Source organism: Marinobacter salexigens (assembly GCF_018860765.1).
In the GTDB taxonomy this organism is placed as follows: Bacteria; Pseudomonadota; Gammaproteobacteria; order Pseudomonadales; family Oleiphilaceae; genus Marinobacter; species Marinobacter salexigens_A.
Genome location: NZ_JAHKPV010000008.1, coordinates 57,537 through 150,181, shown reverse-complemented (window position 1 = coordinate 150,181; position 92,645 = coordinate 57,537). Strand labels below are relative to the sequence as shown.

84 protein-coding genes, 5 tRNA genes and 1 riboswitch (1 of these 90 only partly in view) are annotated in these 92,645 nt (G+C 51.6%); of the genes, 39 read left to right on the top strand and 50 right to left on the bottom strand.

What is annotated here, in order from left to right:
- A partial coding sequence (locus KO508_RS08135) for an AAA family ATPase (RefSeq protein WP_216007846.1) occupies positions 1-1,901 on the bottom strand: 1,901 nt, incomplete at its 3' end.
- A gap of 178 nt (positions 1,902-2,079) precedes the next feature.
- On the opposite strand from KO508_RS08135, the gene KO508_RS08130 reads away from it, so the two are divergent.
- Positions 2,080-2,541: an RWP-RK domain-containing protein gene (locus KO508_RS08130; RefSeq protein WP_216007845.1), complete on the top strand. Its 462-nt coding sequence runs from the start codon at positions 2,080-2,082 to the stop codon at positions 2,539-2,541.
- 79 nt (positions 2,542-2,620) lie between these two features.
- Here KO508_RS08130 and KO508_RS08125 read toward each other — a convergent pair whose 3' ends face one another.
- Entirely contained in the window at positions 2,621-2,998 is a 378-nt protein-coding gene (locus KO508_RS08125) for a hypothetical protein (protein ID WP_100640212.1), read from the bottom strand.
- A gap of 294 nt (positions 2,999-3,292) precedes the next feature.
- Here KO508_RS08125 and KO508_RS08120 point away from each other — a divergent pair, with 294 nt between their 5' ends.
- The 3 genes from KO508_RS08120 (at position 3,293) to KO508_RS08110 (ending at position 5,576) form a co-directional block, all read left to right on the top strand.
- A complete protein-coding gene (locus KO508_RS08120; protein ID WP_100640213.1) occupies positions 3,293-3,553 on the top strand; it encodes a hypothetical protein in 261 nt (86 codons plus the stop codon).
- 607 nt (positions 3,554-4,160) lie between these two features.
- Positions 4,161-4,823 carry a hypothetical protein gene (locus tag KO508_RS08115; RefSeq protein WP_239985761.1) on the top strand — a complete coding sequence of 221 codons (663 nt, stop codon included), beginning with the start codon at positions 4,161-4,163 and terminating at the stop codon, positions 4,821-4,823.
- Between the two features lie 189 nt (positions 4,824-5,012).
- Entirely contained in the window at positions 5,013-5,576 is a 564-nt protein-coding gene (locus KO508_RS08110; protein ID WP_216007844.1) for a hypothetical protein, read from the top strand.
- Between the two features lie 197 nt (positions 5,577-5,773).
- Here the strand turns inward: KO508_RS08110 and KO508_RS08105 are convergent.
- From KO508_RS08105 to KO508_RS08090, 4 genes are all read right to left on the bottom strand, one after another.
- Positions 5,774-5,847 (bottom strand) — tRNA-Cys (locus KO508_RS08105).
- Between the two features lie 63 nt (positions 5,848-5,910).
- Positions 5,911-5,986, bottom strand: a tRNA-Gly gene (locus KO508_RS08100).
- Between the two features lie 112 nt (positions 5,987-6,098).
- Entirely contained in the window at positions 6,099-8,747 is a 2,649-nt protein-coding gene (locus tag KO508_RS08095) for an ATP-binding protein (protein WP_216007843.1), read from the bottom strand.
- Entirely contained in the window at positions 8,744-9,877 is a 1,134-nt protein-coding gene (locus KO508_RS08090; RefSeq protein ID WP_216007842.1) for a metallophosphoesterase family protein, read from the bottom strand. The genes KO508_RS08095 and KO508_RS08090 overlap by 4 nt, the downstream gene beginning before the upstream one ends.
- 52 nt (positions 9,878-9,929) lie before the next feature.
- A riboswitch (TPP riboswitch) is annotated at positions 9,930-10,027 on the top strand.
- 67 nt (positions 10,028-10,094) lie between these two features.
- On the opposite strand from KO508_RS08090, the gene thiB reads away from it, so the two are divergent.
- From thiB to KO508_RS08055, 7 genes are all read left to right on the top strand, one after another.
- Positions 10,095-11,099, top strand: coding sequence for a thiamine ABC transporter substrate binding subunit (thiB, locus tag KO508_RS08085; protein WP_216007841.1), 1,005 nt, complete (start codon positions 10,095-10,097; stop codon positions 11,097-11,099).
- 7 nt (positions 11,100-11,106) lie between these two features.
- Positions 11,107-12,831 carry a thiamine/thiamine pyrophosphate ABC transporter permease gene (thiP, locus tag KO508_RS08080; protein ID WP_216007840.1) on the top strand — a complete coding sequence of 575 codons (1,725 nt, stop codon included), beginning with the start codon at positions 11,107-11,109 and terminating at the stop codon, positions 12,829-12,831.
- Entirely contained in the window at positions 12,824-13,438 is a 615-nt protein-coding gene (locus KO508_RS08075) for an ATP-binding cassette domain-containing protein (protein WP_216007839.1), read from the top strand. The genes thiP and KO508_RS08075 overlap by 8 nt, the downstream gene beginning before the upstream one ends.
- Positions 13,439-13,602: 164 nt before the next feature.
- Positions 13,603-14,649 (top strand): MlaE family ABC transporter permease, encoded by a 1,047-nt coding sequence (locus KO508_RS08070; protein ID WP_216007854.1) that lies wholly within the window; start codon positions 13,603-13,605, stop codon positions 14,647-14,649.
- Between the two features lie 3 nt (positions 14,650-14,652).
- Positions 14,653-15,480 carry an ABC transporter ATP-binding protein gene (locus KO508_RS08065; protein ID WP_252737994.1) on the top strand — a complete coding sequence of 276 codons (828 nt, stop codon included), beginning with the start codon at positions 14,653-14,655 and terminating at the stop codon, positions 15,478-15,480.
- A gap of 7 nt (positions 15,481-15,487) precedes the next feature.
- Positions 15,488-16,426 (top strand): MlaD family protein, encoded by a 939-nt coding sequence (locus KO508_RS08060; RefSeq protein ID WP_216007838.1) that lies wholly within the window; start codon positions 15,488-15,490, stop codon positions 16,424-16,426.
- The gene (locus KO508_RS08055) at positions 16,423-17,043 is read left to right on the top strand and encodes an ABC-type transport auxiliary lipoprotein family protein (RefSeq protein WP_216007837.1); all 621 of its coding nucleotides are present in this window, start codon (positions 16,423-16,425) and stop codon (positions 17,041-17,043) included. Before KO508_RS08060 ends, KO508_RS08055 begins: the two co-directional genes overlap by 4 nt.
- A gap of 2 nt (positions 17,044-17,045) precedes the next feature.
- Here the strand turns inward: KO508_RS08055 and pgsA are convergent, their stop codons facing one another.
- The 4 genes from pgsA to KO508_RS08035 all read right to left on the bottom strand — a co-directional run bounded on the left by pgsA (position 17,046) and on the right by KO508_RS08035 (position 20,471).
- Complete coding sequence (gene pgsA / locus KO508_RS08050) at positions 17,046-17,597, bottom strand: CDP-diacylglycerol--glycerol-3-phosphate 3-phosphatidyltransferase (protein ID WP_216007836.1); 552 nt, start codon at positions 17,595-17,597, stop codon at positions 17,046-17,048.
- 7 nt (positions 17,598-17,604) lie between these two features.
- Positions 17,605-19,467: an excinuclease ABC subunit UvrC gene (gene uvrC / locus KO508_RS08045; RefSeq protein ID WP_216007835.1), complete on the bottom strand. Its 1,863-nt coding sequence runs from the start codon at positions 19,465-19,467 to the stop codon at positions 17,605-17,607.
- On the bottom strand, positions 19,451-20,110 hold the full coding sequence (uvrY, locus tag KO508_RS08040; RefSeq protein WP_216007834.1) for a UvrY/SirA/GacA family response regulator transcription factor: 660 nt from the start codon (positions 20,108-20,110) through the stop codon (positions 19,451-19,453). Before uvrY ends, uvrC begins: the two co-directional genes overlap by 17 nt.
- A gap of 109 nt (positions 20,111-20,219) precedes the next feature.
- Positions 20,220-20,471 carry a hypothetical protein gene (locus KO508_RS08035; RefSeq protein ID WP_216007833.1) on the bottom strand — a complete coding sequence of 84 codons (252 nt, stop codon included), beginning with the start codon at positions 20,469-20,471 and terminating at the stop codon, positions 20,220-20,222.
- Between the two features lie 119 nt (positions 20,472-20,590).
- Here KO508_RS08035 and KO508_RS08030 point away from each other — a divergent pair, with 119 nt between their 5' ends.
- Complete coding sequence (locus KO508_RS08030; RefSeq protein ID WP_216007832.1) at positions 20,591-21,295, top strand: AzlC family ABC transporter permease; 705 nt, start codon at positions 20,591-20,593, stop codon at positions 21,293-21,295.
- Positions 21,288-21,638, top strand: a complete 351-nt coding sequence (locus tag KO508_RS08025; protein WP_216007831.1) for a branched-chain amino acid transporter permease — start codon at positions 21,288-21,290, stop codon at positions 21,636-21,638. The genes KO508_RS08030 and KO508_RS08025 overlap by 8 nt, the downstream gene beginning before the upstream one ends.
- A gap of 9 nt (positions 21,639-21,647) precedes the next feature.
- On the opposite strand, the gene KO508_RS08020 is transcribed toward KO508_RS08025, so the two are convergent.
- The gene (locus tag KO508_RS08020; RefSeq protein WP_216007830.1) at positions 21,648-22,052 is read right to left on the bottom strand and encodes a DUF1330 domain-containing protein; all 405 of its coding nucleotides are present in this window, start codon (positions 22,050-22,052) and stop codon (positions 21,648-21,650) included.
- 131 nt (positions 22,053-22,183) lie between these two features.
- Between KO508_RS08020 and KO508_RS08015 the strand changes: the two genes are divergently transcribed.
- The 3 genes from KO508_RS08015 to KO508_RS08005 are packed head-to-tail and all read left to right on the top strand — an operon-like array spanning position 22,184 to position 24,232.
- A complete protein-coding gene (locus tag KO508_RS08015) occupies positions 22,184-23,131 on the top strand; it encodes an AEC family transporter (RefSeq protein ID WP_216007829.1) in 948 nt (315 codons plus the stop codon).
- A gap of 46 nt (positions 23,132-23,177) precedes the next feature.
- Positions 23,178-23,783 carry a DUF938 domain-containing protein gene (locus tag KO508_RS08010; RefSeq protein WP_216007828.1) on the top strand — a complete coding sequence of 202 codons (606 nt, stop codon included), beginning with the start codon at positions 23,178-23,180 and terminating at the stop codon, positions 23,781-23,783.
- Between the two features lie 8 nt (positions 23,784-23,791).
- A complete protein-coding gene (locus KO508_RS08005) occupies positions 23,792-24,232 on the top strand; it encodes a GNAT family N-acetyltransferase (protein WP_216007827.1) in 441 nt (146 codons plus the stop codon).
- A gap of 102 nt (positions 24,233-24,334) precedes the next feature.
- Here KO508_RS08005 and KO508_RS08000 read toward each other — a convergent pair whose 3' ends face one another.
- The 3 genes from KO508_RS08000 to KO508_RS07990 all read right to left on the bottom strand — a co-directional run bounded on the left by KO508_RS08000 (position 24,335) and on the right by KO508_RS07990 (position 26,741).
- The gene (locus KO508_RS08000) at positions 24,335-25,075 is read right to left on the bottom strand and encodes a siderophore-interacting protein (RefSeq protein ID WP_216007826.1); all 741 of its coding nucleotides are present in this window, start codon (positions 25,073-25,075) and stop codon (positions 24,335-24,337) included.
- The gene (locus KO508_RS07995) at positions 25,075-25,527 is read right to left on the bottom strand and encodes a MarR family winged helix-turn-helix transcriptional regulator (RefSeq protein ID WP_216007825.1); all 453 of its coding nucleotides are present in this window, start codon (positions 25,525-25,527) and stop codon (positions 25,075-25,077) included. Before KO508_RS07995 ends, KO508_RS08000 begins: the two co-directional genes overlap by 1 nt.
- 176 nt (positions 25,528-25,703) lie before the next feature.
- Positions 25,704-26,741 carry a zinc-binding alcohol dehydrogenase family protein gene (locus KO508_RS07990; protein WP_216007824.1) on the bottom strand — a complete coding sequence of 346 codons (1,038 nt, stop codon included), beginning with the start codon at positions 26,739-26,741 and terminating at the stop codon, positions 25,704-25,706.
- 122 nt (positions 26,742-26,863) lie between these two features.
- Between KO508_RS07990 and KO508_RS07985 the strand changes: the two genes are divergently transcribed.
- From KO508_RS07985 to yghU, 3 genes are all read left to right on the top strand, one after another.
- Complete coding sequence (locus tag KO508_RS07985) at positions 26,864-27,799, top strand: LysR family transcriptional regulator (protein ID WP_216007823.1); 936 nt, start codon at positions 26,864-26,866, stop codon at positions 27,797-27,799.
- Between the two features lie 230 nt (positions 27,800-28,029).
- Entirely contained in the window at positions 28,030-28,584 is a 555-nt protein-coding gene (locus tag KO508_RS07980; protein WP_216007822.1) for a carboxymuconolactone decarboxylase family protein, read from the top strand.
- A gap of 83 nt (positions 28,585-28,667) precedes the next feature.
- Positions 28,668-29,543, top strand: a complete 876-nt coding sequence (yghU, locus tag KO508_RS07975; protein WP_216007821.1) for a glutathione-dependent disulfide-bond oxidoreductase — start codon at positions 28,668-28,670, stop codon at positions 29,541-29,543.
- 71 nt (positions 29,544-29,614) lie between these two features.
- Here yghU and KO508_RS07970 read toward each other — a convergent pair whose 3' ends face one another.
- The gene (locus tag KO508_RS07970; protein ID WP_216007820.1) at positions 29,615-30,229 is read right to left on the bottom strand and encodes a TetR/AcrR family transcriptional regulator; all 615 of its coding nucleotides are present in this window, start codon (positions 30,227-30,229) and stop codon (positions 29,615-29,617) included.
- A gap of 163 nt (positions 30,230-30,392) precedes the next feature.
- Between KO508_RS07970 and KO508_RS07965 the strand changes: the two genes are divergently transcribed.
- On the top strand, positions 30,393-31,082 hold the full coding sequence (locus KO508_RS07965) for a haloacid dehalogenase type II (protein ID WP_216007819.1): 690 nt from the start codon (positions 30,393-30,395) through the stop codon (positions 31,080-31,082).
- Here the strand turns inward: KO508_RS07965 and KO508_RS07960 are convergent.
- On the bottom strand, positions 31,076-31,228 hold the full coding sequence (locus tag KO508_RS07960) for a hypothetical protein (RefSeq protein WP_252737993.1): 153 nt from the start codon (positions 31,226-31,228) through the stop codon (positions 31,076-31,078). The genes KO508_RS07965 and KO508_RS07960 overlap by 7 nt on opposite strands.
- 56 nt (positions 31,229-31,284) lie before the next feature.
- Positions 31,285-31,375, bottom strand: a tRNA-Ser gene (locus KO508_RS07955).
- Positions 31,376-31,585: 210 nt separating this feature from the next.
- Between KO508_RS07955 and KO508_RS07950 the strand changes: the two genes are divergently transcribed.
- Both KO508_RS07950 and KO508_RS07945 read left to right on the top strand, forming a co-directional pair.
- A complete protein-coding gene (locus tag KO508_RS07950; RefSeq protein WP_216007818.1) occupies positions 31,586-32,116 on the top strand; it encodes an isochorismatase family protein in 531 nt (176 codons plus the stop codon).
- 65 nt (positions 32,117-32,181) lie between these two features.
- Positions 32,182-32,535: a cupin domain-containing protein gene (locus tag KO508_RS07945; protein ID WP_216007852.1), complete on the top strand. Its 354-nt coding sequence runs from the start codon at positions 32,182-32,184 to the stop codon at positions 32,533-32,535.
- On the opposite strand, the gene KO508_RS07940 is transcribed toward KO508_RS07945, so the two are convergent.
- From KO508_RS07940 to KO508_RS07920, 5 genes are all read right to left on the bottom strand, one after another.
- Positions 32,528-33,073, bottom strand: coding sequence for a lipocalin family protein (locus tag KO508_RS07940; RefSeq protein WP_216007817.1), 546 nt, complete (start codon positions 33,071-33,073; stop codon positions 32,528-32,530). The two genes, KO508_RS07945 and KO508_RS07940, sit on opposite strands and share 8 nt — an antisense overlap.
- A gap of 258 nt (positions 33,074-33,331) precedes the next feature.
- On the bottom strand, positions 33,332-33,580 hold the full coding sequence (locus tag KO508_RS07935; RefSeq protein WP_216007816.1) for a hypothetical protein: 249 nt from the start codon (positions 33,578-33,580) through the stop codon (positions 33,332-33,334).
- Positions 33,581-33,582: 2 nt separating this feature from the next.
- Positions 33,583-34,770, bottom strand: a complete 1,188-nt coding sequence (locus KO508_RS07930; protein WP_216007815.1) for an MFS transporter — start codon at positions 34,768-34,770, stop codon at positions 33,583-33,585.
- Between the two features lie 3 nt (positions 34,771-34,773).
- Positions 34,774-35,601, bottom strand: coding sequence for a CheR family methyltransferase (locus KO508_RS07925; protein ID WP_216007814.1), 828 nt, complete (start codon positions 35,599-35,601; stop codon positions 34,774-34,776).
- A gap of 40 nt (positions 35,602-35,641) precedes the next feature.
- Positions 35,642-36,571 (bottom strand): chemotaxis protein CheV, encoded by a 930-nt coding sequence (locus tag KO508_RS07920; RefSeq protein WP_216007813.1) that lies wholly within the window; start codon positions 36,569-36,571, stop codon positions 35,642-35,644.
- Positions 36,572-36,760: 189 nt separating this feature from the next.
- On the opposite strand from KO508_RS07920, the gene flgA reads away from it, so the two are divergent.
- From flgA to KO508_RS07905, 3 genes are all read left to right on the top strand, one after another.
- Positions 36,761-37,462, top strand: coding sequence for a flagellar basal body P-ring formation chaperone FlgA (gene flgA / locus KO508_RS07915; protein ID WP_216007812.1), 702 nt, complete (start codon positions 36,761-36,763; stop codon positions 37,460-37,462).
- A 200-nt stretch (positions 37,463-37,662) separates the two neighbouring features.
- Positions 37,663-37,989 (top strand): flagellar biosynthesis anti-sigma factor FlgM, encoded by a 327-nt coding sequence (flgM, locus tag KO508_RS07910; protein ID WP_216007811.1) that lies wholly within the window; start codon positions 37,663-37,665, stop codon positions 37,987-37,989.
- A 7-nt stretch (positions 37,990-37,996) separates the two neighbouring features.
- Positions 37,997-38,467: a flagella synthesis protein FlgN gene (locus KO508_RS07905; RefSeq protein WP_216007810.1), complete on the top strand. Its 471-nt coding sequence runs from the start codon at positions 37,997-37,999 to the stop codon at positions 38,465-38,467.
- 4 nt (positions 38,468-38,471) lie between these two features.
- Here KO508_RS07905 and KO508_RS07900 read toward each other — a convergent pair whose 3' ends face one another.
- Entirely contained in the window at positions 38,472-39,200 is a 729-nt protein-coding gene (locus tag KO508_RS07900; RefSeq protein WP_216007809.1) for a pilus assembly protein PilB, read from the bottom strand.
- Positions 39,201-39,487: 287 nt separating this feature from the next.
- Here KO508_RS07900 and KO508_RS07895 point away from each other — a divergent pair, with 287 nt between their 5' ends.
- The 3 genes from KO508_RS07895 (at position 39,488) to KO508_RS07885 (ending at position 42,683) form a co-directional block, all read left to right on the top strand.
- The gene (locus KO508_RS07895) at positions 39,488-40,030 is read left to right on the top strand and encodes a peptidylprolyl isomerase (protein WP_252737992.1); all 543 of its coding nucleotides are present in this window, start codon (positions 39,488-39,490) and stop codon (positions 40,028-40,030) included.
- 22 nt (positions 40,031-40,052) lie between these two features.
- The gene (mnmC, locus tag KO508_RS07890; protein ID WP_216007807.1) at positions 40,053-41,975 is read left to right on the top strand and encodes an FAD-dependent 5-carboxymethylaminomethyl-2-thiouridine(34) oxidoreductase MnmC; all 1,923 of its coding nucleotides are present in this window, start codon (positions 40,053-40,055) and stop codon (positions 41,973-41,975) included.
- Positions 41,976-42,050: 75 nt separating this feature from the next.
- Entirely contained in the window at positions 42,051-42,683 is a 633-nt protein-coding gene (locus KO508_RS07885) for a CBS domain-containing protein (protein ID WP_216007806.1), read from the top strand.
- 15 nt (positions 42,684-42,698) lie between these two features.
- Here the strand turns inward: KO508_RS07885 and KO508_RS07880 are convergent, their stop codons facing one another.
- The 5 genes from KO508_RS07880 to KO508_RS07860 all read right to left on the bottom strand — a co-directional run bounded on the left by KO508_RS07880 (position 42,699) and on the right by KO508_RS07860 (position 53,101).
- Complete coding sequence (locus KO508_RS07880; RefSeq protein ID WP_216007805.1) at positions 42,699-45,461, bottom strand: hypothetical protein; 2,763 nt, start codon at positions 45,459-45,461, stop codon at positions 42,699-42,701.
- Between the two features lie 150 nt (positions 45,462-45,611).
- Positions 45,612-47,639, bottom strand: a complete 2,028-nt coding sequence (gene ligA, locus KO508_RS07875) for an NAD-dependent DNA ligase LigA (protein WP_216007804.1) — start codon at positions 47,637-47,639, stop codon at positions 45,612-45,614.
- A gap of 92 nt (positions 47,640-47,731) precedes the next feature.
- On the bottom strand, positions 47,732-48,739 hold the full coding sequence (gene zipA, locus KO508_RS07870; RefSeq protein WP_216007803.1) for a cell division protein ZipA: 1,008 nt from the start codon (positions 48,737-48,739) through the stop codon (positions 47,732-47,734).
- Between the two features lie 173 nt (positions 48,740-48,912).
- The gene (smc, locus tag KO508_RS07865) at positions 48,913-52,416 is read right to left on the bottom strand and encodes a chromosome segregation protein SMC (protein ID WP_216007802.1); all 3,504 of its coding nucleotides are present in this window, start codon (positions 52,414-52,416) and stop codon (positions 48,913-48,915) included.
- Position 52,417: 1 nt separating this feature from the next.
- Positions 52,418-53,101 (bottom strand): GntR family transcriptional regulator, encoded by a 684-nt coding sequence (locus KO508_RS07860; protein ID WP_216007801.1) that lies wholly within the window; start codon positions 53,099-53,101, stop codon positions 52,418-52,420.
- Between the two features lie 287 nt (positions 53,102-53,388).
- Between KO508_RS07860 and KO508_RS07855 the strand changes: the two genes are divergently transcribed.
- A complete protein-coding gene (locus KO508_RS07855; RefSeq protein ID WP_216007800.1) occupies positions 53,389-54,315 on the top strand; it encodes a GGDEF domain-containing protein in 927 nt (308 codons plus the stop codon).
- A gap of 42 nt (positions 54,316-54,357) precedes the next feature.
- On the opposite strand, the gene rluB is transcribed toward KO508_RS07855, so the two are convergent.
- The 13 genes from rluB to sdhC form a co-directional block, all read right to left on the bottom strand.
- Complete coding sequence (gene rluB / locus KO508_RS07850; protein WP_216007799.1) at positions 54,358-55,383, bottom strand: 23S rRNA pseudouridine(2605) synthase RluB; 1,026 nt, start codon at positions 55,381-55,383, stop codon at positions 54,358-54,360.
- 39 nt (positions 55,384-55,422) lie between these two features.
- Complete coding sequence (gene scpB / locus KO508_RS07845; protein ID WP_216007798.1) at positions 55,423-56,064, bottom strand: SMC-Scp complex subunit ScpB; 642 nt, start codon at positions 56,062-56,064, stop codon at positions 55,423-55,425.
- Between the two features lie 45 nt (positions 56,065-56,109).
- On the bottom strand, positions 56,110-56,901 hold the full coding sequence (locus KO508_RS07840; RefSeq protein WP_216007851.1) for a segregation and condensation protein A: 792 nt from the start codon (positions 56,899-56,901) through the stop codon (positions 56,110-56,112).
- Positions 56,894-58,108 carry a tryptophan--tRNA ligase gene (locus tag KO508_RS07835; protein WP_216007797.1) on the bottom strand — a complete coding sequence of 405 codons (1,215 nt, stop codon included), beginning with the start codon at positions 58,106-58,108 and terminating at the stop codon, positions 56,894-56,896. Before KO508_RS07835 ends, KO508_RS07840 begins: the two co-directional genes overlap by 8 nt.
- Positions 58,109-58,227: 119 nt before the next feature.
- Complete coding sequence (gene sucD / locus KO508_RS07830; protein WP_216007796.1) at positions 58,228-59,100, bottom strand: succinate--CoA ligase subunit alpha; 873 nt, start codon at positions 59,098-59,100, stop codon at positions 58,228-58,230.
- Positions 59,100-60,266: an ADP-forming succinate--CoA ligase subunit beta gene (sucC, locus tag KO508_RS07825; RefSeq protein WP_216007795.1), complete on the bottom strand. Its 1,167-nt coding sequence runs from the start codon at positions 60,264-60,266 to the stop codon at positions 59,100-59,102. The genes sucD and sucC overlap by 1 nt, the downstream gene beginning before the upstream one ends.
- A 195-nt stretch (positions 60,267-60,461) precedes the next feature.
- Positions 60,462-61,904: a dihydrolipoyl dehydrogenase gene (lpdA, locus tag KO508_RS07820; RefSeq protein WP_216007794.1), complete on the bottom strand. Its 1,443-nt coding sequence runs from the start codon at positions 61,902-61,904 to the stop codon at positions 60,462-60,464.
- 35 nt (positions 61,905-61,939) lie between these two features.
- On the bottom strand, positions 61,940-63,172 hold the full coding sequence (gene odhB / locus KO508_RS07815) for a 2-oxoglutarate dehydrogenase complex dihydrolipoyllysine-residue succinyltransferase (protein ID WP_216007793.1): 1,233 nt from the start codon (positions 63,170-63,172) through the stop codon (positions 61,940-61,942).
- Between the two features lie 25 nt (positions 63,173-63,197).
- Entirely contained in the window at positions 63,198-66,035 is a 2,838-nt protein-coding gene (locus tag KO508_RS07810) for a 2-oxoglutarate dehydrogenase E1 component (RefSeq protein ID WP_216007792.1), read from the bottom strand.
- Positions 66,036-66,349: 314 nt separating this feature from the next.
- Entirely contained in the window at positions 66,350-67,054 is a 705-nt protein-coding gene (locus KO508_RS07805) for a succinate dehydrogenase iron-sulfur subunit (protein WP_216007791.1), read from the bottom strand.
- A 14-nt stretch (positions 67,055-67,068) separates the two neighbouring features.
- A complete protein-coding gene (sdhA, locus tag KO508_RS07800) occupies positions 67,069-68,841 on the bottom strand; it encodes a succinate dehydrogenase flavoprotein subunit (protein WP_216007790.1) in 1,773 nt (590 codons plus the stop codon).
- A gap of 3 nt (positions 68,842-68,844) precedes the next feature.
- Positions 68,845-69,186 (bottom strand): succinate dehydrogenase, hydrophobic membrane anchor protein, encoded by a 342-nt coding sequence (gene sdhD, locus KO508_RS07795; RefSeq protein WP_216007850.1) that lies wholly within the window; start codon positions 69,184-69,186, stop codon positions 68,845-68,847.
- Positions 69,183-69,560, bottom strand: a complete 378-nt coding sequence (gene sdhC, locus KO508_RS07790) for a succinate dehydrogenase, cytochrome b556 subunit (RefSeq protein ID WP_216007789.1) — start codon at positions 69,558-69,560, stop codon at positions 69,183-69,185. The genes sdhD and sdhC overlap by 4 nt, the downstream gene beginning before the upstream one ends.
- A 478-nt stretch (positions 69,561-70,038) precedes the next feature.
- Here sdhC and gltA point away from each other — a divergent pair, with 478 nt between their 5' ends.
- Together gltA and KO508_RS07780 are read left to right on the top strand one after the other, a co-directional pair.
- Positions 70,039-71,313: a citrate synthase gene (gene gltA / locus KO508_RS07785; RefSeq protein ID WP_216007788.1), complete on the top strand. Its 1,275-nt coding sequence runs from the start codon at positions 70,039-70,041 to the stop codon at positions 71,311-71,313.
- Between the two features lie 136 nt (positions 71,314-71,449).
- Positions 71,450-72,322 carry an NAD(P)-dependent oxidoreductase gene (locus KO508_RS07780; protein ID WP_216007787.1) on the top strand — a complete coding sequence of 291 codons (873 nt, stop codon included), beginning with the start codon at positions 71,450-71,452 and terminating at the stop codon, positions 72,320-72,322.
- Positions 72,323-72,405: 83 nt separating this feature from the next.
- On the opposite strand, the gene topA is transcribed toward KO508_RS07780, so the two are convergent.
- The 3 genes from topA to fadB form a co-directional block, all read right to left on the bottom strand.
- Positions 72,406-75,045 carry a type I DNA topoisomerase gene (topA, locus tag KO508_RS07775; RefSeq protein ID WP_216007786.1) on the bottom strand — a complete coding sequence of 880 codons (2,640 nt, stop codon included), beginning with the start codon at positions 75,043-75,045 and terminating at the stop codon, positions 72,406-72,408.
- A gap of 270 nt (positions 75,046-75,315) precedes the next feature.
- Positions 75,316-76,491, bottom strand: a complete 1,176-nt coding sequence (fadA, locus tag KO508_RS07770) for an acetyl-CoA C-acyltransferase FadA (protein WP_200364150.1) — start codon at positions 76,489-76,491, stop codon at positions 75,316-75,318.
- Positions 76,492-76,524: 33 nt separating this feature from the next.
- Positions 76,525-78,672 (bottom strand): fatty acid oxidation complex subunit alpha FadB, encoded by a 2,148-nt coding sequence (fadB, locus tag KO508_RS07765; RefSeq protein ID WP_216007785.1) that lies wholly within the window; start codon positions 78,670-78,672, stop codon positions 76,525-76,527.
- Positions 78,673-79,100: 428 nt separating this feature from the next.
- Between fadB and KO508_RS07760 the strand changes: the two genes are divergently transcribed.
- The gene (locus KO508_RS07760; RefSeq protein ID WP_216007784.1) at positions 79,101-79,919 is read left to right on the top strand and encodes a hypothetical protein; all 819 of its coding nucleotides are present in this window, start codon (positions 79,101-79,103) and stop codon (positions 79,917-79,919) included.
- Between the two features lie 75 nt (positions 79,920-79,994).
- A complete protein-coding gene (locus KO508_RS07755; RefSeq protein WP_216007783.1) occupies positions 79,995-80,426 on the top strand; it encodes a universal stress protein in 432 nt (143 codons plus the stop codon).
- Positions 80,427-80,512: 86 nt separating this feature from the next.
- Here KO508_RS07755 and KO508_RS07750 read toward each other — a convergent pair whose 3' ends face one another.
- From KO508_RS07750 to KO508_RS07735, 4 genes are all read right to left on the bottom strand, one after another.
- The gene (locus KO508_RS07750; RefSeq protein ID WP_216007782.1) at positions 80,513-82,483 is read right to left on the bottom strand and encodes an ATP-binding cassette domain-containing protein; all 1,971 of its coding nucleotides are present in this window, start codon (positions 82,481-82,483) and stop codon (positions 80,513-80,515) included.
- 8 nt (positions 82,484-82,491) lie between these two features.
- Positions 82,492-83,286 carry an MOSC domain-containing protein gene (locus KO508_RS07745; RefSeq protein ID WP_216007781.1) on the bottom strand — a complete coding sequence of 265 codons (795 nt, stop codon included), beginning with the start codon at positions 83,284-83,286 and terminating at the stop codon, positions 82,492-82,494.
- A gap of 97 nt (positions 83,287-83,383) precedes the next feature.
- Positions 83,384-83,459: transfer RNA gene (locus KO508_RS07740), tRNA-Gly, on the bottom strand.
- Positions 83,460-83,537: 78 nt separating this feature from the next.
- A complete protein-coding gene (locus tag KO508_RS07735) occupies positions 83,538-84,140 on the bottom strand; it encodes a DUF924 family protein (RefSeq protein WP_216007780.1) in 603 nt (200 codons plus the stop codon).
- Between the two features lie 105 nt (positions 84,141-84,245).
- Here KO508_RS07735 and KO508_RS07730 point away from each other — a divergent pair, with 105 nt between their 5' ends.
- From KO508_RS07730 to KO508_RS07720, 3 genes are all read left to right on the top strand, one after another.
- Positions 84,246-84,623 (top strand): sirohydrochlorin chelatase, encoded by a 378-nt coding sequence (locus tag KO508_RS07730; RefSeq protein WP_216007779.1) that lies wholly within the window; start codon positions 84,246-84,248, stop codon positions 84,621-84,623.
- Positions 84,624-84,633: 10 nt separating this feature from the next.
- Positions 84,634-85,536, top strand: coding sequence for a TIGR01777 family oxidoreductase (locus KO508_RS07725; RefSeq protein WP_216007778.1), 903 nt, complete (start codon positions 84,634-84,636; stop codon positions 85,534-85,536).
- Positions 85,537-85,629: 93 nt separating this feature from the next.
- Positions 85,630-85,705: transfer RNA gene (locus KO508_RS07720), tRNA-Glu, on the top strand.
- 70 nt (positions 85,706-85,775) lie between these two features.
- Here KO508_RS07720 and ccoM read toward each other — a convergent pair.
- Positions 85,776-85,931, bottom strand: a complete 156-nt coding sequence (ccoM, locus tag KO508_RS19115) for a cytochrome c oxidase subunit CcoM (RefSeq protein WP_216007777.1) — start codon at positions 85,929-85,931, stop codon at positions 85,776-85,778.
- Between the two features lie 240 nt (positions 85,932-86,171).
- Between ccoM and KO508_RS07710 the strand changes: the two genes are divergently transcribed.
- From KO508_RS07710 to pta, 3 genes are all read left to right on the top strand, one after another.
- A complete protein-coding gene (locus KO508_RS07710; protein WP_216007776.1) occupies positions 86,172-88,589 on the top strand; it encodes a bifunctional diguanylate cyclase/phosphodiesterase in 2,418 nt (805 codons plus the stop codon).
- A 21-nt stretch (positions 88,590-88,610) separates the two neighbouring features.
- The gene (locus KO508_RS07705) at positions 88,611-89,798 is read left to right on the top strand and encodes an acetate/propionate family kinase (RefSeq protein WP_216007775.1); all 1,188 of its coding nucleotides are present in this window, start codon (positions 88,611-88,613) and stop codon (positions 89,796-89,798) included.
- Between the two features lie 71 nt (positions 89,799-89,869).
- The gene (gene pta / locus KO508_RS07700) at positions 89,870-92,026 is read left to right on the top strand and encodes a phosphate acetyltransferase (RefSeq protein WP_216007774.1); all 2,157 of its coding nucleotides are present in this window, start codon (positions 89,870-89,872) and stop codon (positions 92,024-92,026) included.
- 30 nt (positions 92,027-92,056) lie between these two features.
- Here pta and der read toward each other — a convergent pair whose 3' ends face one another.
- Positions 92,057-92,645: the end of a ribosome biogenesis GTPase Der gene (gene der / locus KO508_RS07695; protein WP_216007773.1), read on the bottom strand. 833 nt of this gene lie beyond the right edge of the window; the window shows 589 of its 1,422 coding nt (coding positions 834-1,422); the start codon falls outside the window, past its right edge — the gene reads right to left on this strand; its stop codon occupies positions 92,057-92,059.

Sequence of the window (92,645 nt, the reverse complement as noted above, 5' to 3'; positions counted from 1 at the left end):
TGGGTTGAAAATCGCCGATACATGTGAGCATTCAGCGCATTTTTCTTCCTTCCGCGGTTCATATGGTCGAACCAATTTCGAACTAACCGGAAGAGCTGAAAGTTATGTGTGAGAATGAACAGTTGCGCAGCTTCTGATGTTTTCGTTTTCATGAAACTGAAAGCGCTATACAGTGAGTTTGCATCCAAACTCGATATTGGATCATCTATCACGATGATCGCTTCTGTAAGATTCAAGCTCTCATCCTCGAGCGTTTTCAGAAAATACATGAAAGCTATAGCAGTTTTCTCGCCCTCGCTCAGATGATAAGCCGGTTCTCCATGGCGAAATAGACGATACCCAGAGTCAGACGCCTCGAATGTCAGTTCTCGCCGCCCAAGGTATGCCGCCACCTCTTCGTTTAATTCCTCTGCAGCTTTTACATGATGACGCATCTCCTCTTCGAGCTGCTTCATTCGGGCTTTTTTCCTATCGCGCTCGCTCCTTTTGTCCTCAAGGCTGACATCCAGCTGACGCAATTCGTCCTTGTATTGTTGGTACTCATCGAGCGCTGAGAGAACCATGTCGTCTGCCAGGCGATTCATCGCGTCTCGGACTTCTTGCTCAAATGATGAACTGTGCCGATTGTGCTCGTCGATTAAATTGTTGATCCGGTCGATGACCTCGAGCCCAAACTGTGCTGCGATATTCTGAGAGGCATCCAAAGCTATACTTGCGGTTTTGAGTAACCAGTTAGAATCTTTTGCCGCTGTCGAGAATGCGAATAGATAATCCCGAAGCTCCATTCGCTTAAAGGGATTTTCACGCTTTGTCTTGAGCGCCGATACCAGTGTGTTAAGGAAATTAACAACACTCAGTTTGCTGGATTTCCACCGTCCCGCGCTTTTTTCGAAGTCAGCTTGAAGGTGTTGATAGAGTAAACCAGCAGCCGGAAGCTCGAAGTCATTAATTGAACTAATCGAAGACTTGATACTCTGAATTTGGTTGTCCAGCTCATCCTGAAATCGATTCAGCTCATCGTTGAAATGAGCTTCCAGATCGTCCAAACGACTTTCTGGAAGGCTCTGGTTGCAGAATAGGCAGTGGTCTGTTTCAAAATGGTGTTGATGTAGATTTAAGCCGGTTTGAACCCACTGTCCTAGCTTGGGGTTGTCGCGAAGCTCCTCGATAACTGATGCCGTTACAGACCTTTCCAGCAAAAGCTCGACCCTTTGAGCCAATTCCATGAACTTAATCGAAGGCAGTTTCACGTTAGCAACCGTTTTCATGAGTTGCGCATGTGCAACTCCCAGAAGCTGCCCCCTTTCGGTCTCCTTCAAGCGGGTACCGCTAGAGGCCAACAGCTCTTCTACTCGGCTTTCAAAAGCTGGCCGATTGTAATTATTGAATCTACCACCTGGTCGCGTGAGGGCATTTTTTATGTTCGATGCGCCCTCACTGCAGAATTTGTCGAATCCTTTCTGCTTGGCGAATTTTTGAGACTCGAGCGACTTAAGATCTTCAAAGACAGTTTCGACTTTCGACCTTAAATCTGAGATCTCCTTCTGCTTTTCGATGGAGTCCTCACCAAGGTAGAAAACTGGAGCCAACTCCTGTTGCGCCGGATCTTCGAAGATGGAGTGCTCGATAAAATTCCGGTTGAACACCCGAACAGGCGGGATTGACACGGTTTGAGGCAACTTTCCGTCTACCGTTTTATCGCCAAACTCAAAGTGCAGTGACGATGCGCTAGACGGGCGCCGGTGCTCCAGATCCGAGAAAATGTTTGTCAAAGTCGTTTTGCCGCTTCCGTTCAAGCCGTAGATCAGATTGAAACGAGCAAAGTCGTCGAGGTTATCTGGCCAACTGAAGTCTTTAAAAATTCGGAACCCTTTGATGTCCTTGATTTTTGTTAAATGCATCCTGCCCTTCCAGAATTAATACCGAAGCCAATAAAAGTTTGCCTTGAATACTGAATGATTCGCACAAGGAAACCAAGGTCGCAGCCGATCGGCGATATCCAACTGCAAACAGTTGATCACAACTAAAACATGAGAAAGTTGCCTAAAATCTCTGAAGAGCAGCAAGGGAATTAGTGCAATGCAGGAAAAACTCAATGATGGCAGGCTCAAGCAAGATCGAGAGGTGCTTTTGCATCTGGTTTGGTCGATGCCCATTGAGCAGGCAGCTGACAAGCTCGGGATTTCAGGGGCCGCGCTGAAGAAACTGTGCACCAAGCTTTCTGTTCCCAAGCCCCCTTCGGGCTATTGGGCGCGATTCAAGGGTAATCAGGAGCGACCTATCCCGCCAATGACTGCATACCTGGACGTGCTCAGTGCTCAGCTTAACCAAAAACCTATTCAACCAGGGGTTCATTTATCGGAGCGGAAAAAAGAACTTTTCGAAAGGGCTGCTGAGATCGCTCTTAACCAGAACTCCGAATTGGGGCGATTCGAGTTCAAAGGAACCGGCAAGCTGTTCAGAAAAGACGGGATGGTCGGAAAACGAAACGAAACGAAACGCTGTATTTGTCGACACCAACGTCTATCGGTCACCAATTGACAGGATTCAAGGAATCACCTCCCACAGTTTCACAACAAGCGTCTATGGCCGCACCATACTGGAAATGGAGTTGGCGACGTTAATGGTGCGTTAGCTCTATGGGTACACTAATGACCCCAGTCACCAACCCCCAATCAGCAACTTCTGTAGCGTACTGCATTAGAAGATTTGGCTGGTAATGTGAGTGGGTCATTCGTCCGTTTTTATCGTTTCTGATATTGCCGATCAGACGCTCATTGAACATCTCTATCGCAAGCGAAGGAATGTAGCGGCTTTGATCCCCATAAAACTTATGGATGATCTGTTTTGCGTTCATCAATTGAGTATCGCCGAGGCCCCAAGCATCAGTCGGGTCTAACTGAGCGAGAGCCAGAGAAAACAACTCGAGAATGCGCTCAAAATCATCAGCTGATAGATAATTATAGCCAGCAAACGGCATTACGTGTTTCGTTGTCATAGAACGATGGCCCGAGTGATCAGAAGATGTCTCAGCGAATAATTACATGACTTATCTTATCTACAAGCCAACAAACACAGCTTTCAGTACTAACCCAGCCTCACATCTAAATTAGTCGCAAGACACTCCACATTCTGCCAACCCTGCAAAACGACGGCATTTTTATGCGGTCGTTGTGCGCTTGCTTCTGCTCAAAAACACTTACAGTTAGCTACATGCCTGATCGAGTTTGACTCCAATAGAGCCCAACTTAAGGGTCAGATGCTTACTTCTTAATGAGTTCTGGAGATAGCTATGCGTCCGGTATCAATTGAAGATTTTATCCAGGTTGTCTTTGAATACGACAGCGCGCCGCCTGCCCCTTCAACTGTTCGTCGACTCTGCTCAGCGAAAGACGAGTTCGGACTGGCAGTTATCCCGGGTGCCTTTAAGCTCGGGAAAGCCTGGAAGATCGACTTGGATGAGTATTTCCGGGAGATGGAGCGTCGGATGTCCGGATCCGGTGCTGAAGATGACAGCTTCATCCACGAATTGGCGAGTAAATTAGCTTCCTGATATGGCACCTAGATATCGTTCGAAAAAGCATTCGAGTCTGCAAAGATACCCTGGCCTCTATCTCAGTGAGGATGGCGTTTATTTCGTCCTCCACCCTATAACAAAAAAACGGGGTAGCCTGAGGACGAAAGACAGAAGCGTTGCGATTCGTCGTTGGTCAGTTCTCAACCAGTCATGGGAGGCCGAAGTCCATGAGTGGCAGGCCAATTCGCTAGCTGAAAAATTAAATAGCCTTTCGACTCCAACAAACAAGGGAGACCATATCCTTCTAAAGGACTACCTCGCGAATTGGCGAACAGAGGTCCTTGGTCATCAAGTACAAGGCGACCGCATAGTTTGGTCTGAGTGCCGAGTCCTTTCCTTAAGAGGACCGAACAAAGGTGCCCCAATCGCTAAGCCAACCAGAGTTGATTACGCGAGCGACGCCCGGCAGCTGGAGAAAAGTGACGATGCGCAGTTCCCGCTTTCCGACCCACAAATCCTCCGGAAAATTCGCAAACTGTTATCCCCATGGTTGCAGATGCCGACACATTACAACGGTCTCAAGAACACATTAAATCGGGTATTCCTCCATGCGGTCCAGGAAGGACTCATTGATCGTAATCCAATGATTGATATCCGTAAGGCTGCAGAAGAAAAACGCCAGGTTCTCATCCCGGATGAAGCCTACCGGAAGATAACTGGACACCTGTGCGTGCATCGCCATAACAAACGAGATATGGACGGCACTTGGCGCGCGAAGATTTGCGATCTCATTTATATGATGAGTCAACAGCCGATTGACGTTTTCAATTTGAAAGAAGCCCAAGGTGAACTCTATAGAAAACCCGTCGATCGCGGGGACTATTTCGCCTACGGAGTGATCCGCTTTGCTCGCCACAAAACCAAAATCGGTATCGAACTCGAGATGAACGAGGATCTCGCAGATCTGTGGATGTGGTTCGTGGAGTTCAAGCGGAAGGAGGCCATCATCAGTGAGTATCTACTGGTGTATCCACGATATTTCGACATGCGCTCCAGAGCACAGCAGGTCAAGCATAGAACGATACAGGCTGCATGGAGAGACGCGTGCAAAAAAGCTGGGTATGGAGGTATGTACCATCTCAGAGACCTTCGCAAGAAAGGCCTGACAGAAGAGTTCCTAACCCAAGGAGAAAACGACAAAGGCGGCCATGACACGGAGGCCATGCGAAATCATTACCGATTAATAAAGCCACCTAAACGAGCCAGAACCACTATTAAATTCGATCGAGAACAGAATACGAAATAACTGCAGATGTTGAATAGAGACCATCAAGACCATTTGGAAACTTATAGGAGACTTACACATAGGAACATAGTACGCATATTGATTATGAAGCTTCTGAAAACCCGGCTGTTCGCATACGTAACTTGGTTTTTAGGCCAAGCCGGGCAGTAAGAAGATTATCCGTCAATGAAATATTTCTAAGGTAAACTTATGAATTTAAACAACGGCTTACAGATCTTTCGTGAACATAAAACATATATCTACGTTGCCCCGAAGGAACAGAGCATCGCAGTATCTATGCACCTTAATGATCATCATTCTGGGAAATTTTCCGAACCTTTTCTCATAAAAGACCAAGATTATTCTTCTGTCATCTATTACAGCAATGGCGAAGAGAAGGTAAATTTGAAAATTGGGAAGTATTTGCAAACACACGAATTAGAAATCATTAAAAAGAAAAGCCGAGATTTACTCGCCGACACAGCTCTCACAGGATCTGTACTGGCGAAAGAAATTGATAATCTTGTATTGAGTGTGGGATTCGAGTTCGATAAACCTAGCCAGCCCCATGAGCTGATTCCGGACAATCCTGTAGATGGAGATCCGGAGTTTTTGCTCTATGCAACGAATGATGATCTCGCTCGCTTCGCTTTTTTAGCGTCCAGTATGTGCATTCCGTATATGCACCCCTGGGATGCATACCTACACCTTCAACTACTGCGAAAAAACGCATTGAAGAATGCTAAAAAAATCAGTACTAGCGATTTAGCTTAGCTCATAATTCTCAATGTCAGAAATCCACCTCGAGGCCTCGAACAACAAAAGCGAGGCCTTTTGCTATCCGCTTTAAATGACTTTTGCCAGGCTATCCATGAAAGCGGATTATATTTTGGGTGTATTTTGGATGTTTTTTGGGTGAGAACCTGAACTAAAATCACAGGCGTTAACTAACTGATTTGAAACGATAAAAATGGAGGCGCGGGTCGGAATCGAACCGGCGTACGCGGAGTTGCAGTCCGCTGCATGACCACTCTGCCACCGCGCCTAAAAAGATCGAAGGATTCGAGTCTTTGTGCTCTCAGGTTGGCGTTGAGAGACTTGAAGTAATTGGAGCGGGAAACGAGATTCGAACTCGCGACCCCAACCTTGGCAAGGTTGTGCTCTACCAACTGAGCTATTCCCGCTCTTAGTTACCGAAGCAATGCCCCGACAACGGATGCGTATTCTACGGATTACGGCTCTTTCGTCAATACCTTTTTTTAAGTTTTTGTTTTAGTGGGGGTTTGCGAGTATTTTTTAACCAGTTTCACCGTGAATTTTCAGGGCCTCAAGATCCCGCGGCTCTACACCCAGATCCCGCCATTTTTCAGGATGGCAGGTGAATAACAGTATCTGGTGGCGGGTTGCTGCGTTAAACAGTATCCGCTTCATACCGTCCAAACGCGATGAGTCGCTGTGCACCAGAGTGTCATCCAGAATGATTAGTGTCGGCCGCCCTGCTTCTTTCAGCAGATCTGCATAGGCCAGGCGGCTAATAAGGCCCATCTGCTCCCGGGCACCAAAGCTCAACTCTGCCATCTGCCCCAGTTCGCTGCCCCGGCTGAATTTACCGGGCATAAGGTTTTCATCCACTTCCAAGCTGGCTTCAGGGAAGAGAAGGGTCAGGTAATGGTCCAGATGTTTTTGCAGCGGCGCCTGCAAACGCCTTGTCAGTGCCTGACGTTTTTCGATTAACAGGTTCAGGAGCATCTCCAGCGCTTTTGCCCGTCTATCGAGCTCAAGATACCGGCGGGTAACGTGTTCTAAATCAGCCGCTAGTTCGTTCTGCTTCTCCTCTAGCCCCTCAGCCCCCCAGGCTTCCAGCCTTGCTCGGATTTCACTTAGCTCCAAGGCTCGTTTCTGCTGAGCATTTTCCTGATGTTCGGCGGTGGCGCGGTAACGCTCTATGTCCTGTTTCAACAACTCAGGACGAGCTTCACGAATCAACGCTTCACGGTCTTTCAAGGACGCTTCGAGTTCTGCGTTTTGCTTTTCCGCAACGGCGATATCGCGGGCAATTCCTTCTATTTGTGACTGGCGCTCGGGGCTGTTCAGCTCACCCTGCATTCGCTGCCATTCCTGCTGCGTTGTTTCGCTAACGTAACGAGCTTTTTGCAACAACCTTTCCTGGTTTCTCTGCCTCGCCTCTGCGTCTGTGAGTTGACCCTCCGCTTGCTTTAACTCCGCCTCAGCTTGGCTCAGCGGTTTTGGATCACCCTCTGTGTCTCCCGCTTCTGGCAGCGCTTTAAGCTCAGTGGTCCTAGCGAGCAGCTCGGACTCGACCTCAGTCCGCCCGGAAACAAGCTGGTCGACGCCTAAGGGCGCCAGAGACTTTAGAAGGTCATCAAAGCGTTGTATCTGTGCTTCAGCATCTTGCAGGCGCGCCAACTTTCCCTCTGCTGCTTCAACGGAATCAACTCCCAGCTCCGTCAATTGCTGCGACACAGAGTTCCGCAATCGTTCAAGCTGTCGGCGGAGGCTGGCAAGGTCATCGCCTCCGGGCTGAATCCCGAGATCACCGATATCAGGAATTGTAAGAACACCTTGCTCCAGCAGCAGCTTCTCGCCCTGCCCTTCAACGCTTTGCCCATTCAGGTTCAGAGTGGCACCTGGTTGAAGATTCCAGGTAACACGAGTGGCTACGGTTTGGATTCGGATGTTCGCGTCATCGAGTTCACGTTGATTCTTCTTTAGTGCCTGTAATGCATTGCGATTTATAAGGTTTTTCTTTTTTTGATTCCGTGCTGCATCCAGAGAATTCTGAATATCTTTGGCTTTATCCTGCCTTTGTTTGAGTTGGGTCAGATCAGCTTCTAGCCGCGCGCAGTCTTTTTGCAAGCGCTCGCGCTTATCTCTCAGGTGGGCTTGCTGAACGGTTTGGTTGGCGAGCTGGTATTGGTTGCGCGCACGTTCAACCTGCGCTACCAACTCAGGGCTGGCGAGTTCCTCCTGCTCTAGCTGGTGTTTTGCCTTGAGATAGCTTTGATGACGCAGCTCAAGCTGGTCATTCTGGTTGCGCCAGTGAATCTGGTTTTGCTGAAGTAACGAGAGGTTTTGCTGAATCTGTTTTTGCGACTCCAATCCCCGAGCCTGTTGCTCCTGCAATGCCTCAACATCCCGGTATTTTTTTTCTGCGAGCTGCATCTCGCGTCTGGCCTCTTCCCAAGGTCGATCGCGATTGGCCTGTTCATGCTCATCTGCCAGAGTTCCCAAACGATCCACTTGAGTCTTATACTGTTCAACCCGTGATTTCAGCTCCAATACTTGCTGTTGCAGCGCCTCCCGGTTATTGGCAAGTTCCAGATAGTCGCCCCTTGGCCTCCCGGTGGATGTCAGTAGCTCTTTGCGCTGCTGCTCCACAGCCTGAATAATCTCGTCGCCACCGCTACTGGCGACTTCTCCCACCAGATTATTCAACGCGGATTTAAGATGGCCACCGGCGTGCAGCACGGCGTTTTCAATGTTTTGCCCGGTTCCCTGCTCTACCCAAAGCAAACCCGGAATTCCCCAATGCTCTTCTTTGCTGGCGCCTTTTTTGGGGAACTGGTAGCCCAGCAATTCAGCCAGTTTTTCTTCGGCTTCTTCGCCGCTGAAGGTTTCGTCATCTACCCTCAGATCACAGCGATGGCGTTTGAGGAAACGCTTGTCCAGTTGCCAATGCTTGCCTCCGTGCTTAAATGTCAGTTCAACCGTTGGCGCGGCAGAAGAATCGCCCCAAGGCGCCAAGTCTCCAGCGGATTTGGATCGGTAACGTTCAAAAAAAGCGGCACGAATGGCGCGGACCAGAGTGCTCTTACCGGATTCGTTGGGGCCGTGAATCAGGTTAATGCCCGGCTGCAGGCTATCCAACTCCAGACCGTGCCTGAATTGGCGAAACTGCTCAACACGTAAACGCTGGAGTTTCATTGGGCTACCTCCGCGTCTTTGGATTTGAGTAGGCCTGCAAGAATACCGAGTGCATCCCTTGCTACGGTTGCCGCCTCATCTTCTTCAGTCGCCTGCTGGCTCTCTCTTAGCTCTTGAACCACTTCTCCGAGATACCCATCTGCATGGAGCTCAGCAATATCTTCTTCTGTGGGCTCCAGTTGCAAGCCGCTTCGATCACAGGTAACACTGCGGTAGCGGGCTTCTGCTATAGAAAGGGCTTCCGTCAGTTTTTGGTCGCCGCTCAGCGTGAGTATGCCGTTAAGTTTCACGTCCAGAACCGAAGCCTCTGTCAACTCGCCTATGCGAATCAAAAGTTGGTCTAGGTCGGATGGGACAGACAAAGTTTCCCGCCATTGGTGCCATTGATAACGGGCGGTCTCATGCCGGGTCACTTGGGGTGTCGCACCGGGGTTTTCGACATCAACAATCAATACGTACCCGGCATCGTTGTTGCGAAAGCGCTCAGGTTCCGGCGTACCGCTGTACCAAGTTCGTTCGTTAATCCGCTTAACGCCGTGCCAGTCACCCAAGGCCAGGTAATCCAGTTTGGCCGTGCTGGTTCTGTCGGGAGCAATGGGGTTGGTGGAATCAATTTCGTCCGGCAGCAAGCCCTGAACGCTGCCGTGGGCCAAGCCTATGCGCAAAAAATTCGCTTCAGTTTCCATATCGGCAAAAGGTTGAGTCAGGTCGCCATAGGTGTGTCGTTGGGTAAGAGGCGCGGACAAAACCGCAATGCCCTGCTCCGGCAGAGATGTCACCCCGGATTCAAGAGCAAGGTGAACATTCGGTGGAACGGCGCCGAGGCGCATTGCGCGAGTCCACACACTCTCCGCAAGTGCTGCGTCGTGGTTACCTGGCAGCATTACCCAAGGGCCAGCAAAGCCACTGGTGGCGTTAAATACGCGCCTGATGGTGCGATCAGACACGGTTTGAGCATCAAACACATCGCCGGCAACCAAAACCGCGTCGCACTGGTGTTCAGTGGCCAGCGCCGCTAGTCGCTCTATGGCTTCATATCGAGCTTCAACCAATGCCGCGCCATCTTCCGCGTCGAACCGGCTATAGGTTCTGCCCATTTGCCAGTCTGCTGTATGTAAAAACTTTGGCACCTGCCTTCTCCTTGCCTCTTACCATTGCCAACCGCCAGCATGGTACACTTTATTCAACTCAACGGGGTGCCGGGCAAATGCCGGGCTGAGACCATACCCGCGGAACCTGATCCGGATTATGCCGGCGAAGGGATTGAGCACTCACCAGAACTGGTGGGGCCCGCGACATGGCTGCCAATTATGGCCACCCCTCACTTGTTGCGGAGAATACACCATCATGTTCATTAGAGTACTGCCACTGTTTTTGTTCGCCTTAGCTTTTACGCCTGCGCACGCTCAGAAAACACCCAATCTCACTGTATACACCCATCCGTCTTTTGCCGCGGAATGGGGCCCCGGCCCTGCGGTTAAAGAGGCCTTTGAGCAGACGTGCAACTGCCAGATCAACTATGTGGTCCTGGATAGCGGTGGCGACATTCTCCAACGCCTGCGCCTTGAGGGCAAAAGTACTCAGGCCGATGTAGTGTTGGGCCTGGACACTGCCACTATGGAAACCACCCGGCAAACCGGCTTGCTGGCAAACCATGAAACCGATCTTTCAGCCCTGAATCTGCCCATCAACTGGCAGGACCCCGTGTTTGTACCTTACGACTGGGGCTACTTTGCGTTCGTTTACGATACCGAACAACTGCCCAACCCGCCAAAAAGCCTAGAGGCGCTGATTGCTGCCCCTGACGACCTGAAGATCATCATCCAGGACCCAAGAACCAGCACACCAGGCTTGGGATTGCTGCTCTGGATGCGCCATGTTTACGGTGATCAGGCAGCTGCAAAGTGGCAGCAACTCAACGGCAAGATTCTCACCACAACCAAAAGCTGGAGCGATGGCTATTTCTCGTTATTCATGAACGGCGAGGCACCAATGATTCTTTCCTACAGCACCTCCCCCGCTTACCACATGGCCGTGGATAAAACCGACCGTTATCAGGCCATTCAATTTAGTGAGGGCCACTATCTGCAAGTTGAGGTGGCCGCTCTGGTTGAGTCATCCGATCAGAAAACACTCGGGCGAGAATTTCTCGACTTTATGCTGAGCGCGGATTTTCAGCGCCATATTCCCCTTAAAAACGTGATGTACCCGGCTACTGACCTGGGCGATGAATTGCCTTCTGTTTTTGACAAGCTGATTCAGCCAGAAGAAGCGTTGTATTTTGATCCGAAAACGGTCAGCGACAACCGCCGCCAATGGATGAACGAGTGGCTGGATGCCATGACACGCTAATCCCCCCATGAGCAGCCTCGCTGAGCGCCAGCAGCACCCGCTACCTTCGCACTCGACACCCGGTCGGCCTGCACCCTTCAGTCGCCCCGGGTGGCAGCTCTGGCCCGGATTTGCGATAGCCGGTGCGCTGGTACTGCTCTCATTGGCGGGACTGGGTGCTCTTGTCTGGGAGGCTTCACTACCGGATATCAGTCAACTTTGGCAAAACCGTTATTTGCGCACTGTGGTTAGTTTTACGATTTGGCAGGCGTTTCTTTCTGTTTTACTCAGCCTTCTTGTGGCTATCCCGATTGCCAGAATCCTCGCCAGACAACCTGCGTTTCGGGGGCGCGCTGTTCTGCTACGATTGATGGAGCTGAGCTTGGTGCTTCCTTCGATTGTTGCGGTGTCTGGATTGGTTAGCGTATATGGGCGTCAGGGTTGGTTCACTGGCTTCGCCAGCGACTGGCTTGGCGCTTCCTGGAATCTCTATGGCATCAACGGCATTGTGTTGGCCCATGTATTTTTCAACGCGCCTTTGGCCGCGCGGATTCTTTTGCAGGCAACTGAAGGGACACCTCCATCGCAACTCAGGGTTGCCGCCCAGCTCGGGCTTGGCCGCTGGTGGTATTGGCGAGCGGTAGAGTGGCCATCCATCAAGCCTGTCTTGCCTGGCGTTGCTGCGTTGGTGTTCACCCTCTGCTTCACTAGCTTCGCCATAGTGATGACCCTGGGCGGCGGGCCTGCGGCAACTACCATTGAAGTTGCCATCTACCAGTCTTTGCGATTCGAGTTCGATTCCGGGCAAGCCGCACTTCTTGCCATGGTTCAGCTTATTATTTGCGGCTTCCTGTGGTGGCTGGCAGCGCGCCGCGGGCTTACGGCTTCTCTACTTCCGGACAGGCGCGTTGCCTCGCACCGAACTAAAGCCGGGAGCTCTCCGCGCGCTCGATTGGCGGATGGCACCATCCTCGGGTTGTTTGTGCTCTTTCTGGTTATGCCACTGTTCGCCATTTTAATCAGAGGGCTTCCCGGTATGGGCAGCGCCTTCTTCCCGCAAGGTAGCTTCTCGGCCAACCCCGCATTACTTGATGCCACAATGAGAAGTCTGGCCATCGCCCTACCCGCCGGTTTGATGGCTGTCTGCGCGGCCCTGTTGATTCTGGCCTGTGGAGCAACATCGAAGAGACCGGCCATCACCCGGCTAACCGATGTGGCAGCGTATTTGCCCTTGATGATTCCGCCGCTGGTTCTTGGTACCGGTCTGTTTCTGCTGTTCCGGCCCAGCCTTGGCAGTTCAAACGAAGGATTGGTGCTGGTCACGCTAATTAACGCCATGATGGCTCTGCCTTTCGTATTGCAAATGCTGAAAGGCCCGCTGGGAAGCCTTGACTCCGCCAGCCGCCAGCAAGCCGATCAGCTTGGCATACTAGGCTGGTATCGCTGGCGCTGGCTGCACTGGCCGAGAATGCGCAAGCCACTAGCTTTGGCCATGGCCTATGGCACAGGCTTGTCGCTGGGCGACTTCGGCGTTATTGCGCTGTTCGGCACACCGGGCCAACCTACCCTGCCAGTATTGCTCTATCAGCAGCTTGGCAGCTACCGAATGGATGCCGCAGCCGCAACCGGGCTCTGGCTTGTGTTGCTTTTACTGGTGTTGTTTAGCGTTTTTAACCAGTTGGGATCGCCGTTACACAAAACCGGTTTTGCAACCAAATCACCCAGAAGTGTTCCGGAGCCTGAACATGCTTGAAGTAAGAAATCTGGTGTTTGCCTACCCGGATCAGGAATCTCCATGGAATTTCGATTTCACGGTGGAGCCAGGACAATGCATCGCAGTACATGGCGCCAGTGGCTCAGGCAAATCCACACTGATGAACTTGCTGGCAGGTTTTCTCGAGCCACAGTCCGGCGATATTCTTTGGCAGAATATGAGCCTTCGCCATCACGCACCCTGGCACCGCCCCATGACCAGCGTGTTTCAAGAACACAACCTTTTCGAGCACCTGAGTGTCGATGCGAATATTGGTCTGGGCATCCATCCAGGGCTGAAGCTTACCTCGAGGGATCAACAAGCTATCGATAAAGGCTTGCAAAGCGTTGGCCTCGATGGCTTTGGCAAGCGTTTGCCCGGAGACCTTTCCGGTGGCCAAAGGCAGCGTGTCGCATTACTGCGGGCAATTCTGCGGCAACAGCCGGTTTTGCTCCTAGATGAGCCGCTTACAGGCCTTGATAGTGATGCGCGGGATCTTCTTCGACAGCTTTTACTGGATCAGAAGGCTCAGGGAACACTCATTGTTCTTGCAAGCCACGACGAAGAAGATCGTCGAATACTGGCAGACAGCATCTACAAGCTCTAAGCTAGCAAGCTAATAGCCCAACCTTTGGAATTCAGACCCAAGTGCCCACCAGTGCCAATTCCTCAGACCACAGAAACTCTCCATCGATTCGTCGTCAGACAGGATCGTTAAAGGATGAGAATGGCAGCCTGACCATCCGGGGCGACTGGACTCTGCTTGACTACATGGCACTCAAACAGACTGTTGAAGGTTATTCTGGCAAGAACTGGAGCACGAACAATGTGGACCTTACGGGGCTAGGGCGAGTTGATACAGCGGGCGCCTCGCTTCTAATAAGCCTGCTGGGGGCAGAAACCCTCATGGCGCTGGCAGAGCAAGATGGCACTCTACCGCAAGAGCAGCGTGCACTGCTTCACGCTGTGGCAGATGCGATGCGGCAGCCACCCTCCCCCGAGCCCGAAGGCCTTTCGCCCATTCCACAGTTTCTTTCGGAAACCGGCAAGTCGGTGGAGGCAATCTGGCACCTAACCTACCTACTGGCCGGTTTTATAGGTCAGATTATCGCAACACTTTTTGTGGTTCTTCCTCGACCCAGTCGCTGGCGTGTTACACCTTTTGTAGCTGCCATTCATAACACTGGGCTCAACGCCCTGCCCATCGTCGCTCTGCTAACGTTTCTGGTGGGCGCTGTCGTCGCTTTTCTGGGCGCCACTGTGCTGAAAGACTTCGGCGCCACAATCTATACCGTTAATTTGGTCGCTTTTTCGTTTTTGCGGGAGTTTGGTGTTCTGCTTGCCGCAATCATACTCGCAGGCCGCACCGCCAGCGCCTTTACGGCACAGATCGGCGCCATGAAGGTAAACGAGGAGCTGGATGCGATCCGCACTCTGGGGTTAGACCCGGTTGAGCTACTGGTCATACCACGAGTTCTAGCAATGATGATCAGCCTGCCTATTCTTACCTTTGTTGGCATGCTATCCGGCCTGATAGGCGGCGGTATGGTTTGTGCGCTGGCCCTAGATATCTCACCTGCGCAGTTTATGGCGATTGTTGAGCGGGATATTGCGCTTAAGCATTTTCTTGTTGGCATGTCGAAAGCACCCTTCTTGGCATTTCTGATTGCCGCCATAGGTTGCCTTGAAGGGCTCAAGGTAGGAGGTAGTGCACAATCGGTTGGCGTACATACGACATCAAGTGTGGTTCAATCCATTTTTATCGTTATCCTTCTGGACGCCGTGGCCGCGCTCTTCTTTATGGAAATGGGCTGGTAAATTATGACCGATTCAAGAGCCCATATGGCCGCCAGCCAATTACCAACCGTTATTGAAGTCGAGAATCTTGATAACCGGTTCGGCAGCCATGTCGTACACAAAGACCTTGATCTCAACCTGTTCAAAGGCGAAATTCTTGGCGTTGTTGGCGGATCAGGAACCGGCAAGTCCGTACTCCTAAGAAGCATCGTAGGACTGCATAAACCGTCAGACGGCCGGATACGAGTGTTCGGGAAAGATCTCAACGAACTGAGCGCCGTAGAACGTTCAGACACAGAGCAGCGCTTTGGTGTTCTCTTCCAAAGAGGAGCCTTGTTTACCTCATTGAACCTGCTGCAGAACATTGCTCTCCCATTGATTGAGCATTGCGACCTATCCCGTGCCGATGCCGAAGAGCTTGCCCGTATGAAGCTTGCCCTAACGGGCCTCCCAGCCGACTCGGCCCTCAAGTACCCGTCAGAACTCTCCGGTGGTATGGTCAAGCGCGCTGCTTTGGCACGCGCTCTAGCAATGGACCCTGAAATTATGTTTTTGGATGAACCCACCGCTGGTCTAGATCCTATTGGCGCTGCCGCTTTTGATAAGCTTATAGTTACCCTTCGTGACGCTTTGGGGCTGACCGTGTTTTTGGTTACACACGATTTGGATACGCTGTATACAACGTGCGACAGGGTTGCGGTTCTGTCGCAGAAAAAGGTTCTGGTCGCAGACCGCATTGAAAAAGTCGCGGCAACAGACGACGCATGGATTCAGGAATATTGTCAGGGCCCCCGCGGTCGGGCCGCCAGTTATGCATTCCGGGCTCACGAGACGAGCCGGTTACGGGAGTAAAAAGGTTATGGAACCGAAAGCACACCACCTGCTCATAGGGCTATTTACGCTGATTGCGGTGGTGGCAGCACTGTTGTTTTCGCTGTGGCTTGCAAAGTCATCTGCAGACCGCGAGTGGGCCTATTACGAAATTGTGTTTGATCAGGCGGTAGGCGGATTGGCTAAAGGCAATCCGGTACTCTACAGCGGCGTTGAAGTGGGCGATGTTCTTCATTTGACCTTGGACCCGGCCAATCCAAGCCACGTTCGGGTTTTAGTGCGTGTAGAACAAAGCGTGCCTGTAAGGAAGGACACTCGCGCCGGTTTGGTGTTAGCGAATATTACCGGCAGCATGAATGTGCAGTTCAGCGGCGGTAGTCAGGACAGCCCGGTACTCTACGGTACAAAGGATAACCCGGCGTTGATCACCGCCGAGCCCTCTGCATTTAAAACACTCCTCACCAACGGCGAAGCCTTGCTGACCAAAGCAGAACAGCTGCTTACCAGCGCAAACAAGCTACTCTCCCAAGAAAACACAGACAATCTCACTGCCATTTTGCGCAACGCCCGCGAGGCAAGCGATTCACTACTGGGCAGCCGTGACCAACTCGTGGCTTTACTTGGGCGCATGGATAATGCCAGCCAGCGGGCAGCAGAAGCCGCATTAAAAGTCTCTGCGTTCTCAGACAACGCAAACGCTCTGTTACAGAACGAAGGCAAAGCCGTCATGACCAATATGAACCTTGCCATGACGAAGGTTCAAGACACGGTCGCACGTATAGATGATTTAACTCGAGATAACGAAGGCGCCCTAGACTCTGGGCTTCAGGGCATAGGAGAGCTAGCCCCTGCGTTAAGAGAGCTGCGCAACACCCTCAGAAACCTGAATAGGTTTACCCGCCGTCTGGAGGAGAACCCCAGAGGCACTCTCTGGGGTGGCCCGGCAATCAAGGAGGTATCCCCATGATAATACCAGCGGCAAAGGCTATCAGAGCGTTTGGCACGGTAATGGCGGTCTCGGGGGCACTGACTGCTTGTACGGTGTTCCCTATCCCCGAAGCCCCCAGAGTGATGGATTTTCCGGTACCTGAGGAATTGCAAAATAGCGGCACAAGCAGGCCTGAAAGCCTTCGGGTTGATACGCCCTTTGCCTCGGAGCCGTACAACAGTTCACGGATTCTGGCAAAGCCAGAACCTTGGGAATTCACGGTGTATAGTGGGGTTCGATGGCGCGATACGGCACCGGTTCTGTTACGGGATATGCTCGCAGGGGCGTTCAGGGCGAGCGACGTTTTTCGGGATGTGGTTATTGATACAGGCCCAAGCAACAGTGACCTGACACTTGCTACAGAAATCTCGGCCTTCCATACAGTTAATCATGGTGACAGCGCGCGGGTCACCGTTACCGTTTACGGTCAACTAATAAACAACCGTTCGCGACAAACCCTCTGCTCCAGCAACTTCATCGTATCAGCGCCAGCCAAAGACAAGAGTATAAACTCCGTAGTGCAAGCATTTGGCGACGCCGGTGAAGAACTGGCAATAAACCTTATCGACTGGGCGAGAAACTGTGAGGCGAGGTAGAGTTAATCCTTTTCTGGGAATAAATCCGGCCAAGCAGCTTTAATGTATAGCCCCATAGACCAAAGCGTTAATATGGCGGCGATATAGAGCAAACCTACAGAAACATCGGACAAAAACTCGCCGGGAGGAAAGGCCAGCAACCCTACAATAGATGCCATTTGAGCTGTGGTTTTAATCTTGCCGATATAAGAAACCGCAACACTTGCACGACTGCCGATTTCAGCCATCCATTCCCGCAATGCAGAGATCACGATTTCTCGGCCAATAATAACGGTCGCAGGAATGGTTACCAGAATTGCGGAATACTCCTGAATCAAGAGCGCCAGCGCAACTGCAACCATAAGCTTGTCGGCCACAGGATCAAGAAACGCGCCGAAAGGGGTGCTCTGGTTAAGTTTGCGGGCAAGATAGCCATCAAGCCAATCGGTTGCGGCCGCCAGCGCAAAAATCGCTGCACTCACCGTATAGCTCCAGTGCATGGGGAGATAAAACACCGCCACAAAGACCGGAATCATGATGATGCGGGAGAGTGTGAGCAGGTTCGGTAAATTCATACGGTTATTACTCGTCATGCAGCGCTGCGTATATGTTTTCAGCCAATGATTTACTGATGCCCTGAACTTTCGTCATTTCATCAACACTGGCTTTGCGTAGTTCCTGTATACCACCAAAATACCGGATGAGCTCCCGGCGGCGTTTGGGGCCAACCCCTTCTATACCCTCTAGGGTAGACTGACGACGCTTCTTGTCGCGCCCTTTACGATGCCCGGTAATGGCAAAACGGTGGGACTCGTCCCGAATGTGCTGAATCAAATGCAACGCCGGGGAATCGGCAGGTACTCGAAACACATCGCCGGTCATGGCGTCGATCAACTGCTCCATTCCCGCGCGCCGGGTTACGCCCTTAGCCACACCGATTAGGGGAATATCAGAAACCCCAAGTTCATCAAAGACTTCCCGAGCAATGCTCAATTGCCCCTTACCACCGTCAATAAACACAAGATCCGGGCGCTTGCCCTCACCCGCGACCATACGGCGGTAGCGACGCGTCAGCACTTGGCGCATGGCATCGTAATCATCACCAGCTTTCACACCTTCAATATTGTACAGGCGGTAATCACTTTTAAGGGGGCCATTCTCATCGAAAACGACGCAGGATGCGACGGTATTTTCACCGTGGCTATGGCTAATGTCGAAACACTCCATCCGCGAGGGGGTTTCAGCGAGCTCCAGCATGTCACGCAGCGCCAGCAAACGGCGATACACGGTCTCTTTGCTGGCAATGTGTGTTAGCAATGTTTGCTGGGCATTGGTCATCGCCAGTTCCAACCAACGCCGTCGCTCCCCTCTTACATTTCCACGTATACGGGTTTCCCGGTTAGCTGCATCCGAAAGCGCATGAGCAAGCAGTTCCTGACCTTCAACCTCAACCGGCACCAGTATATCTTTTGGAATCTCGCGACGCGTATTTCCACCGAAATAATATTGCCCGAGAAAAGCACTTAACAGCTCGCCTTCGGATTGCTCCAAAGAATACCGGGGAAAGTAGTCCTTGGTTCCCAGAACTCTGCCGCCACGGACGATTATGACAACAATGCATACAACCCCTGCATCTTGTGCGATAGCGATAACATCTGCATCTCCGCCCTCACCATCTACAGATTGCTGCTCCTGAACATGACGCAGGTGATTGATTTGGTCTCGGCAGGCAGCAGCTTTTTCGAACTCAAGGTTCTCGGCAGCTCTTTCCATGGCGTCCATCAGGTCACGGATAATGGCCGGGTTTTTACCCTCGAGAAACATGGTGGCGTGGCGAATATCCTGCAGATAGTCCTCGGGTGAGATGTAGCCTACACACGGCGCCGTGCACCGGTTGATTTGATACTGCAAACATGGGCGAGCACGGTTCCTAAAATAGCTTTCACTACAAGATCTTATACGGAATACCTTTTGCAACACATTAAGGCTTTCCTTAACAGCGCCAGAGCTTGGGAACGGCCCGTACCAGGTTCCTCCACCCTTTTTGGTACGCCCACGCCGAAAGGTCAGCGAGGGGTAATCACTGTGGGAAGACACATAGATATACGGATAAGATTTATCATCCCTGAGCAGGATGTTGTAAGGGGGGCGCAGAGACTTGATTAAGTTCTGCTCCAGCAATAACGCTTCTGTTTCACTGCCGGTGATGGTTACTTCAATAGAGGCAATTTTAGCAACGAGTGCTTCCGTTTTCGGTGCCAGCCCGGTCTTTCGGAAATAACTGGAGACCCGTTTTTTAAGGTTTCCGGCTTTCCCAACGTAAAGTACGGAGCCGCCTTCGTCATACATTCGGTAGACGCCGGGCCGTTCCGTTAGCTGTTTCAGGAAGTGTCTGCTGTCGAACCCTCCACTGCTTTCAGTCGTGGAATCAGACCTTGTGGGCATCATGCAACCCAAGACGCACTGCCATCAGAGCCAACTCAACATCGCTGGAGATTTCCAGTTTTTCAAAAATTCGGTAGCGGTAGCTGTTCACCGTTTTGGGGCTAAGGCAGAGTTTGTCGGAAATATCCTGCACTTTCTGGCAGTCTACAACCATCATCGCTATTTGCATTTCGCGCTCAGATAGGCGATCGAACAGCGATAACTCACCCTCGTCCTCTTTATCGCCACCCAATTGCTTGAGCGCCATTTTTTGGGCAATCTCCGGGCTTATATAGCGTTGCCCTGAATGAGCCATGCGAATGGAACGGACCATTTCGCGGATATCTGCACCTTTGGTGATGTAGGCAGAGGCGCCGCTTTGCATCACCCGTGCAGGGTAAGGGTCGTCGGCGCAGGCGGTTACCACAATCACCCGAACGGTATCGTCAATTCGTAAAATGCGTCGAGTGGCCTCCAACCCACCAATGCCAGGCATACGGATATCCATTAAGACGATGTCCGGACGCTCGTTGCGCACAAACTCTATAGCCTCCTCCCCAGATGGAGACTGGCCAATAACATCAATATCGGGATCATCCGCGAGCATCCGGGTTATCCCGGAACGAACCAGCTCATGGTCATCTACAACCAATACCCTGATCAAAATTCACCTCGCACAACGCTTTCAAAAACCTGCGCGATTGTAACGTTTACAGACGCGCCGGGGTAGCAGCAGGCTCAAATACCCCCTAAAAGGTAAACCGGTTAACTGGTTACTCAGGAACACCAAGCCCGGCTGTGTTTTCCATAGGGTCAAACCAGACTACCAGTTCGCCCCTGTTAATCGCTTCCAAAACCCGGCTCCGCTCGGCCATCGGGTTTTCTGTATCATTCAGCCCATGGTAGCGAGTGCAGTACTCTTCTGCCAGCCCATTCAGCTGTTCTTTAGTCAGCAACTCTTTATCAACCTTGAACTTTTCTTCGCGGGGGTCCGGTTGGGACTGATGCCCGGTTTCATCGCTCATAGTCTCTCCTGTAGGCCATACCGTGTTAAGGATTATGCCTAAAAAGTCGAAGCCTTACCCACTTTCAAAATCCCCGGCGATTCACTATCATTCCTCGCTTTCAAAACGTTTGGATGCTAATGAACGCGTTAGTTTTTCGTCTCACACTCCCAATTCTTTTCGGATACCTTCCTTTAGGTATGGCTTTTGGGGTGCTATTCACAACCCAACTTGACTATGCGTGGTGGGCTGCGCCACTTATGGGCGTGGTGATATATGCCGGTGCAGGCCAGATTCTAGCGGTCAGCCTGTTAGCGGCGAGCGCCGGCTTGTTAGAAGTGTTCATCGCCATGTTCGTGCTCAACGCGCGCCACCTTTTCTACGGCCTTTCGTTGCTCGGCCAATTTCGTAGGGCTGGATGGAAAAAGCTGTATCTCATTTTTGGCCTGACTGATGAGACCTATTCATTGCTCACAAGCCGCGCGCGTTCGCACGACACACTTCATGAACTTGACGTCGATTTCCGCATTACGGCGTTCAATCAGGTCTACTGGGTGATTGGCTGCACTTTGGGCGCTCTTCTAGGCCGCAACGTAGCATTCGATAGTACTGGAATCGAGTTTGCATTGGTGGCTTTATTTATTGTTCTTACAATAGAGCAACTGAAGGCTTTGGGAGACGCATTCCCAGTTTGGGCAGGTGCAGCGGCCGCCGGTATTGCTATGATCCTTCTGCCAGCAGCCCACCAGCTCATCGGCGCTATCGCAATCGTGACAGCCGTGCTTTTGCTGCAATACCGAAGCCTGCGACCCAAATCCAATGCGGAGGGCCGCAGCCATGTCTGATACAAGCTACCTTGTTGCATTCATTGCCGTTGCAGCTTCTGCGACCTTTGCGACCAGAATCATACCCTTTCTGTTTTTTGAGCGTCATACCGAGCACCCTCTGGTTAAACACCTCGGGCGCTTCTTACCAGCGGCTGTTATGGCTTTGCTGGCAACGGTGTTTTTGCAGCGTTCAGGAAATTGGGCAGCGGTAGTACCGGGGCTTGATGCCATTCTTGCAGGAGCGCTAGTAGTAGGTATTCACCTTTGGCGCCGCAATGCCCTGCTCTCCATTGCAACTGGCACAGCGGCGTATATGCTGATAAGCCAAACCGGCGTTTTTGAAGTCGGGCTAGTGGGCTGAGGTTCTATCTCAGCGACCCCGTTCCAGATTTGCAACTAATCGGGAGTCACTCAGTGCGGCGGTGCGATGCTTAACTACGCCTTTATATTCAGGGCTCTCAATCATGGCCATAAAGGCATCGATTGAAGGGTAACGAACAAGCAGCACTTGATCCCAAGTCTCCTCTGGCGGCGCAATAAGAGAGCCAACGCTGTGTCCAGACCAAATCACCTCAGCGCCCACCGCACTCACACAAGCTGCGGCCTCTTGAATATAAAGCTCGTACGCCTCACGTCCACTTCGCTCACCGGAATCGTCTTCATAGCTTGCTCTGTCACGGAACCTCAGCAAATTTAACATGACGACGGGCTGGTCTTTAGGCGTGTCGGCCAAAACCTGCTTTAACTGCGCGGGCGTATGGTTAACGGCGTTCATGGGCACCCCTTTGTCCTGATAAATTTCGCCCCACTATAGCCCACGCTTCATGGCTTACAGTAAACCATTTCATTACCTTTCCGTCAGATCTATCATAGGCAAGACACTCTCTGGACCACTGGCCAACCTGAATGGATCTTTTCTCGCTCTTTCAACAAACGCTGGAAACTACTCTTCCGGTTTTCGCTATGGTGTTTATCGGACTTGGCCTAAGAAGGGTAGGATGGATTGACGATAGTTTCGTTAACACTGCATCTGCACTGGTTTTCAAAGCCACGCTCCCAACGCTGGTATTCCTCAGCATCATAAAAGCAGATCTCAGCACATCTCTTAATCTTCAACTGCTGACATTCTATCTTTTTGCGACCCTCGCAAGTTTCTTTCTGGCTTGGTTATGGGCACGCTGGCGTGTTACCCACCAAGATCGCGGTGTGTATGTTCAAGGCGCATTCAGAGGTAACTGTGGCATTGTGGGGCTGGCTTTGGCGGCAAACTTGTATGGCGATTTCGGCCTATCGGCGGGTAGCATCTTGTTGGGGCTCGTTATTCTCTCTTACAACGCCCTGTCGGTGATCGTACTCACCGCCTATCAGGCCGGGCGATCGCCCGAGTGGCGCCGTATTCTCAAGGACATATTGCGCAACCCGCTCATACTTTCCGTGTTTGCAGCCATCCCCGTCGCATGGTTGAACCTGCAACTGCCTGATTGGATACTGACCAGTGGCGATTATTTTGCGTCCCTTACGCTGCCCCTAGCGCTGTTATGCATTGGGGCAACCGTGTCATTCAGCGCCCTGCGCAGCGATAGTTCAACCGCCTTCAGCTCGGCACTAATGAAAATGGTATTCTTGCCAACACTATGCACCGCTGCAGCTTGGGCACTAGGCTTCTCGGGTGCTGAATTGGGTTTGCTGTTCCTATTTTTCGCAAGCCCAACCGCCGCGGCAAGTTTTGTGATGGCCAAAGCACTCGGCGGGAATGATCGTCTTGCGGCAAACATCATCGCAATCACCACGTTGATGGCAAGCGTCACGATAACCTTGGGGGTGTTTGTACTTAAAGGTGTGGGCCTGATATAACAATGGCATCAAACCCCGAACACCCTACGACGAATTAGAGCCACGAATGACTGCAAGAAAACCCTACTCTCAAGCCTGTGAAAACAACAAACAGGTTATTCTGGAAAAGCTTGCTACCTTATTTAGTGGCCCGAAAACCATACTCGAAATTGGTACAGGTACCGGGCAACATGCGGTTCACTTTGCCAGAAACCTCCCGCACCTAACATGGCAACCAAGTGATCATCCGAGCAACTACCAACTCAGCGAGCCATGGCTGAGCGAGGCTAACCTGCCAAACATAAGCGAACCTTTGTCTTTGAATGTTAGCGCCAGTGATTGGCAAATCCCAACGATTAGCGGAGTTTTTTCCGCAAACACCGCGCACATCATGTCGTGGCCAGAAGTTGAAGCAATGTTTCAGGGTGTATCTGCCAACCTTCAGGCACACGAAGCCTTCTGTTTGTATGGCCCATTCAATTACAGCGGGCTGTTCACCAGTGCCAGCAATGAGCAATTCGACACACACCTAAAGCAACAGAACCCGGCGATGGGGATTCGGGACATGGACGACCTGAAGCGCATCGGTAGTGATAACAAGCTGGTTCTGGAATCGGACTTTGAAATGCCGGCCAATAATCGGTTGCTGGTCTGGAGGGTTCACGGAACTTAAACCAACTGATGAATTACACACTTAGAAACGTACTACCAGACGAGATTGAATGGCTTTACGAGTTAAACAAGAAGTCCTTCCTTGACGTAGTGGTTCGACAGTTCGGCAAGTGGGATGAAGTTCTCCAGAGACAGCTTTTTTTCTCAAAATGGGAACAACCGCGCCCGGCTCAAATTATCGAGACACCGAGCGGTCGAGTCGGTGTTGTCATACTGGAACAGCTTGAAGATTGCGACTGGCTAGACGAGATCCAAATTTGCCCTAACTATCAGAGCCAAGGCCTCGGGACGACACTTTTACGTGACCTGCATGCAAACGCTAGGTCACGAGGTGTTCCGCTTCGGCTTCAGGTTTTACATGCGAATCAGGACGCAAAGCGACTATACGCGCGAATGGGTTTTCTAGAAAGCGAGAGACTGGCAAACCACTTTCTGATGGAAATCAGTTAACAACGCCCAAAAAGCAGCGTTGGGTGGAAAGGTAAAGAGCGGCTCCGGCTGAAACCAGCACAGAGCTAGAGGATCACCACGGGACTGCTCAGATAATATAGATTACGTTGGCTGCGCATCAAATTTCTTCTCAATTTTGTGTTGATCTTCGGTACTGTTGATTTTCCAGTAACTCGATATGTACAGATGGCTTTTTATCATTTGGCGCTCCTGTTTAAAATATGTTCGAAGAGCGCGCATGCTGTGAAACTCACAAGCCGCCCATACCGCCGGTTGGCCCGGCAACCAGGAAAGCTGTTCAACGTGTTTCAGTAGTGCGCTGGTATCAACGTCCGGTGTGGCGCTCACAACCCAGTGAACCTCAATGTTCTCTGGATGCTGCAGCGGCTGAATGTCGTCGCCTGACACTACTTCAATAACTACGTAGCCTCGGGCGTCTTTGGGCAGCTGAGCAAGATTGACTGCGATTGCCGGTAGCGCTGTCATATCCCCCACTAGAAGGTACCAGTCTGCGTGCCTATTGATGAGTTTTTTAGGCCCCGGCCCACCCACGAGAATCTGGTCTCCGGGTTTCGCACTAGCGGCCCATGCTGATGCAGGCCCATCTGCAGCGTGAAGCACGAAATCGACGTCTATCTCATCGCTGCGCTGTCCGCTGACGGTATAGGTTCGCATCAGGGGTCGTGATTCCCCGTGCTGCGGAAAAATCAGTTTTATATACGCACTTTCCTGATCCTCCGGAAAGTCGGCCAATCCCGAACCACCAAGCGTTAAACGCAGCATATGTGGAGTGATGTAGGCGGAGCGAACCACCTCCAAAGTTCTTGGCGTCGGTTTAGACATCAGGATTCCCCCTTCTCAGTATTTCCAACCTGTTTCGCGCTATCTGCCATCGTCTGACTGATGCGGAGGAAAAACGCGAGCTCATCGCTCTCAAGCTTTGCGGTCAATTGTTGCACCGCCCACTCTTCCACGGAATCCAGTTTAGTCATCACTGCCCGGCCTTCAGATGTGGGGTTCAGCAGCTGGCTGCGACGATCCAAAGGATTATCCCCTTTAACGATCAGACCGTCTCTGATCAAGTCATTGAGTGCACGAGTGACCTGAGCCTTGTCTCGCTGCATCCGTTTTGCAATGGATTGAGCATTAATCTGATCATTCCGGCAGATCGCCTTGAGCACCCTGATCTGAGTAACTGGCAATTCAATCTTCTGACGTTGAACACCTTCACGGAGAAGATGTTTATATGCGTGCATCAACCGATGCACAGCTTCGCTAAGTGACCCCTCAGTCATAAACACCCTCCCATATAGTTGACAAAATCAACCATAAGACATGTGGTTGATTTTGTCAACCACTTATAAGCGGCTTTGAGGTTGTCGGGGATGGAACGTGATATGAGCAATCATGGCAAGATTAATCATCCGTTTGTTCTATCTATTAAAAATTTTCAAACGCAGGTCATTAAGGTTCAAAAGCCTTCCAGAACAACCTTGCCTACGGCACGGCCGGTTTCCAGTTCTGCATGTGCCGCCCTGAGGTTTTCGGCATTAATAATACCCAGATGCTTACCTGCGGTTGTGCGGATATATCCCTGATCCACAAGGTTCGAGACCTGTTCCAACAGCTTATGCTGCGCATCCATATCTACAGCCTGGTGCATTGAACGGGCGAACATGAACTCCACGTGCACAGACAGGCTCTTTGGCTTGATTTTCATCACATCCAGTGAGTCTGGGTCATCTATCAGTGCAATCCTGCCAAAGGGAACGAGCAGCTCCACATAGCTTTCGAAGTATTGCTGCGTTGCATTCAGACTGGCTACATGGGTTACCGCTCCAACCTGCCCCTCTGCAATCAGTGCATCAATCTGGGGTTTAAGAGGTTCCCGGTGGTCTACTACAAAATCAGCACCCAGCGCCTGCACCCAGTTTCTGGAAGCTTCGCGGGACGCCGTTGCTATAACCGTTGCTCCTGTCAGGGTTTTGGCAAGCTGAATCAGAATAGAACCAACCCCGCCAGCCGCGCCCACAACCAGTACAACATCATTCGACTTACGTCCGTCTCCCGGTGATTGCTGCCTGAGCTGCAGATGCTCAAATAACAATTCCCAGGCAGTAATCGTAGTCAGTGGGAGTGCTGCGGCTTCAGAGTCGGAAAGGCTCTGTGGTTTATGGCCGACGATCCGCTCGTCCACCAACTGGAACTCGGCATTCGTCCCGGAGCGGGTAAGATCGCCTGCATAGAAAACCTGATCACCAGATTTGAACCCTGCAACAGCTTCACCAACTGCAACCACCTCTCCTACTGCATCCCAGCCAATCACCTTGTACTCTCCGGCTTCGGCTGGGACATTCTGGCGAATTTTGTAGTCCACTGGATTGACGGCAACAGCTTTTACCTGCACCAATAAATCACGGCCACTGGCGATCGGTTGTGGTAACTCGATATCGATAAGTGCGTTTTCATCGGTAATGGGAAGTGACTCGCTATAACCTATGGCTTTCATCTACTGATCTCCTGCGTTTTCTTAGTGCCGTGACGGCGTTTAACTGGTGCCAAGTGTGAACCTTTACTAAACTGCCAAAAACAGCCTAATTCCTGAAACACTATCAATTTATTTTTGACAATATGACGCTTGAAGATCTGCAGGTAATACTCAAGGTAGCCGAGTTCCGTGGCATTACTGCCGCTGCTGCCAGCCTCAACATGCGAACGGCAACCGCCAGTGCTGCAGTAAAACGAGTGGAAAGTGCCCTCGGCGTGGAACTCTTTGTGAGAACCACCCGGCAACTTCGGCTATCCAGCGCCGGCGAAAAGTACCTCCCTCAATGTGAGCAGGCTCTGCAAATGTTGGAGCTGGCGCGCAATAACATTCAGGAAGACCAGGATTCCGTAGAAGGCGAACTGCGTCTCGCCGTGCCTTCTGACTTCGGGCGCAACCAGATGCTGCCATGGTTGGACGAGCTTATGGAGGCGCACCCGGACTTGAGCCTGCGGGTCAATATCAGCGACAGCAATGTCGATTTCTACAGAGACTCCGTCGACATGGCGTTGCGTTACGGCTCACCTAACGATGCCAGTCTCTACGGTTTTAAAATCTGTGATGTTCCGGGCATTCTATGCGCTACTCTGGAATACCTTGAACACCACGGAACGCCCCGGCACCCCCACGACCTGGCGCCTCACAACGGGCTGTTCTATCAGTTGCAAGAAATCCCCTACGATATCTGGACGTTCACCCGTAACGACCAGCAGTTCAAGATAAGAATGCGGGGTAACCGTGCCTCCAATGATGGAGATCTGGTGCGGCGCTGGTGCGTTGCTGGCAAAGGTGTCGCCGTCAAATCCTGCCTCGACATGTCTGATGACTTGTTGGCAGGCAGAGTAGTTAGCGTAATGCCGGAATTCAGGCCAAGAGTGTCGGAGTTGTGGCTTATCTGTCCCAGTCGGCAATCAATAACGCCAGCGATGCGCCTTCTAAGAGATCACCTGAAAATAAAATGCGCCAAAATTTTGAAAGACCTGTCAGGGAAAGGAATCTTGCCCAAGGATTCTAGCAACTGAAAAGCACGATCACACCCGACCCTTAACTCATTAGCCTCAACCATCCACCATAGGTTTCTGAGTGATTGCTCAAACTTAACTTGAGTGATCACTCAAGTTAAGTTATCGTCTCTTATCGAATTGGTTACCGATTGGTTGCGCCTCAAATTGAGTGATCACTCAATTTGAGGCGCAACCTTTAAATCAAATCGATTCCAAATTTTATTCGCCTAAATAAGAGGAGCTACTCTATGGCCGACTTTACCCTTCACAACAAAGATAGTGCTCCGGAAAAGAGTCAGGAATTGCTGGACACCTCTCTCAAATCGTTTGGCATGATACCGAGCTTGCATGCGGTCATGGCAGAAGCGCCCGGGCTGCTAGAAGGCTATCAACGCCTCCACCAGCTGTTTCTCGACAGCAGCTTTGATGATGAGGAAACCACAGTAGTATGGCAGACCATCAACGTCGAGCATGCCTGCCATTATTGCGTTCCTGCCCACACCGGCATCGCGAAGAACATGAACGTTGATGACGCCATCACAGAGGCTCTGCGTAACGAAACGCCTTTGCCTACTGATCGACTGGAGGCACTACGCAACTTTACCCTCGCCATCGTGCGCGGCCGCGGCAACGTTGACGAAAGTGTTGTGACAGAGTTTCTAGAAGCAGGATTCACTAAACGACAGATTCTGGAGGTTATCCTTGGCTTAGCTCAGAAAACCATCAGCAACTACACTAACCACCTTGCTGTCACACCGATAGACAAGCCGTTCCAGAAGTTTGAGTGGCACAAGGCAGATTAACCACGCCGTAAGTCGGAGGCAGCTCTCAGTGGCTGCTCCGTCTTACTCGTACTTTATCTATTTTTCGAACGAGGGAATGCACCATGTCGGACACCCATCAATATGAGCCACCACGCGTTTGGACTTGGGACGCAGAAAATGGCGGGGAGTGGGCCAAAACCAACCGCCCCATTGCAGGTGCTACACACAATGCAACGCTACCGCATGGAACACACCCTTTACAGATTTATTCATTGGCCACACCTAACGGCCAAAAAGTTACCATCATGGCCGAAGAGCTATTGGCCTTAGGTGAAACGGGTGCAGAATACGATGCCCACCTGATCCGTATTGGCGAGGGCGACCAATTTTCGTCCGGCTTCGTCGAAATAAACCCAAACTCAAAGATCCCGGCACTGTTTGATGCTGATACCGGCAGTCGGGTTTTTGAAAGCGGAGCGATCCTTCTCTATCTGGCGGAAAAGTTCGGACACTTTCTCCCAAAGGATCCAGCTGCTCGCACCGAAGTACTGAACTGGTTGTTCTGGCTTCAGGGTTCAGCGCCCTATTTGGGAGGTGGGTTCGGTCACTTCTACGCTTACGCGCCCGAAAAGTTTGAATATCCGATCAATCGTTTCACGATGGAAGTAAAACGTCAGTTGGATGTATTGGATAGGGAGCTCGCGGAGCATAGATATCTAGGTGGAGACGAATACTCCATTGCTGACATAGCGACCTGGCCCTGGTATGGCAATCTCGTTCTGGGGGAGGCTTACGGTGCAGGTGAGTTCTTACAAGTCGAAAGCTACAAGAATGTCCGGCGTTGGGCTAATGAAATCCTTGCCCGCCCTGCTGTTCAGCGTGGTCGAATAGTCAATCGCACTTCTGGAAAACCTTCTGAGCAACTCCATGAGCGCCATGACGCATCAGATTTTGATCTCAGAACTCAGGATAAACTGGACACGAAAACTTCAGTCTGAAAACGCCATTTGAGGCGCAAGCCTGCTCTCAGTCGGGTCAGTAAAGGGAGCAGGCAGATACGCACTCAGAATCAAACTACTTCTGTAACCTCTTCAGCGCGCAGCGCTTCCAGAGACTGAGCCATGTCTTCCGCGAGTGCATGCACGGCAGCACTATCTACATCACGCTGTGCAAATGCTCGCAACCCCATTATCTCAGCCTGTAGCCGTCGGCCAAGCCGAACGGGATCAAGCCCGCTATCAAGCTCCCCCACTCTTTTGGCTGCAATAAAACGATCGACAAAGCGTGCTTCCATACCCGCCAATAACTCTTCAGCCTTATCCCGAGCAATTTGTTCTCGTTCGCCGAGTTCCAATAGGCTTTTCACCAGCATGCAGGCCCGGCTTGGCAACTCTTTGTCACAAATCCCACCGAGCCCGCGCAGGTAGGCCGCCAGCCCTGCTAAGGGTGAATCGTAAGCTTGGAACGTGCGGTCCAGCTCTGCCAGACCAAGGCGGGCATAGCGCTCCAGCGCCTCCCGAAACAGACCATCCTTACTGCCAAAGGTGGCGTAAATACTGCCGGGCCGCATGTCGAGGGCCTTTTCCAGATCTTTTAGCGAAGTGGCATGAAAGCCCTTTTGCCAGAAAAGGTGAAGAGCTCGTTCAAGCGAATCTTGCCGGTTGTGAATTGATACACGTGCCATAAGTTATTTCCAGTGTTTTGCAGCGCCGCAAAACAACGCGGTGACAATTTGAATGATTGCTCAATTTTATCTTGAGCGTTCATTCAAGTCCAGCTACAGTCGGAAAGACAGGCAATCATTGTAACATCAGGCTAAATCCGAAATGACGGAAGGACGACACCCCATGCCACACGAAAAATTGCCATCGATTATCGTTTTCGACGTTAACGAAACCCTGCTTGATATAACAACACTAGAACCTTTGTTTGTTCGCATTTTCGGCGATAGACGAATTCTGAGAGAGTGGTTCGCTCAGCTAATCCTCTACTCCCAAACAATGACTCTATCGGGCATCTATTCACCTTTTGGCGAGCTTGGAGTAGGCGCATTGCGGATGGTCGCCAACATTCACCAGATTAACGTTGGAAATGCTGATATTGCGGAACTGAAGAAACGCATGAGCACTATGCCAGCCCACCCTGACGTTGCACCGGCCCTGACCCGATTTCGCGACGCCGGGTTCCGATTGGTAACATTGACCAACTCAGCCAGCGGTGCTTCGCCTACGCCTTTGGAAAATGCAGGATTAAGTTACTTTTTCGAGCGTAACTTTAGCGTTGATGCGGTTGGTAGATTCAAGCCTGCTCCTGAAACCTATGGGCTGGTCGCACAAGAATTTGCAGCCAAACCGGCTGATCTGTGCCTGGTGGCGTGCCACCTTTGGGACACTATAGGTGCTCAGGCTGCTGGTTGTCATGGAGCATTCATTACCCGCTCCGGCAACGCCATGCTACCAGCTTCAGGCGTGCCAATTCCGGATTTTATCGCACCAGAACTGGTCACCCTCGCCGATCAGATCATTGGTCGTCAGTAAGCACCTTCGCTGTATACCAGCCCATAGCTGTGGCTATAGATCCCCACTGTGTTCCCAAACAAATCATCCATATTGATCATGCGATAGGGCTTCTCGCCGGGGTAAAAGAAGTGTTCGGGCGCATACCCCGGCGCTAAAATACACATGAAGGTGGGTATTGCGCCCAATAAAAAACCCCAGCAGTCCTGCTAGGGTTCAATATTGGCGGAGAGAGAGGGATTCGAACCCTCGAAACGCTATTAACGTTTACACACTTTCCAGGCGTGCGCCTTCAGCCACTCGGCCACCTCTCCAATAACCTGTTTCAAATCAGCAATATCGTCGCTCATTTGAGGGCGCAAACTTTAATGGTTTTGGGCGCGCTTGGCAACTCCTCTAGGACAAATCCCGGGAAAATATCCGGTTTATGCTAATAATAGTCTGTAAGGTGCTTGCTACTCAGGTTACGAGTACCATGGCATTTCTAATCTGTTCAACAGGTTAACCCCATCTGGAGACTACTCATGCTTATGAAGTCCGAACAATCCACTTTGCTGCTGATCGATGTTCAGGAAAGGTTAATGCCAGCGATATCTCATGGCCAAGACGTTGTGAGCCGGTGCGTAACCCTCGCCACTATTGCCGGGCTTTTGGATATCCCCCTTCTAGCCACCGAGCAACTACCTGAAAAACTGGGACCAAACGTGGAGGCTGTGAAAGAGCTTTGCCACCATACGTTGGCAAAGCACCATTTCGACGCTTGCCCGGATGGGCTGGTTGAACAACTGCCCGAAGGTCGGCAACATATTGTCATAGCTGGCTGCGAAACCCATGTCTGCATGATGCAAACGGCACTCAGTTTGATTGATGCAGGTTATAAGGTTTGGGTAGTAGCAGATGCTACAGGGTCACGGAACGAGTTCGATCGGGATGTTGCTCTTGATCGGCTCAGTGATAGCGGCGCACGTATTGTTACTCTTGAAATGGTAGCGTTCGAGTGGATGCGACATTGCAAACACGCAGCCTTCCGCGATGTTCAGATGTTAATAAAGTAGCCTGTGCATCCACTTGCATAATTGCGTCGTAATAGCTGGCTCAATCTAAAATGTAGAGGCTCATGATGCTGAATATGGATTTTGACCAAAGGGTGGTCATCCGCACCAGCGAACAGGAATGGCTTCCCAGCCCAGCCAGCGGTGTCGCGCGAAAGCCTCTTGCCAGAGAGGATGCCGAAAGTGGGCACGCTACCAGTATTGTTCGCTATGAGCCCGGCGCCTCATTCAGTCGACACGAACACCCTCTTGGAGAGGAAATACTGGTTCTTGAGGGTGTGTTTTCCGATGAGACCGGCGATTACCCTGAGGGCACTTGGATAAGGAGTCCCCACTTAAGCGAGCACCATCCGTTTGTAGATCAAGAGACCGTTATATGGGTAAAAACTGGCCACCTGCCCTTTCAACGGAGCTTTAGTTAACGGGGCTATGGTCAACGATAACAAGCGCTTCAAGTTCAAAGCCCGCACGTTGAGCAACTTTTTTGAACCGGGCAATCTCTTCATCACTCACATCGGGTGTTCTTGAAAGAAACCACAAATAGTCACGGTTGTAACCGGTAATGAAAGCGTACTGATACTCGTCCGTGTCCAGCTCGAAAATCACATAAGATGCATAGAACGGGCCGAAAAATGACACCTTCAGGTGCCCCGCGCTCTCGCTATCCACAAACACGGCTCTTCCCTCAGCGATACTCCATTCTCCAACCTCGGCATCGTACCCTCGGTTGGTTACTTTTATACTTCCGTCATCCTGCAACTCGTATTCTGCAGTTACACGACTAAGGCCCTCCTCGAACGAATGATCCAGCCTTGCAATTTCGTACCACTTGCCTAAATACCTATCCGCATTCAACCCAGTCACAGGCTCAATACCCTTAGGCACGCCGGTACAACCCGCCAACATCAACATACATGAAAGGGTGAAACATAAGCTCACCGGATTGCGGAAAAATATCATAAAGCGCTCTCTGTTATTGGCAATGTAAATACACTCAACTCTATCACCTAGCTCTATTGAGGCTTTGCACCGTAAGGTTCAAAGCTTCCTGCATATCCAGCCCTTTCTCTTTGCTCAGCTCATGTCCACCCACAACAAACAACTATTGGGTGACGAACGAAGACGGCAGTCGATACTCATTGTGCTCTATTACTCCTACCCGGATCAGGTATGTCTTCACCGGCTCATCTTTAGAGCTCATGCGCCGGGTGTAGTAATTTACAGTATCCGTATTTTGGCAACCTCCTCCTCAGTGGCTGCTACTACATAGCTCACCGCCAGACTCAGCCAAACAGCGTTGCTCACTAGGGACGATGGAATCTCTTGACCATAAAGTATCGGTTTTGCGGCTTCTTCACTTAGGCCTTGTGCGGTTATCCGGAAGGTTTTTGTATCGAGAACGAGACCTGTCATATCTGGGGACAAGTCGGTTATACGGAGCTCTTCTGCAAAAGCGGAAAAGGACAAAACTACACGGGCTCTCGGGTTTTTCCTTCTCTCCGAGTCAGCCAAACGGCCATCAGTATTCCGTGAACAATCACGAAAGGTACAGCGACCATCACCAATGAAGACCAGCCTAACCAGGAAAGAACCACGCCAGCTGATAAAGCCGCTGTGGCCTGAGAGCCGAACACAAATATATCGTTGAGACCCTGTACCCTAAAGCGCTCCGCTTCTGTGTAGCCACGAGGCAACAGGGTAGTGCCACCTACAAATAGGAAGTTCCAGCCTACACCTAACAACAACAGAGCAGAGAGGTAATGATGGAAGCTAACACCACTGGCAGCCAAAACAATACAGCCCAGATAGGCTAAAAGCCCTGTAGACATCATGAGCGGTATACCAATAACCCGGGTAAGCCAGCCACTGATAAGCGAAGGAAGATACATGGCCATTATGTGAAGCTGAATAACCCGCTTGGCCGCATCCAGATCATGACCTGCCATCTCCGTCATACTTAGGGGCGTTGCTGTCATAATAAAGCTCATAACTGCATAGCCGATGGCAGCCGAACTGATGGCAACCCATATTAGGGGGTTTGCAAGAATTTGCTTCAACGGGCGACCACCGCCGGCGTGAGACTCTCTCACCCTCTCGCCCCGCGCCCGGTAGCCTGCCGCCAGTATCAGTAATGCCGCCAACTGAACACCCGAAAGACCCAGCCAACTTGCGAGAAATGGGTGCTCCGTATCCGCTCCACTACCAAGCGTGGCAATTTCAGGCCCAAGCCAGGCAGCAACCAACCCGCCAAGCAAAACTCTTGCAGCGGCCGAGCCTGCCATATTATCAGGCACTGATTCCATGGCGGCGAAACGGTATTGATGTACTACTGCCAAGCCTGAGCCACCTACAACCGCGGCTACACAAAGCAGCGGGAATAGCGCAAGCCAAGACGCCAAAGCGCCAAGCAAGCCTGCGAGCATGCCCATCGACGCGCCCAACAGCATAACCCGTTTGCGCCCTAGCCTTTCCATGAGCCAAGTGGCAGGCTTAATCGCAAGAACAGTGCCGACTACGACGAGACCCACGGGAAGCGTGGCGTATTCCGGTGCTGGAGCGAGCAAGCGCCCATGAATACTGCCGATAAACACGATGAACGGCGCTGTGCACATGGCCAGCGCCTGAGCGGCAACCAGCACCCATACGTTAAAGGGCATTGATTATTTTTTCCTGTAGATGATTCCCGGATGGCACTGGACCATTTCATAAAGGTCCGGCAAACCGTTCAGTGACTCCGAGGCACCTAAAATCAAATAGCCGCCGGGGTTAAGCGTTGCGTGAATACGAGTAAGAATGTCTTTTTTAAGCTCTGCGGAAAAGTAAATCAGCACGTTGCGACACATTACTATGTCAAACTTGCCAAGCATGTAACGCTCAAGGAGGTTGAGCTCTTTGAACTCCACCATGCTCTTGATCTGCGGGCGAATTTGCCAACCACCGCTAGCAGAAGGCGTAAAAAACAGCTTCTGGCGCTCCGGCGACAGCCCCCTTCCAATAGCAATCATCTCGTACTCTCCACGCCGAGCAACCTCGAGTACGCTTCGCGATATATCCGTTGCTGTTATCTTTACATCCCGCAGCTTGCCGGGCTTCTGGCGCCTGAACTCATCCACAATCATGCCAACCGAGTAAGGTTCCTGCCCGGTGGAGCATGCAGCTGACCAAATTCGTAGAGGGGGTGCAGGCGAACGAGCCGCGAATTCAGGAAGCAGTTTTTCCTGAAGGATGCGAAACGGATGGTTATCACGGAACCAGAGGGTTTCGTTCGTGGTCATTGCATCGATCACCACCTCCCTCAGGTTCCCCCTACCTGACCGCTTAAGACGCTCAAGCAGCTCCCCCAGCGAGTTAAGATTGTTCTCCTCCAGAATACGCCGTAACCGACTTTTTACGAGGTATTGCTTATTATCGCCCAGCAAAATACCACACGCATCCTGCAGGAACGATTTGAAGGCTTCATATTCCGGTGGCGTAATTTCCGCTTTCATTGGATCTCAGTACTAAGTGGATTACCCAGCAAATAAAATGTCAGTTCTGATCAATAATTTCCATAATTCGTTCAGCGAGTTCATCCGGGCTGAATTTCGCCATAAAATCATCCGCCCCAACTTTCTTGACCATCGCCTTGTTAAATACGCCGCTCAGTGAAGTGTGGAGCATAACAAAAAGACTACTGAGAGCGGGATCGCCTTTGATTCGCGTAACCAGTGTATACCCATCCATTTCTGGCATTTCCACGTCGGAGATAATCAGAGAAAGGTGATCCGTCGCTTTGGAGCCATCAGCCGTGATTTCTTTTAAGTATTCATAAGCTTGTTTACCATCATTTCGCATGACCACTTCCATACCGATCGCAGTGAGGCACCTTTCAATCTGTCTGCGTGCTACTGCCGAGTCATCCACAACAAGAACCGGCAGGTGCCCCGGAAATCTTTCTGCGCTCTTGCTTAAAACTGCTTCTGTAACGTCCTCACTAAGCGGAGAAACTTCAGAAAGAATTTTCTCTACGTCGATGATTTCTGCCAGTTTATCGTCAATTTTAGTGACAGCCGTAAGGTAAATGTCTTTACCTGCACCCTTCGGAGGTGGAAGGATATCTTCCCAGTTCATGTTCAGAATACGGTCTACACCTGTTACCAAAAACCCCTGAGTCTTGCGGTTGTATTCGGTAATAATAACAAAGCTGCTAGGCAATTCTTCCTGAGGGATGCCAGGCAAACCTATCGCCATGCCCAAATCAATAACCGGAATAGTCTCGCCTCGTGTATGCGCGACACCGCGCACTACAGCCCGGCTGTTCGGCATGGAAGACATCTTGGGGCACTGCAGTACCTCTTTCACCTTAAAAACGTTGATGCCGTAAACTTGGCGCCCGCGCAGGCGAAAAAGAAGAAGCTCAAGACGGTTCTGCCCGACCAGCTGCGTACGCTTGTTTACACTGTCTAATACGCCTGCCATCGAAGTCTCTCCTGATTGGCCGGAAGTACCGGCACGCATTTTGCTGTAACTTATCGTAAATTATTGAGGTGACGTAATAACGTCATCCGCAAACGAATATGTCGGTTTAACGGCCAGTTAGTCGTAAGCCTTAGGCATATTCGATGAATATTTGCCGTATTACTGACAGCATAGGACAAACCAGCACATATGCGCACTCAGCTTTTATTATGGATCTCACTCATATCGGCTTTGGCCAGCCCAGTGCTGGCGAAAACGACGGCGGACGAGATCCGTGAAGCAACGAGTTCATTTCTTGAAACCTTTGCCAGAGCGCAGGCAGACAAAGGTTATCAGGTGACTTATGAGGCTGGAAATATTGACAGCAGGCTGGCACTGGCTCCCTGTTCCTCTGCTCTAGACGTCGAATTCACAGGTGACCCTTGGAAAAGCGAGCATCCATCGGTTCAGGTGTCCTGCAGCGGCGAGCGCCCTTGGAGAATGTTTGTTACAACCACTGTTTCCATCAATGGCCCTGCGCTGGTGGCGGCTCGCCCTCTTGGTCGCGGTGAGCGGGTAACCAGTGACATGCTGCAAACCCGCTCCGTTGTAGTGAATGCTAGCCGGCGAGGAATTATCAACGATGCAGAGTTGGTTCAAGGCATGGTTGTACGTCGGCCCGTCAATGCAGGCTCGGTGCTCACGCCCGATCTTCTGGAGGCGCCAGACGCCGTTGCCCGGGGCGATCATGTTATCATTACCGCCCGCCGAGGCTCCTTTTCCGTTCGCTCCCGAGGCAAGGCTTTAGCCAACGCGTCGATTGGAGAGCAAGTGTTAGTGGAAAACCTTGCGTCATCACGCACAGTGAAAGCCAGCGTGATTGCACCCGGACATGTTGAAGTGCCGATGTAACGCAAGCTCGCGGCAATTTTATTCCGCTGGCAAAAGAGCGCCGCCGTTTGTGCGCCCTGATAACAGCATTGAACTTTGTGAATTAATGTTAACAAAAAGTAGATATCTACCCCTAAAGTATGTCGGCACCAAGCCGTTAAGTAGATATAAACCCGAGTCAGCCCACCAAGGTGTGGCTTAACCGTAAAGCAGGTACTGATATGTCAGTTGACTTAAATGGAATTGGCCGAGGCCAGGTCAACACCCAGAGAACCACGGCCGACAAGTCCGTAAGCAACCAGAGCCCTAAGCAGGCTGCACCAGAGCAGGCGACTGCAAAAGCTCAGAGCGCACGCGGTGAAAACGTTAATTTGAGCAGTCAGGCCAGAAATCTTAAACAGCTTGAGCAAAAGCTGGGAGACTATCCTGAAATGGACGATGAGCGGATTGAACAAATTCGTTCTGCGCTCGAAAATGGCACCTATAAAATCGATGCAGAAAAACTGGCCCAGAAAATGCTTGATATGGATAAAAGCATCTTTGGGTGAGTAAATTATGGCTGCAATCGATGATCTGAAGAACCTTCTTCTACTGGATATCCGCCAGCTGGAAAAACTGGCGAATACTCTAAAGAAAGAAAAAACCTGTCTGTCCGATTCTGACACCAAAGCTCTTGAGGCACTAACACGGGAAAAGAACGCCATTCTCGGGGATGTTCGGGAGCGTGCAAAGCAGAAAATTCGCGTTCTAGTAGCGATGGGGTTTCGGCCTGATAGCGGAGATCCTTCGCGCTTTATTCTTAGCGCCGGGCTTCATGAGGTCTATTCCCTTTGGCAGGAAGCCGATTTAAAGCTGAAGGAATGCCATGTTCTAAACGAGAACAATGGTCGCATTATCAATCATCTTCAAAAACGATTGGCTCGCCTTACAGACATTTTCAGGGGCGCATCAGGCCAACAAAAGCTCTATGGGGCCAAGGGTCAGCAAACAACCGTCTCCAGTAGAACGGTGCTTGCTAGCGCCTGATTGATTAACGCGTATAAATAGTCATTCTGGAATCCGGGTGGAAGCTAATGTCCTGAATGCTGACATTCCCCATGGATGGGCTTCCGCCTCCGCTTACCCGAATATTATCCATACGGATCTCCTCAATACGCTCAGGAAGGGCCATAGTTATTCTTCCGCCCTCACCGACTACGTACCTTGGCTCTCCTTCACGGTAATGAACCCCGGTAATTGAAAAATCCGAATCCAGAAGGTTAAGTACCGGAAAGAAAACATTCGCGCTGAGCTTCAGGCCTTCGATAACATCTGGCTCAAGCAGCTGTTCGCCGTCCTTTTGGGAGCCGGCAACCAACCCGATTCGATCGAGCAAAGAATTGTTGCCCTGCCCAGTTACCGATGATAACTCATCCTCTGTCAACGGCGACATGTTCGCTGGATCAAAAAGCTCTCCAGCTTCTACGCTCTGCGCTGCGCTGGCATCGTTGCTCGCTGCAAATGTAACCAGTGGCTGAAAAGGAAGAGCTACCATGGTGACCATTGCCGCAGCGTTGCGATAGCGGGACTGATGCTTCAATACCCGATTGAGTTCCCGTTCGGTTACCCAACCAGCCGCAACGAATACCTCACCCAAACGTATGCCGCTCTCACGCTGTAATCTAAGACCTTCTTCAAGTTGACCCTCTGTTAAATAACCACGATTAACCAGTAGTCGCCCAAGCCGTGACTTTTCCTCAAACCCTTTATGGAATCTCACTAAGCTTCTCCCCTTTCACACAGTGATTACCGTACAATCTGGCCTGACAAGCTAGATCAAGCTTAATTGCCATCAATAAAGATTAGTCTATACAAGTACATTCTACGACGGCAGGTATCCCGAAAAATGTATCAAATTTGTTAAGATCGAATGCACAATTGAGTTCGTTTGATTATTACAGGTAACACACCTCCCGATAACACAGTGAGAGCCCCGCAATGACAAATTCGGTAAATTCCTCAAGTAATGTGATACAAGTCCTGTTAATGGTTATAGGTTTGTCATTTATGGCATTTCAAACTCACGCCCAAACCGGTGCGGATGAGCAAAGTGAAACATTACCCAAGGTCCGCATTTTGACCAACGAAGGCGCAATCGAACTGCAGCTTCGCCCGGATGTTGCTCCAATAACGGTAGAGAACTTCCTGCAATATGCACGCGACGGTTTTTTTGATGGCACAATTTTCCATCGAGTTATACCGGGATTCATGGTTCAAGGTGGAGGGTTTACAGAAAACATGACCCGTAAGGAGCCCCGTGCTGCTATTAAAAACGAAGCATCACAAACCCTGCCTAACTTGCGCGGCACCATCGCCATGGCCCGTACCCACGCGCCGGACTCAGCCACCTCGCAATTTTTTATAAACGTCGCAAACAACGATGCTTTGAACGCAGGTGTTCGCGGTGCGGGCTACGCTGTTTTCGGCAAAGTTACGGCGGGGATGGGCGTAGCCGATAAGATTTCAGGTGTTAAAACCGCTCGTGTTAGAGGAATGGCCGATGTGCCCGTAAAGCCGGTGATCATTCAAAGTATTACATTAATCGACTAGCACACAAATCTAGGCCGCCATTATGACATCCACCCCAAAACCGCCAGCCGTTCAACCAGCGGAACTGCATTGGCATGATGGCATACCGGCGTCAAAACATGGCGGCCCTTATTTCCCGCCTACAAAGGGTTCTGAGGGCCCCCTCCACGCACATATTAACCCCAATGACTTACCCGCACGCTTTACCGAAGTTCCGAAAGCAGGCTCCTTCGTTATTGCTGAGAATAGTTTTGGTGCAGGGCTGAACTTTCTGGGCGCGTGGCAAGCCTGGCAAATGTTTGGCCCATCACATGCCGCTACACTCCATTTTATATCCGCAGAGAGCTCTCCACTTAACCGCAAAGATCTTGAGAGTGTGCTTTCGAGCTATCCTGAGTTTGACGATTTTTCTAAGCAACTGCTTGCCCATTACCCCCCACTGACCACTGGCACCCATCGCCTTGTATTGGCTGATGGCAGAATTCGCCTGACCTTGTTCTTCGGGGAAATAAACACTGCGTGGGAGGAGCTTTGCTTTTTAGCCGATGCGTGGTTTCTGCATGGAAATGTGCTGACAACTAACCAAGAATCAATACAAGACGCGACCATTCAACAGATATGCAAACACAGTAAACCGGGGACCACGCTTTCCATAACAAGCATTGCAGATAACCATAGGCAAGTATTGGAAACCGCCGGCTTTCGTCTGCTGACATGCACCAGTGCAGAGGACAGACCCGCTACGTTTTACGGCTATTTTCAGTCCGCCAGCGCCCCCATAACCGAGCCTACAGTACCCAATAAGCCTGCGACTTCTATCGCAATTATTGGGGCTGGCATTGCGGGCTGTATGCTGGCAGACAACCTTGCACAAAGAGGCTATGAGGTTACTCTTATTGATGCTGCATCCGGGGCCGGTTCAGCAGCCTCTGGTAATCTTCAAGGCGCCATGTACGTAAAACTCGGCGTGGAGTTTAACCACCAAACGCAACTTGCCCTCTCCGCTCTAACTTTCAGCCAGCAGTACTACGACTCTCACGGCGGCCAATTTTGGCACCCTACAGGCCTATTGCAACTCGCCTGGAGCGACAGTGAGCGGGATCGGCAACGCCGTTTCGTAGAGCGCAACCAATACCCAAAAGAGCTGTTACGTCCGGTTCCAAAAGAAGAAGCTGAAATTCTCACAGGTGCTCGCCTTGAGACCGGCGGGTTGTGGTTTCCCGGCAGTGGCTGGCTTGAGCCCAGAGAGCTTTGTAAATCACTTGCCTCAAACATCGACGTTTACAAAGTAATGGGCTCCTCAGTAAGCGAATTGATAGCTTATGATGGTAAATGGCACCTTTCCACAACGAATCCCAATGATCCGAAGCTTATTGCAGATCAGGTTGTGATCTGTGCAGGCCACTTGAGCCCCCAACTTATTCCAAGTTCGAGCCCCTTTCGCTTCAAAGCTATTCGCGGCCAAGTCACTCACTTACCTGAAGCTTTTGCACCCAGTCCACGCGCTGTTATCTGCGGAGCCCGCTACCTTAATCCAGCTCACAACCTTCAAGGTCAACAGTTAGGGGTAATCGGTGCGACCTTTGATCTCCATAGCGATGAGCCAGAGACCACAACGGAGAGCCACCGGGAAAACATCTTGGCGCTTTCAGCCATGGTGCCGCAGATACTGCAGGCGGACTTGGCAAAAGGCGACCTTCCAGAAAAGCTCGCAGGCCGCGTGGGGTTTCGCTGCACTACCCACGACTATCAACCTGTTGCAGGGAAGTACTGTGACGATCAGGGACGAGAGATGAAGGGGCTATACCTCTTAACGGGCCTCGGCAGCAAAGGCCTAACCTACGCTCCCTTGCTAACAGAATTCGTTGCAGACCAAATAACAGGCCAGCCCGATGCATTACCAAAATCGCTTGCGAGACGATTGGCAACGCGACGCATGCATCAGCCAAAGGTGGCGGCTTCGTAATCATTTACTACTAATGGTCTGCGCTCTCGCGCCGATACGATAGTAGATAAGTGTATTTTTCAGAGGGTAAGACAGGTGTCTATTTTTGTCAGCGAGCCAGGCCGCCCAGTCGGAACACGATTACCGGAAGTACTTCGGGGACGGCGCGTGGGTGATGTCAGTGAGCTTACGGAGAGCCAACCTATCAATCCTGAACGCGGCGAAGCAACAGACGCCGAGTTTCAGCTGGCGGCTCGTTCAGGTCGTCATCGCGCTCTGGAAGAGTACGGAACTGCTGCGTCAGGGGAGCGAAAAGACCAGCGCCCTTACTTGCCAGTTTCCACCATCTGTTCTCCGGTGCTCTACTCATTGCCTGCTTCAGCTACGGTAGCCGAAGCTATAAACTTGATGGACGAACATGGTGCGAATCATCTGGTGGTCACTGCAGATACATACGTTGCTGGGCTTGTTGCACAGCAATGGCTTCTCGCATGGCTTCACGAACATAAAACAGACGCTCTGGAGCAGAGTCTCACTCACATCGAGTTACCAGCATTCCTGACCGCCTCCCCGGAAACCGATGCCCATCAGCTCGCTAGGCTGATGCTCGCACACCAACTGAGTGCCGCTTTGGTGGTTGATGCTCAAGGTGAGCCTACTGGTATTGTCACCAGCACCGATTATCTTCGACTGTACGCCAGTGCAAGCGGCCAACAAGGTAGCGTTTAAAGGACCGTCGCTAAGTTAAGGGGTCAGCAACTCACCTTCAGGGCTAAGTAGAAGTATCACCCAATCCTCGCCCTTACGAGCTAAAGCCACAACCTCATCATCCCGATAATTGGCGAGTCGCGCGATTTCTGAATCGGCGGCATTCCACTGGAAACGCCACTCGTTGCGGAATACGGTGGTTTCTGCATCAGGGTCTGACTCAGGTGTCAGTGACACTCGGGCAACGATAGCGGAACTAGCACCGCTGGCCCCCGCAGAGTCGGTAAAGTCACCATCGGTGGCTCCTGCAACGACCAAGTCGCCATAAAAGTCACTGAGTGCTGCGAACTGCTCGCTGGAGACATCGTTTGCATCATTCAGGTTAAACGACTGGACAATTCCTCCGCCTAAGGTATACGCCAAGACGAAACCACTCTGGCTGGAACGAGGCTGACTTGTAAGAATCAGGCTTTCCTCTTCATCTCCATTATCATCTCCGTCCTCGCCTTCTTCTTGGCGCTCCACAACGGTGTATTCATTACTTCCATTACCAAGTAACCACAGGGTGCTTCCTTCCGCCACACCATTGGCAATCCGCTCATCCGCTTCCGTACCACGCTGGCGCACGGTGAGGTCACTATCTGAGGATGCTGCGGTATAAAAATAGGCATCCACCCCACCCAACGACGGCTCGCCGTTAACGGCACCTTGAGCAGACCCGAATAGCAAAGGACTCGCCCCCATCGCATTTACACCAGCCACACGGTCATCAGCAGCGGAACCCACTTGTCGTGTCCAAGCCACTGAAGGCGTAAAACCATTCCCTTCAGGCAAAGAGTCTATGCGCTGGAGAAAACTATCGAAGCCACCCGCAGACGTTTGCCCCGGCCATTGGCCATTGGTTTCACCAGCAATAACAATAAAGCCACTTGCTGGGTTTATTCCTGCTGAGCGAACCAGATCGTCGCCTTCGGTGCCGATGCGGGCTGTCCAAGTTTCAACATACTCACCACCATTGCTCGCCTCGTCATACCAGTACAGAGAGGAAACAACGTCGTTACCACCAATTTCTATAGTACCCTCGACAGAATCAGCTGTACTGTAGGCCACCACAAGCTCGAAGCGGATGGTTCGAACATTGTCTTTTGTTACTTCACGTCTAGCTACACCAATAACCGGCGCCGGTGTCGACAATTGGTCCCCTGAGGATGAAACATCGAGCTCCTGGACCAAAGCACCTTTTTGATTAAAGATGCGCACCTTAACCCTGTCATTGTCTGTACGGTCGTAACCGGCCACAAACATCTTACCCGCATGGCCCACCGCAATATCCGTCGGGACAAACCCGCTTCCAGAGCCTACTGCCAATGGAGATGTTAGTTCATTGATGCTAACCCTGAGCATTTCATCGGCCCCTGCACGGGCATAGTTTTGCCGTCCGAGCTGATAGCTGTTGTTCAGACCCAACAGGATGAAACGATCATCAGGCTGGGCGTTGAAATAAGGCCCTGCGCCTGAATCACCAATAACGATCGAAAAATTCACCTCATCCACGCCCTCCTCAAATACCAACTCATCGCCAGGCAGGTTGGTACTGAACTCAGTACCCAGCCGTGCGGATGAGCCCTCGGAGTGGCGCAATTTTGCTCGAATTGTTCCTTCACGGTCTCCCGTTAAACGCGCAACATAAGTTTGTGAACCGCCGACGTTCAGCGCATCCCGCGTTCCACCTTTAACCGTCTCTAGGCTGACTTTTGGCTCATTGTCATCAATGACTATCGCGGTTCGGACGCCTGCATTGGTTTCCCCAAGCGCTGCGATGCCGCCTCTTACTTCGGTCAGGCTCAGTCGAGCCGCTTCTGAGGGCTCAGGGAATGTGTCGTCCACAACTTCCAAACGAATATAGCACTCGGTAATCCCCGGCTCGAAGGTAATAACCCCGCCGGTATAAACACCGGGATACTCGCCTGTGGTATCTGTTTCGTAGGTCAAGTAAGGAAGATCTTCGAATGTTGAGTTGCTACCCAAAGCCACAATGTCTTGTCCGGGAATGGCATCACCTGTATTGGTTCTGCCGTGCTCACAGCGCTGGTGCGGGGTGCTAAAGCCGGAATCGCAGCTGGCGGTATCAAAATCCGACGTAAGCTCGAACGCGACTGCCACACGGGTGACCGAAGGCTGATCTAACAGTACTTTTACAAATACGGGGTGCGTAGGCCGTGTAAGGTCGCGGGTACCGCTAACTGCGCCGTTTTCGTCATAGGTGTTGATTGTAAAGCTATGTTCTCCCGGCATTTCCAGATCAGGCAACTCACACCGCTCCCGGAGCGTGTCGGGAATTTCAGGTGACACTACACCCTCGGTAAAGGTTTCAGCTTCCAACGATAAAGCGTTGTATTTGACCTCAATATCGAAAGGTTGCGAACCAGCCATCTGACCGTCCGTGCCCACCAGCGTAATGCCTTCATAGTTGCCAAGGTCAGCTTCGCCACGGGCGCCGCCGCTGAGACCAGGCACGCCACGCATAATTATGCCCTGTCGAGCCTTGTTGCTGGTGTCTTCAAGGGCCAACCAGGAGGGATTGTTGGTTAAGGAGTAGTCGAGGATATCTTCCCCGCCGTAAGCGCCAAAATTGTAGTAGTACTCAACGCCTAGGTAGGCGGTGCCCGGTGTAGCAGCCAAGATTGTTGGCTGATCCGGGTCTTTCTCGGTTTTACAGCCTGAGGCGGTAAAGGCCAAAAGAAGAACAATGGTCAGCTTTTTGGCAACGACAGGGCGAGGAAGCAACTCGGCACTCATGGAAAAAATCCGTTTCAGAACATTGTTTTTATGGCAGTGCGTGGGCGCTGGCGTGAGCCACCGATAACACACAGTTACAGAATGCAGCCATGTTAGCCACTTTCGGAAACGGGGTATCTGCGCGAGTTCTCAGATTCTTCGGTCTACGTATTAAAGCCCCCGATCTTTGAGCATCGCTAGCAGGGCTGGCTCATCCAAAATAGGGACACCAAGCTGCTCAGCTTTTGCCAACTTGGAACCGGCAGCCTCTCCTGCCACAACACAGGCTGTTTTTTTCGACACGCTGCCAGCCACTTTGGCACCCAGCGACTCCAATTTTTCTCTGGCCTCATCGCGGGTAAGTTCTGCCAATGTGCCTGTTAGCACCCAAGTTTGCCCCTGCAGAGGCTTGCTACCAGCGGAAGCTTCCTCTTGCTGCCACTGAACGCCCTCTTGGCGCAAAGCATTGAGGGTTTCGCGGTTATGGGGTTGTTCAAAAAAGCTGCGGATATGACCAGCAACAATAGGCCCAACGTCAGGTACTGCGATGAGCGCTTCTTCATCAGCCTCTGCCACTGCCTCAAGAGTGCCGAAATGTGATGCCAAAGACTTAGCTGTGGCCTCGCCTACTTCTCGAATACCCAGCGCATAAAGGAAACGCCAGAGTACAGGTTCCCGGGACTTATCTATGGCCTCGACCAGATTAGCTGCGGATTTTTCGCCCATCCTATCTAAACGCATCAGGTCTTTTGCAGTCAGCTTATAGATATCCGCAACGGTCTCGACCATGCCTTGATCGACAAGAATATCGATCCACTTGTCACCAAGACCTTCAATATCCAACGCCTTTCTTGACGCATAATGCCGAATCGCCTCTTTTCTCTGGGCTGGGCAAAATAGACCGCCGGAGCAGCGGGCGATGGCTTCGCCTTCAATCTGGATAACATCGGAGTCACAGACCGGGCATTGCTTGGGAAGCTCCACGGATCGCGCGTTCGCCGGGCGCTTGTCTGTAACAACCTTCACAACTTTTGGAATAACGTCACCCGCTCGACGGATAAATACCGTGTCGCCAATATGAACATCCAGCCTGCGAATCTCGTCCATGTTGTGCAGTGTGGCATTGCTGACCGTCACGCCACCAACAAAAACGGGCTTGAGGCGAGCAACGGGGGTAACAGCACCTGTGCGCCCAACTTGAAACTCCACATCTTCAATTATTGTCAGTTCTTCCTGCGCCGGAAACTTATGAGCAATAGCCCAGCGCGGCGCTCGGGAAACAAAACCAAGGGTTGCCTGATAGTCCAACCGGTTAACCTTGAATACTATGCCATCTATCTCATAGGGCAACACATCTCGCTTCTGCATCAACGCTTCATAAGCTTCAAGACATTCGGCTGCCCCACGTGCTTTACGCATCTCCGGATTAATTCGGAATCCCCAGCGCTGTACTTGTTGCAGACTCTCCCACTGAGTGTCAGGCAACAAGCTTTCGTCAGTGACCGCAACGCTATAGGCGCACATTTCCAAAGGTCGCCGCGCTGTAACCGTGGATTTCTTTTGACGTAGGCTACCGGCTGCTGCATTTCTGGGGTTTACAAAGGTTTTTTCGCCCTGATCCGCCAACCGATTGTTCAAGGCTTCGAAGCCAGCTCGTGGCATGTAGACCTCACCCCGGACCTCCACCAGATCGGGTACATCATTCCCTCGGAGGCGCAGAGGAACAGAAGGGATGGTGCGAATGTTTGCAGTGATGTCTTCACCGGCATAACCATCTCCACGGGTTGCAGCGCGCGTAAGAGACCCTTCCTCGTAATGCAGACTGACAGCTAGACCGTCCAGCTTGGGCTCGCAAACATACTCAACTTCGCTGTCTGTCTTGAGGCGTTCTCTAACCCGGCGATCAAAGTCTCGAAGCTCATCAGAATTGAAGGCATTGTCTAACGACAGCATAGGCAAGCGGTGGACAACCTCCGCAAAACTGGTTTCCGCGCTACTTCCTACCCTCCGAGTGGGTGAATCATCCGATGACAGTTCAGGGTGCTCCATTTCGAGCGATTGAAGCTCCCGAAAAAGGCGGTCGTATTCCGCATCCGGGATACCCGGATCGTCTAGCACGTAGTACCGGTAGTTGTGTTCATCAAGGGCAGAACGTAGCTCCTCTACCCGTTTGATAGACTCCGGTGACGGCTTACTCATAGGTCGGCGCTCTTTGTTGCTGTCGTTGTTGCTGTCAAAAAAATGCCCGGATAACTCCGGGCATTTTTATTGTAGATCTAACCCCGCCCAACTCAGTGGCGAGGTGAACGCTGCTTACGTTCAAATTCGCGAATTCGCTGTCGGCAATGTTCTATTGTCTGAGCCGTCATCACGCTACGACGTTCATCCTTGAGCTCACCTCCCAGATTACGCACAACGCATTGGGCAGTTTCGAGCATAAACTCAAAGGCCTGCAACGCATTCGTTGGCCCTGGCATGCTCATGAAAAAGCTGATACCTGGCGTTGTCATAGCCGCTACGTTGTTCGGCTTGAAGGTGCCGGGTTCTACGGCGTTGGCGACACTGAATTGCACAGGAGTAGTGGTATCTTCTGCCTCATGACGATGATAGATATCCATATCACCATGGGCTAATCCACAAGCTTCAAACAATTTCTGTAAGGCCACTCCGCTGAAATCCTCCCCCTGACGGGCGAGCACGTTAATCACGATCACCTCGCGCGCTTCCGGTCGGTTGGCTCCCGCTAACGGTTGCTCTGGGCCACCATTAGGTTGTGGCTCCCGTCGAGCAGTATCTTCTTCAACATCGGTGATCGCTTCAGCTGGCATTTCCGGCGATGACAGTTCTTCATCTTCCGCGCCCCAACCAGTATCAACGGTCAGTTCATCAAGCTCAACGGAGGAAAAGCCGGACTCTCCCATATCCTCGTCCATTTGCTCCTGTGCCCATACGCCCTCCTCATTTGGAAGGGGCTCATCAAGCTCAGAAGTATTTTCCCCCTGAGTTTCACGAACGGGCCGGGTCGGCTTTTGCTGCGGAGCACGAAAACGGGAGGGCTTTTCACGACGCACATAGCCGCGCTCTTCCAAGGTATCATTTGAAATTGGCCTCGCTCCACCATTAGGAAGCTCGGGATTATGATACTCATCCAGCGGTGATTCTTTTAGGTCATCAACGCCCATCCCGGAAGAAATCGCAATAGATTCTTTGCGAGCCCGACGCATGCGCCTCAAGCCGTCTATTACAATACCGATAATAACAAGGGTGCCGATGGCAATTAACCATTCCCTAAGTGACATAGTGCTGCTGTCCTGTTTGCAGATCAGATCCGGAAGCGAATAAAAGGCTCCGGCTGCTACTCTAAAAAAAGCCGGTACTGAATACAACGCAAAGCCGCATCACATGGCCTTTTTGTCATTCTTGGCGGTTTTCTGGCCAGCTACTGCCCCGTCTGGCGTCAACAGGCGGAACACTAGGCTTCTGCCAAAGCGGCCGCCTCTTCAACATCAACAGTAACCAAGCGCGAACAACCGGGCTCGTGCATTGTTACCCCCATAAGCTGGTCAGCCATTTCCATAGCGATCTTGTTATGGGTTATGTATATAAATTGTACCTGTTTCGACATTTCTTTGACCAGACTGGCATACCGGCCAACGTTCGCGTCATCGAGGGGGGCATCCACTTCATCCAGCATACAAAAAGGTGCCGGGTTGAGCTGAAAAATGGAGAACACCAGTGCAATCGCAGTAAGCGCCTTTTCCCCACCGGACAACAGGTGGATAGTGCTGTTCTTTTTTCCCGGAGGGCGGGCCATGATAGCCACACCGGTTTCCAGAAGGTCCTCACCGGTCAACTCTAGATAGGCATTGCCTCCACCAAATACTTTCGGAAAAAGGGCCTGCAAACCGCCGTTTACCTGATCAAAGGTTTCTTTAAAACGCTGCCGGGTTTCCCGATCGATTTTGCGGATAGCCGTATCAAGAATATCGAGTGCTTCTGTCAGGTCGTCGTGCTGGCTGTCGAGGTAGGTTTTACGCTCACTTTGAACCTGATACTCGTCTATTGCCGCAAGATTGATAGCGCCAAGGCGCTGAATGCGATTTCCGATTTTCTCCAGTTCCGATGCCCATTCCTCCTGACTGGCATCCTCAGGCAATTGGGGAAGTATATCTTGCAGCTTTACGTTCAGCTCACCAAGTTGCTCAATGTGGTTACTGGCACGAATCTCCAGCGCTTGGGATTCCATTTTCAGCTTTTCCAATTTGGAGCGAACGTCTTGAATCCGGTGATCGGTGCCGCTTCTTCCCTGCTCTTTCTCCCGCACTTCCCGGTCAATTTCTTCCAAGGCATCACGGGCTACACCAAGCTTCTCTTCCTCAGCTAATCGGCGATCCAGCAAACCTTCGAGTTGCATTTGCAGGTCTTCCATGGGTTCTTCCGCACTCTCTCTGGACTCCCTAAGGATTTCCAAGCGCTCTTCCAGACGCTCTTTCTGCATTTGCATGCGGTCTATGGTTTGGCTTAAGCCATCACGTTGGCTGGCGAGAGTTTGGAGCTGTAATTGAAGCTGGTGAGCATGATCACGATCATGGCGAGCCTCCTGACGCAATCCGTCAAGTTTCTCCCGCCGGATGTCCCGTTGTTCGAGTAAGCGCTCTTTTTCGTCATCACCGTCTTCCGTTAAAGCCAACGCCTGTTGCCATTGTTCTCGGGCGACACCGAGGTTTTCCTGCTGGCGTTCCAAATTCAGCACTACGTCTGATGCTTCTTCATGAATCCGAGTAAGTCGCGCATCAATCTGCTCGGCACGTGCACGCAGTCCGCTGATCTGGGAGGCAACTAAACTGAGCTCGCGATCGGTTTCGCTCAGCCTTGCCTGCGCCTCATCTCTTACGGATTCCGCTCTTTCTGCTCGTTCCTTCAGGGCTTCGTGACGCGCTATTGCCTCTTCCAGAGACTCCTCTGCCAGTGCAAGCTGATCGGCCAAGGTATCCACTTTTTTCTGCCGTTCAATAACGCCGATTTGGCTGGCGTCGGATTCAGGCATCCGCACCCAATCACGGGCTACCCAAACACCCTCCCTAGTGATGATACTATCGCCGTCTGCCAGCCCTGATCTTTTGTCTAGTGCATCCGAGAGAGACTCAGCTACCCCAATTCCCTTGAGCATAGAGCGAATAGCTTCCACACCACGCACTTTAGAGGCCAATACATTTCCAGAAGCCGCAGGAGTGCTGTCTTCGGAACTCGCCTGTATAACGGCAAGCCCCTTCGGCGCCTCCTGCAAAGCCTGAGAAAGCGCTTCGATGTTTGGCAACATTAGCCCCTGACTAAAGCGCCCAATAATCTGCTCTAACGCGAACTCCCAGCCATCCTCTATTTGAAGTCTGCCGGCCACACGAGGTAGGTCTACTAAACCATGCTCTGCCAGCCATGCCTGTTGCGCATCATCCTGCCCACCCATTTGTTCATCAAGCAGCGCTTGCTGAGATTCCAGTGCAGCTTGTAGGCTTTGTACTTTCTGTCGGGCACCGGTCAGGGCTTGTTCGGTATCACGCTGGTTTTGCTTGGCATCCTGAAGCTCCTCCTGAACCGATTCAATTCGCTCGGCCGCTTCTTCACGCTGCAATTCCAAGACCTCTTGCTGTTCTTGAAGCTCATGCAGTTCGTCGCGATCAACCTGACCGTCCAATTGCGCCTGTTCGTCTTGGAGCTTACGCTGGCGAGCTAACAGTTGATCTATGGCTTGCTCAAGAGAGAGGATACGAGATTGGGCGAGCTCTGCTTCGCGGCGAGCATCGGCAGAGCGTGAACTGAAGTCTTCCCAACGCTGCTGCCATTCGCTCATGGCATCTTCCGCTCGCTGAAGATTCTCTCCCGACTCCTCGGAGCGAATAGCCAGAGCTTCCTGTTCCGGCTCAATCATTTCCAGCTCTTCCCGAATGGCAGAGAGCTTATCTTCGTCTTGACTCAATTCCCGCGCGAGTTCTCGTTGGTTAGCCATCGCCTGATCCAGCTCCGCTGCAGTCTGGCGACTTCTCTCACGCTGATGCTCAAGGCTTTGCTCAATTCGGGCAATGTCAGCGCCAGCTTCGTAATAGCGTGCCTGCGAACGGTTGAAGTGCTCTGTACGCTCATGATGGCTATCGCGTAGGGATTCCAGAGAGGTTTCCAAACTGACACGTTCGGTAAGCTGCTTCTCAAGCTCAAGCTCCGTATCGCGGATTTTGCTGCGCCAAGCCTGTAGATCCTTATCCAGAGATTGCCAACGCAGAACCGTAAGCTCGGCTTTTTTCTGGCGCTCTTCCTGCTTGTAGGCTTTGTATTTTTCTGCAGCAGCAGCCTGCCGCTCGAGGTGCTGTAGCTGTCGCCCCAGTTCTTCACGAAGGTCGGTTAGGCGCTCAAGGTTTTCCTGAGTGCGGCGCATACGGTTTTCGGTTTCCCTGCGGCGCTCCTTGTACTTCGAAATGCCAGCGGCTTCTTCGATATAGATGCGCAGCTCTTCCGGCTTGGCTTCTATTAACCGAGAGATCATGCCTTGTTCGATAATAGCGTAGCTACGAGGGCCTAGGCCGGTGCCTAGAAACAGATCTGTGATATCACGGCGACGGCATTTAGAGCCATTAAGGAAATACTCGGACTGCCCTTCCCGGGATACCCGCCGGCGTACGGAGATCTCATTAAAGCGAACGAACTCTCCGGGCGCAGAACCGTCACTATTGTCAAATACCAGCTCTATAGATGCCTGACCTACGGGCTTTCGGGCGCTGGAGCCGTTAAAGATAACGTCTGTCATGGATTCGCCGCGTAAATACTTGGCGGAGCTCTCTCCCATTACCCAGCGAACGGCATCAATAATATTGGATTTGCCACAACCATTTGGCCCAACAACTGCTGTCAGATTAGTCGGGAAAGGTACTGTGGTAGGATCAACAAAGGATTTGAATCCGGCCAACTTGATCGACTTCAGGCGCATGTCACGCGCTCTCCTCCTCCATGAGAATACTCAAAACTTGCTGTCTCTGGTGTTCACCGAAGGCTTGTATCGAAGACTGAAGCCGTTCAGCGTCTCCACTCAAAGCTGCGTCACCCAAGCGCCGGAAAAAGACCGCGGTCTGCCCTATGCCATCTCGAAAGTTCTCAAGCGCAACGAAATAGGTGCGACTGATCGCAGGCCGGAAATTTTCCAGCGTTTCCTCCAGAAACGGGTTATCAACCAGTTCATAGGCGTAACGCATTACGCCAAAGCCCGCTTCGATGACTTTTTCGGCAGAATCTGGCCCGGTTGAGTTAACAGCCTGAATAACAGCCTCAACTTCTCGAACCCGACCCATAACACCGCGCAGCTCGTCGCCTGCCCAGCGTTCAATCATTTTACGCCCGAGCATGCACAGCAAATCAATATAGATATCATAGAGATTGTTGACGCTGGCAACAGTTAGGCTCGAAACCACTGCGCCTCGGCGCGGGAAGATTTGAATCAGATGCCTGCGCTCCAGAATCAACAAGGCTTCCCGTACCGACCCCCTGCTGACATTAAGGTCGCTCGCAACTTTAAGCTCCTGAATTCTGGCACCGGGCATCAGATCCCGCGTAACAATCCGCTGGCCCAAATGTTGGGCGATCTGTTCGGAAAGGCTTTCTGGGGCCTGAAACGTCATACGAAATAGTGCTCACTTCTGAAAAAAGCGCGAAAACAAGTCCGTCAGTTTACCACAGGGATTCTTCATCCCCACCCCTTAGAGATGCTTTTCACCCCCCGTGCGTGCCGCGGTAGGAAGAAGCTTGCCGTATTTTTGACGCCTGCGTAGTCAGTTGAAAATTCTTCAGCTAATCCACTTTAGATTATCTCTTTATCTGCCTGTCATTAATACATATTTTTTACATGGCATAAACAATGCTTAACTCATGAAAAGCACTGATACACTTTGAAAGAGAGTGAGCCGTAGTGAAAAACATACCCTCGATACAGCGAACCACCACTCAGCCAAAAGATCTGGCTGCACTTCGGCAGGCGTTTGAGGGATGGTCAAATACCCCTGACCCTCTCACAAGACTAACGCGGCGCCTATCCACTACACTCTCTCTGGAAACCCAGCTTGGTATTCTGGCAGAAGAATTGCGCGGAACTATTCCGTTCGACGCTTTGAACTATCGCCATCAGCTTGGGCACCGCGACTTTGTGTTTGCAACCGGAATGGGCGGCCCACACCGTTGCGAATATCGCCTAAATCTGGAAGGCATATGCTACGGCACTCTCACCCTCAACCGTCGGCAGAAGTTTTCTGATGAAGAACTGCAGGGTATTGAGATGTTTATCAGCGCGGCTGTCTGCCCCTTACGCAACGCCTGCCAATTTATTGCCATTGAGCAAGCGGCACTGACAGATTCGCTGACATCCATCCCGAACAAGAGAGCACTGGATGAACACCTTCAACGCGCAAGCTTGCTTTCAGACCGACATGACGAAGAGTACTCATTAATTCTATGCGATCTAGACCATTTCAAATCAGTCAACGACCAGCATGGGCATGTTGTGGGTGACCATGTACTGCGAATGACAGCAGAAGCTCTGGGGAGTGCAATCAGAAACTCGGATAGCGTTTACCGGTTTGGCGGTGAGGAATTCGCCATTTTGCTACCGCACACTGGCGAACAGGAAGCACGGGACGTTGCCGAACGTGTACGCAGCACTGTCGCGGATTTAAACGTTGATTGCGGTGGAACCTCACTCTCCGTAACCATCAGTTGTGGTGTCGCCACACATCTGCCAGAAGAAGGTGCAAGCCAGTGGATAGCCCGTGCCGACGAGGCATTGTACAGAGCGAAAGATCACGGCAGGAACTGCACTCGGGTTTTTGCCAGCATCGGTTGAATAGCCTGAGCCAAGAGGCAGTCAGGCTATATACCTCACAATTTATCTGTCGGAATGCGACTTGCGAGGCCGGCCAGAGCCTCTTTGAGGTTTGCTAGCGCCTCCACGGAGCTTTTCAGAGCCGCCTTTGCGCGCAGGTTTTGTATCGCTGACATCCCAGCGCCGACCTCCCGCTTTCTTGCCCCCTCCGCTCGGGCTTTTCCTTCTTAGGCGATCGTGCGCGGCTTGTTCATCAGGGGTTTTCTGGGGTATGTCGATCGAGGTCAGTCCAACAGTACCACTAATGGTATCGACTGCCTTCTGATCCAGCTCTTCCCATTTACCCAGCGTCAGCCTGCTAGGCAGGAAAACTGGGCCATAGCGCACTCGTTTAAGACGGCTTACGCGGACGCCCTGCGACTCCCACAGACGCCTAACTTCGCGATTACGGCCTTCCAAAAGCGTCACATGGAACCACCGATTTATTCCACTGCCGCCAGCAGGACTGATATCGCTGAACTTTGCCATGCCATCCTCAAGCAGCACGCCCGTCATCAGGCGCTCAATCATGGCATCATCGACCTCACCAAAAACCCGTACTGCGTACTCACGGTCAATTTGGCTAGAGGGATGCATCAAACGGTTAGCCAGTTCACCGTCAGTGGTAAACAGTACGAGCCCTGTGGTGTTGATATCCAACCGACCGATTGAGATCCACCGGTTATCCTTCAGCCTCGGTAGACGGTCGAACACCGTTGGACGACCTTCTGGGTCTTTACGGGTGGTTACCTCGCCTTCCGGCTTGTTGTAGATAAGAACGCGACGTACAGTAACGGCTGCCGCTGCAACTTCCAGCCGTTTTTCGTCCAGTTCAAAGCGGTCGTTTACAGTGGCTTTCTGGCCCGGTGCCACTATCTCACCATTTACCGTAAGTCGGCCAGCTTCCATCCAGCCTTCAATCTCTCGACGCGAGCCGATTCCAGCCCGGGCAAGGAGTTTCTGAATCCGCTCCGGGCCGTCGTTAGTAACCGCGTCGGTAACCGGCTTTGCGGTCGGTTTTGGCTTTCTTCCGGGGCGTTCTGACGCCATGAACATAATCCTTAATCGCTGACTGATACCCGAATGGTATCAGTGAAATGTCTGGTCTGGCGGGTTGTCGCCCGCTGGCTTCGCCTGTGCTGAGTCGAACTCAATCTCAGCCTGCATATTCTTTTCAACTTCCCGGCCAATTTCTTCGAGATCGCGGATCTCGGATAACGGAGGCAACTGGCCCAAGCCGGAAAGACTGAAATAATCGAGAAATTGCCGTGTTGTCGCGTACATTGCCGGTCGGCCTGGAACGTCTCTATGCCCAACAACACGCACCCACTCTCGCTCAAGTAAGGTACGAATGATATTGCTGCTTACCGCAACACCGCGGATGTCTTCAATCTCACCGCGGGTGATGGGCTGTCGATAGGCAATCAGGGCAAGAGTTTCCAGCAAAGCACGAGAGTAGCGCTGGGGTTTTTCCTCAAATAGCCGACTAACCCAAGGAGCAAACTCTTCCCGAATTTGAAGACGGTAGCCACTGGCCACTTTACGGAGTTCGAAACCTCGGCCTTCGCATGCGTTGCCAAGCAGCATCATGGCATGCTCCATAACTTGCCGTGCCGGGCGCTCATCCTCCGCAAAGAGCTCTCTTAGCTGTTCAAGGGGAAGAGGCTTGCCTGCTGCGAGCAATGCAGCCTCGGCAATTGCCTGAATTCTCGAGAGCTCTTCTTCGTTCATGATGGCTATCCGGTTTCTCTATGCCGCTTTCCAATACGAAATCTTTTAGCGCGCAGCTCGCGCACGTACGTGGATCGGGCCCAACACCTCAGCTTGAACCACTTCTATCAACTGTTCTTTAACCAGTTCGAGGGTAGCTAGAAAAGTCACAACCACTCCAAGCCGACCTTCCTCAATGGTAAACAGGCTCTGGAAGGTGACAAACTGGTCATCCCGCAATACAGACAAAATGGCGGACATTCGCTCTCTGGTAGACAACCTTTCTCTTTCTACATGGTGACTGGTAAACAGGTCAGCCCGATTCAGTACACCCTGAAGCGCAAGAAGAAGGTCCCGCATATCAACATCTGGATGCACTTGGCTGGATGGCAGCTTCGGTAAGGATGCAGATACGGCGAAGGTGTCGCGCTCCATGCGAGGCAGTGAATCAATATCTTCCGCGGCCTTCTTGAAGCGTTCGTATTGTTGCAACCTTCGAATCAGCTCTGCACGGGGATCTACCTCTTCATCTTCGTCGGCTTCGTGCCTTGGCAGAAGCATGCGGGATTTTATCTCCGCTAGCGTGGCTGCCATAACGAGGTATTCCGCAGCCAGCTCAAAGCGCATGGCTTCAACAGCTCCGATGTACTCCATGTACTGCCGGGTTATCTCACTAACATCTATATCCAGAATATCCATGTTCTGGCGTCGTATGAGATAAAGCAACAGGTCAAGAGGCCCCTCGAAGGCCTCAAGAAATACTGCAAGGGCATCTGGCGGGATATACAAATCACTGGGAAGGTCAACAACCGCCTTCCCTGATACCCGCGCTAATGGTGTCTGATCTGGGTTATCGATAGCTCAATCCCATTGCGGTCCGAACTTCCTCAAGTGTATCTCTGGCCGCATCCCGCGCGTGCTCACGGCCTTCCTGAAGAATGGAATGAACAAGGTCGGGGCTAGCTTCGTATTCAAGAGCCCTTTCGCGCAACGGACGTTGCTCTTCCAGAATTGCGTCAATCAATGGCTTTTTGCAGTCAAGACAGCCTATACCGGCACTGCGACACCCAGTCTGAACCCACTCTTTGGTGGTTTCATCCGAATAAACTTTGTGGAGCCCCCACACCGGGCATTTCTCAGGCTCTCCCGGATCTGTACGGCGAACTCTCTGTGGGTCGGTCTGCATGGTGCGAACTTTCTGCGCCACACTATCCGGCTCTTCCCGCAAACCAATATAGTTATTATAGGATTTGGACATCTTTTGCCCATCCAGCCCAGGCATTTTCGACTCCGGTGTTAGCAGAGGCTGAGGCTCAGGCAATATAATCTTGCCGCCTCCCTCGATGAAACCGTATAGGCGCTCACGATCCCCAAGGGAAATATTTTGCTGCTCCATTAGCAAGGCACGGGCAGTTTCCAGCGCCTCCATGTCGCCCTCTTCCTGATAGCGCTTTTTGAGGGTGCGATAAAGCTTGGCGTTTTTCTTGCCCATCTTCACGATGGCTGATTCCGCCTGTTCCTCAAAACCGGGCTCGCGACCGTAAATATGGTTGAACCGGCGAGCGATCTCCCGGGTGATTTCAACGTGAGAAACCTGGTCGGCACCCACAGGCACTTTACCTGCGCGATACATCAATATGTCGGCGGTCTGAAGCAATGGATAGCCTAGGAACCCGTAAGTTGCTAGGTCCTTTTCCCGCAGCTTTTCCTGCTGATCCTTATAAGTGGGAATGCGCTCCAGCCAGCCCAGCGGTGTGATCATGGACAGAAGCAGATGCAATTCTGCGTGTTCAGGTACCTGAGACTGGATAAACATAGTGGAGGAACCAGGGTTAACCCCTGACGCCAACCAATCAATTACCATATCCCAGACACTTTGCTCAATACCAGACGGATCATCGTATTGCGTGGTCAGGGCATGCCAGTCGGCAATGAAGAAGAAGCACTCAAATTCGTGCTGGAGTTTCACCCAGTTTTTCAGCACACCGTGATAGTGGCCAAGGTGAAGCTTGCCGGTGGGACGCATACCGGACAAAACCCGTTGCTGGGAATCTACTGAACTCAAAGCACAAACTCCTTCTTTTAAATGGAATGCGCCCATACTAAACGAGGCGACCCAGCATTATAAATAAAAAACCCCCGCTCTGCAGAACAGAAACGGGGGTTTTATTGAAAGAAACTAGCTTACCAGCCAGTTACTTCCTTCAGAGCCTTGCCAATCTCGGCCAAACTGCGCACGGTTTTCACACCGGCATCGTTCAGAGCTGCGAACTTTTCGTCCGCTGTGCCTTTACCACCAGAGATGATAGCGCCGGCGTGGCCCATACGCTTGCCTGGAGGTGCTGTAACACCGGCAATGTAGGCAACCACTGGCTTAGTGACATTTTCTTTGATGAAAGCAGCCGCTTCTTCTTCAGCGGTACCGCCGATCTCACCAATCATCACAATCGCTTCTGTCTGCGGATCATTCTGCAGCAACTGGAGGATATCGATGAAGTTGGAACCCGGAATCGGATCACCACCGATGCCCACACAGGTAGACTGACCATAGCCAAAATCGGTGGTCTGCTTGACCGCTTCGTAAGTCAGGGTACCGGAACGAGATACGATACCGACTTTACCAGGCTTATGGATATGCCCTGGCATGATACCGATCTTGCACTCACCCGGCGTGATGACGCCCGGGCAGTTGGGACCGATCATGCGAACGCCTTTGCGATCAACATATTCTTTGGCGTACAGCATATCGATGGTCGGAATGCCTTCTGTGATGCACACAATCAGTTCAAGGCCCGCATCAGCCGCTTCAATGATCGCGTCTTTACAGAAGGGTGCAGGAACGTAGATTACGGTAGCCTGAGCTCCGGTTTGTTCTACTGCTTCACGCACGGTATTGAATACTGGCAACCCCAAATGTTCAGTGCCACCCTTACCTGGGCTTACGCCACCAACCATTTTAGTGCCGTATTCAATAGCCTGTTCAGAGTGAAAGGTACCCTGTGCGCCGGTAAAGCCTTGGCAGATAACTTTGGTGTCTTTATTGATCAGGATGCTCATTATTTACCCCCTGCGGCTTTAACAACTTGCTCTGCAGCATCCGCCAGACTGGTGGCGGCGATAATGTTCAGGCCACTTTCAGCAAGAACCTTGGTGCCTTTCTCAGCGTTGTTACCTTCAAGACGCACAACCACAGGAACCTTAACACCTACTTCTTTAACCGCACCAATAATGCCTTCAGCGATCATGTCACAACGCACAATACCACCGAAAATGTTTACCAGAACGGCTTGTACTGCGTCGTCGGAAAGAATGATCTTAAACGCTTCTGAAACGCGCTCCTTGGTTGCGCCGCCACCAACGTCCAGGAAGTTGGCGGGACGACCACCGGAGAGCTTGATAATATCCATGGTTCCCATGGCAAGGCCGGCGCCGTTAACCATGCAGCCGATGTTTCCATCAAGCGCTACATAGTTGAGTTCCCATTTGGCAGCCTCCGCTTCGCGGGAGTCTTCCTGAGAAGGGTCGTGCATTTCCTGAATCTTTTTCTGGCGATACAGTGCGTTGCCATCAACACCAATTTTGGCGTCTAGACAGTGCAAGTCACCGGCTGGGGTGATAACTAGCGGGTTAATTTCCAGCAGAGCAAGGTCACGATCTTCAAACAATTTTGCCAGACCCATAAAAATTTTGGTGAACTGGCCAATCTGCTTACCTTCAAGACCAAGCTTGAACGCCAGTTCACGACCTTGGTATGGCTGTGCGCCTACCAAAGGATCGATCTCTGCTCGAAGGATTTTTTCCGGAGTTTCCTCGGCAACCGTCTCAATCTCAACACCGCCTTCGGTGGAGGCCATAAAGACGATACGACGGCTACCACGGTCAACAACCGCACCCAAATAAAGTTCCTGATCGATATCGGTTAAGGACTCTACCAGAATTTTGCTCACCGGCTGACCGTTTTCATCGGTCTGGTAGGTAACTAGATTCTTGCCCAGCCACTTTTCAGCAAACTCACGAATCTCGTCTTTGCTTTTCACCAGCTTTACACCGCCAGCCTTACCACGGCCACCTGCGTGCACCTGAGCTTTAACCACCCATGCATCGCCGCCAATTTCATCAGCGGCTGCAACCGCATCTTTCGGAGTATCACAGGCAATGCCTTGGGATACGGGCAGGCCATATTCAGCAAAAAGCTGCTTGCCCTGATATTCATGCAAATTCATAGTTAATGTCCCGCTATTTGATGGAGGATAACCACGTACGGAAGTGAACTCGCTTCTCCCCAGACAGGGAGTCTTATACGCGAATTCTGTTCGGTGAGCAGGGGATCACCTCAGCTCACCACGATCGCAAACGGAAATCTGCTCTTTTTATAGTAAAGGGGCGCCATAATATGCGCCCCCGCTTCCTAGTTTGCGTTACTTCTTTTTGCGGCGGTTCGCAATATGAATCGCGCCACCGTTAACTGCCAAAGCTGCCTCATGCACAGACTCAGAAAGAGTCGGATGCGCGAAGCAGGTCAACGCCAGATCTTCTGCACTTGAGCCAAACTCCATGGCAATAACGCCCTGAGCAACAATCTCAGATGCCTGTGGACCCACAACGTGGAAGCCCAGAATTCTGTCTGTCTTCTCGTCCGCAATAATCTTCACCATGCCTGAGGCAGCATTGGCTGCCATAGCACGACCATTGGCTGCAAACGGGAAAGTACCAACTTTGTACGCTTCGCCTTCGGTCTTGAGTTGCTCCTCGGTTTTACCTACCCAGGCCACTTCGGGCGAGGTGTAAATGACGTTTGGAATGCAGTCGTAATTTACCTGAGGCTTATGCCCGGCAATCCGCTCAGCAACCATAACGCCCTCTTCCGAGGCTTTATGAGCCAGCATAGGTCCACGCACCACGTCACCTACCGCCCAAACGCCAGGCGCTTCGGTTTTACACTTATCGTCAACGAAGATAAAACCGCGCTCGTCCATGTTGACGCCGGAATCCGCCGCGAGCAGATTGTCGGTGTATGGTCGACGACCAACAGCCACGATCAGCTTGTCAACCTTCAGCTCCTGTTTGCCTTTGCTGTCTTCGTAGCTCACGTTGACCAGCTTGCGCTTGACCTCGGCGCCGGTTACGCGGCCACCCATAACAATATTCAAGCCCTGCTTGCGGAACTGCTTGAGAGCCTCTTTGGCAACTTGCTGATCAACAGCCGGCAAGAAGGTGTCTTGCGCTTCCAGTACTGTGACTTCTGAACCCAAACGCGCCCACACGCTGCCTAACTCAAGACCGATAACACCGGCACCGATAATGCCAAGGCGCTTAGGCACTTCATCAAATTCCAGAGCGCCTTCCGAGTCAACAATATAGCCTTCGGTCATTGGCGCGGGCGGTATTTCGATAGGCTTGGAGCCGGTGGCAATAATTACGTTTTCGGCTTCGTAGGTTTTGGTCTTTCCATCTTTGTCTGTAACTTCAACCTGACGATTTGCCAACAGCTTACCGTGGCCGTGGATGGAAGTTACGCCATTGGATTTGAATAAACCTGCGATGCCACCGGTTAGCTGCTTAACGATGCCGCTCTTACGCTCCATCATCTTGGCGACGTCGATTTTGACATCCTTGGCGATGATGCCCTGCATTTCATAGTCGTGGCTTGCTTCCTCGAACTTATGGGAAATCTCAAGCAACGCTTTTGACGGAATGCAGCCTACGTTCAAACAGGTACCACCAAGCACCTGGCTTTTACCATCTTCGGAGCTCCACGACTCGACACATGCGGTTTTGAGGCCAAGCTGTGCGGCTTTAATGGCAGCAACATAGCCACCGGGGCCGGCGCCAATGACGATTACGTCGTACTTTTCAGACATAGTTAATCCTGTTTTCCGATTCGTTAAGTGTCAGCTCACACGTCCAGCAGAATGCGCGCTGGGTCCTCAAGCATATCCTTGATGGCCACAAGGAACTGCACCGCTTCCTTGCCATCGACCATACGGTGGTCATAAGACAGCGCAAGGTACATCATCGGGCGTATCTCCACCTTGCCGTTGACCGCCATCGGGCGCTCCTGAATTTTGTGCATACCCAGAATCGCTGTTTGAGGGGGATTCAGGATCGGCGTAGAAATCAGGGAACCAAAAATACCACCGTTAGTGATGGTAAAGGTACCGCCTGTCATATCTTCAATCGCAAGTTTGCCACCTTTTGCCTTAGTGCCGTACTCGACGATTTTCTTCTCAATATCGGCAAGGCCTAGAGCATCAACATCGCGAACTACTGGCACAACCAAACCACGATCAGTAGATACGGCAACGCCGATATCCTGATAGCCGTGGTAAACCATGTCATTCCCGTCGATAGATGCGTTAACGGCAGGGAAGCGTTTGAGTGCTTCGGTAGCGGCTTTAGCGAAGAAAGACATGAAACCCAGCTTGATATCGTGACGCTTTACGAAGCTGTCCTGATACTGCTTGCGCATTTCCATAATGGGGCCCATGTCGACCTCATTGAACGTCGTAAGCATGGCCGCGGTTTGCTGGGCGTTAACCAGACGCTTAGCGATGCTGGCGCGCAGGCGAGTCATGGGTACGCGCTTCTCTGGCCGCTCACCTGCAGACACGTTTACTTCGGGCATCGCGGAAGAAGCTGCCGCTTTTGACGAACCACCTGAGGAGCTTGCGCTATCCACATGATTCTGAACATCTTCTTTGGTTACGCGACCATCTTTACCCGTGCCCTTCACTGCACTTGGGTCAACATTATTCTCTTCCGCCAGCTTACGTGCTGCTGGGCTTAAAATTGCATCGCCAGAGTCTTGGCTTTGCTCTTCTTTGGCCTCGGCCTTATCGGACTGGCTTTCCTTGATCTCTTTCTTGTCTGCGGAGCCGGAATCACCAACGGCACCCTCTTTAAACTTACCGATGACCTCACCGCTTTGGACGGTATCACCTTCACCTTTAAGGATGTCCTCAATCACGCCGTCAGCTGGGGCAACAACTTCAAGAACCACTTTGTCGGTTTCGATATCGACAATCAGGTCGTCACGTGAACAGGCTTCACCCGGCTGTTTGTGCCAGGTCGCGACGGTACCCTCTGCGACCGACTCCGGGAATACGGGGGCTTTAATCTCAGTAGACATTACAGTTCCTTAGTTCGGTAGCTCGTCAGATTTCAAACGCGTCGTTAACAAGTTTTTTCTGCTGTTCAATATGTACTGACATGTGTCCTGCTGCAGGAGCAGCGGAAGCGTCACGACCAGCATACTGAAGGTACAGTTTAGGATTCAGGCGCTGCAAAGCATTGCGCATATGGTGCTGACTACAATACCAGGCACCTTGGTTCATTGGCTCTTCCTGACACCATACAACATGTTTAAGTTTAGGATACTGCGCCAAAGTTTCATCCAAGTCTTCACCCGGGAACGGATACAGCTGCTCAATACGAACAATCGCAACGTCTTCACGCTCATCGGTTTTCTTCTTTTCAAGAAGGTCATAATAGACCTTGCCGCTGCAAAGAATAACTCGGGTAACTTTTTTCGCTTCCGGCAGATCTTTCTCAGGAAGCACTGTCTGGAAGGTTCCTGAAGTCAGGTCGTCCAGATCAGACGTGGCCTCCTTGTGACGTAACAAACTCTTTGGCGTGATGGCAACCAGAGGCTTGCGCAACGGGCGCTTCACCTGACGGCGAAGCATGTGGAAGACCTGCGAGGGCGTTGTGGGCACGCACACTTGAATATTATGTTCTGCAGAGAGCTGCAAGAAACGTTCTAGGCGCGCAGAACTGTGTTCCGGCCCCTGCCCTTCATAGCCGTGCGGCAGCAATAGAGTGAGCCCGCATAGGCGCCCCCACTTATGTTCGCCACTGGTCAAGAACTGGTCGATCACCATCTGAGCACCGTTGGCAAAATCGCCAAACTGGGCTTCCCAGATAACCAATGCATTCGGAGCTGTTGTTGAATACCCGTACTCGAACCCCATCACCGCCATTTCGGAAAGCAACGAGTCGTATATTTCAAACTTCGGCTGGTCATCGGAGAGTTGCGCAAGCGCAATGTGTCTCGAGCCGTCTTTTTGATTATGCAAAACTGCATGTCGGTGGGAGAAAGTACCACGCCCGACATCTTGACCCGTGATCCGGACGGGATGGCCCTCGTTCAACAAGGTTGCGTAAGCCATGATCTCGCCATAGCCCCAGTTGATCGGGAGTGCGCCAGCCGTCATTTTCTCACGGTCAGTAACAATCTTGGAAACCTGACGCTGAATACTAAACCCTTCAGGTACCTGAGTCAGTTTCTTACCCAGCTTCTGAATGGTTTTCAGTGGAACGCTGGATTTGCACTTGGCAGTCCATGCGTGACCAAGATACGGAGCCCAGTCAACGTAGAGGTCTTTATTAGGCTCTTTAACCAGCGACTTAACCACGTGCTCACCATTATCTAGCGCATCACGGTATTCGTTTTCCATCTGCTTGACGTCATCTTCGGTCACCACGCCAGCAGCAATAAGTCTCTCTGCATACAAGGTACGCGTTGTTTTCAGCTTACGTATTTCTTGATACATCATCGGCTGGGTCGCGGCAGGCTCATCTGCCTCGTTGTGCCCGCGACGACGATAACAAACAAGGTCGATAACCACGTCGCCCTTAAACTCGTTGCGATAGTCCATCGCCATTTGAGTTACAAAAACGACGGCATCCGGGTCGTCTGCGTTAACGTGGAGTATCGGTGCCTGAACCATCTTGGCGATGTCCGTGCAATACTCGGTAGAGCGGGCGTCTTCCTGTTTGCTGGTGGTAAAGCCAACCTGATTATTGATAACAATATGAATGGTGCCGCCCACCCCGAAACCACGGGTCTGGGACATTTGGAAGGTTTCCATTACCACGCCCTGACCGGCAAAGGCCGCATCACCGTGCATGATGACCGGAACAACCTGATTGCCTTCAGTGTCTGAACGACGGGTCTGGCGAGCTCGCACAGAACCTTCTACCACCGGAGATACAATTTCCAGATGGGACGGGTTGAACGCCATTGCCAGATGCACCTCACCACCATCGGTCATAACGTTGGAGGAGAAGCCTTGGTGATATTTAACATCACCGGAACCCGAATCGGCTAGTCGCTTGCCTTCGAACTCGTCAAACAATTCCTTGGGATTCTTGCCCAAAGTGTTAACCAGAACATTGAGGCGACCACGGTGTGCCATGCCGACAACGATCTCTTTGGCACCATAATGACCGGCACGCTGAATAAGCTCGTCCATACACGGAATAAGGCTCTCACCGCCTTCAAGTCCGAAACGTTTAACACCTGGATAGCGAGAGCCAAGATATTTTTCAAGGCCCTCCGCTGCCGTTAGGCGTTCAAGGATATGAGTTCGGGTTTTTGCCTCGAAGCCAGGCTCGGAACGGACAGGCTCCATGCGCTGCTGAAACCAGCGTTTGATACGGGTATCAACTATGTGCATGTACTCGGCGCCGACGCTGCCGCAATATGTATCGCGCAGTCCGTCGTATATGTCGCCAAGCTTCATGGTTTCCGAGCCAAAGCTCAGGGAACCTGTTTGGAACTCCAGATCACGATCTGATTCTGACAAATCATGAAATGACAAATCGAGATCTTCTACCTTTGGACGCTGCCAAACACCGAGCGGATCAAGCTTTGCTTCCTGATGACCACGGAAACGGTAAGCGTTGATAAGCTGCAGAACACGGATCTGCTTTTTATCAGCGTCCGACGTAGCACTAACAGGCACGCCGTTATTTGCGAGAAAACGCTGATTGCGGGAAATGTGTTCAAACTGCTCGCGGATCGAAGAGTGAATAACGTCTCGGCCCTGATAGCCATCAACGCTTGGAAGTTTGTCAAAATAACTGCGCCACTCTTCGGGAACGGCATTTGGATCTGTCAGGTAGGTTTCAAAAAGCTGTTCAACATAGGCCAGATTTCCACCTTGCAAGTGGGACGTCTGCCATAACTGCTCCATCATGCTTTCTTGCATTTTGAATAGCTCACCTTGGGCTGGTGCGGGGGAGCCAAGTATGGTCGGCCAGGGGTAACTATCAGTCAATACGGGTTTTTACGGGATCGACTGTGGCCACCACATCCAACATGGATGTTTTCCGTTCCCCAATGATTTTTGTATTCCGCAACGCCGCAAGAAAACCTGAAGGGTTCCCGCTACGGCTTGCGTAGTGTGCACCCGGGTAAGACCTTTGACTATAAGCCTTTGGTTGAAGGCCCCGCAAAAATGCGAGGCCTTCCGGGGTTCCAACCTGTTCAGATCAGTATAGCGCCTGCCTGAAATCCTGCCGCTTAAGTGGCTCTATGCAACAAAAGATTTCTGATGTGGCCGATTGCCCTTGTTGGGTTGAGGCCTTTCGGGCAAACGCTGACACAGTTCATAATGCCCCTGCAACGGAACACACTGAACGGGTCGTCCAAATCGGCAAGGCGCTCTGCTTGAGCCGTGTCGCGACTATCCGCAAGAAAGCGGTAGGCCTGCAACAGCCCAGCAGGACCAATAAACTTGTCCGGATTCCACCAAAATGACGGGCAAGAGGTTGAGCAGCATGCACACAGAATGCACTCGTACAAACCATCCAGCTTTTCCCGGTCTTCCGGTGACTGCAAACGCTCGATAGCAGGCGCAGGCGTGTTATTTACAAGGTACGGCATAATCTTTTCGTACTGCTTGTAAAACAGGCTCATGTCTACGACCAAGTCGCGTATAACCGGCAGGCCCGGCAGCGGACGCAGCACCAGCTTGCCATTCTTAACGACTTGCGACATAGGCGTAATGCATGCCAGGCCGTTCTTACCGTTCATATTCATGCCATCAGAGCCACACACACCTTCACGGCATGAGCGGCGATAGGCCATGGACGAGTCCTTCTCCTTGATGAGGTTAAGCACATCAAGAACCATCAGATCCTTTCCTGCCGGAAGCTCGACTTCAACGTCCTGCATGTATGGGGCGCTGTCAGTTTCCGGGTTATAACGGTATAGACTTACCAACATAATGTACGTTCCCCTTAATAAGTCCGGACTTTTGGTTGGAAGGTTTCGACGGTTTTCGGCGAAAAGTTAACATCTCGCTTACCGATACGCCTGTCCAGCGGGAAGTAGAGCGAATGCTTTAGCCAGTTCTCGTCATCACGCTCGGTGAAGTCATTGCGAGCATGGGCGCCACGGCTCTCTTTACGTTCATTTGCCGCGATTGCCGTTGCCTGCGCAACTTCAAACAGGTTATCCAACTCCAAAGCCTCAATACGCGCAGTGTTAAACGCGTTGCTGGTATCGGTCAGCTTGGTATTACGTACTCGCTCACCAATAGCCTCCAGCTTTTTCAGGCCTTCTTCCATGCTCTTGCCGTCACGGAACACCCCGAAGTAAAGCTGCATGCAGTTCTGCAAATCCTTGCGGACCTCGGCAACACTTTCACCTTCTGAAGTGCTATTCAGACGGTCGAGCCGAGCCATGGCTCGCTTAATGTCTTCTTCGGTTGCACCGTCGGTCTCAAAGCCTCCGCGCAACTGCTCTTCAATGTGCAGGCCAGCCGCACGACCGAAAACAACAAGATCCAGTAGCGAGTTGCCACCGAGGCGGTTCGCACCGTGAACTGAAACGCACGCGGCCTCACCACACGCGAACAGGCCCGGGATTGGCTGATCGTTACCATTTTCATCTTGGGTCAATGCCTGACCACCGACGTTCGTGGGAACACCGCCCATCATGTAATGACACGTGGGAACAACCGGGACCGGCTCTTTAACAGGGTCAACGTGGGCAAATGTACGAGACAGTTCACAGATACCGGGCAAACGCAGGTTCAGGGTTTCTTCACCTAGATGATCCAGTTTCAGCAACACGTGATCTTTGTCTGGGCCACAACCGCGACCTTCAAGAATCTCGATAACCATGGAACGCGCAACAACATCACGGCCAGCCAGATCTTTCGCGTTAGGAGCATAACGCTCCATGAAGCGCTCCCCTTCGGAGTTGATCAGGTAACCGCCCTCACCCCGGCAACCTTCGGTTACCAGCGTACCGGCACCGTATATGCCCGTTGGGTGGAACTGCCACATTTCCATATCCTGCATCGGGAAGCCCGCACGCAGAGCCATACCAATACCGTCGCCGGTATTGATCAACGCGTTCGTTGTGGAAGCATATATACGACCCGCACCACCGGTAGCAAGAACCGTAGCTTTGGACTTGATGTAAGCCACTTCGCCAGTTTCGATTTCAATGGCAACAACACCAACAACTTCGTTCTTGCTGTTCTTTACCAAATCAACCGCGTACCACTCGTTCAGGAAGGTAGTGCCACCTTTAAGATTTGCCTGATACAGGGTGTGCAGCAACGCGTGACCGGTGCGGTCAGCCGCAGCGCAGGTACGTGCAGCCTGAGTGGGATTGTCCGGACCTTTGGACTGGCCACCGAACGGGCGCTGGTAGATACGGCCCTGCTCAGTACGGGAGAAAGGCAAACCCATATGCTCAAGTTCAAAAACAGCCTGCGGCCCCACAGAACACATGTACTCAACAGCGTCTTGGTCGGCAATGTAGTCGGACCCTTTTACGGTGTCGTACATATGCCAGCGCCAGTCATCATTGGGGTCAGCGCTCGCAATCGCACAGGTAATACCACCCTGAGCGGAAACTGTGTGCGAACGAGTAGGAAATACTTTTGTGATACATGCAGTTTTAACGCCAGATTCGGTCAACTGCAGGGCCGCTCGCATACCGGCACCACCGCCGCCGATTACAATGGCGTCGTACGACATGGTCTTAATGTTAGACATCGATCAAAGCCCCCAAATAATCTGAATACCCCAGACCACATAAACAAGAATCACCAGAATGAATGCCGCCTGAAATAGGAAGCGCTGCATTGCTGACTTGATGTAGTCGGTAGAAACGGTCCAAAGCCCGACCCAGGCATGAGCTCCAATTGAAAGCAGCGCCAACAGCGTGAAAATCTTAAACCAAGATTGATCAAACAGCGCCGACCAAATTTGGAAATCCACATCGGTTGTGACAAAAAAGCCCAGCAAAAACAGCGTATAAAAAGCTAATACGTAAGCAGAAACCCGCTGGATGATCCAGTCCTGGATACCGTTCCGACCAATATTGGTCACACTATTCATGCCCATACCCAGACTCCTGCCAGAACAATAAGGACAACGGAAACTACGATGGTGATCTTCGCGGCCGCACGCCCGCTTTCAAGCTCTTCACCGATACCCATATCCATGAGCAGGTGTTTGATACCTGCCACTAGGTGATACAGCAGAGCAGACAAGATGCCCCAGATAATCAGCTTGGCAAGGAAGCTGTTCAGCAGTTCACTGACCTGACTGAAGCCTTCTTCCCCAGATAGGGAAAGTTGAAGCCCATACAACATGAACGCAACACCAACAAAAATGATGATGCCGCTCACACGGTGCAATATGGACGTAATGGCTGGCAGTGGAAAATGAAACTTGCCGAGATCGAGATTTACTGGTCGTTTGCTATTCACAGCGCTCTCACACTCTCTTTTGGTACCGCAGAACCGGCGAACCGGAGGCGGTTAGTTGGTATGTAAGGATCGAATGTTCAATACGATATCGACACACGATTGGTTCAGGAGGGTGAACACCAAACAGGTAGCTTGCTATGCTCAAGCGCCCATGAAGGATGAACCCCCGATTCCGGGCTAGGGATTATAAGGAGGCGCCCGTATAATTACAAACGCGCAACCCACGCTGAAACCGCACGGGTGCTGTAACAGGGCAAGCTATTAGGCGTATTGACAAATACCTTTTTTGGCCAGAACCCGCATCATTCGTGATATCCCTGATTTACAACAAGGGAAAGTTCACAATGTTTACTTACACTTTCATTGACAAAAAAAGCATACACCCTATATTTTGCCGCCAGTTTTGCCATAATACGCGCCTTCTCGCGTAACTATAAAGACAGCTAGCGCTGTTAAAGCTGATAAACAGGAGAGCACTATGACCGACAGGAAAGCCACGCTCTCGGTGGGTGACGAGTCCATTGAGCTACCGGTTTATTCCGGCACCGTTGGCCCTGACGTTATTGACGTTCGAGGCCTAGTCCAGAATGGCGTTTTCACATACGACCCCGGGTTTGTCTCTACGGCATCCTGCGAGTCTGCTATCACGTACATCGATGGTGAAAACGGCGTTCTCCTGCACCGGGGATATCCGATCGAGCAACTCGCTGAGCACTCAGACTACCTAGAAGCCTGTTACTTGCTGCTCAAAGGTGAACTGCCAACTGCCGAGCAAAACAAGCAGTTCCACGACACCATCAAAAACCACACTATGCTGCACGACCAGATGCGCAATTTCTTCCACGGCTTCCGTCGGGACGCGCACCCCATGGCCATCATGTGTGGTGTTGTCGGAGCGTTGTCAGCGTTTTATCACGACCAGATGGACGTTACAGACGAACATCAACGGGAAATCACGGCGCATCGCCTGATCGCAAAGATGCCAACCATTGCAGCCTGGTGCTACAAATACAGCATCGGCCAGCCATTTATATACCCAAGAAATGACCTCTCCTATTCGGAGAATTTTCTACAAATGATGTTTGGTGTTCCCTGCGAAACCTACAAGCCAAACCCGATTTTGGCCAAGGCGATGGATAAAATTTTTATCCTGCATGCAGACCATGAGCAAAATGCTTCGACGTCCACCGTTCGTTTGGCAGGCTCTTCCGGCGCCAACCCCTACGCCTGCATTGCGTCTGGCATCGCTGCACTATGGGGACCGGCTCACGGCGGCGCCAATGAGGCCGTGCTAGATATGCTTGCGGAAATTGGCGACGAGTCAAACATTGAGACCTTCATTGCCAAGGCCAAGGATAAAGACGACCCCTTCCGCTTGATGGGCTTTGGTCACCGGGTATACAAAAACTTTGATCCGCGCGCCAAAGTTATGGCCGATACCGCCCATGAAGTACTGAGCGAGCTGGGGCTCGAAAATGATCCGTTGTTGAAAATTGCTCAGCGACTGGAACAAATTGCCTTAGAAGACGAGTATTTCGTCAAACGCAAACTCTACCCGAATGTGGATTTCTACTCCGGCATCATCCTGAAGGCAATCGGAATCCCGACATCCATGTTCACGGTTATTTTTGCCATGTCACGGACCATCGGCTGGTTCTCCCACTGGAACGAAATGGTCAGTGGCGACTACCGCATAGGCCGTCCACGCCAGCTGTATACCGGTTCCCCGGCGAGGGACTACCCGAAGAAGTGACACCCCACAGCCCTGCAAACCAGAAGGCCGCTGATCTAGCGGCCTTTTTTTATGCTGTTAATCGACGATTCTTTTAATCCGGCAACCCACAAACTCTGTGCTAAGTTAAGCCCCACAACCCTCTAAGGAGAAACCAATGACAACCGCAACATTTATCGGCCTTGGTGTTATGGGGTACCCCATGGCAGGCCACCTCGCTGAAGCCGGACTCACCGTGCGGGTATGGAACCGATCGCCAGAAAAATCTCTACGGTGGACCAAAGAATACTCAGGCACCGCTTGTCAGACCGTCCCAGAAGCCGTCAAAGACGCTGATTTCGTTATAACCTGTGTCGGTGCCGACAAAGATCTTATTGCGGTTTACGAGGGTGACAATGGCATTCTTGCCCATGCCGAACCAAGAGCCATTTTAGTGGACCACACCACAGCCTCTGCAGGCGTTGCGGAAAGACTAGACCAAGCTGCTAGTCGTAAAGGCATGGGTTTTATCGACGCACCTGTCTCGGGAGGCCAGCAAGGCGCACAAAAGGGCCAGTTAACCATCATGTGCGGAGGTTCAGAAGCAGACTATGGCCGGGCCCAACCAGTACTGCAACACTACGCCAGAGCTTTGAACCTAATGGGGCCAGCAGGCAGTGGCCAGAAAACCAAAATGGTGAACCAAATTGCTATCGCAGGCCTGGTGCAGGGGCTTTCAGAAGCTCTTCACTTTGCCGAGCAGGCAAATCTTGATGTTAAGAAAGTTGTAGATGTGATCTCTAAGGGCGCTGCCCAGTCCTGGCAGATGGAGAACCGCTCCGAAACCATGATCAATGGTGAGTTTGACCATGGATTCGCTGTGGATTGGATGCGCAAAGATCTGGGTATCTGTCTGGACGAGGCTCGCAAAGTGAATGCTTCTTTGCCTGTCACGGCTTTGGTTGATCAATTCTACGGAGATATTCAAGAAATGGGCGGAAAGCGCTGGGACACATCTTCGTTAATTCAGCGGCTACGCAAGTTCAGATAGTCAATTAACATCGAATATAAAAAATGAGGTCGGAGCCTTTGCCCTGACCTCATCTTCGAATTACGACATCTACATATCTGCTGTTATTTTTCCCGGGGCTGCCACTTCCCGTTAACATACCATGCAGACCAGCCGGTAGCTTTGCCGTCTTTCTCCGACATCACGTACTGCTCTTTCGTTTTTCTGCTGTAGCGGATAACCGTGGGATTCCCCTCAGGATCGCGCTCCGGAGCTTTCATTAAGTAAGCATGCTTTGGGTCAATTTCGTCCCGATGAGGTTTAATCTCCATAACCAGAGGTGGCCGAGTCTCACGGTTTTTCGGGAACTTACTGGCTGCCAAAAACATTCCAGATGCACCGTCACGCAATACATAGGTGTCATCCACTTTCTGGCACTTGAGTTCCGGCATTGGCACCGGATCCATTTTGGGCGGCGCCGGCTCCCCACTTTTCAGGAGCTTGCGAGTGTTTTTGCAGGTGTCACTCATACAGCCAAAATACTTGCCAAAGCGGCCCGTTTTCAGCTGCATTTCAGAACCGCACTTATCACACTCTAACGTCGGGCCATCGTAGCCTTTTATACGGAAAGTACCCTCTTCCACTTCATAGCCCGAACAGTCCGGATTATTACCACATACATGAAGCTTATGGGTCTCATCCACCAAATAACTGTCCATAGCCGTGGAACATTTGGGGCAACGGCGCTTTTTGCGTAGCAAGAGGGTTTCGCCCTCTCCTTCAACGTCGTCATCGGCGCTGACTACTTCATCGCCTGAAATAAGGTTAATAGTTGTCTTGCAACGCTCTTTGGGAGGGAGGGAGTAACCCGAGCACCCAAGAAACACGCCAGTGCTCGCCACTCGAATCTGCATATTGCGGCCGCAAGTTGGGCATGGAATGCTGGTTTCGGTCGGATCGTTCGGGCGCATACCACCTTCACCATCAGTCGCCTCAGCTGACTCCAACTGCTGACGGAATCGGGCATAGAAATCGTTGAGCACCTTTTTCCAGTCAACATCACCCTCAGCAATGTGATCCAGGTCGCCTTCCATTTTTGCCGTAAAGTCAAAATCCATTAAGTTGGAAAACGACTCGCAAAGCCGGTCGGTAACAATCTCACCCATTTTCTCGGCGTAGAAGCGCCGGTTCTGGAGGCGAACATAGCCCCGATCCTGAATGGTCGAGATAATTGATGCGTACGTGGAAGGTCGGCCAATGCCCTGCTTCTCAAGCTCTTTTACCAAGCTAGCCTCAGTATAGCGAGGAGCAGGTTTCGTAAAGTGCTGGCTCGGATCAAGCTTTTCAAGACTTAATGCCTCTCCCACCTTGATATCCGGCAAAGCCACATCTTCTTCTTTCTTAGCCGATTGGGGAGCAACCTTGAGGAAGCCCTCAAACTTGATAATACGCCCGCGTGTGCGCAGCTCGTACTCACCATTGGCCACTACGATAGACGTACTCAGGAATTCAGCCTCGGACATTTGACAGGCAACAAATTGGCGCCAAATCAGGTCATAAAGCTTCTCAGCATCTTTTTCCAGACCACTAATCGCAGACGCCTGCCGGGTCACTTCTGTGGGGCGAATGGCTTCGTGAGCTTCTTGAGCGCCTTCTTTGCTACCATATACCTTGGGCTTTTCCGGCAGATAGCGGTCACCGAACTGGTCTTTTATATACTCGCGACAGCTATTAATTGCATCCTGACTCAGATTGGTGGAGTCAGTACGCATATAGGTGATGTAACCGGCCTCGTAGAGACGTTGGGCCAACATCATAGTTTTCTTAACACTAAACCCCATGCGGTTGCTCGCTGCCTGCTGCAACGTCGAGGTAATAAACGGCGCACCTGACCGAGATTTGGTTGGCTTGTCTTCGCGCTTTGCTACTTCAAAACTACCAGCTTTGAGACGTTCTACGTGCTCATTGCTCTGCTGCTCATTAACCGGGCGATAAGGCTTGTCGTTATAGCGTGTAACCTCAAAGCGCACAGGTTGAGCACTGGCTTTGGCTCCCAGCCCGGCAAATAACTGCCAGTACTCTTCCGGAACAAACACTCGAATATCACGCTCACGTTCTGCAATTAAGCGTACCGCAACGGACTGAACTCTACCGGCGGAAAGTCCGCGAGCTAGCTTGGCCCAAAGGAGTGGCGATACCATGTAACCCACAACACGATCCAAAAACCGACGTGCTTGCTGTGCATTTACCTGATTCGTGTCCAGAATTCCCGGGTTTTCAAACGCCTCCTGAATCGCCCGTTTGGTGATCTCATTGAACACCACCCGACGGTATTTTTCAGGCTCGCCACCAATGGTCTGCTTGAGGTGCCACGCAATAGCCTCCCCTTCACGGTCAAGATCCGTTGCGAGATAGATATGGTCGGCATTCTTGGCGAGCCGCTTTAGCTCGCTTACGACCTTTTCCTTTCCTGGAAGGACTTCGTAACGCGCATTCCAGTCGTTATCGGGATCTACACCCATGCGGGCAACCAGCTGTTCCCGAGCCTTGCGTTTTTTATGCGCAATTTTGTCTTCGGGGCTGAGCTTGCGAGTGACTGCTGCCTGCCTAGCACGCTCTTTGGGATCCGCCGGGGATCCGCTGCCACTGACGGGAAGATCACGAATGTGCCCAACACTCGACTTCACGATGAAGTCGGAGCCTAGGTACTTGTTGATGGTCTTCGCTTTCGCTGGTGACTCGACAATTACGAGACTTTTACCCATATCGGAGATCTGTATCCTTGGCGATAAATCGGTCGGTAAATAAGCAGACCCTAAACTCGCTGTAAAATCAATCGGCTGGAAACACTATAAGAGCCGCCATTGTGTATAGGCCCACTGTTTTACAGGGTCGGGAATAGCAAGACAACCCATTCTTTGTTTCAGTTATCCATTTTTCAAGTTTTAGGAAAGACTTTAGAGCCGTCCTGAAAGCAGAAAGGCCCGGCGCGAGCCGGGCCTTCCATGAAAGCGTCACTGCACCCGCTTAGCGGATTACAGGCGCTCCCAGACCGTTGCAATACCCTGCCCCAAGCCGATACACATGGTGGACACACCAAGCTTACCGCCTTTGGCCTGCATTACATTCAACAGGGTCGTAGAGATACGGGCACCAGAACAACCTAGCGGATGGCCTAAAGCAATCGCGCCGCCGTTCAAGTTAACCTTCTCTTCCATTACACCCAGAAGCTTTAGGTCTTTTAGTACTGGCAACGACTGACCAGCAAACGCTTCGTTCAGCTCCCAGAAGTCGATATCTTCAACTTTCAGGCCTGCACGCTTAAGCGCTTTTTTCGTCGCAGGAACAGGGCCGTAACCCATGATTGCGGGATCACAACCTGCAACAGCCATGCTGCGAATCTTCGCAATCGGCTTCAGCCCCAGAGCTTCCGCTCGCTCTGCAGACATGAGCACCATCGCTGCAGCACCGTCAGTCAACTGGGATGAAGTACCCGCCGTTACCGTACCGTTTTTCGGATCAAAAGCCGGCTTTAGCTGGCCCAGAGATTCCGCAGTGGTCTCTGGACGGATAGTCTCATCGTGCTCAATCAGCACCTTGAAGCCGTTCTCGTCATGACCTTCAATGGGTACGATTTCGTTCTTAAAGCGACCTTCTACAGTCGCTTCCTGCGCCAGACGGTGCGAACGAGCGCCGAACTCATCCTGCTGCTGACGGGTAATGCCGTGCATCTTCGCCAGCATTTCCGCGGTCAGGCCCATCATGTTGGATGCCTTGGCAGTATACTTCGAAGCAGCAGGGTTATGATCGAAACCCGCCGTCATGGGTACGTGGCCCATGTGCTCAACACCACCGACCATAAATACATCACCGTTGCCGGTCATGATGGCCTGCGCCGCTGTATGGATCGCGCTCATGGCGGAGCCGCACAAACGGTTAACAGTCTGGGCTGCAGACTCATGAGGGATACGGGTCAGCAGCGAAATCTGCCGCGCCACGTTAAAGCCCTGCTCTTTAGTCTGGTTTACACAGCCCCAGATGACATCTTCAACTTCTTTCGGGTCGAGCTTCGGGTTGCGCTCGAACAATGCATCGATCAGCGCAGCCGACAGGGTCTCCGCACGCACATGGCGGAAACAACCGTTTTTGGCACGACCCATCGGAGTCCGCACGCAATCGACGACGACAACGTCTCTCGGATTAAGGCTCATAGATCTTTCTCCGTTCGGAAATCTCGTTCAGGGTTAACCAAAGAACTTTTCGCCAGTTTTGGCCATTTCACGCAGCTTCTCAGTCGGGTGATACAAAGCACCGAGGTCTGCAAACTTGTCTGCTAGTTCCACGAACTTGTCAACACCCATATCGTCGATATAACGCAGGGCACCACCACGGAACGGCGGGAAACCGATACCGAAGATCAGACCCATATCGGCGTCAGCCGGGTCTTCAACAATTCCGTCTTCCAGGCAGCGAACGGTTTCCAGACACAGAGGCAGCATCATACGAGCGATGATGTCTTCGTCGCTGAATTCGTTCTTACCCTGAACAACCGGTTCGAGCAACTTGTAGGTTTCTTCGTCTACAACTTTCTTCTGCTTGCCCTTGCGATCCAGCTCGTACTTGTAGAAGCCTTTATCGTTCTTCTGACCATAACGGTTGTTTTCGAACATCACGTCGATGGCAGTCGTTTCTGAATGCTTCATGCGGTCCGGGAAGCCGTCGGCCATTACTTCGCCAGCGTGCTTACCTGTGTCCATACCCACAACGTCGAGCAGGTATGCAGGACCCATGGGCCATCCGAACTTTTCCATTACCTTATCTACGTGCTGGAAATCCGCACCGTCACGCACCAAGCCGACAAAACCACCGAAGTACGGGAATAGAACACGGTTTACCAGGAAGCCCGGGCAATCGTTTACAACGATCGGTGTCTTGCCCATGGCCTTGGCGTAGGCAACGGTTGTTGCAATCGCACGGTCACTGGTCTTTTTGCCACGGATGACCTCAACCAATGGCATCATGTGCACCGGATTGAAGAAATGCATACCGCAGAAATTTTCCGGACGCTTAAGGTTTTTAGCCAGAAGATCGATGGAGATAGTCGATGTGTTAGAAGTCAGAATGGTGTCATCACGTACCGCATCCTCGACTTCACGCAGAACCGCATCTTTCACCTTCGGGTTTTCAACAACGGCTTCAACAACCAGATCTACGTTCTTGAAATCACCGTAGTTGAGGGTTGGAGTGATGCTATTGAGAACATCAGCCATCTTGCCTGCATCCATACGGCCTTTATCGACACGTTTGGCCAACAGCTTCTTGGCTTCTTTCAGACCCAGTGCGATACCGTCCTGGTTAATGTCCTTCATGATGATAGGCGTGCCTTTCAGTGCTGACTGATAAGCTACACCACCACCCATGATACCGGCGCCGAGTACGGCAGCCAGATTTACATCAGATGCTTCTTTTTCCCACGCCTTGGCTTTTTTCTTAAGCTCCTGATCATTCAGGAACAAGCCAACAAGGCAAGCTGCCACGTTGGTCTTCGCCATCTTGGCGAAGCCCTTGGCTTCGACTTCAATAGCCTTGTCGCGGGTCATGCCAGCGTGCTTCTGCATTACCTTGATGGCTTCTACAGGTGCCGGGTAATTCTTGCCCGCTTTACCGCCAACAAACGCCTTGGATATCTCGAACGCCATCATGCTTTCCATGGCGTTAAGCTTGATCTTGCCCTTCTTCTCTTCGCGCCGCGCTTCGTAGTCAAGCTTGCCTTCGTTGCACTGATTAATAATGGCAACGGCAGCTTCCACCAGCTTAGCTGGCTCGACAACTGCGTCAACAGCGCCGGTTTTCAGAGCGGCGTCGGCACGATTTTCTGAACCGCCACAAATCCACTCTACTGCGTTATCCACACCAACAAGGCGGGACAGACGAACAGTACCGCCGAAGCCCGGGAAGATACCCAGTTTAACTTCAGGCAGACCAACTTTTGCCTTGGGTGCCATAACCCGGTAATCGGTTGCCAGGCACATTTCAAAGCCGCCACCCAATGCCATACCGTTGATAGCAGTTACGGTTGGGAACGGAAGGTCCTCAACTGCACTAAAAATGGCGTTTGCTTTAAGGTTGTTGGCTACCAGATCTTCTTCGGAACCGGCAAACAGATCGGTAAACTCTGTAATGTCGGCGCCAACGATGAAACTGTCTTTCGAGCTGGTAACTACCAAGCCCTTGAGTTTCTTCTGTGCGCTAAGTGCATCAGTCGCGGCGTGGAGCTCTTCAATGGTAAGACGGTTGAACTTGTTTACCGACTCGCCTTGCAAGTCAAAGTTCAACTGAGCGATCCCGCCTTCGATCTCTTTAACCGTGATGGCTTTACCTTCGTAAATCATCAACTGATCTCCAGTCTGTGTTTGGAACTGCCTCCAACTCTGAAAGCTCATTTGATTAAGCTGTCGGAGCTGTTTTGTGCAGCGAGATTTCGGTCACTGCCCGATTAATCGACCCTAAAATTCATACGGTCGTTTGAATCGCGAGGACACACGATGTGAAAAAACAGCACGTTTGTCAATTTGTTTCTTTGTTGAGCGGGCAGAACATGCAAGACTTTCTCAGCCGTAACGGCATAGATATCTTTTATTTCAACTAGTTACATGATTATTCGGAGAGAAAACCTGAACTTCGTCTCGCAAAATTCAAACATATTTACATTTGCGGGAACCCGTACCGCCAAAATCGCTTGATTGGCCAAGAAAGTTACTTTACCTTCGATCTACGACTTTGGTACACAATAATAAATGCATTACGGAGAATCAATCCGATGAACATCGTCCGCCTGCGTGTGCGCTCCTCTTTGATTGCGACCGTCCTCCTGCTTTTGCTCTCATCCATGAACATCAAAGCTCAGGAGGCAAATAGCTTCTTATCACAGCTTCATACTTTCCGTGTGAGCAACTACGTTGCTTTGGATGCCTACTACAGGTTTATCGGGGAAGGTAGTACTGACACCCTGAACGAGATCGTGGCAGGTATCAACTCCGCTAACGATTCCATGAATCTCCTCGCAACAACCACCAGCGGCGTATTATCGAAAGAGCAACTTGAGGAGCTCAACAGTGAGTTCGATAAATTCAAAGGCCTAATGCGCAACAATATCAATGATGTGCGTAACACCGGCTATCCGGATTTGCGCCTGTTGTCAGACATGGCCGATCAAGCGTTGGTAATGAACGATATGGCCACTGAGCTGTATCAAATTGCTCAAGAGAAATCTCAGGCAGAGACCAGTACCCGCCTGGAAGCTGCTAGGCTGGGTGCGGTGAAAATTGCTCAAATGATGGCCAAGTATTCGGTACGGACCAACTCCTCCGTTGCTCAAATATTTCAGGGCACAGCTACCGAAGTCTCCCTTGACGAGCAAGCCAAGGAATTCGACCAGTTATTGGCGGCCATGGGCTCCAATCAAGACAAAGGGGAATTGAAAACTGTTTTAGATGACGCCAACGCCAAATGGCAGTTCATCCGCGGTTCCTACATTAACTACAATGAGAATAATGTGGGCTTTGTAATCGATAGATACTCCAAGCGCATTCTTGAAGGCCTGACCGCTGCCATCTCTCTTCTCCAGCAAGGAGCATGAGTTCTTGGGCGAGCCCTTTCCAGAAGCCGGCTCGCGTATTATGCTGTAACAAAGCCGATACATAAGGAGTTAGGGATGTCCGCCTACAACAAAATGATTGTTGCCATTGATCTTACCGAGGAAGCGCCTCAAGTTTTGCTAAAAGCCAAAGCCATGAGTGAAGCCCACAACGCAACTCTGGTTCTGGTTCACGTTGTCGAGCCTGTAGGTTATGCCTACGGTGGTGATATCCCGATGGATTTGACCGAGCTTCAGGATCAACTTGACAAAGCCGCCCGGGAACAACTCTCAGCCTATGGTGACCAGTACGGCGTAGATAAAGTTAACCAAATTGTGACTGTGGGACGCCCGGAGTCTGAAATTCACCGCTTGGTTAAAGAGCAGGAAGCTGATCTAGTGATTGTAGGAAGCCACGGCCGGAAAGGTTTTCAACTACTACTTGGCTCCACCGCCAATGGTGTTTTGCATGGGACGGAGTGCGACGTTTTGGCGATTAGAATTCGCTAACGCTTCGCACAACCACAGAGTTTAATTAACAAACCCGGGGTGTACGCTTACACTCCGGGTTTGTTTTTTTATCCCTTCAAACCTTCTTAACCAAGCGATTGCTCTTCAAGATCCATCCACCGCTCTATCACCTTCTCTAAGCTAGCTTCTTTTTTCTCCAGCGCTTCAAGCGTTGCAGCAACATCTTCAGGCGATCCCGAATAGAACTCGGGCGACGCGATGCGGGCTTGAATACTGGCCACTTCTTGCTCCAAGGCCTCTATTTGGTCAGGCAGTTGTTCGAGCTCGAGCTTTAATTTATAACTGAGTTTTACCGGTTTGGGCTTACTCGTCCCTCCTACACTCGAACCACTTCCACCCTGCCCGCTTTTTGCTGGCAAATCTGGCTGCTTTTTTTTGTCACTTTGTTTACCAGACTTAGCTGCCTTATCGTGACGATCTGGGCGTGCCCCAGCCACCTCGGCCGGAAAGCGTCCGCCTTGCCGGCGCCAGTCACTATAACCGCCGACGTATTCCCGAACCCTGCCGGAGCCATCCAAAAAGACGGTTTCAGTAACAACGTTATCCAGAAACTCACGGTCGTGACTGATAACGATTACTGTGCCGGCAAACTCGGCAAGCTGCTCCTCAAGCAATTCCAGTGTTTCAACATCTAAGTCGTTTGTGGGCTCATCAAGCACAAGAATATTCGCGGGCTTACTGAACAACTTTGCCAACAAAAGTCTTGCGCGCTCACCACCGGAAAATACTCGCACCGGTGATCTGGCGCGCTCAGGTGTAAATAAGAACTCCTGCAAATACCCAAGCACATGCTTGCTCTGACCGTTTATATCAATGAACTCACGCCCTTCAGACAGGTTATCAAGGGCATTGCGGCTCAGATCCAACTCACCACGAAGCTGATCGAAGTAAGCAACCTGGAGGTTGGTGCCACGCCGAATGGAGCCTTCTGTAGGCTCCAAATCCCCCAAAAGCAATCGCACCAAGGTTGTTTTACCTGTTCCGTTCTCCCCGACGAGGCCAATTTTATCCCCCCTAAGCACAGTGAGGGTCATATCACGAATGATTGGCGCCCCACCAGAGTACGCAAAACCGGCGTCAACCGCTTCTACCACCAGCTTGCCCGAGCGCGCCGCATCTTCCACTGCAAAGCTTGCGGTACCGCCACGAACCCTGCGCTGTCGATGCTCTTCGCGCATGGCCTTTAGCGCTCTCACCCTTCCCATATTACGGGTGCGACGCGCTTTAATGCCTTGGCGGATCCACGCCTCCTCTTGCTTTAAGCGTTTGTCGAACAGCGCATTTTCTCGTTCTTCTTCCTCAAGGGCTTTTTCCTTGAGCTCCAGGTATCGGTCATAAGAGGCAGCAAAACTAATCAGCTTACCTCGGTCTAACTCCACAACCCGGGTGGCCATACGCCTTATAAAAGCCCTGTCATGGCTCACAAACAACATAGCACCCCGGAAAGCCCCGAGCGCCTCTTCAAGCCACGCAATAGCGGGAACATCAAGATGATTGGTAGGTTCGTCAAGCAATAGGATGTCTGGCTCACTCACTAGCGCTCTGGCCAACAGCGCCCGGCGCTGCCAACCTCCGGAGAGCGTGTTGAGCCGCTGATCCGGGTCTATTCCGTATTGCGCCAAAACAGCGGTAACTTTCTGATCAAGCCGCCAGCCATCCAAGGCCTCAATACGCTCCTGGACCTTCATCATGCGGTCGAGACTGGCCTCATCCGCCTGCTGCGCGAGCGTGTGAAACTCAGCCAAAAGCTGCCCTGTTTCTGGAAAAGCACCAGCTACAACTTCGTATGCAGTTCTCGTGTCGTCAGACGGGAGGTTTTGAGGCAAAACCGCCAGAACAGCGCCATCGTCAAGACGAACCTTTCCTCCATCCGGTATAACCTCGCCGCTGACAATCTTCAACAGGGTCGATTTGCCCTCTCCATTTCGCCCTAACAAACACACACGCTCTCCGGCTTCAATAGTCAAAGACGCCTGATCAAGCAAAGGGTGCATTCCAAAGGCTAGAGATATTGAGTCCAGGATTAACAGTGGCACGTTGTTTTCTACTCCGATTCAATAACTGTGACGGAATCACCTACATGAATAATTCCGGGAAACTCGTGAATTGCATTCTGGCCAAAAATTACGCCTTCAGGTGTTCTGCGGAAGCCCGAGAGAGCTCTTAACGGCTGTAAGCCGGGGTCTTTGCTCCCGGTATCCGGGTTGACCGTTGTAAGAACACAACGCGAACACGGCTTTACTATGGCAAAACTCTGCCCGCCCACTTTTAGCTTCTGCCAGCGGTCTTCGTGCCATGCAGCTGCTCCTTCAACAACAATATTAGGGCGGAATCGGCGCATTTCTACCGGTTCTTCAAGGCGCCCATTGAGCTCTTCTAGCGACGCCGTATTCGTAATTAAAAATGGAAATCCATCAGCAAAACCTACACGCCGATATTCGCTTACCCTTTCGGCATCAACGCGACGGAACGAAGAATTCGGCATGTAAACGAAGCGCAATTCTTTGCCGCAAAAACGACTCAGCGCCAAACTCGCTGCAGCTTCTCCGCTATAAGCTAAAACCCAGTCCCGCCATACCAGCACCCGCAACTCTTGGTTGGTGTGCTGCAGCGTAAAATCACCCTCTCCCGGTATAGAAATGCTGACCAAGCTCTCCGATAGATCGGTCTTCACACGCGCAAGTTGCGGGAGGGACCTTTGGGTAACGAAGTTCCGATCCTCATCAATAATCATCCAGCGCCGATCATTTTTCGGGCCGAAGTCATCCATTTCAAAGTGGGAAACCTGAATGCCAGCGAGCGATTTAACAGGGTATAGATGGAGCGAATGAACTTTCAAGGCGCGCCTCCGGAACCGGACAGTAATATGAATGTGGCGGCCAGTATAAACCAATAGCAAAAAACCCGGCCTCTCGCGAGACCGGGTTTTTAAAATATGGAGCGGGAAACGAGATTCGAACTCGCGACCCCGACCTTGGCAAGGTCGTGCTCTACCAACTGAGCTATTCCCGCAGTGTTGTTTAGCTTGTGCCGACAACGGAAACGTATTCTACTCATCCCATGCCTTTCGTCAACCTTCTTTCGAAATTTTTATTGGCCGTAGCGCGAGGCCGTACCTAAATACTCCTTTTCAGCCTCGGTCGACACCCGTCCGAGAGCTTGGTTTCTATGGGGGAAACGGCCAAAGCGCTCGATGATCTCCTGATGGTCCCGCGCATAACGTAAAAAGCCTTTAAGATTGTCTTGCAGCACTCCAGACGTAGATGCAACCAACTGCTCAAAACACTCTACCGAAAGAGCCTGGTCACCGGTGCGTTCGGAGTGCTGCAAAGGCATATATACAAATGCACGCTGAATGGGTGGCAGCGCCATATCCTGACCTTTACGCATAGCCTCCTTGCAGAGCTTGTTCGCAGCCTTATCTTGCTCAAACGCAAGCGCCCCACCGCGAAAGATATTTCTCGAAAACTGGTCGAGCAATATAATTTCCGCCAACCGCCCGCCTGCAGCTTTGCGCCAGTGCTCCAGCCCTTGTTCAGACGCAAACAAAACCATTGAAAGAAATCGGCGGCGTATCTCCTGATCAAATTTCCGGTTTGAGCCAAACCAACGGCTGCGGTAGGAGCTGTTGGGCAGCCCGTTTTCATCTAAATCTCCAAACCAGAAATCCAGAATCTCTTTCCAATCGAACATTAGAGACCACCCTGTTATCTTGAATGTTAGATTCAGAAGAGAATACCGACCCGCAATACAAATTACGACAAACGCATTTTTAACCATAAAGAGTCAGGAGATCGGATGAGCAACCAACGTATTATTTTGCTAGCACACGGCAGCAGCGACAAACGCTGGTGCGATACTTTCGAGGCTCTTGCAGAGCCTACCTTGCAAGCCGTGAGTAATTCGAGCATTGCCTACATGGAGCTAGCCGAACCATCTCTAGACGCAGTAATCCATGAGGGCGTTGCAGCTGGAGCCAGTGAGTTCACAATCGTGCCCCTCTTTCTCGCTGCCGGGCGCCACCTACGCAAAGATGTACCAGCTATGATCGAGGGGCTTGAGAGGACCACGGGGGCACGAATCAAGCTTTCCGCCCCCATCGGGGAAAACCCTCTCCTGGGGCAGGCGATTAAGGATGTGGTAGCACTGCAGCTTGATCAAAGCACAGACGACTAAGGGGAAAACCATGAACAAGCATGTTCTCATTACCGGTGGCACCGGCTTCGTCGGGAGCGTGCTTTGCAGCGAAATGCTTAGCCGGGGCTACCGCCTGAGTGTTTTAAGCAGACAAGCAGCCGACAAAGTTCGCTCTCTCTGCGGTCAAGTTGAGGTTATCGGCAACATTGAATCGCTTCGCGCCCATACTGGCTTTGATGGCGTTATCAACCTAGCCGGGGAAGGTATCGCGGACAAACGCTGGACCGAAGGGCGTAAACAAACCCTGCGGGATAGCCGTATTAGCTTAACCCTAGCGCTTGTGGATGTCATAAACACTTGGGGGCAATGGCCGGAGGTCTTTGTTTCAGGCTCTGCAGTTGGCTTTTACGGGGCCCAAGGCGAAGCAAGAGTGACTGAAGACACCCCACCTAACGATGAGTTCACCCATAAACTCTGTAAGGACTGGGAAGACGCTGCTATCAAGCTGCAACCGCCCGGAGTACGGGTATGCCTGTCTAGAACGGGAATCGTAGTTGGCAATGGCGGCGGTTTTTTACAGCGTATGATCTTGCCCTTCAAACTTGGGCTTGGGGGCCGTCTAAGTTCGGGCCGCCAATACATGCCGTGGGTTCACCGGGATGATGTGGTCGCCGCCCTTATTTGGATGCTGGAGACCCCAGAAGCTTCGGGTGCATATAATGTGGTTAGTCCCAACCCGACCACCAATCGTGAATTCACGCAATGCCTCGCTAACACTCTTAAACGACCAGCGATATTCCCAGCCCCGGCACCACTTCTTAAAATAGCGCTGGGTGAGATGTCCCGCCTTTTACTAACAGGGCAGCGAGCGATCCCCGCGCGCCTGCTCGACTCGGGATTTAAGTTCAGCTACCCAACACTTCGAGAAGCACTTGAAGACGCAACAAGATAAATAACTACAATTTTTTAGCAAAGTCGTTGACAGCCGAGGAAAGCTTACTTAATATACGCGCCACCTCGACGAGGCAAGGTTTTGAAGCGTTGCGTCCCCTTCGTCTAGTGGCCTAGGACTCCGCCCTTTCACGGCGGCAACAGGGGTTCGAACCCCCTAGGGGACGCCATTTCTACTTCTCTGCTGACTTAAGGCAAGAAGCAGAAAGCGCTAATAACCTTAGATCATAGTTCGCGTATTCAAGCGGCTTTTCTGCTAGTTTTAATACTTTTCTTAGCCTGACTACCGCCGTGAGATTTCTGATCTCGCATCACGAAAATACCCACGCCAATAAAGAACACCACCATCAGAAGTACCGTTGCAATTCCGGCCAAAACGACTGCGTCCATATACATATTCTTTCTCTCCACCTGTATCAAACTTGACTAAGCTCAGGTTACGCCACCCTACAATGCAGGTATTGACCTGCGTCAATGGACAGCAGCACTTTCGGAAGAAACGTACAAATGCAGAAGCCTGTATATTTCTGCCCGGTTTTGACCGAATTTCAGGGAATTTGAACATCAGGACTGGTATAGTCTGCAGGCAATGGAATCTACGTAATAATCAACCGGTCTGGGTGGCTTGAGTACGACATGCCGAAACTGCCGACACGCCTTCAACGTTTTCGCTCGGGCTCTCCGCTGTCGTTTCGGCTGCTGGCCTGGATACTTCTGTTCAGTTCGGCTTTCACCCTTATTGCATCCGCCATTCAGATTTATTCGGATTACAGCAAAGACCTAGACCAAATCGATAGCCGTATGCAGGTAATCGAGTCCGGCTATGCCTCAAGCCTATCCAGAAGTCTCTGGGCGCTTGACCAAAAACTGCTCCAGACGCAAATGGAAGGAATTTTAAGCCTTCCCGACATTACCCACCTTCGATTGGGTATAGAGCCCGACTCCGAATTGGTCATGGGTGAGATTCCCCGCGGCGCTGACACCCAATCCCATAGCTTTGACCTAATTCATCAGGGCGACAAGGCCTTCAAGCTTGGCGAACTAACAGTAACGGCCAACCTGGACCGGGTTTACCAGAACCTGAAGGTAAAGATCGGCATCATTCTCGCCACCCAATTTCTGAAAACTTTTTTTGTATCCATGCTTATCATTTGGGTGTTTCAGCACTTTGTTGCTCGTCACCTCACTACCATGGCGAATTACGCAAGAGATTTCTCGCTGGCAAACCTCAGCACGCCGCTCACACTCGACCGCCCGGATACACCGTCGCAACAAAATGATGAAATCGGACGTGTATCCGAAGCGATCAATCAAATGCGCGAGCGCTTGAGTGATGACATGGTGCGGCAGAAGAAAGATGCGGCCGAGATTCATAAGTTTTCTATGGCCATTGAACAGAGCCCTTCCTCCGTAGTTATATGCGATCGCCAATGGCGGGTCGAGTTTGCAAACCATAAGTTCACGCAGCTCACCGGTTACGACGCAAAGTCCATTGTTGGCCGACATCCTGGCGCTTTAAGCGATAACCCAATGGAAGTCCGTGACAACCGCCAACTCTGGCAATCCATCCGCTTGCAGGTTCAGCGCGTGGGTGTTTGGCAGGGTGAAGTGAACAGCACCCGACGCAATGGCGAGCGGTTCTGGGAACAGCTGATCGTTACCCCCATAAAGGATAGCGATGGCGATGCGACAGGCTACCTCATTCTCGGGGAAGACATCAGCATACGAAAACGGTACGAGCAGCAGTTATTGCGTCAGGCTAACTACGACATTCTAACCGGCCTGCCCAATCGAATGCTGGCATTGGATCGCCTCAAGCTAGCACTGGCTCAAGCCCGCCGCGAAGACTCCATGGTTGGCGTTATGTTTTTGGATCTCGATAATTTCAAACACATCAACGATACCCTAGGGCACGACGCCGGAGACAATCTACTGATTGAAGCTTCCCGTCGTATTTCCAGTTGTTTACGCGGTACTAGCACAGTTGCCCGACTTGGAGGTGATGAGTTTCTGGTTATTTTGCCGGGTCTGACCGGGCCCGAACCTGCCTCTCAAGTTGCAGAGCGCATTCTCGATAACTTTAGACCAGCCTACACCCTGAATGGCCAGGAAGTATTTGTTACTACGAGTATTGGTATAGCGATTTTCCCTAGCGACTCCGATAACAGCGGTACCCTACTCCAGCACGCTGATGCAGCCATGTACCAAGCAAAGCGGCAAGGTAAGAGCTCTTTCGCACACTTCACTCCCGAAATGTCGGAGGTATCCCACGAGCGCCTGCAAATGGAGTCTCGAATGCGGAGGGCCCTGGAGCTGCATGAGTTTGAACTCTACTTCCAACCAATTGTGGATACCGCCACCGGGGAAGTGAGTGCTGCAGAAGCCTTATTGCGTTGGAACAATCCCGTTATGGGTATGGTTATGCCGGACCGCTTTATTCCATTGGCGGAAGAAACCGGGCTTATTATTAGCATAGGCGCCTGGGTACTTGAAGAAGCCTGCCATGCAGCCACCCGCTGGAAAGACATTACCGGCCAAGACATTGGAATATCAGTGAACGTGTCTCCGCGGCAATTTAGAGACTCTGGATTTACGAAAACAGTAATGCAGGCACTATCTAACAGCAATTTGGCTCCGGATCTGCTGGAACTAGAAATTACCGAACGCCTGCTTCTCGACAATTCAATTGAAACAGCAGAAATTCTTAGAGAGCTGGACCGAGAAGGTATCCGCCTGTCGGTCGACGACTTCGGTACTGGCTACTCCGCACTTAGCTATCTCAAAAGCTACCCGTTCGACACCCTTAAGATCGACAAAACCTTTATCCACGATGTAACGAAAACCCCAGGGGGAGCCTCATTAGTCTGCGCCATCATCAACATGGCACACAGCCTAGGGTTAACCATCATTGCGGAAGGCGTTGAGGAAGAGTCACAAACTCACTTCCTGAAGCAGGAAGGCTGTGATTTATCCCAAGGCTACTTTTACAGCCGCCCACTCCCTGCCGATGACTTTACCGTGTGGCTAAAAGCCCACCTTCCTAAACAAACCTGATGTTCAGGGAAACGCCAAACCATGAAGCAATCCATTCTTGTCGTTAATTGCGGCAGTTCGTCACTGAAGCTGGCACTATTCGACGAAAATGAAAACAAACTCGCGTCTGCCATCGCAGAGCGATTGAATGGACAGGATGCATTTGCGCGCATTGATGGGGATGAGCAAGCGGTGACATTACCAGCCACCGCTGATCACAAACAGGCGCTTAAGGCACTAGTTTCGGCGTTCAGTGACCGACAACTAATGTCCACCACCCCCACGGCCATCGGGCACCGCGTAGTACATGGCGGTGAAACCTTTCGCCAGGCGGTGCTCATCGATAGTGATGTGATAAAGGCCATCAAAGGCTGCGCTGACTTAGCTCCCCTGCATAACCCCGTCAATCTGGTAGGCATTGAAGCAACCAGAGAACAATTCCCTGACACTGAGCAGGTTGCCGTGTTCGACACTGCGTACCATCAAACTTTAGCGCCCCGTGCTTATTTATATGCATTGCCGGAATCCTACTACCGGGATTTGAATGTAAGGCGTTACGGGTTCCACGGCACCAGCCATTTTTTTATGGCCCACGAAGCGGCACGCCTACTAGAAAAAACGCCAGCAACCACATCGATAATCTCCGCCCATCTTGGCAATGGTTGCAGCATTACGGCAATCAAAGACGGCTTGAGTGTGGACACCAGTATGGGGCTTACTCCTCTAGAAGGACTGGTTATGGGAACCCGCAGCGGTGATATCGACCCCGGACTCTTTGATTACCTGAGGTCGAGGGGCATGCAACAGGCAGAGGTCCACAAGATGCTTAACCAGAAAAGCGGGCTTCTTGGGATTTCCGGGCAGACTAACGATATGCGCTCACTGTGTGAACTAGCGGACCACGGGCATGAGCCTTCGGCCCTTGCTATCGAGATCTTTTGTTTCCGTCTGGCAAAGTACATAGGCGCAATGATGGCTTCGCTGAGCCAGCTCGACGCCCTAGTATTCACTGGCGGCATCGGGGAAAACAGCCATCGTGTACGGAAGCAAACCGTTAGCCACCTGAATCTGCTTGGTTTTGACATTAACGCGGACATGAATTCCCATCACGGCCGTTACAGCGACGGAAGAATAGACGATACCCGTTCGCGGTTCCCTATATTAGTCATTCCAACTAACGAAGAGCTGGTGATCGCCCGTGAAGCTAAGCGTTTGGCCTCCATTGCTTAGAAGTCAACTCGCTAGATTTCCCATTGGCCTAAGATTCAAAACTCATTAATTGAACAACCCGGAACTTCTATATGGCTAAAAGTCTGTTTATTGCACCTACCTCCATAGACTCAGGGCTGACCTCAACCTGTCTGGGTTTACTACGCGCCATGGAGCGTGTAGGTATCAGTGTTGGGTTTTACAAACCCTTTTGCCAGTCGGTTAACCACGGCGAGTCCTCACATAACGGTGGCAAAGACGCATCCGTTACTTTTGTCCGCTCACGCAGCCACCTTCAGCCACCCGACCCAATACCTCTTAAAAAGGCCCAGCAGTTACTGAACCGCGGAAAATCCGACCTGCTAATGGAAACCGTAGTCGGTGAATACCAAAAAGTTGCCAAAGATGTGGATGTTGTGGTCATTGAGGGACTTGTTCCGGATCGTCGTGAAGCCTACATCGCAAGGCTCAACGTGGAAGTCGCGCGCAACCTCGGGGCGGAGGTCGTGTTGGTCAGCGCTCCTGGCAATAGCAGCCCCAGCGATCTGGACGAAGAGCTGGATTTCTCCGCCCGTCTGTTTTCCGATGCATCTGCGCAGGATGCGATCGCCGTTATTCTCAACAAACTCGGTGAGCCCGAGAGATCAGGGTTGGAGCCATACAGCAATATCAGCCAAACTGAAGGCGAAACCCCTGACTACCGGAATGAGTGTAAGGTTTTCCGGGGTGGCCGCTTCCGTTTACTCGGCGAGATCTCTTGGCAGTCCGACCTATTAGCACCACGGGTGTCTGATATCGCCCGCGAACTTAATGTGCCGGTACTGCATGAAGGCCAAATGCACATACGGCGCGTTCAAAAGGTATCTGTGTGTGCCCGCTCAATCCGCAACATGACGGAGACTCTGAGCCCCGGCACGCTCATGGTGACCCCGGGTGATCGGGAGGACATTATAGTGGCAACGGCCGTTGCGGCTTTAAATGGTGTTCCCATGGCTGGCCTGATGTTAACAGGTGGCCTTATGCCGGATCAGCGCGTTATTGATTTGTGCTCCCGCGCGCTGCATACAGGTTTGCCAGTACTGAGCTCCTCCGCTAATACCTACGAAACAGCCCACATGCTGGCAAGCCTTTCCACCGCCATTCCAACCGACGATCCCGATCGGGTTGAAAAAGCGATGGAAGCGGTGGCAACGAAAATTGATACCGACTGGCTTCAAGAGCACCTTCGCGTTCAAGTTCAGAGTCGTCTATCCCCGCCAGCATTCCGCTATCAGCTTTCTGAAAGAGCGAGAGCCGCCAATAAACGCATCGTGCTGCCCGAAGGCAGTGAACCGCGTACGGTTGAGGCAGCAATTATCTGCCATCAGCGTCAACTTGCGCGCTGCGCTTTAGTCGGCGATGAAAACGAAATTCGTGGTGTTGCAACATCCCTAGGATTTGAGCTACCCGATGATATTGAGATCATCGACCCGGCCCATATGCGGCAAAGCTACATCGCGCCAATGGTTGAACTACGCAAGCACAAAGGGCTCACTTCGGATATGGCTGAGGCTATGCTAGAGGACAATGTGGTCTTAGGCACCATGATGGTCGCTCTGGATGAGGCAGACGGCCTTGTTTCAGGGGCTATTCATACCACCGCGAACACCGTGCGCCCTGCTCTGCAGCTTATCAAGACCCACGATCACGCTCGCGTCGTGTCGTCAGTTTTCTTCATGTTGTTACCCCAGCAGGTAGTCGTTTACGGCGATTGCGCCATAAACCCGGATCCCAACGCAGAAGAGCTGGCGGATATTGCCATTCAAAGTGCGGAGTCTGCAGAGGCCTTCGGTGTAGAACCGGTGGTCGCCATGATCAGCTATAGCACCGGTGAGTCGGGTAGCGGGCATGATGTGGTTAAAGTTCGTGAAGCCACCAAAATCGCCCGTCAGCGCCGGCCAGACCTACTCATTGACGGCCCTCTGCAATACGACGCTGCGGCTATCGAAAGCGTGGCCAAGAGCAAGGCTCCGAACAGCAAAGTAGCGGGCAAAGCGACGGTGTTCATTTTCCCGGACCTCAACACCGGCAATACCACCTACAAGGCGGTTCAGCGTAGCGCTAACGTAGTGAGTATTGGCCCAATGCTCCAGGGTTTGAGAAAGCCGGTTAACGACCTGTCAAGAGGAGCCTTGGTAGAGGATATCGTGTTTACCATTGCACTGACGGCTGTTCAGGCGAAGCAGGTCGAGGACGCGGGGCGGGCCTAAGCCGCCCCGTCTGAATATGAAAAAGACTTGTCAGCGCTTGAGGCTTTTCTGACGGGTCTTTTTCACTTTCCGCCCAGCCTTCAAGTCATTATCCTGCTTGACCTTTTGCCGGGGTGTTTTACGGTCAACTTTATTGGCAAAGGGGTTCTCACTGGAACGGAACTCAAACCGTATCGGAGAGCCTGTAACCTTAAGTACTTTACGAAACGTGTTTTCCAAATACCGCTTGTATGATCCCGGCAAAGCGTCCGTTTGGTTGCCATGGACAACAATAACCGGCGGGTTTGAGCCACCTTGGTGAGCATAGCGCAACTTGATCCTACGCCCACGAACCATGGGCGGTTGATGCTGTGCAATAGCATCTTCGAGGATAGCTGTTAGGCGGTTGGTTGGCCATTTCGCCATAGCGGATTCATAACATGCCTCTACCGACTCGTACATAACGCCTACGCCTGAGCCGTGGAGCGCAGAGATATAATGCTTGTCGGCATAATCCAAAAAGTCTAGGCGCCGCTTCACCTGCTCTTTCACCTTGGCGCGATCTTCTGCATCCATGCCATCCCATTTATTGACCGCAACCACCAACGAGCGACCAGCATCGAGAACAAACCCGATCAGG

What these genes read in the sequence shown, in the direction of transcription:
- KO508_RS08130 (WP_216007845.1), top strand. Translation starts at nt 2,080, where the DNA reads ATGCAGGAAAAACTCAATGATGGCAGGCTCAAGCAAGATCGAGAGGTG.
- KO508_RS08125 (WP_100640212.1), bottom strand. Translation starts at nt 2,998, where the DNA reads ATGACAACGAAACACGTAATGCCGTTTGCTGGCTATAATTATCTATCA.
- KO508_RS08120 (WP_100640213.1), top strand. Translation starts at nt 3,293, where the DNA reads ATGCGTCCGGTATCAATTGAAGATTTTATCCAGGTTGTCTTTGAATAC.
- KO508_RS08115 (WP_239985761.1), top strand. Translation starts at nt 4,161, where the DNA reads ATGATTGATATCCGTAAGGCTGCAGAAGAAAAACGCCAGGTTCTCATC.
- KO508_RS08110 (WP_216007844.1), top strand. Translation starts at nt 5,013, where the DNA reads ATGAATTTAAACAACGGCTTACAGATCTTTCGTGAACATAAAACATAT.
- KO508_RS08095 (WP_216007843.1), bottom strand. Translation starts at nt 8,747, where the DNA reads ATGAAACTCCAGCGTTTACGTGTTGAGCAGTTTCGCCAATTCAGGCAC.
- thiB (WP_216007841.1), top strand. Translation starts at nt 10,095, where the DNA reads ATGTTCATTAGAGTACTGCCACTGTTTTTGTTCGCCTTAGCTTTTACG.
- thiP (WP_216007840.1), top strand. Translation starts at nt 11,107, where the DNA reads ATGAGCAGCCTCGCTGAGCGCCAGCAGCACCCGCTACCTTCGCACTCG.
- KO508_RS08075 (WP_216007839.1), top strand. Translation starts at nt 12,824, where the DNA reads ATGCTTGAAGTAAGAAATCTGGTGTTTGCCTACCCGGATCAGGAATCT.
- KO508_RS08070 (WP_216007854.1), top strand. Translation starts at nt 13,603, where the DNA reads ATGGCACTCAAACAGACTGTTGAAGGTTATTCTGGCAAGAACTGGAGC.
- KO508_RS08065 (WP_252737994.1), top strand. Translation starts at nt 14,653, where the DNA reads ATGACCGATTCAAGAGCCCATATGGCCGCCAGCCAATTACCAACCGTT.
- KO508_RS08060 (WP_216007838.1), top strand. Translation starts at nt 15,488, where the DNA reads ATGGAACCGAAAGCACACCACCTGCTCATAGGGCTATTTACGCTGATT.
- KO508_RS08055 (WP_216007837.1), top strand. Translation starts at nt 16,423, where the DNA reads ATGATAATACCAGCGGCAAAGGCTATCAGAGCGTTTGGCACGGTAATG.
- pgsA (WP_216007836.1), bottom strand. Translation starts at nt 17,597, where the DNA reads ATGAATTTACCGAACCTGCTCACACTCTCCCGCATCATCATGATTCCG.
- uvrC (WP_216007835.1), bottom strand. Translation starts at nt 19,467, where the DNA reads ATGCCCACAAGGTCTGATTCCACGACTGAAAGCAGTGGAGGGTTCGAC.
- KO508_RS08035 (WP_216007833.1), bottom strand. Translation starts at nt 20,471, where the DNA reads ATGAGCGATGAAACCGGGCATCAGTCCCAACCGGACCCCCGCGAAGAA.
- KO508_RS08030 (WP_216007832.1), top strand. Translation starts at nt 20,591, where the DNA reads ATGAACGCGTTAGTTTTTCGTCTCACACTCCCAATTCTTTTCGGATAC.
- KO508_RS08025 (WP_216007831.1), top strand. Translation starts at nt 21,288, where the DNA reads ATGTCTGATACAAGCTACCTTGTTGCATTCATTGCCGTTGCAGCTTCT.
- KO508_RS08020 (WP_216007830.1), bottom strand. Translation starts at nt 22,052, where the DNA reads ATGAACGCCGTTAACCATACGCCCGCGCAGTTAAAGCAGGTTTTGGCC.
- KO508_RS08015 (WP_216007829.1), top strand. Translation starts at nt 22,184, where the DNA reads ATGGATCTTTTCTCGCTCTTTCAACAAACGCTGGAAACTACTCTTCCG.
- KO508_RS08010 (WP_216007828.1), top strand. Translation starts at nt 23,178, where the DNA reads ATGACTGCAAGAAAACCCTACTCTCAAGCCTGTGAAAACAACAAACAG.
- KO508_RS08005 (WP_216007827.1), top strand. Translation starts at nt 23,792, where the DNA reads ATGAATTACACACTTAGAAACGTACTACCAGACGAGATTGAATGGCTT.
- KO508_RS08000 (WP_216007826.1), bottom strand. Translation starts at nt 25,075, where the DNA reads ATGTCTAAACCGACGCCAAGAACTTTGGAGGTGGTTCGCTCCGCCTAC.
- KO508_RS07995 (WP_216007825.1), bottom strand. Translation starts at nt 25,527, where the DNA reads ATGACTGAGGGGTCACTTAGCGAAGCTGTGCATCGGTTGATGCACGCA.
- KO508_RS07990 (WP_216007824.1), bottom strand. Translation starts at nt 26,741, where the DNA reads ATGAAAGCCATAGGTTATAGCGAGTCACTTCCCATTACCGATGAAAAC.
- KO508_RS07985 (WP_216007823.1), top strand. Translation starts at nt 26,864, where the DNA reads ATGACGCTTGAAGATCTGCAGGTAATACTCAAGGTAGCCGAGTTCCGT.
- KO508_RS07980 (WP_216007822.1), top strand. Translation starts at nt 28,030, where the DNA reads ATGGCCGACTTTACCCTTCACAACAAAGATAGTGCTCCGGAAAAGAGT.
- yghU (WP_216007821.1), top strand. Translation starts at nt 28,668, where the DNA reads ATGTCGGACACCCATCAATATGAGCCACCACGCGTTTGGACTTGGGAC.
- KO508_RS07970 (WP_216007820.1), bottom strand. Translation starts at nt 30,229, where the DNA reads ATGGCACGTGTATCAATTCACAACCGGCAAGATTCGCTTGAACGAGCT.
- KO508_RS07965 (WP_216007819.1), top strand. Translation starts at nt 30,393, where the DNA reads ATGCCACACGAAAAATTGCCATCGATTATCGTTTTCGACGTTAACGAA.
- KO508_RS07960 (WP_252737993.1), bottom strand. Translation starts at nt 31,228, where the DNA reads ATGTGTATTTTAGCGCCGGGGTATGCGCCCGAACACTTCTTTTACCCC.
- KO508_RS07950 (WP_216007818.1), top strand. Translation starts at nt 31,586, where the DNA reads ATGCTTATGAAGTCCGAACAATCCACTTTGCTGCTGATCGATGTTCAG.
- KO508_RS07945 (WP_216007852.1), top strand. Translation starts at nt 32,182, where the DNA reads ATGCTGAATATGGATTTTGACCAAAGGGTGGTCATCCGCACCAGCGAA.
- KO508_RS07940 (WP_216007817.1), bottom strand. Translation starts at nt 33,073, where the DNA reads ATGATATTTTTCCGCAATCCGGTGAGCTTATGTTTCACCCTTTCATGT.
- KO508_RS07930 (WP_216007815.1), bottom strand. Translation starts at nt 34,770, where the DNA reads ATGCCCTTTAACGTATGGGTGCTGGTTGCCGCTCAGGCGCTGGCCATG.
- KO508_RS07925 (WP_216007814.1), bottom strand. Translation starts at nt 35,601, where the DNA reads ATGAAAGCGGAAATTACGCCACCGGAATATGAAGCCTTCAAATCGTTC.
- KO508_RS07920 (WP_216007813.1), bottom strand. Translation starts at nt 36,571, where the DNA reads ATGGCAGGCGTATTAGACAGTGTAAACAAGCGTACGCAGCTGGTCGGG.
- flgA (WP_216007812.1), top strand. Translation starts at nt 36,761, where the DNA reads ATGCGCACTCAGCTTTTATTATGGATCTCACTCATATCGGCTTTGGCC.
- flgM (WP_216007811.1), top strand. Translation starts at nt 37,663, where the DNA reads ATGTCAGTTGACTTAAATGGAATTGGCCGAGGCCAGGTCAACACCCAG.
- KO508_RS07905 (WP_216007810.1), top strand. Translation starts at nt 37,997, where the DNA reads ATGGCTGCAATCGATGATCTGAAGAACCTTCTTCTACTGGATATCCGC.
- KO508_RS07895 (WP_252737992.1), top strand. Translation starts at nt 39,488, where the DNA reads ATGGCATTTCAAACTCACGCCCAAACCGGTGCGGATGAGCAAAGTGAA.
- mnmC (WP_216007807.1), top strand. Translation starts at nt 40,053, where the DNA reads ATGACATCCACCCCAAAACCGCCAGCCGTTCAACCAGCGGAACTGCAT.
- KO508_RS07880 (WP_216007805.1), bottom strand. Translation starts at nt 45,461, where the DNA reads ATGAGTGCCGAGTTGCTTCCTCGCCCTGTCGTTGCCAAAAAGCTGACC.
- ligA (WP_216007804.1), bottom strand. Translation starts at nt 47,639, where the DNA reads ATGAGTAAGCCGTCACCGGAGTCTATCAAACGGGTAGAGGAGCTACGT.
- zipA (WP_216007803.1), bottom strand. Translation starts at nt 48,739, where the DNA reads ATGTCACTTAGGGAATGGTTAATTGCCATCGGCACCCTTGTTATTATC.
- smc (WP_216007802.1), bottom strand. Translation starts at nt 52,416, where the DNA reads ATGCGCCTGAAGTCGATCAAGTTGGCCGGATTCAAATCCTTTGTTGAT.
- KO508_RS07860 (WP_216007801.1), bottom strand. Translation starts at nt 53,101, where the DNA reads ATGACGTTTCAGGCCCCAGAAAGCCTTTCCGAACAGATCGCCCAACAT.
- rluB (WP_216007799.1), bottom strand. Translation starts at nt 55,383, where the DNA reads ATGGCGTCAGAACGCCCCGGAAGAAAGCCAAAACCGACCGCAAAGCCG.
- scpB (WP_216007798.1), bottom strand. Translation starts at nt 56,064, where the DNA reads ATGAACGAAGAAGAGCTCTCGAGAATTCAGGCAATTGCCGAGGCTGCA.
- sucD (WP_216007796.1), bottom strand. Translation starts at nt 59,100, where the DNA reads ATGAGCATCCTGATCAATAAAGACACCAAAGTTATCTGCCAAGGCTTT.
- sucC (WP_216007795.1), bottom strand. Translation starts at nt 60,266, where the DNA reads ATGAATTTGCATGAATATCAGGGCAAGCAGCTTTTTGCTGAATATGGC.
- lpdA (WP_216007794.1), bottom strand. Translation starts at nt 61,904, where the DNA reads ATGTCTGAAAAGTACGACGTAATCGTCATTGGCGCCGGCCCCGGTGGC.
- odhB (WP_216007793.1), bottom strand. Translation starts at nt 63,172, where the DNA reads ATGTCTACTGAGATTAAAGCCCCCGTATTCCCGGAGTCGGTCGCAGAG.
- KO508_RS07810 (WP_216007792.1), bottom strand. Translation starts at nt 66,035, where the DNA reads ATGCAAGAAAGCATGATGGAGCAGTTATGGCAGACGTCCCACTTGCAA.
- KO508_RS07805 (WP_216007791.1), bottom strand. Translation starts at nt 67,054, where the DNA reads ATGTTGGTAAGTCTATACCGTTATAACCCGGAAACTGACAGCGCCCCA.
- sdhA (WP_216007790.1), bottom strand. Translation starts at nt 68,841, where the DNA reads ATGTCTAACATTAAGACCATGTCGTACGACGCCATTGTAATCGGCGGC.
- sdhD (WP_216007850.1), bottom strand. Translation starts at nt 69,186, where the DNA reads ATGAATAGTGTGACCAATATTGGTCGGAACGGTATCCAGGACTGGATC.
- gltA (WP_216007788.1), top strand. Translation starts at nt 70,039, where the DNA reads ATGACCGACAGGAAAGCCACGCTCTCGGTGGGTGACGAGTCCATTGAG.
- KO508_RS07780 (WP_216007787.1), top strand. Translation starts at nt 71,450, where the DNA reads ATGACAACCGCAACATTTATCGGCCTTGGTGTTATGGGGTACCCCATG.
- topA (WP_216007786.1), bottom strand. Translation starts at nt 75,045, where the DNA reads ATGGGTAAAAGTCTCGTAATTGTCGAGTCACCAGCGAAAGCGAAGACC.
- fadA (WP_200364150.1), bottom strand. Translation starts at nt 76,491, where the DNA reads ATGAGCCTTAATCCGAGAGACGTTGTCGTCGTCGATTGCGTGCGGACT.
- fadB (WP_216007785.1), bottom strand. Translation starts at nt 78,672, where the DNA reads ATGATTTACGAAGGTAAAGCCATCACGGTTAAAGAGATCGAAGGCGGG.
- KO508_RS07760 (WP_216007784.1), top strand. Translation starts at nt 79,101, where the DNA reads ATGAACATCGTCCGCCTGCGTGTGCGCTCCTCTTTGATTGCGACCGTC.
- KO508_RS07755 (WP_216007783.1), top strand. Translation starts at nt 79,995, where the DNA reads ATGTCCGCCTACAACAAAATGATTGTTGCCATTGATCTTACCGAGGAA.
- KO508_RS07735 (WP_216007780.1), bottom strand. Translation starts at nt 84,140, where the DNA reads ATGTTCGATTGGAAAGAGATTCTGGATTTCTGGTTTGGAGATTTAGAT.
- KO508_RS07730 (WP_216007779.1), top strand. Translation starts at nt 84,246, where the DNA reads ATGAGCAACCAACGTATTATTTTGCTAGCACACGGCAGCAGCGACAAA.
- KO508_RS07725 (WP_216007778.1), top strand. Translation starts at nt 84,634, where the DNA reads ATGAACAAGCATGTTCTCATTACCGGTGGCACCGGCTTCGTCGGGAGC.
- ccoM (WP_216007777.1), bottom strand. Translation starts at nt 85,931, where the DNA reads ATGTATATGGACGCAGTCGTTTTGGCCGGAATTGCAACGGTACTTCTG.
- KO508_RS07710 (WP_216007776.1), top strand. Translation starts at nt 86,172, where the DNA reads ATGCCGAAACTGCCGACACGCCTTCAACGTTTTCGCTCGGGCTCTCCG.
- KO508_RS07705 (WP_216007775.1), top strand. Translation starts at nt 88,611, where the DNA reads ATGAAGCAATCCATTCTTGTCGTTAATTGCGGCAGTTCGTCACTGAAG.
- pta (WP_216007774.1), top strand. Translation starts at nt 89,870, where the DNA reads ATGGCTAAAAGTCTGTTTATTGCACCTACCTCCATAGACTCAGGGCTG.